Below are 115,343 nucleotides of genomic sequence, written 5' to 3' on the forward strand. Positions count from 1 at the left end.
GCTGGGGGAGTCGGGCTTCACGGCGACCGCCCTGTCCACGGGCTCGGCCCCGTCGCGGGCGAAGATCGACGAGGCGGTGGCGGCGGCCCGTGCCGGCGCGGACGCGGTCCTGGTCGCCACCCGGAACGTCTCGGCGACCAGCGCGCAGCGGACGCTGGTGGCGGAGCTGGCGGCGGTGGGCGTCCCTGTCATTACCCTCGCCCTGCAAAACCCGTACGACGTGGCCCAGTTGACCGGTCTCGGCGCGAGGGCCCACCTGGCGGCGTACTCCTGGACGGACGTCGAAATGGGGGCGGCGGTACGGGTGCTGACCGGCCGGATCCGCCCCTCCGGGCGTCTTCCCGTGCCGGTGCAGCGGGCGGACGATCCCGCGAAGGTCCTCTTCCCGGTGGGGCACGGGTTGCGCTTCTGAGGCGGGGCCCGGCTGCCCCTGGTGCCAGGGGCAGCCGGGCCGCGTGTCGTGAGAGGACATGCTCCTCGTTAGAGGACGTGCTCCGTGAAGCGGGCGGCGACCTCCGCGAGGAGTTCCGCGCCGGGGCGGGCCCACAGGTCCTCGTTGAAGATCTCGACCTCGATCGGGCCGGTGAAGCCCGTCGCGTCGACCTGTTCTCGGAAGGACCGCATGTCGATGCTTCCGTCGCCCAACTGGCCCCGGCCCAGCAGGACCCCTGCCGGGAGCGGGGTGATCCAGTCCGCCACCTGGAAGGAGTGGATGCGGCCCGACGCGCCCGCCCGGGCGATCTGCGCGGGGGCCTGGTCGTCCCACCAGATGTGGTACGTGTCCACGACCACCCCGACCTGGGAGGCGGGGAAGCGTTCCGCCAGGTCCAGGGCCTGGCCCAGGGTGGAGACCACGCAGCGGTCCGAGGCGAACATCGGGTGCAGGGGCTCGATGGCGAGCCGGACGCCCCGCTCGGCCGCGTACGGGGCCAGGACCGCGAGCGCGTCCGCGATGCGCTCGCGGGCGGCGGTCAAGTCCCGTTCGCCGGAGGGGAGCCCGCCGGAGACCAGGACGAGGGTGTCGGTGCCGAGCGTCGCCGCCTCGTCGATCGCCTTGCGGTTGTCATCGAGGGCCGCGGTGCGCAGTTTTGGGTCGGTGGCCGTCAGGAAGCCGCCCCGGCACAGGCTCGTGACGCTCAGGCCGGACTCGCGCATCAGCTTGGCGGCACGTTCGACCCCGTACTCCTGGACGGGGGCGCGCCACAGGCCGACGTGGGAGATGCCGGATGCGGTGCAGCCGGTCGCCAGCTCCTCCAACGACCACTGCTTGACGGTCTCCTGATTGATGCTCAGGCGGGCGAGGTCGGTGGTCACTGGGGTACTCCGTGGACGGTGAGGAGGGAGCGCATCCGCGAGGCCGCCAGCGCCGGGTCGGGGAACAGGCCGACGCCGTCGGCGAGTTGGTAGGCCCGGGCCAGGTGCGGCAGGGAGCGGGCCGACTGGAGCCCGCCCACCATCGTGAAGTGCGACTGGTGGCCCGCCAGCCAGGCGAGGAGGACCACGCCCGTCTTGTAGAAGCGGGTCGGGGTCTGGAAGAGGTGGCGGGACAGCTCGACCGTCGGGTCGAGGAGCTTGCGGAAGCCCTCGCGGTCACCCGTGTCGAGGACCCGTACTGCTTCCGCCGCCAGCGGGCCCAGCGGGTCGAAAATGCCCAACAGGGCGTGGGAGAAGCCGCGTTCGTCGCCCGCGATGAGCTCGGGGTAGTTGAAGTCGTCGCCGGTGTAGCAGCGCACGCCCTCCGGCAGACGGCGGCGCAGGTCGACCTCGCGCTGGGCGTCCAGGAGGGACACCTTGATGCCGTCGATCTTGTCGGGGTGGGCGGCGATGACCTCCAGGAAGGTCTCGGTCGCCGCGTCCAGGTCGGAGGAGCCCCAGTAGCCGTCCAGCGCCGGGTCGAACATCGGGCCCAGCCAGTGCAGGACGACGGGCTCGGAGGCCTGGCGCAGGAGATGCCCGTACGTCGCGAGGTAGTCCTCGGGGCCGTCGGCCGCCGCAGCCAGGGCGCGGGAGGCCATCAGGATGGCCTGGGCGCCGGTGGACTCGACGAGGGCGAGCTGCTCCTCGTACGCAGCCGTGACGGTTGCCACGTCGTGTGCACCCGGGCCGAGTTGGTCCGTCCCGACGCCGCAGGCGATCGCGCCGCCCACCGTCTTCGCCTCGGCGGCCGAGCGGCGGATCAGCTCCGCCGCGCCCGCCCAGTCCAGGCCCATGCCGCGCTGCGCCGTGTCCATCGCCTCGGCGACGCCCAGGCCGTGCGACCACAGATGGCGGCGGAAGGCGAGGGTGGAGTCCCAGTCGACGGCCGCCGGGGAGTCGGGGCTCGTGTCGGCGTACGGGTCCGCGACCACGTGGGCGGCGGAGAAGACCGTACGGGAGACCAGGGGGCTGCCCCCGGCGGCGTACGAGGAAGGCTCGGTGCGGGGTGTGTAGGTGTACGTTCGCCCGCCGGCGGCGGGGAGGATCAGCGTGCTCACGGGGTGGGCTCCGTAGCGTGGTCGGGGCGGCTGCCGGGGGAGAGGGGCCGGGGGCGGGGCGGCCGCCCGGCGCGGACTCGGGGATCTGCGCCGGGCCGGGTGCGGAGGAGGCGGGTGCCCGCCTTCGCCCGCACCCGCAGGGGCGGCCTGCTCACAGGGACAGCTCGGGGACGTCGTAACGGCGGCCCTCCGCCGAGGACTTGAGGCCCAGCTCGGCGAGCTGGACGCCGCGCGCGCCCGCCAGGAGGTCCCAGGTGTAGGGCTCGTCCAGGACGACGTGGCGCAGGAACAGCTCCCACTGGGCCTTGAAGCCGTTGTCGAAGACGGCGTTGTCCGGGACCTCCTGCCACTGGTCGCGGAAGGACTCGGTGACCGGGAGGTCGGGGTTCCAGACCGGCTTCGGGGTGGCCGAGCGGTGCTGGACGCGGCAGTTGCGCAGGCCCGCGACGGCGGAGCCGTGCGTGCCGTCGACCTGGAACTCGACCAGCTCGTCGCGGTTGACGCGCACCGACCAGGAGGAGTTGATCTGGGCGATCGCGCCGCCCTCCAGCTGGAAGATGCCGTACGCGGAGTCGTCGGCGGTGGCCGGGTAGGGCTTGCCCTGCTCGTCCCAGCGCTCCGGGATGTGCGTGGCGACCTGCGCGGTGACGGAGGTGACCCTGCCGAACAGCTCGTGCAGCACGTACTCCCAGTGCGGGAACATGTCCACGACGATGCCGCCGCCGTCCTGTGCCCGGTAGTTCCAGGACGGGCGCTGGGCCTCCTGCCAGTCGCCCTCGAAGACCCAGTAGCCGAACTCGCCGCGCACGGACAGGATCTCGCCGAAGAAGCCGCCGTCGATGAGGCGCTTCAGCTTCAGCAGGCCCGGCAGGAAGATCTTGTCCTGGACGACACCGTTCTTGATCCCGGCGGCGCGGGCGAGGCGGGCCAGCTCCAGGGCGCCGTCGACGCCGGTGGCGGTCGGCTTCTCGGTGTAGATGTGCTTTCCGGCGGCTATCGCCTGCTTCAGGGCGTCCTCGCGGGCCGAGGTGACCTGGGCGTCGAAGTAGATGTCGATCGACTCGTCGGCGAGGACGGCCTCCAGGTCCGTGGACCACTCCTCGATGCCGTGCTGCTCGGCCATGGCCTTCAGGGCGTGCTCGCGGCGGCCGACGAGGACGGGCTCCGGCCACAGGACGTCACCGTTGCCGAGGTCGAGGCCGCCCTGCTCGCGGATCGCGAGGATGGACCGTACGAGGTGCTGGCGGTAGCCCATTCGTCCGGTGACGCCGTTCATGGCGATCCGCACCGTCTTGCGTGTCACGTCAGTCCCCTTCGTACGGCCGAGTCCACCCGGCCACGTCCGCTTCCGCGTAGAAAGCGCTTTCTATACGCTGCGAGGCAAGAAGCTAACCTGTGCACGGCGGTGCGACAAGACCCGGAGGCCGGTCAACTGGATCCGGCGTCCCGATGGACGAGGTCAGACAGATGAGGGCTGCGCGATGACAGTGACCCTGGCGGACGTGGCGGCCCACGCCCGGGTGTCGCCCGCGACGGTGTCGCGGGTGCTGAACGGCAACTACCCGGTGGCGGCGGCCACCCGCGAACGCGTCCTGCGCGCGGTCTCGGAGCTGGACTACGTGGTGAACGGCCCGGCCAGCGCGCTCGCCGCCGCCACCTCCGACCTGGTCGGCATCCTGGTCAACGACATCGCCGATCCCTTCTTCGGGATCATGGCGGGCGCGGCACAGGCGCACCTGAACGCACCCGCGGACCCGTCCGCCCCGGTGCGCACGAACGGCGAACGCCTCGCCGTCGTCTGCAACACCGGCGGCTCGCCCGCCCGCGAACTGACCTACCTCACCCTCCTCCAGCGCCAGCGCGCGGCCGCCGTGATCCTCACCGGCGGCGCCATCGAGGACGACGAGCACTCGGCGGCGGTCGCGGCGAAGCTGGCCAGGCTGGCGGAGGCGGGCACGCGGATCGTGCTGTGCGGACGGCCCGCGCTGAGCGGGCCCGGGGCGGGACCCGTCCACGCCACGCTCTCCTTCGACAACCGCGCCGGGGCACGCCGGCTCACCGAGCACCTGCTCGGGCTCGGTCACACCCGGATCGGTTACGTCGCCGGACCTGCCGAACGGACCACGACCCGCCACCGCCTGGAGGGCCACCGGGACGCCCTCTCCGCGGCGGGCGTCGCCCACGACCCGGCGCTGGTCCTGCACGGGTCGTACGACCGGGCCAGCGGCCGGGCCGCTGCCGCCCAACTCCTCTCCGCCGCACCGGACTTGACCGCGATCGTCGCCGCGAACGACACCATCGCACTGGGTGTGTGCGCGGGGGCGCGGGAGCGGGGGCTGCGCATCCCCGAGGACCTGTCGGTGACCGGCTTCGACGACCTGCCGTCGGCGACGGACGCGGTCCCGGCCCTGACGACGGTACGGCTGCCGCTGTACGAGGCGGGCGCGAGGGCGGGCGCACTGGCGACGGGGGCGGGGGTACCCGGGGGCGTGGAGGTGGTCCCGGCGGAGCTGGTCGTTCGGGGGTCGACGAAGGCGCCCCTTTAGGGGCGCGGGGCTGTGTCGATTTGCGGCTCCGCCGCGCGGGCGCGAGCAACCACAACACACCCGCACGGAAACCCTCCAACTGCCCCCGCGGGTTTAGGTGAAGGGGCGGGGCTGGGGCCCCCTTGCCCAAGCGGGCAGAGCCGCACTCCCCGCCACGGGTCAGGCCGCTCAGGCTAAAGCACCGGCACCGCCCCCGGATCGTCCAGAACCGCCTCCCGCGCCAGCGCCGCCGCCCCCCGCAGCGTCGCCTCCTCCCCGAGCACACCCGGAGTGATCGGCGGCACGAGCGGCGGCGCCAGCGCCCGGCGGCCCGCGAGGCGGGCGTCGACGGCGGGGGCCAGCCAGCGGTACCAGTCGGCGAAGTAGCCGCCGAGGACGATCTCCTCCACGTCGAGCAGCACGATCATGCCGAGCACGGCCGCGCCGACCGCCTCGCCCGCCGCGCCGAGGGCCCTCACGGCGGCCGGGTCCCCGTCGTGCAGGGCGCGGTCGAGGGCGGCCAGTGCCGCGTCCTTCCCGTGCGTACGCAGGGCGTCGCCGAGGCCCGCCGCGTGAAGGAGCGGTTCGGGGCCCGCGTACACCGCCAGGCAGCCGCGCGCGCCGCAGGCACACGGCGGGCCGTCCAGGGCGAGCGGGACGTGGCCCGGCTCGATGGCGACGCCGTGGCTGCCGTCGTGGATGCGGCCGCCCACGACGAGGCCGCCGCCGACACCCGTGTCGGCCTTCAGGTAGGCGACGCCGTGGGGCGGCTGGGGGCGGCGGGCGGCGAGGGCCTGGTACTCGGCGAGAGCGGCGGCGTTGGCGTCGTTGACGACCTCCAACGGGCAGTCGAGGCCGGGGAGTTCGGCGGATATGAGGGCGCCCAGGTCGGCCGGGCCCGTCCAGCCGAAGTCCGTGGCGGCCATCACGGTGTGCGAACTGTCCGAGGTGACGGGGCCCACCATCGCGACGACGACCCGGGAGAGCAGCGCGCCGGGAACCGAGCGGGCGTCAGCTTCCGCTCCGCGTACGGCAGTTGCCACCGCACGGGCCAGGGCGCCCGGGTCGCCCTGGGGGACGCGGTGGGTGGTTTCGGCGCGCGTGACGACGGTGCCGGCGAGGTCGGTGAGGCGGACGCGGAGCCGTTCCAGGGTGATCTGGACGCTGATGGCCAGGACCCGTTCGGGGACGAGCAGGACGGGGCGGCTGGGCCGCCCCCGGCCCCGGGTTCCCGGGCCCGCGCCGCCGGTGCGCACCGCGTCCGACGCGGGTGCCGGGGGAGCCCCCGCCGCCCCGTCCTCCCGTACGAGCCCGCGTGCGGCGAGGTCGGCCACCAGCCCCGTGACGGATGCCGGGACCAGACCGGTGCCCTCGGCGATGCGGGTGCGCGGGCACGGGCCGTGGGCGGCGATGTGCCGCAGCACCAGGGCGAGGTTGTGACGGCGCACGGAGGCGGAGTCGGTGGGGCGGGCGCCGGGGGCCGGGGCGGATGGAGCGGGGGTGGGGGCGGTGTTCGACACACAGCGATTGTCCCCCGGGCGAGCGGGCGGGCGGAGCCGGGGCGCGTGGCCCGGGTCCGCCGCCCGACCCCGGTCAGGGGCCCGGTGTAACGTGCACCACCTTTTAATTCAACCCTTGACTTAAATAGCCGTCCGCCGGAATCTGCTGGTGAGCAAGGTGACGCGGCAGGCGTTCCCGCGCAGGCCGACAGCGACGCCGGCCGACCGGCCCGCGGCCGGTGCACGTTTTCAGAGAGGCATCACCACATGTCCGCCCAGACCTCTTCGACGGCTCCCGCCCCGGGCCGCCCGCCGGCCCCCGCATCCTCGGCCGGAGCCCTCTCCAAGGCACAGGGCACGACCCTGCTCTGGTCGATGTTCGCGGGGTTCACCACGCTCTACATCGCGTACTCGGGACTCCTGGGCGTCCTGCTCCCGATCCAGGTCGAGCAGATCGCCCCGGACTCCAAGGAGGCCAGCCTCGCGACGGTGACCATGGTGTCGTCGATCGTCACGCTGTTCATCCAGCCCGTCGTGGGCGCGATGAGCGACCGCACCCGGGGGCGCTTCGGCCGCCGTACGCCGTGGATGGCGCTCGGCGCGGTCGGCTCCGTGCTCGCGCTGGTCGCCCTCGGGCAGGCGGGCTCGCTGCTGTGGCTGACGCTGCTGTGGGTCGCCGCCCAGGTGCTGCTGAACGTGATCCAGGCCCCGCTGACGGCGATCATGGCGGACCGGGTCTCCCCCGAGCGCTTCGGCGTCTACTCCGCCGCCGTCGGCATCGGCAGCCAGGTCGGCGCCACCATCGGCGTGCTCGTCGCCACCAGCTTCGCCAGCCGCTTCAGCACCGGGTACGCCGTGTTCGCCGCCCTCGTGCTGGTCGTGACGCTCGCCTTCGTCCTCCTCAACAAGGACCGGCAGTCCACCGCCCCCGTCGAGCCCTTCTCGTGGGGCGCGTTCGTCAAGGGCTTCTGGATCTCGCCGCGCAAGCACCCCGACTTCGCCTGGGCGTTCCTGGCCCGTGTGGTCTTCATCCTCGGCTACTGGGGCATCTTCGCCTACCAGCGCTATGCCCTCACCGACTACGTCGGCCTCAAGGGCGACGACGTCAACCACGTCCAGACCGTGATGGCCCTGCTGACGATGGCCGGCACGCTCGTCGCGTCGATCCCGGCCGGCCGCATCTCCGACCGCACCGGCCGCCGCAAGATCTTCGTCATGGGTTCGTCGGTCGTACTGGCCGTCGCCTGCGCGGTGCCGCTGATCAGCCCCACCGCCACGGGCATGTACGTGTACGCGGTCCTCGCCGGTGTCGGCTTCGGCACGTACATGTCGCTCGACATGGCCCTCATGACGGAGGTGCTGCCCTCCGGCGGTGACGCGGGCAAGGACCTCGGCATCCTCAACATCGCCACCAACGTCCCGCAGGCGCTCGGCCCGATGGTCGGCGCGTGGATCATCGGAGCCTTCTCCGACGGCGCGGACAAGGTGCCCGGCTACCACGTCCTGTTCGGGTACGCGATCGTCGTGGTACTGCTGGGCGCGGTCGCCATCAAGCCGATCAAGAGCGTCAAGTAGCCCCGCACGACCGGCACTTCACCTCCCGCACCACCCTCTCTGGAGACGTACATGTCCGACCAGGCTCCCCTCGTGACCACCATCCTCGGTCCCGTCCGCGGCGAGCGCCTCACCACCGGCGACCGCTTCCTGAACATCCCGTACGCCCAGCCGCCGGTCGGCGACCTGCGCTTCGCCGCTCCCGTGCCGCCCGAGCCGTGGACGGAGCCGCTGGACGCCACCGCGTACGGGCCGACCGCCCAGCGGCGCCCCTTCGCCGACGTGACGACCATCCCGGAGCCGACCATTGAGGGCGAGGGCATCCTCAACCTCAACGTCTTCACCCCGCGCGCGGAATCCGTGAGCGACGGCGGACTCCCCGTCCTCGTGTGGATCCACGGCGGGGGTTACGTCGCCGGATCGGCCGCCAGTCCCTGGTACGACGGCACCACCTTCAACCGGGACGGCGTCCTGCTCGTCTCGCTCGGCTACCGGCTCGGCATCGAGGGCTTCCTCCACCTGGACGACGCCCCCGACAACCGGGGCGTACGCGACTGGATCGCCGCGCTGGAGTGGGTGCGCGACAACATCGCCGCGTTCGGCGGCGACCCGGCGAAGGTCACGATCGCCGGGCAGTCGGCGGGCGGCGGCGCTGTCCAGACGCTCCTCGCCACGCCCGCGGCGCAGCACCTGTTCCGGGCGGCGATATCGGTGTCGGGCGCGGTCATGGAACCCCAGGGGAAGACGGCCGGCCACGCCATAGCCGACCTCTTCACCGCGCGCACCGGCGTCCCGGCGACGGCCGCCGCACTGCGGGACGTGGCGCACGACCGGCTGTACGACTTCCAGGACGCGCTGAACGCACCGGGCGAGGACCGCGCGAGCCACCCGGACGTCCCCGAGGGGATGCTGCTGCTCGCCCCCTTCGCGGACGGCGAGCTGATCCCCCTCCCTGTGACCGGGGCGCTCACGGAAGGCTCGGCGGGCACGGACGGCAAGCCGCTGATGCTCGGCTTCACCCGCGACGAGTTCCACGCCATGGGCGAGATCGGCCCGATGCTCACCGACGTCATCTTCCGCAGGCCCAACCTGACCATCGCGGAGGGCCGGGCGGCACGTGAACTGCCCACCTGGTTCTACGAGTTCCGGTGGGAGTCGGCTGCCGAAGGACCGTTCGCCGGGCAGTCCTTCCACTGCCTCGACCTGCCCTTCTCCTTCGACATACTGGACGGGGAGAACGTCACCGACGTCGCGGGCCCGAACCCGCCTCAGCCCCTCGCCGACGCGATGCACGCCGCCTGGCTGGGCTTCGTACGCGACCTGGACCCGGGCGCCGACTGGCCGCGCTACACGCGTGAGCAGCGCGCGACCCGCGTGTGGGACACGGAGCCGACGACGGTCGACGACGCGCTGAAGACGGAGCGGGAGAGCTGGCTGGGCTGAGCAGCGACTGCGCGAGGGCGGGCCGGAGCTTCCGGCCCGCCCTCGTCGCGTAGATCCTTACCGCCCGCCCGCGATGCGCAGGACGGTTCCGGTCGTGTACGAGGCGTCCTTCGACAGCAGCCAGGCGATGCCCGCGGCGATCTCGGCGGCCTCGCCCGCCCGGCGCAGCGGGATCGCCGGGGCCATCCGGGCCGGGCGGTCCGGGTCGCCCATGGTGGCGTGCATGTCGGTGTCGACGAGGCCGGGGGCGATGCCGTTGACGCGGATGCCGTCGGGGCCGAGCTCCTTGGAGAGGCCGAGCGTGATGGTGTCGACGGCGGCCTTGGAGGCGGCGTAGTGGACGTACTCGCCGGGACTGCCGAGGGTGGCGGCCCCGGAGGAGACGTTCACGATCGCGCCCCGTGTGCCGTGGGACTTCATGTCGCGGATCGCGCGGCGGCAGCAGAGCAGGGTGCCGAGGACGTTGACGTCCAGGACGCTGCGGAGGTCGTCGGTGGAGGCGTCGGCCAGCGGGCTGAGCTTTCCGGTGACGCCGGCGTTGTTCACCAGGCCGGTGAGAGGGCCGAGTCCGTCGGCGACGGTGTCGAAGAGGCGGTCGACGTCGGCCTCCCGGGAGGTGTCGGCCTGGACGACGAGGGCGCGGGCCCCGGCGGCGCGGACCTTCTCGGCGGTCGCCTCGGCGGCGGACGCGTCCTTGACGTAGGTGAGGGCGAGGTCGTGTCCGTCGGCGGCGAGGCGGAGGCAAGTGGCGGCTCCGATGCCTCGGCTGCCACCGGTGACGAGGGTGATGGGACGGGACATGGGGGGCCTCCAGGGGTTGGTGCGTCGCGCCCCTGCATGATCCTTCAGACCGTGGCCGGAGCCGGGCGCGGGGTCGCCCCGTCGGCCGTCACCACCGGGAGGACCTTGGTCAGGAGCAGGTCCAGGAAGCGGTCCGGGTGGTGGAAGGAGGCGAAGTGGCTCGCCTGCCGGAGGTGCACGAACTCCTTGTGCGGGGCCTGGACCTCGTCGAAGTAGGCCTTGGCCGCCTCGGGCGGGGTGATGACGTCGCGGTCGCCCTGGAAGACGAAGAAGGGCAGCTCGAAGCGGGTGCCGTCGGCGCGGTCGTCGAAGTCGCCGGTGTCCTCGGTGATCCGCTCGGAGAGGGTCTGGCCCTTGAGGAAGCAGGACAGGTCGCGGAGGGTGTGCAGCGGGGAGAGCCAGAGCGACTTCAGTACGACCGACTTGAACACCCTGAGGGTGAACGGGTCGCTGCCCACGGTGAGTTTGGCGAAGTCGGCGCGCTGGCGGGCCGTCCAGTGCCGGGCGTCCGGCCCCATGGCCTCGACGGTGGCGAGTTGCTTGTGCTTGCCCGCGTCGCGCAGCCGGGTCAGGAGCGCCGCGTGGGCCGTGTTCTCGCCGTGGGCGGTGTGGATGTTCTGGTCGGTGCCGACGTACGCGGAGTAGAGGTGCGGGTGGCTGCGGGCGAGCCGGAGCCCGAAGGCGGTGCCGTAGGAGTTGGCGAGGAGGATCACCCGGTCGACGCCGAGGCGCTCGCGCACGTGGTGGGTCATCTCCAGTGCGTCCGCAAGAAGTTGAGGGAACGTCAGCTCGCCCTGTGCGTCGGCCCCTGAGTGCCCGAGGGTGCGGCCGGTGCCGCGCATGTCCCACCGGACGACGGTGAAGTGCCGCTCCCAGGAGCGGGTGCGGTTCGCGTAAGGGGAGTTGGAGGCGCCGGGGCCGCCGTGCAGTTCGAGGACGACGGGGTTGGCGCCCACGTTCTCGCCGCGTACGGAGACCCAGTGGTCCAGGCCGTTGATCCGGACGTACCCCTGCTCGTCGATGCCGCCCGGGGTGGTGATCCGGAGCCGGCGTGCGGCGCGGACCCGGTGGACGGCCCGGTGGGCGAGGAGGGCGGCGACCCCGGCGGGCGGGGCGGCGAGGAGTGCGGTGGCGGCGGTGGCGAGGACGTTCACGACGGCTCCCTAGAACTGCTTAGGTCTTAAACGGTTTCGATGCGTTTAAGGTATACACAGTTCTGGGGGCGGTCAATGCCCCCTGCGCACGAAGACGAGGGAGCGGACGGCATGGCGACGGCGAAGAAGCGCGACCCCGAGGCCGCCCTGGCGCTCCTGTGGGGCGAGCAGGGGCAGCCCACCCGGGGCCCGAAGCCCTCCCTGAGCGCGGCGGGAATCGCCGCCCGCGCGGTGGAGATCGCCGACGCGGAGGGCCTGGAGGCTGCCTCGATGCAGCGGATGGGCAAGGAGTTCGGCGTCACGACGATGGCGCTGTACCGGTACGTGCCGGGGCGCGCGGAGCTGGTCGAGCTGATGGTGGACACGGCGATGGGCACTCCGCAGCCGGTGGCCGGCATCGCGGGCGGCTGGCGTCCGCAGCTCGCGCACTGGGCGCGGCAGTGCTGGGACATGTACCGCCGCCACCCGTGGATCCTGACCGCGACCGCGATGCGCCGCCAGCTGATGGGACCCAACCAACTCGCCTGGTTGGACGCCGCGTTGGGGGCGCTGGCGGGCACGGGGTTGCGCCCGGCCGAGCAGCACGACGCGTTCCTGCTGGTCGTCGGGCACGTACGGAACCTGACCCAGCAGCTCACCGAGGAGGACGCGGAGGCGGGCGCGGAGTGGGCGCGGCTGACCGGGGCCGTGCTGGAGCGGCACGGCGACCGCTATCCGTCGCTGACGGCCGCGGTCGCCGCGGGGGCCTTCGCGCCGGGCGGGGGTGATCCGCTGGACTTCGGCCTGGAGCGGATCCTGGACGGCGTGCAGGCGCTGGTGGAGGAACGGCGGTAGCGGCTCTCGGTCCGCAGCAGAGGTTCGTGGTCCGCGCGAGAGGGGGGGCTCAGTCCGCGCGGAGGGGGGCTCAGTCCGCGCGGAGGGGGGCTCAGTCCGTGCGAAGGACCTCCGCGATGCCGTCGAAGAAGGCGGTGTGGGCGGTGGCGCTCGCCGGGAGCTCCGGATTCCAGGGCAGGACCTGGATGTCCGTGCCCAGGCGCGCCGGGTCGAGGGGCGCGGCGTTCGCCCGTACGTCGGCGAGCACCAGCTGGGGGGCGAGGGCGGCGGCCCGCTCCCAGCCCACGGTCGCCCAGTTCGCGCCGCCCTCCGGGGGCGGGTCCAGGAGGGGGACGCCCAGGGCGGTGAGGGCGCGCAGGTCGGGCCAGGCGTGCGGGCGGGCCAGGTGGACCTCGGTGTCGTCGGCCGGGGAGAGCGCGAGCAGGGCCGGGGTGGTGGGGCTGATCAGGGACTTCAGCTTGGCCTGGGCGTCGGCCAGGGCGTGCGCGGCCTCCGGGGGTTCCGTGCTGCCGAGGGAGGCGGCGAGGGCGTGGAAGCAGTCGCGCACCTCGGAGAGGGAGCGGCCCTGGCCGATGTCCAGCACGACGGTGGGGATGTGCTGTTCGAGGTGCTTGGCGGTGTCCGGCTCCATGCCGTAGACGGCGCTGCCGCCGTAGCTGACGGCGACCAGCAGGTCGGTCCCGGCGGCCAGCACCGCATCCGGGTCCAGGGCCTGCCCCGCCCCGAAGTAGGCGACCTCGTCCAGCGGTAGGCGGCCCGACTTGGCCGGGTCGGGGTCGGGGCCGTCGTGGTAGGAGCCGAAGATTCCGATGGGACGCAGACCGTGGTCTTCCAGCGTGGCGCCCGCCTGGATGTAGGCGGCGATCCGGGTGGGCCGGTTTGGCGCGGTCGCCAACTGCCCGCGGGAGTCGGTGAATTGCCAGGGCGTGGGTGCGGTAGGGGTCATGGCCGTTCCCTGCCCCGTACGGGGCGGGCCTACGCGGCGGCCGGGCGGGGCGGGTGATTCCGGTCTGCGGACAGGGGTACCCGCCGGGGAGGTCGCGGCCGATGATGTGCAGGTCGTGGCCCACGCACACGTAACGAAGGAGTTGTCGCACGGTGAAGCTCGCCTTTTCCACGCTCGGGGTGCCCGGAATGCCCATGTCGGAGGTCGTCGCGCTGGCGCAGTCGTGCGGGTTCCAGGGGGTGGAGCTGCGCGCGCACCCGGAGGAGCCGGTGCACCCGGGGATCGGGGCGAAGGAGCGGGCCGAGGTCGTGGAGACCTTCGCCGCCGGAGGGATCGAGATACTGACGGTCGCCGGGTACGCGAAGGTCGCGGCGGCCGGCGAGGACGGGCCCGTGCTGGAGGAGATCCGCACGCTGCTGGAGCTGGCACGGGACCTGGGGGCTTCGTACGTACGGGTCTTCCCCGGGGCGGGCGAGGACGCCGAGGGCGGCGACGAGCGGGCGGCGCGGCGGCTCGGGGCGGCGGCCGAGACGGCGGACGAGTACGGCGTACGCATCCTGCTGGAGACGCACGACTCGCACCGCAGGGGCGTGGACGCGGCCCGGGTGGTGGCGGCCGTCGGCCACAAGAACGTGGGCGTGCTGTGGGACGTCATGCACACCTGGCTGGGCGGCGAGGAACCCGTCACCTCGCACGGCGTGCTCGCCCCGCACCTCGGCTACGTACAGGTGAAGGACATCGCCTCCGCCGACGACACCACCCCGCTCGCGCTGGGGAGCGGGGTGCTGCCGCTGACGGAGTGCCTGGCGCAGGTCAGCGGGGCGGGTGATGTGTGGGTGTGCTGGGAGTACGAGAAGCGGTGGTACCCGCAGGCTGCGGAGCTGCCGGGGCTGCTGGTGGCGGGACGGGAGTTCCTGGCGCTGCGGGCATCGGCCGCGTAGCCGCTGAGGGCGTCGGCGGCTCAGGCACAGTCGGTACGGTCTTCCGGCGCGTCGTACGGAACTGGGCGAGCGCCACCCCGCCGACCAGGAGCGCCCCGGCCACCCACCGCAGCACGCTGACCTGTTCGTCGAGCAGAAGGGCCGCCGACGTCATCCCGAAGACGGGGACGAGCAGGGTGAAGGGGGCCACCGAGGAGGCGGGGTGGCGGGCCAGCAGGAAGCCCCAGGCGCCGAAGCCGAAGACGGTCACGATCCAGGCGACGTACAGGATGATGCCGACGCCCGCCCAGTCCAGCGCGGCGAGCGCCGCCGCGTCGCGGTCCCAGCCCTCGAAGAGCAGGGAGAGGGCGAGCAGCGGCAGGACGGGCACGGCGGAGACCCAGACCATGAAGTTGAGGGGGTCGGGGGCGGCGGCCCGGCGGGTGAGGACGTTGGAGATGCCCCAGCAGACGGCCGCCGCGACGACGAGGGCGAAGGCGAGGACGGGGCCGCCGGCCCCTTCGTCGTAGGCGGCGACGCCGATTCCGGCGAGGGAGACGCCCATGCCGAGGATCTTCGTACGGGTGAGGCCCTCGCCGAGCGCGGCCAGCGCGATCAGAGCCGTGAAGACGGCCTGCACCTGGAGGACCAGCGAGGACAGCCCGGCGGGCATCCCCTGGTCCATCCCGACGAACAGCAGCCCGAACTTGCCGACCCCCAGGGCCAGTCCGACCCCGATGATCCACTTCCACGCCACCTTCGGGCGTCCGACGAAGAAGACGGCGGGCAGGGCGGCGGCCAGGAAGCGGAGGGCGGAGAAGAGGAGCGGCGGGAAGTGCGAGAGGCCGACCTCGATGACGACGAAGTTGACCCCCCAGACGGCGGCGACGACGACGGCGAGGGCGATGTGGGCGGGGCGCAGGGAGGGCATCGGGGTGTGCGGGGGCATGACACAGAGCGTCGCCCGGTGGGACCCTTAAGCACCAGCGCGGATTTCTTCATGGTGGGATGAAGCAACGCTGTCGAATGGGGGTGGCCCGGTGCTCGACCTGTCCAGGCTGCGTGCGCTGCACGCGGTGTCGGTGTACGGCTCGGTGGCGGGCGCGGCGACCGCTCTCGGCTACACGCCCTCCGCCGTCTCCCAGCAGATCGCCAAGCTGGAACGGGAGACGCGTACGAAGCTGGTGGAGCGGCGTGGCCGGGGCATCGCCCTGACCGGCGAAGCCCTCCAACTGGCCGCCACCGCACAGGAGTTGCTGGCCATCGTCGAACGCGCCGAGACCGCCCTCGAAGAACGCCGCGGCCTGCCGACCGGACGGCTGACGGTGGGGGCGTTCGCCTCGGCGGCCCGGGGCCTGCTGCCGGGCGTCCTCGCGGAACTCGCCGCCCTCCACCCGACCCTGGACGTCCGCCTCACCGAAGTCGACCCGCACCTGTCGGTCGACCTGGTCGCCAAGGGCGTACTGGACCTGGCGGTCGCCCACGACTGGGACATCGCCCCGCTGCCCGCACCCGAGAACGTCGAACAACTGCTCATCGGCGAGGACCTCTGCGACCTGCTGGTGCCGTCGTCCCACCCGCTCGCGGGCCGTACGGACGTACGCCCCCAGGAACTGGCGGCGGAACGCTGGATCTGCCAGCCGCCGGGAACCGTCTGCCACGACTGGCTGATGCGGATGCTGCGCGCCGCGGGCTGCGAGCCGGACGTGGCCCACCGGGCGGAGGAACACCAGACGCAGGTGGCGCTGGTGGGCGCGGGCCTGGGCGTCGCCGTCATCCCCCGCCTGGGCCGGGGCGGACTCCCGTCGGGCGTGACGGCGGTGGGCCTGTCACCGGTGCCGGTGCGCCGGATCTACGCCGTGTGGAGGGCGGGCGCAGGGGGTCGGCCGGGGGTGCGGGCGGCGGTGGGGGTGCTGCGGGGACGCTGCGAGGGGGCGTAGGGGCCCTTCTCCGCGGGCGCGGCGACAGTGGCTCGCAAAAGTGGGACACAAACCACCGGAAGTGTCCCACTTTTCACGCACCACCACCGTGCCGCGCCGGGTGCTACTTCTTGCCGCCCCCCAGCACCTGCCCCAGCAGATCCCCGAGCCCGCCGCCACCCGCACCGGGCGCAGCCCCGGCCGCCCCCGGATTCCGCTTCTCCGTGGCCCGCTTCGTCACCACCGCCAGCACCACCGGCAGCGCGATCTCGATCGCCCGCGTCACCGACGCCTCCGGCAGCCCGGTCTTCTTGGCGACCGCACTGGCCACCGGTTTGGCCATCTTGCCGAGCATCCCGGCCATCATCCCGCCGCCGAGCAGCCCGCCCAGCCCGCCACCGAGCGCGGCGACGCCCTGGAGAGGCGGATCGGCAGCCTCCGTGAGGGCCGCCCGCACCTCCTCGGCCTCCTCCGGAGTGGCGTTCTCGGCCTTCTCCGCGAGCCCGCCCGCGAAGGCGTCCGCGGTGGACGCGACGACGCTCTGGGCGCCCGCCGCGTCCGTACCGAGCAGTCCGGCGATCTCGGCGAGCCTGTCGTCGCCCAGCTCGTTGAGCACGTCCTTCTGAAACGAGTCGTCGTTCATACCGGAAACGCTACGTCTGCACCCAAATGTCGGCACCTTCTGACCGCCCGAAGAAAATCTTTCCGCGCGGTACAACCCTCCGCCCCCCTCGCCGGTCATACGTGGCATCAGGGCTTCCGGGGGGAATCTGGGGGGATTCGGGGGAGGCCTGACACGGAGGGGGACACCGAGGGGCCCGGTCGACGGACCGGGCCCCTCGACTCGTACCGGGGCGACCGACGACCGCCGCCACCACTGAACCGCACGGTTGTCCACAGCCCCGCCCCCGCTGTCCGACCCCGGCGGTAGCGTCGTCCCATGTCCAGCACAGTCAGCGGCGCGGCAGGCGCACAGGGTGGTCCGGTCAACAAGGCTGTCGTCGAAGGCGTCCTGGAGCGGATCACGTACGCCAATGAGGAGACCGGGTACACGGTCGGCCGGGTGGACACCGGGCGCGGGTCCGGCATGGGCGACCTGCTGACCGTCGTCGGGGCGCTGCTCGGCGCGCAGCCGGGGGAGTCCCTGCGGATGGAGGGGCGTTGGGGGTCCCATCCGCAGTACGGCAAGCAGTTCACGGTGGACAACTACACGACTGTGCTGCCCGCCACCATCCAGGGCATCCGGCGCTACCTCGGGTCCGGGCTCATCAAGGGCATCGGCCCGGTCATGGCCGACCGCATCACCACCCACTTCGGCGTCGACACCCTCGACATCATCGAGCAGCAGCCCAAGAGGCTGGTCGAGGTCCCCGGGCTCGGGCCCAAGCGGACGAAGATGATCGCCGTCGCCTGGGAGGAGCAGAAGGCCATCAAGGAGGTCATGGTCTTCCTCCAGAGCGTCGGCGTCTCCACGTCCGTCGCCGTCCGCATCTACAAGAAGTACGGGGACGCCTCGATCTCCGTCGTGAAGAACCAGCCCTACCGGCTCGCCGCCGACGTCTGGGGCATCGGCTTCCTCACCGCCGACCGCATCGCCCAGGCCGTCGGCATCCCGCACGACAGCCCCGACCGGGTGAAGGCGGGATTGCAGTACGCCCTGTCGCAGTCCACCGACCAGGGGCACTGCTTCCTGCCCGAGGAGCAGCTGATCAGCGCCTCGGTGAAGCTGCTCCAGGTCGACACCGGGCTGGTCATCGACTGCCTGGGGGAGCTGGCGGAGGACCCGGAGGGTGTCGTACGGGAGAAGGTTCCGGGGCCGGAGGGGCCGGGCGGGGAGCCGGTCACCGCCGTCTACCTGGTGCCCTTCCACCGGGCCGAACTCTCCCTCGCCGGGCAGGTGATGCGCCTGCTGCGCACGGACGAGGACCGGATGCCCGGGTTCCGGGATGTGGACTGGGGGAAGGCGCTCGGGTGGCTCGCGCAACGGACCAAGGCTTCCCTCGCCCCCGAGCAGGAGGCCGCCGTCAAGCTCGCGTTGACGCAGAAGGTCGCCGTGCTGACGGGCGGCCCCGGCTGCGGCAAGTCGTTCACCGTACGGTCCGTCGTGGAGCTCGCGCGGGCGAAGAAGGCGAAGGTGGTGCTGGCCGCCCCCACCGGCCGGGCGGCCAAGCGGCTGTCGGAGCTGACGGGGGCCGAGGCGTCGACCGTGCACCGGCTGCTGGAGCTCAAGCCCGGCGGGGACGCGGCGTACGACCGCGAACGGCCCCTGGACGCCGACCTGGTGGTCGTCGACGAGGCGTCCATGCTCGATCTGCTGCTCGCCAACAAGCTCGTCAAGGCGGTGGCACCCGGTGCCCACCTGCTCCTGGTGGGGGACGTCGACCAGCTGCCGTCCGTCGGGGCGGGGGAAGTGCTGCGGGACCTGCTCGCCAAGGACGGGCCCGTACCGCACGTGCGGCTCACCCAGATCTTCCGGCAGGCCCAGCAGTCCGGCGTCGTCACCAACGCCCACCGGATCAACTCCGGCGAGCACCCCCTCACCCAGGGACTCAAGGACTTCTTCCTCTTCGTCGAGGACGACACCGAGGAGGCGGCCCGGCTCACGGTCGACGTCGCCGCGCACCGCATCCCCCGCAAGTTCGGGCTCGACCCGCGCACGGACGTGCAGGTCCTCACCCCCATGCACCGCAGCGCGGCCGGCGCAGGCAACCTCAACGGCCTGCTCCAGCAGGCCATCACCCCCGCCCGCCCCAACCTCCCCGAGAAGCGGTTCGGCGGGCGGACCTTCCGCGTCGGTGACAAAGTAACCCAGATCAGGAACAACTACGACAAGGGGGAGAACGGCGTCTTCAACGGGACCGTCGGCGTCGTCACCGCGCTGGACCCGGTCGAGCAGACGCTGACCGTCCGTACGGACGAGGACGAGGAGGTCCCGTACGACTTCGACGAACTGGACGAATTGGCACACGCGTACGCGGTCACCATCCACCGCTCCCAGGGGAGTGAATATCCGGCCGTGGTGATTCCGGTCACCTCCGGGGCCTGGATGATGCTCCAGCGGAATCTGCTCTACACCGCCGTGACCCGGGCCAAGAAGCTGGTCGTGCTGGTGGGCTCGCGCAAGGCCATCGGGCAGGCCGTGCGCACGGTTTCGGCCGGTCGCAGGTGCACCGCACTCGCCCATCGGCTCGCGGGCGGAACGTACGTACCGACTCCCCGGCAACCCCCCGAGGGCCATCGGTGGGAAACATCACCCGGGGGTTCCGGAACCGGGGCGAAGGGGGCAGTATGAGCAGGTTGGCGGCACTCAGTGCCGCGAACTGGCCTGTTGGCCGACCCCGAGTGCACTCTGCTGAGCCAAGTGGGGGATGGTAGAGACAGTCAGGGCACCTCGAAGAAGAGGCACTACGTCGGTGAGGGATGACGTGAGCGAGAGCGACAACTCTGTAGTACTGCGGTACGGCGATGGCGAGTACACCTACCCGGTGATCGACAGCACCGTCGGCGACAAGGGCTTCGACATCGGGAAGCTCCGGGCCCAGACCGGTCTGGTCACCCTGGACAGCGGATACGGCAACACTGCCGCCTACAAATCCGCGATCACCTACCTCGACGGTGAGCAGGGCATCCTGCGCTACCGCGGGTACCCGATCGAGCAGCTGGCGGAGCAGAGCAGCTTCCTGGAGACCGCCTACCTGCTGATCAACGGCGAACTTCCGAAGGACGACGAGCTGTCGACCTTCAAGAACGAGATCACCCAGCACACGCTGCTGCACGAAGACGTCAAGCGGTTCTTCGACGGCTTCCCGCGCGACGCGCACCCGATGGCCATGCTGTCCTCGGTCGTCTCGGCGCTGTCCACGTTCTACCAGGACAGCCACAACCCGTTCGACGAGCAGCAGCGCCACCTCTCGACGATCCGTCTGCTGGCCAAGCTGCCGACGATCGCCGCGTACGCGTACAAGAAGTCGATCGGCCACCCGTTCGTCTACCCGCGCAACGACCTCGGCTACGTCGAGAACTTCCTGCGGATGACCTTCTCGGTCCCCGCCCAGGAGTACGACCTGGACCCGGTCGTCGTCTCCGCGCTGGAGAAGCTGCTCATCCTGCACGCGGACCACGAGCAGAACTGCTCGACCTCCACCGTGCGCCTGGTCGGCTCCTCGCAGGCGAACATGTTCGCCTCGATCTCCGCCGGCATCTCCGCCCTCTGGGGCCCCCTGCACGGCGGCGCCAACGCGTCCGTGCTGGAGATGCTGGAGGCCATCCAGGCCGACGGCGGCGACGTCGACGCCTTCATCCGCAAGGTGAAGAACAAGGAGGACGGCGTCCGCCTGATGGGCTTCGGCCACCGGGTGTACAAGTCCTTCGACCCGCGCGCCAAGATCATCAAGGCGGCGGCGCACGACGTCCTCTCGGCCCTCGGCAAGTCCGACGAGCTGCTGGACATCGCGCTGAAGCTGGAGGAGCACGCGCTCTCCGACGAGTACTTCGTCTCGCGCAACCTCTACCCGAACGTCGACTTCTACACGGGTCTGATCTACCGGGCGATGGGCTTCCCCACCGACATGTTCACCGTGCTCTTCGCGATCGGCCGCCTTCCGGGCTGGATCGCGCAGTGGCACGAGATGATCAAGGAGCCGGGTTCCCGTATCGGCCGCCCGCGCCAGATCTACACCGGCGAGGTCCTGCGCGACTTCGTCCCGGTCGAGGGCCGCTGACCCTCCGCCCCATTGGGCCGGAACAGCGAAAAGCGCCCCGCCGCCGATCCCCCCACGGGTCGACGATGCGGGGCGCTTTCCTGTTTCCCGGATCGGATTCCCCCCACGGGATCCCCACCGGGCGTCTGACGGCTTGCGCCGCCAGAAGTCTCAGGGTCGTGCGTCCTGCTCGGTCCTGCGTCCTGCTTCGTACGGTCCTGCCTCGTACGGTCCTGTTCCGTACGTCCTGCCGCTGCGGTCCGCCAGGACACGTAGCGAACGGGAGGGCCGCTCAAAGCTCCCCGGTGTACGTGTCCCGGCCAACGCTTGCCGGGGACGTCCCCCAAGACATCCCGCGTCGAACGTCCCCCAAGACGTTCTTGGCATCGCTTCTTAGACTCGCGACCCCGGCCAATGGTTACCCCCCCAACACAGTGATCTACGTCACTCCACAGTGCACTCTCGTTGCGACGCGTTCGTGTGTGTTGGTGTACGTCATGTGAAGGTACGTAGCCGAAGGCTGTTTGTCACTACAAAGACGGAAGAGAATGCCATCGCAAATCCGGCGATCATCGGGTTGAGCAGCCCCGCAGCCGCCAACGGGAGCGCCGCGACGTTGTAGCCGAAGGCCCAGAACAGGTTCCCCTTGATGGTCGCCAGGGTCTTCCGGGACAGCCGGATCGCGTCCGCCGCGACCCGCAGATCTCCTCGTACGAGCGTCAGGTCGCCGGCCTCGATCGCCGCGTCCGTGCCGGTGCCCATGGCCAGGCCCAGATCGGCGGTGGCGAGCGCCGCCGCGTCGTTCACGCCGTCGCCCACCATCGCGACCGTGCGGCCCTCGCCCTGGAGGCGGGCGACCACGGCGGCCTTCTCCTCGGGCAGGACCTCCGCGTACACCTGTGCCGCGTCGATGCCCACCTCGGCGGCGACCGCGTCGGCCACCCGCCGGTTGTCCCCGGTCAGCAGCACCGGCACGAGGCCGAGCGCGCGCAGGTCCCGTACCGCCTCGGCGCTGCTCGCCTTCACGGTGTCCGCGACGGTGAGCACCCCGCGCGCCTCTCCGTCCCAGGCGACCGCGACGGCGGTACGTCCCCGGGCCTCGGCGGCGGCCTTCGCGTCGGCCAGCTCCGGCGGCAGCTCGATCGCGGCGTCGGAGAGCAGCTTTTCCCGGCCCACGAGGACGGCGTGCCCCTCGACCTCGCCCCGCACGCCCAGCCCGGGGACGTTCACGAAGCCGGTGACGGCCGGGAGGCCGGGGTCAGCAGGGAGTCCGGGGCCCGCGGGAAGGTCCGCTCGCGCGCCCTCGGCCACCGCCCGCGCGATCGGGTGCTCGGAGGCGTGCTCCAGCGCCCCCGCGAGCCGCAGCAGCTCCCTGCGGTCCACACCGGCGGCCGGGAGCACGTCCGTCAGCTCCATCCGCCCGGTCGTCACCGTGCCGGTCTTGTCCAGCACGACGGTGTCCACCCGGCGGGTCGACTCCAGCACCTCGGGCCCCTTGATCAGGATGCCGAGCTGCGCGCCCCGCCCCGTGCCCACCATCAGCGCGGTCGGCGTCGCCAGCCCCAGCGCGCACGGGCACGCGATGATCAGCACCGCGACGGCGGCGGTGAACGCGGCCGTCACGTCGTCCGTCGCCAGCAGCCACCCCACCAGCGTCCCCAGCGCGATCAGCAGCACGACCGGCACGAAGACCGCCGAGATGCGGTCCGCGAGCCGCTGCACCTGCGCCTTGCCGTTCTGCGCGTCCTCCACGGCCTTCGCCATCCGGGCGAGCTGTGTGTCCGCGCCGACGGAGGCCGCCTCGACGACGATCCGCCCGCCCGCGTTCACGGTGGCCCCGGTGACCCTGTCGCCCGGTCCCACGTCCACCGGCACCGACTCGCCGGTCAGCATCGAGGCGTCCACCGCCGAGTCGCCCTCGACCACGGTGCCGTCGGTGGCGACCTTCTCCCCGGGACGTACGACGAACCGGTCGCGGACGGACAGCAGCCGGACCGGAATCCGTACCTCCTGATTGCCCCGCAGTACGGCCACGTCCGTGGCCCCCAGCTCCATCAGCGCCCGCAGCGCCGCCCCCGCCTTCCGCTTGGAGCGGGCCTCCAGCCAGCGGCCGAGCAGGATGAACACGGTGACCCCGGCGGCCACTTCCAGGTAGATCGTCGACGCCCCGTCAAAGCGGCCCACCGTCAGGTCGAAGCCGTGCCGCATCCCCGGCATCCCCGCGTCCCCGAAGAACAGTGCCCACAGCGACCAGGCGAAGGCCGCCAGGGTGCCGGTCGAGACGAGGGTGTCCATGGTGGCCGCGCCGTGCCGCAGGTTCGTCCAGGCGGCCCGGTGGAAGGGCAGCGCACCCCAGACCACGACGGGCGCGGCCAGCGTCAGGGACAGCCACTGCCAGTTGTCGAACTGGAGGGCCGGGACCATCGACAGCAGCACGACGGGGGCCGCCAGCAGCGCACAGACGATCAGGCGCTGCCGCAGGGCGGAGAGTTCACGGTCCGGTTCCTCCGCCGGGGCGTCCTCGGGTTCGCGTGCGGCGGGCTCCTCGGCCGTGTAGCCCGTCTTCACGACCGTGGCGATGAGGTCGGGAACGGCGACCGAGGATCCGTCGTACGCGATCCGCGCTTTCTCCGTCGCGTAGTTGACGGTGGCGGCCACCCCCTCCATCCGGTTGAGCTTCTTCTCGATGCGGGCCGCGCAGGAGGCGCAGGTCATGCCGCCGATGGCCAGCTCGACATGGGTGTCCAGGGGGACGGGCGGGGTGGCGCTGTTCATCGGGGCTCCAGACGACGGACGGGGCCGTACCCGTCCAGTATGGGCAACTGGCGGGTACGGCCCCGAAGCGTGCGGGGGAGCGGGTCAGAGGGTGCCGACCAGCTCGTACCCGGCCTCGTCGACGGCGGCGCGGACGGCCTCCTCGTCCAGCGGGGCGGCCGAGACGACGGTGACCTGACCGGTCGAGGCGACGGCCTTGACCGAGCTGACGCCGTCGATCTCGGAGATCTCGCCGGAGACCGCGCCCTCGCAGTGGCCGCAGGTCATGCCCTTGACCTCGTACACCGTGGTCACGGAGCCGACGGCCACGTCCGCCGCGCCGGTGGAACCGCAGGAACCGGACGGCGAGCAGCAGGAGCCGGAGGCCGGGGCGGTCTCGGCGGGGGCGGGGGTCTGGGTCTCAGCGGTCATGTCGGGGCTCCTCATCGAAGGACTGCGGTGCTGGTACGCAGGGAGGCCGCGGGGCTGCCGTGACTCCCTGACACTGCACACACTATACCCCTAGGGGGTATCAAATCCAGCGTCACCCGACCCGCCGGGGCCGTGCTCGTGTCGCGACGGGGATGCATGTGGGGTAAATGACCCTTATGTCAGCTTCGGGGACGCTCATTCTCATCATGGCCATCGCGGTGCTCGCACCCGTGCTGGCGTACGGAATCGGACGGTGGCTGCCCGTTCCGCTCGTCATTTTCGAGATTCTGCTCGGCATCCTGATCGGACCCGACGTCCTCGGCTGGGCGCAGCGCGACCCGGTGATCGACACCCTGTCGCAGCTCGGCCTCGCGATGCTGATCTTCCTCGCGGGGTACGAGATCCAGTTCGGCCAGGTGCCCCGCGACACCCTGAAGCGCTCGGCGGCCGCCTGGCTGATCGCGCTGGCCCTGGGCCTCGGGCTCGGCACCCTGATCGCCCAGCTCGGCGACTCCGGCGGCTTCTCCAAGGGCCTGTTCATCGGCACCGCCCTGACCAGCACCGCGCTCGGCACCGTGCTGCCCGTGCTGCGGGACTCGGGCGACCTCGGCGGGCGGTTCGGCACGGTGATGATGGCGTTCGGGTCGGTCGGCGAGTTCGGGCCGATCATCGCGATGGCGCTGCTGCTCAGCGGGCGCAGCGCCTGGCAGTCCACGGCCCTGCTCGCCGCTTTCGCCGTGCTTACCGCGGCGGCGGTCTACTGGGCGATGCGGCCCAAGCCGCCGTGGTTCTCCTCGCTCATCGCCAAGACCCTGCACAGCAGCGGCCAGTTCGCGGTGCGCTTCGTGGTGCTGGTGCTCGCGGTGATGCTGGGACTGTCGCAGGTGCTGGGGCTGGATGTGCTGCTGGGGGCGTTCGCGGCGGGTCTGGTCACCCGGCTGGTGCTCAACGGGGCCGCGCCCGGCGAGAGCGAGGAGATCCTCGCCAAGGTGGAGGCGATGGGGTTCGGCTTCCTGGTGCCGGTGTTCTTCGTCGTCACCGGCGTCGAGTTCGACCTGCGCTCGCTGCTGGACGGCGGCCGGGCGCTGCTCCTGCTGCCGGTCTTCCTCGCCCTGTTCGTCGTCGTACGGGGCCTGCCGGCCCGCTTCCTCGCCCCGCCCGACCTCGGGGGCCGGGACCGCACCGCGCTGATGCTGTTCAGCTCGACCGCGCTGCCGCTGATCGTGGCGATCACCGCGATCGGGGTCGACGACAAGGTGCTGGCCGAGAGCGAGGCGGCGGCGCTGGTCGGGGCGGGGATGGTGTCCGTACTTGCCTTCCCGCTGCTGGCGCTGAAGGTGCGGGTGGGGGCGGGGGAGACGCCGAAGCTGGGGCGGGTGGAGTCGGAGTCGTGGTGAGGCCTCAGGGGGTTGTCTCAGAGGGTTGTCTCAGACGGCCGGGTGGCCCCGGTGGACGGCCCACTCCCGGGCCAGGACCGACATGTACGTCGAGTCCACCCAGCCGTCCTCCTCGGTCCACAGCGCCTCGCGCTCGGTGCCCTCGGCGACGAAGCCGACCTTCTCGTACGCCCGGCGGGCGCGCGGGTTGAAGGCGTAGACGCCCAGCGAGACGCGGTTCAGGCCCAGCGTCTCGAAGGCGTGCGTCACGATCAGACGGCAGGCCTCGGTGCCCAGGCCCCGGCCCCGGCCCTCGGGCCCGAAGAGGGTGCGGAAGTTGCAACTCCGGTTGTCCGGGTCCCACTCGTTGAGGACCACCTCGCCCACGCACCTCCCGGTCGCCCGGTCGACGACGGCCAGGTCGAGCCGGTCGGTCTGCTCGGCGCGGGTCAGGTACCAGGTGCGGGTGGCGCCGTCCTCGTCCGGCTCGTAGCGCGGGGAGCCCGTCAGCCGGAGCACCTCCGGGTCCCGGAGCGCCGCCAGCATCGCCGGGAGGTCCTCCTCGGCGAAGGGCCGCAGCAGGACGCGCTCGCCCGTCAGGGTGGGCTTGACGGAGAAGTCGGCGGTCGTCGTCATGCGGTGATCCTCCGTGTCGTACGGATGCGGCTGCAAGCCGATTACGGGTACGGCGCGGGCCCCGCACCGGTGGCCGGGTGCGGCCGGATGCGGGGCCCTGCGGGAGGAGGAACGATCAGTCCCGGCGTCCTCTGTTGCCGGGGCGGCGGGCCACCCAGCTGCGGATCGTGTCCGCGTACCAGTACGGCTTCCCGCCCTCGACGTGGTCGGGCGGCGGCAGCAGACCGTGCTTGCGGTACGAGCGCACGGTGTCCGTCTGGACCTGGATGTGCGCGGCGATCTCCTTGTACGACCAGAGCTTGTGGTCCGTCATCATCGGTGCACCTCCCTGCGACGTCCGCAGCCACGGCCGGGGGGCCGTCGGGGGAGCTGCGGCTGTCGCTGGCGATCACTCAGCCTCTGCCCCGTGAACGACACTGCGTGACGAAGAGGGAGGGGCTGTGGTGCGCCTGTGACGGAAGGCCCGCGTAATGGCGACAAGCGTGACGTGCGGGACATCTCTGTGACGCAAGTGGTGCGGGGTCCGGGCGGGACACACCGGGCGGGCCGGACCGATGTGCTCGGTCCGGCCCGCCGGGGGGTGTAGTGGGGCCCTGCTGGTGGGTGGTCCTCGCGGATCAGCAGTCGGGGACGCCCGCGATCTTCTGGTTGCCGCCGCGCAGGTAGACGTTGCTGACCCACGCGAAGTCGCTGCCGCTGGGCAGGGTGACCTTGCTCCACCAGCGGTTCACGGACCCGTCGGCGGCCTTGACCGGGGTTGTGTTCCGGTTGGTCTGGCAGTAGGCGAGGAGCCAGATGCGGGACTTGGTGGCGAGGGGGTACGCGCTGGTGCGCGGGGCGGACCGGAGGTTGACGTTGCTGGCGTACAGGTAGACCCGCTTGGCGTTCGCGGCCTGGGCCTCCGCCCGGGCCTGGTCGGTGTCCTCCTGCGCGGCGGCCGCCGGGCGGGGCGGCTCGTCGGCCTGGACTGCGGGAGCGGTCAGCAGGGCGGCGGCGCAGAGGGCGGCTGCGACTGCGGTGGCGGGGCGCGTGGGCGTCATGGCGAGGGTTCCCCCTGGTGGGACCGGGTGCGGTGGGCGTGCCCGAACGGGCCGTCGACCTTCGGACCCGGGCACGGGGAGCCTGCCCGGGTCCCGTACCGCCGCTCCGGCACACCCGTCTTCTTCACCCGTACGGCCCCGCTCCTACGCCCCGCACCCCCGCAGGAAGGCCCGCGTCCGCCGGGCGATCGGCAGCGGGGTGTCCGGGGCGCACGGATACATGTCCTGCTCGACGATCGCGAACAGGTCACTGTCGCGCGCGTCCGCGAGACGCTGTGCTGCCACCAGCACCGGTGCGAGTTCGGGCACCCCGTGCGGCGGTTCGCACATCACACCGAGCCCGACGGCAGGCCCGAACGGCAGCTGCTCCTCGCGCACCCGTGCCAGCACCGCCGGGTCCACCTGCTTCAGGTGCAGATAGCCGATCCGCTCCCCGTACGTCTCGATCAGCTTCACGCTGTCGCCGCCGCAGTAGGCGTAGTGCCCGGTGTCCAGGCACAGCGACACCAGGCCGGCGTCGGTGCCGTCCAGGAGGTGTACGACGGCCTCCTCGTCGTCGACATGGGTGTCCGCGTGCGGATGCACCACCACCTGCAGCCCGAACTCCTCACGCACCTGCCGCGACAGCCGCTCCGTCTGCGCGGTGAGCGTGCGCCACTGCGCGGGGGTCAGGACCCGGTCCTCCAGCACCTCGCCGGTCTTGTCGTCCCGCCAGAACGCCGGAATCATCACCAGGTGGTCCGCGCCCACGCCCTGTGCCAGGCGGGCCACCGTCGACACGTGCGACCAGGTCGACTCCCAGTGCTGTGCGCCGTCGTGGTGCAGTGCGGTGAACACCGTCCCGGCGGAGGCCCTCAGCCCGCGCGACTCCAACTCCGGGAGCAGGGTTTCGGGTTCCGGCGGGAGATAGCCGTACGGGCCCAGCTCGATCCACTCGTAGCCCGCGCCGGACACCTCGTCGAGGAAGCGCCGCCAGGGCACCTGCCGGTCGTCGGAGGGGAACCAGACGCCCCAGGAGTCCGGGGCGGAACCGATCCGCAGGCGCGTGTGACGTGCGTCGGGAGCCTTGTCGGGAGCCATGGGGGAAGGGTCCGGGCAGGTCGCGAGGGGTGTCAAGGGGGCGTCGGGGGAGGGGGATTGGGGGTGGCAGGGCGGCTGGAGGTTCGTATGTCCTGACAAAGCATTGACAGTGTTCCGAGGCCGCGGATAGACCTGAAAGCGCTGCCGTCCGCCGCTGTCATCGCTTCCACTGCCGTCGCTTTTGCCGCCGTCGCTTTCGCTGCCGTCGTTACGGAGGAGGGGCCCGCTCGTGTACGACCTGATCGTGATGGGCCGCCTCGGGGTGGACCTGTATCCGCTGAGCGCGGGCGTTCCGCTGGACCGGGTCGAGACCTTCGGCCGGTTCCTCGGCGGCTCCGCGGCGAACGTGGCGGTCGCGGCGGCCCGGCTCGGGCGGCGGCCGGCGCTCGTGTCCCGGACGGGAGCGGACCCCTTCGGGGCTTATCTGCGGCGGGAGTTGGAGGTTTTCGGGGTCGACGCCCGCTGGGTGACGGAAGTGGCCGCGTACCCGACGCCCGTCACCTTCTGCGAGGTCTTCCCGCCGGACGACTTCCCGCTGTACTTCTACCGGCAGCCCAGCGCCCCCGACCTGGAGATCCGCCCCGGCGAGAGCGACCTCGACGCCGTGCGGGCGGCACGCCTGTTCTGGGCCACCGGCACCGGGCTCAGCGCACAGCCCAGCAGGGACGCCACCCTGGAGGCCCTCGCCGCCCGCTCCCGCGCCCCGCACACGGTGCTCGACCTCGACTGGCGGCCGATGTTCTGGACGGGCCAGGACCCGCGCCCGCACTACCGCCGGGCCCTGCGGCACGCGACGGTCGCCGTCGGCAACCTGGAGGAGTGCGAGATCGCCACCGGAAAACGAGCACCTCTTGAGGCGGCAGGGGAACTCCTGGACGCAGGTGTGGAGTTGGCAGTGGTGAAACAGGGTCCCGAAGGGGTGCTCGCCGTGCACCGGGACGGGACACAGGTGCGCGTGCCGCCGCTGGAGGTGAAAGTGCTCAACGGTCTCGGTGCCGGGGACGCCTTCGGCGGCGCACTGTGCGAGGGGCTCCTCGCCGGACGCCCCCTTCAGGAGACGGTGCGCCGGGCGAACGCGGCGGGGGCGCTGGTGGCCACCCGGCTGGAGTGCTCCTCCGCGATGCCGTACGCGCACGAAATCGACGCACTGCTGGCGACAGGAGGCACCGGGCGTGGCTGAGCACCTTCACGTGGTCGCGGGGAGCGAGGCCCGCGGGCCGTACGCGCTCGACGTCGGCCCCGAGCGGGCGGGCTGGGAGTACGCGTCGCTGCGCGTGCTGGAACTGCGGCCGGGCGGCTCCCACCACCTCGCCACCGGCGACACCGAGTGGATCCTGCTGCCGCTGGCCGGGGCGTGCAGCGTCCTGGTCGACGGGCAGGTCATCGAACTGCGGGGCAGGAGCGGGGTGTTCGCGTCGGTCACCGACTTCGCGTACCTCCCCCGGGACGCCCACGCCCAGATCGCCTCCGGCGCGGGGGGCCGCTTCGCCCTGGCAGGAGCGAAGTGCGAGCGACGACTCCCCGCCCGCCACGGTCCCGCGCCGGAGGTGCCCGTCGAGGAGCGGGGGAGCGGGCGCACCGCACGCACGGTGCGCAACTTCGCCTCCGCCGAGGCCTTCGACTGCGACCGCCTGATCGCCGTCGAGGTGATCACCCCGCCGGGGAACTGGTCCTCCTACCCGCCGCACAAGCACGACGAGGCGGTTGCGGGCCGGGAATCGGTGCTGGAGGAGATCTACCACTTCGAGCTCACCGGCACCGGTCCCGGCTACCAGCGCGTCTCCCCGTCCCGCCCCGGCGGCGCGGACCTCCTCGCCGAGATCCGCTCCGGCGACACGGTCCTCGTCCCCGACGGCTGGCACGGCCCGTCCATCGCTCCGCCGGACACCCCCCTCTACTACCTGAACGTCATGGCGGGCCCCGCCCGCTCCTGGCAGATCACCTTCCAGGAGGGCCACGGAGAGACCTACCGGTGACCTCCCTTCACGGGTAGCCCCCTTGTGCGGCGCTCCCTTTCCCCAGCCCCCTTGGGCGGCGGGGCCGCCCCCCGGGGGCGGGACGGGCGGGCAAGGGGGCGGCCCACCCGATACCGGGCCACCCCGGTTCCGCCCCCTGCCCGCACTCCCGGCACCGGCCAAGCCCCGGCCGAGCCCCCCCCCGCAGGGGGCCCGCCCACCCCCGTACCCCCCTCCGGAGGAGGAGACCCCGATGCCCCCCGCCCCGCGGACGCGCCGCCTCACCACCGCCCAAGCCCTCCTCACCTTCCTCACCCACCAGTTCACCCCCACCCGCACCCGCCTCATCTCCGCCACCTGGGGCATCTTCGGCCACGGCAACGTCGCCGGCATCGGCCAGGCCCTCACCGAGCTCGGCCCCGACCGCATGCCCTTCCTCCAGGGCCGCAACGAGCAGGCCATGGTGCACGCCGCCACCGCCTACGCCCGCCAGAGTCACCGCCTCTCCGCCCACGCCGTCACCACCTCCATCGGCCCCGGCGCCACCAACCTCGTCACCGGCGCGGCGCTCGCCACCGTCAACCGGCTCCCCGTCCTCCTCCTCCCGGGCGACACCTTCGCCGCCCGCCCCGCCGACCCCGTCCTCCAGCAGCTCGAAGTCCCGTACGCCGGTGACGTATCCGTCAACGACTGCCTGCGGCCGGTGTCGAGGTACTTCGACCGCATCACCCGCGCCGAGGCCCTGATCCCCGCCGCCCTCGCCGCGATGCGCGTCCTCACCGACCCCGCCGAGACCGGCGCCGTCACGCTCTGCCTGCCGCAGGACGTCCAGGCGGAGGCGTACGACTGGCCGGAGGACTTCTTCCGCGACCGGGTGTGGCAGATCCGGGCCCAGGAGCCCGACGCCGAGGCCCTGGACGAGGCCGTGCGGTGGCTGCGAGCCGCCCGCCGCCCCCTGATCGTCGCCGGTGGCGGCGTCCGTCACGGGCGCGCCCAGGACGCCCTCGGGCGCTTCGCCCGGCGCACCGGCATCCCCGTCGCCTCCACCCAGGCGGGCAAGGGCTCCCTCCCGTACGACCACCCCTGCGACGTCGGCGGCATCGGCCACACCGGCACCGCCACCGCCAACCGCCTCGCCCGCACCGCCGACCTGGTGCTCGGCGTCGGCACCCGCTGGACCGACTTCACCACCGCCTCCCGCACCCTCTTCGCCCACCCCGGCGTCCGCTTCGTCAACCTCAACGTCACCGACGCCGACGCCCACAAACTGGGCGCCCTCGCGGTGGTCGGCGACGCCCGAAAAGGGCTTCAGGCACTGGCGGACGAATTCAACGGCCGTACGGACGAGACGTACCGGACGGAGTACCGGGCGGCGAAGGCCGAGTGGGAGGAGCACGTGAGCGCCGTGTACGCCGCCCGCGACGACAAGGCCGCACCCACCCAGGCCCAAGTCCTCGGCGTACTCGACACTTTGGTCAGTGACCAGGACATCCTGATCAACGCGGCGGGCTCGCTCCCCGGCGACCTCCACAAGCTGTGGCGGACCCGCTCACGCGACCAGTACCACGTCGAATACGGCTACTCCTGCATGGGCTACGAGATCCCCGCCGCCCTCGGCGTCCTGCTCGCCGCACCCGGGCGGCCCGTCTGGGCGCTGGTCGGCGACGGAACGTACCTCATGAATCCGACGGAAATCGTCACCGCCGTACAGGAACGGCTCCCCCTGAAGGTGGTGATTCTCGACAATCACGGGTACGCCTCCATCGGCGGCCTCTCGACGAGCGTCGGCGCCGAGCGCTTCGGCACCGACTACCGCTTCCGGGCCGCCGACGGAACGTACACGGGAGAGCCCCTGCCACTGGACCTCGCCGCCAACGCGGCCTCGCTCGGAATGCACACCCTGCGTGCACACACCATCGCTGACCTGCGAGAAGCCCTCAAAGAGGCGCGGGCGAGCACCGTTCCCACATGTGTCTACGTGACGACCGAAACGGGCGACACAGTGTCGGGCCCCTCCGACGGCGACGCGTGGTGGGATGTTCCCGTGGCCGAGACCGCGACCCGCCCGTCGGCGACCTCGGCCCGCGCACAGTACGACCGGCACGTCGCAGCCCGACGCCACCACCTCTGAAGGAGTGCAGTTCATGAAGACCGTCAACCACTGGATCGGTGGCAAGACCGTCGAGGGTGCGTCGGGCAACTGGGGCCCCGTCACCGACCCGGCCACCGGCGCCCCCGACACCCGGGTGGCCCTGGCCTCCGTCGAGGAGGTGGACGCCGCCGTCGCGTCCGCCAAGGCCGCGTACGCGACGTGGGGCACCTCGTCCCTGTCGACCCGTACCGCGATCCTCTTCCGCTACCGCGCCCTCCTGGACGCGCACCGCGACGAGATCGCCGCCCTGATCACCGCCGAGCACGGCAAGGTGCACTCGGACGCGCTCGGCGAGGTCGCCCGCGGTCTGGAGATCGTCGAGCTGGCGTGCGGGATCACCACGCAGCTCAAGGGCGAGCTCTCCACGCAGGTCTCCAACCGCGTGGACGTCTCCTCCATCCGCCAGTCGATCGGTGTCGTCGCGGGCATCACGCCGTTCAACTTCCCGGCGATGGTGCCGATGTGGATGTTCCCGATCGCCATCGCGTGCGGCAACACCTTCGTGCTGAAGCCCTCCGAGAAGGACCCCTCGGCCTCCCTGCGCCTCGCGGAGCTGGCCACCGAGGCCGGTCTGCCGGACGGCGTCCTGAACGTCCTGCACGGTGACAAGGTCGCCGTGGACCGCCTCCTGGAGCACCCGGACGTCGCCGCGATCTCCTTCGTCGGCTCGACCCCGATCGCCCGCCACATCCACCAGGTGGCCTCCGCCAACGGCAAGCGCGTACAGGCCCTCGGCGGCGCCAAGAACCACATGCTGGTCCTCCCGGACGCCGACCTGGACGCCGCCGCCGACGCGGCCGTCTCCGCCGCGTACGGCTCGGCCGGCGAGCGCTGCATGGCCATCTCCGCCGTCGTCGCCGTCGGCTCCATCGGTGACGAGCTCGTCGCGAAGATCGTCGAGCGCGCCGAGAAGATCAAGATCGGTCCGGGCAACGACCCGACCTCCGAGATGGGCCCGCTGATCACCGCCGCGCACCGCGACAAGGTCGCGTCGTACGTGACGGGCGCCGCGGCCCAGGGCTCGACCGTCGTCCTGGACGGCACCGGCTACACGGTCGAGGGCTTCGAGAACGGCCACTGGATCGGCCTCTCGCTCCTGGACCACGTTCCGACCGACTCCGACGCCTACCGCGACGAGATCTTCGGCCCGGTGCTGTGCGTGCTGCGCGTCGACACCTACGAAGAGGGCGTCGCCCTCATGAACGCCTCTCCCTTCGGCAACGGCACCGCGATCTTCACCCGTGACGGTGGCGCGGCGCGCCGCTTCCAGCTGGAGATCGAGGCCGGCATGGTCGGCGTCAACGTGCCGATCCCGGTGCCGGTCGGCTACCACTCCTTCGGTGGCTGGAAGGACTCGCTCTTCGGCGACCACCACATCTACGGCAACGACGGCATCCACTTCTACACGCGGGGCAAGGTCACCACGACCCGCTGGCCGGACCCGGCGGACGCGCCCTCGGGCGTCGACCTGGGCTTCCCCCGCAACAACTAGGCGTTACGGGTCGCCCCCTGACCCCACGCCACTCCTCGACGGCCCCTCCGGACCTCACCCCGGCGGGGCCGTCGGCCTTTTCCGCGGGGGCGTTCGTGGTCTCTGCCCTGTGCGGGTGCGCCGTGCCTGGTCGCGCAGTTCCCCGCGCCCCTGATGGCATGCCCTCCGGGCAGCCGTCCCCACCCGCCCCCGGCTACGGATACATCCGCCCCGCCCCCACCCCCCTCGCCGCCAGCACCCTCTCCACCGGCACCACCACGAACCCCCGCTCCCGGAAGCCCTCCACCACCCCCGCCACATCCGCATCCTCCCGGACCCGCACAATCCCACCCGCCCCCCACCCCACCTGCACCAGCCCCAACTCCCGGCACAGCACCCCCACCTGACGGTTCGTCTGACCCTGCGGCGGCCGCATCAGATGCGCCCGACGCCCCGTCACCTGCTCGATCACCCGCTGCGTCTGCACCAGCTGCCGCCGCGCCTCCGCCACCGGCACCTCCGTCAGCCGCGGCTGCGTCCAGGTGTGGTTGCCCACCTCGTGGCCCTCGTCGGCGATCCGGCGCAGCACCTCCCAGTACCGGAAGGCCGGGCCCTTCCCGGCGACGAAGAAGGCCGCCGGGGCCTTCGCCTCCGCCAGTGCGTCGAGCACCGCCCCCGTACGCGGCCCCGGCCCCCCGTCGAACGTCAGCGCCACGCACCGCACGACCCGGCAGTCCACCGGCTCCGCCGTCGTACCCCCCGCGAAACCGGTCAGCACAGTGGCGCCCACCAGCGCGGCGGCGGCGATCAGGGAACGGCGCAGTTTCGTCACCGCACACCGGTACCAGCGGCGGGCCCCCGCACAAACGCCCCGCCCGCCGCAGATCACCCGGTCAGCGCGGCAGTCGAGGCAATCGCGGCAGTCGCGGCAATGTCCCCACCGCGACCGTCGCGCCCGTCTCCTCGTCCTCCTCCACCCGGGCCACCAGCCCGCCCCGCACCATCGCCGCCACCGTGCGCTCCGCCTGCCGCTCGCTCGTCTCGATCAGCAGGCTCCCGCCCGGCGCCAGCCACCGCGCCGCCTGCGCCGTCACCCTGCGCTGCACGTCCAGGCCGTCCGCGCCGCCGTCGAGCGCGACGCGGGGCTCGTGGTCACGGGCCTCGGAGGGGAGGAGCGGGATGTCGTCGGTGGGGACGTACGGGGCGTTGGCGATGAGGACGTCCACCCGGCCCCGTATCGCCGTCGGCAGCGGCGCGTACAGGTCGCCCTCGTAGACCCGGCCGCCCACCGGCTCCACATTGCGCCGCGCGCACCGTACGGCCGCGCCCTCCACGTCCGCCGCGTACAGCTCGATGCCCGGCAGCCGCGCCCCCAGCACCGTCGCGGCGGCCCCCGACCCGCAGCACAGGTCCAGGACGACGGCCCCCGGCTGCCGGGCGGCGGCCAGCGCCAGGGCGTGGGTGACCAGGAACTCCGTACGCGGGCGGGGGACGAAGACCCCCGGGTCGACGACGATGCGGTGACCGCAGAACTCGGCCCAGCCCAGGACGTGTTCCAGCGGGAGACCGTTCACCCTCCGGGAGACCAGCGCGGCGAGCTCCTCGCCGGTGGCCCCCGTGGACAGCAGCAATCGCGCCTCGTCCTCGGCGAACACGCAGCCCGCAGTGCGCAGTCGGGCGACGACAGCGGTGAAGACGGCGGGGGAGGGAGCGGTGGAGAGAGTGGTGGAGAGAGTGGTGAGCGACATGGGAGAGCCTTTCGGAATGCTTACCGAGGGCGCTCTGTGGTCGATTCCGTTACGACGATGCCGGTGACGGCGGCGTACGGCGACCGCGAGGCGAGAGCACCCAACCTGCGACAGCGGTAATGGGTCTCACCTCCTACGGTCCGGGCCCGCGCGACAGTGGCGGGCAACGCGGTCCGACCGTACCCGAGCAGGTCAGCCGCTGTACAGGCCTGTGGAAAACGGGAAGCGGGCGCCCTCGTCGGGCGACCGCTTCCCGTGGTCCGTGACTGTCCGCGTCAGACGCGCTCGGCCTCCTCGCCGACCATGTACTGCATCGGGACCACCGCCAGGCCGCCCGACAGCATGATCGCGAGGACGATCGTGGCGATCATGATGCCGCCGCCGAGCGCGACCATCGTGTCCACCGGCACCGTGTACGCGCCCACGATCCGCACCGCGCACTCCGCGACCAGCGCCGTGCCCCACACCAGCGAGAAGTTCCGCTCGAAGCGACGGAAGCGCGCCGAGGTCTCCAGCAGCCGGTCCCACGCGGCGGCACGGGCGGCGGACGCCTTCACCACGGCCGGCTTGAGCGCGGTACGCATCACCGGGCGGCCCGCGAAGGCCGAGAAGAGGATGCCGAAGCCGACGACACTGCTGACCGCACTGTCCTTGGCGAGCATCAGACGCGGGTCGCCGGTGACGGTGGAGAGAGCGATGCTCACGACGTTCACGCACAGGATGAGGGCCGCGAAGCCGTTCAGACGACGGTTCTTGACGATGCCCCAGACGACGCGCACGGCCGGAATCGCGCTGCTGATCGCCAGCGCGGCGACCGTGCCCGTGCCCGCCGCCTTCAGCGCGTAGTACGCGGCCATCGGGACGCCCGCGTCGAGGAGCAGCGGGGCCAGGCTCTGGAGCATCGGGTGCGGTGCACGGGTGGGCCGGGCCTCGGGAGCGACGGCGGGCCGGACCTCGGGAGCAACAGTGGTGCTGGTCTCGGTGATCGTGGCGACGCTCATGTCCGGGCTCCTCCGCTGTGGTCGGGGGCCTCGGCGGCGCCCCTTGCGATGACCAAAGCTTCGCCCGGGCGGCCCCTCGCCCCGTAGAGCCTGCTGTCCTGTCCTCGCCGTGACATTTGTCAGTGGTACGAGGGGGACGTGCGACGGCACGGGGACAAGGGGCCCGGTACGGCGTCCTGTTGACTGCCCGTCGGCTACTTGTTGACGGCGAAACGCATCAGGGCCTGCTCGTCGCCCTGCTTGATCTTGCCGGTCTGGTTGATGACCTCGAGCTGCCAGTTCGCCCCGCTGCGCACGGCCTTGGCGACCGCGCAGCCGTTGTCGCTGGTCAGCAGCGACGGCCAGATGTCGGCGACCTGCTGGGTGCTGCCGCCCGACGCGTCGTACACCTTGAAGCTGATGTTGCGCGCCTTGGAGAACGCGCTGCCCTTCTTGTAAGCGGCGGCGACGAACACGATCGACGTGACGTTCGGCGGGACCTTGGAGAACTCCACGGTCACCGTCTCGTCGTCGCCCGCGCCCTTGCCGGTCTGGTTGTCACCGCTGTGCACCAGACCGCCGTTGCCGAGCGGGTCGAGCGAGTCCAGGCCCGCCAGGCGCACCGGGTCGTTGCCGGACATGGCGATGGCTATCAGGTCGAGGTCCGTGCCGACGGTGCGCATGAGCTTGCCGATGAGGCCGCCGCTGCTGCCGGAGGTGGGGTCCCAGGACACCCCGATGGACATGTGGGTCACACCGGCCAGGTCCGCCGGTCCGTCTTCCTTGCTGAGCGTGATCATGTGCGATCCCTTTGCTGGTGGACAAGTGAGTACAAAGTCTGCATCGCTCGTTCGAACGATCTCGGGGCGGGGTTGGTTCCAGCCGTCGACAGGCACGTCCTTCCCGGCTCCTTCCGGCCCGGAACCCGCTCAGGCATCGAAGTCCCAGGTGAGCATCGCGAACACCCCGTCGTCCCGGGCGCCGGACGCCTTGTACGTCGCCAGGGCCGCCGCGTTGTCCGTGTCGACGCCGACCCACATGTCGTAACAACCGCGCTCCCGCGCCTCCCGCGCCAGCGCCTCGGTGAGCGCACGCCCGATGCCGCGCCTGCGGTGGGCCTCGTCGACGGACAGCTCGTACAGACACATCTCGGTGCCCTTGTCGGGGTGCATCATCTCGATGCCGGAGACCATTCCGGCGGGGAAGCCGTCGACGTACGCGATCAGCATCAGATGACCGGGGGCGGCGAGGAAGCGGTGCGCCCACTCCTCGCGCGGGGGGCCGTCGTACAGGTGCCGGGCGGCCATGAGGTCACCGGTGCTGGTGGCGCGGCGGATCTCCATAGGGCGGGTCCCTCCGGGTACGGGCGTGCGTGCGTCCGGTGCTGGTGCTCGGTTCTGCGTCCGGTGCCGGTGGTGCGTCGTGGTGCCTGCGTCCGGTGCCGGTGCTCGTATCTGTGTCCGGTGCGCCGGACGTACCACGGCTGCGGTAGTGCAGTCGGGCGGACTACTCCCCCGGGAGGGGCGCGAGTTCCGCCTGGCGGCAGCCTAAAGGCACAGGGGCGGACCGTAGGGTCGAGAGCATGGAGAATCCCCTTCGCCGTCTTTTGCGCGGGCGCCTGCGCGGACGTCGGCTCGCCGCCGTGGTCGCGGTGCTCGCCGTGCTGCTGGGCGGAGGTGTCTGGGCGTCCGTCGCCGCCGCGGACGACCCCGTCGTGGTGCACAGGTCCGACCGCATGATGGAGATGCCGGGCGCCCGCATCGACACCTCGTACTTCGTGGGCGACGGCGCCGGCCGCCGCCCCGCGGTCCTCATCGGGCACGGCTTCGGCGGGTCCAAGGACGACGTCCGCGCCCAGGCCGAGGAACTCGCCCGCAACGGGTACGCCGTCCTGACCTGGTCCGCCCGCGGCTTCGGCAAGTCCGGCGGGAAGATCGGCCTCAACGCCCCCGACGCCGAGGTCAAGGACGTCTCCCGGCTCGTCGACTGGCTGGCCCGCCAGAAGGACGTCCTGCTCGACCAGGACGGCGACCCCCGCGTCGGCGTCACCGGCGGCTCCTACGGCGGCGCGATCTCCCTGCTGGCCGCAGGACACGACCCGCGCGTGGACGCCATCGCACCCCAGATCACGTACTGGAACCTCGCCGAATCCCTCTTCCCCGACGGGGTGTTCAAGAAGCTCTGGGCCGGCATCTTCGTCACCACCGGCGGCGGCTGCCAGCGCTTCGAGCCGAAGCTGTGCGAGCTGTACCAGAGGGTCGCCGTCGCCGGAAAGCCCGACGACGCCGCCCGCACCACCCTTCAGGCGCTCAGCCCCTCCTCCGTCGCCGGCCGCATCAAGGTGCCCACCCTGATCCTCCAGGGACAGAGCGACTCCCTCTTCCCCCTGGGACAGGCCGACCAGATGGCCCGCGCGATCACCGGCAACGGTGCTCCCGTCGCCGTCGACTGGCTCTCCGGCGGACACGACGGCGGCGACATGGAGGCCGACCGCGCCCAGCAGCGCGTCACCTCCTGGTTCGACCGCTACCTGAAGAAGGACGCCTCCGCCGACACCGGCCCCGCCTTCCGCGTCAGCCGCACCGGCGGCGTCGACTCCACCAACGGCTCCGCCCGCCTGCGCGGCGCCTCCGCCGACCGCTACCCGGGCCTGCGCGGCGACGTACGCAGCATCCCCCTCACCGGCCGCACCCCCGAGCAGACCTTCGGCAACCCGGCGGGCGCCAACCCGCCCGCCATCTCCTCCGTGCCCGGCGTCGGCGCCCTCTCCCAGTTCTCCGGGCTCGGCGTGGGCCTCTCCCTGGACTTCCCCGGCCAGTACGCCCGCTACGACTCCGCACCCCTCGACGAGGGCGTCCAGGTCACCGGCACACCCACCGTCACGGTGCGCGTGAAGTCCACCAGCGACGACATGGTGCTCTTCGCGAAGGTCTACGACGCGAGCGCGAACGGCCAGCAGGTCCTGCCGCACCAGCTCGTCACCCCGGTCCGCATCACCGGTGCCAAGGCCGGGAAGACCGTCGAGCTGACCCTCCCCGCCATCGACCACAAGTTCCAGGCGGGACACCGGATGCGGCTCCTGCTCACCGCGACCGACCTCGGCTACGCCTCCCCGGCCGAGCCCGCCGCGTACACCGTCTCCCTGGACGGCGGCCTGAGCGTCCCCACCGACGCCAAGCTCGCCACCGCGTCCGCCGGGCTCGCCTGGTGGGTGTGGGGTCTGCCGCTGGCGAGCGCCCTGGTGGCGGGAGGGCTGCTGCTCAGCGCCCGGCGCCGGACGTCCGCCCCCACGCCGGACCCGGCGCTCGCGGAAGTCCCCCTCCAGATCACCTCGTTGAGCAAGCGGTACGGCAAGTCCGGCGACCGGTACGCCGTCCGCGACCTCTCCTTCCGCGTCGAGAAGGGCCAGGTCCTCGGACTGCTGGGCCCCAACGGTGCGGGCAAGACGACCACTCTGCGCATGCTGATGGGCCTCATCACCCCCGACGGCGGCGAGATCCGCGTCTTCGGGCACGCCATCCGGCCCGGCGCCCCTGTGCTCTCCCGGGTGGGTGCTTTCGTGGAGGGCGCGGGCTTCCTGCCGCACCTCTCCGGCCGCGCCAACCTCGACCTGTACTGGCAGGCCACAGGGCGCCCCGCAGAGGACGCGCACATCGAGGAGGCCCTGGAGATCGCCGGGCTCGGCGACGCGCTCCAGCGCGCCGTACGGACGTACTCCCAGGGCATGCGCCAGCGCCTGGCCATCGCCCAGGCCATGCTCGGCATGCCGGACCTGCTCATCCTCGACGAGCCGACCAACGGCCTGGACCCGCCGCAGATCCGCGAGATGCGCGACGTGATGATCCGGTACGCGGCAGCAGGCCGCACCGTCATCGTCTCCAGCCACCTCCTGTCCGAGGTCGAGCAGTCCTGCACCGACCTGGTCGTCATGGACCGCGGCAAGCTCGTCCAGGCCGGTCCCGTCGCCGAGATCATCGGCTCCGGCGACACCCTCCTGGTCACCGTCGACGGCGAAGTCACCGAAGCGGTGGTCGAGAAGGTCGCCGCACTGCCGGGCGTGGAGACGGCGGTACGGGCCGAGGGCGGTCTCCTGGTCCGCCTCGACGGCGCGAGCCCGCAGCAGCTCATCGCGGAACTGGTGCGCATGGACGTGCCGTTGACGGGCGTCGGCCCGCACCGCCGCCTGGAGGACGCGTTCCTCACTCTGATCGGAGGCTCGGCATGAGCACTGTGGTGACAGACACCGCCCCGGGCTACCGCCCCGGACGCACCCTTCCCCTGCGGGTGGAGGCCAGGCGCCAGTGGCGGCGACGGCGCACGATGGTCATGGCGATCATCCTGGGCGCCCTGCCGTTCGTCCTGATCGCCGCCTTCGCCATCGGCGGCACCCCCTCCGAGCGCGGCAGCGGCGGCAACAACCGCATCAACCTGATGGACACGGCCACCGCGTCCGGTGCGAACTTCGCCGCCACCTGCCTCTTCGTCTCCGCGGGCTTCCTGCTGATCATCCCGGTCGCCCTCTTCTGCGGCGACACCGTCGCCTCGGAGGCCAACTGGTCGTCCCTGCGCTACCTGCTCGCCGCACCGGTGCCCCGGGTGCGGCTGCTGTGGAGCAAGCTCGCCGTCGCCCTCGCCTTCAGCCTGGCGGCGATGATCCTGCTGCCCCTGGTCGCCCTGATCGCGGGAACGGCCGCCTACGGCTGGGGCACCCTGGAACTCCCCACCGGAGGCGCCCTCGCGGCGGGCACCGCCCTGCCGCGCATAGGGATCATCGTCGGCTACCTCTTCGTCTCCCAACTGGTCACCGCGGCCCTCGCCTTCTGGCTCTCCACGAAGACGGACGCACCCCTGGGCGCGGTCGGCGGCGCGGTCGGCCTGACCATCGTCGGCAACGTCCTGGACGCGGTCACCGCACTCGGCGACTGGCGCGACTTCCTGCCGGCGCACTGGCAGTTCTCCTGGGTGGACGCCCTGCAGCCCCAGCTCGAATGGGGCGGCATGCTCAAGGGCGCGTCGATCTCGGTGACGTACGCCCTGATCCTCTTCGCCCTGGCCTTCCGCGGCTTCTCCCGGAAGGACATCGTCTCGTGACGTAATTCGGGCTGCGGCGGGCCGGGGGATCCGTACATCATGTGCGGCATGTCAACTCTTCTGCTCGCACTGGCAGTTGTCTCGGTCGGCCTCTACGCGGGCATGATGCTCATCTTCCGGACGGGCATCATGCCCGCACTCGCGCGCGTGTCGGACGAGCAGTTCGCGGCGACGATGCGGCGCATCAACGAGGACGTGCCGCGCGGCATCTTCGTGACGACGATGTTCGCCTCGGTGCTGTTCCCGGCCGCGGCCCTGTTCGTCGCCCCCGAGGGCGGGCGCACCTCGCTCCAGCTCTGGCTGCTGATCGGCGGCCTCGCCCTCACCGTCCTCAACCACGCCGTCACGGCGGGCGGCAACATCCCCCTGAACAACGCCCTCGCGTCCTCCGAGAACACCCCCACGACAGACACCGAGGCCCGCACCGCCTTCGAGTCCCGCTGGAACCGGCTGCACGCGCTGCGCACCCTGTGCGTGGTGGCGGGCTTCGCCCTGCTGGTGGCGAGCGCGGTGGTGGACCGCTGAGTGGTGGTGGACCGTCGAGCGGTGGTGGACCGCTGACCGGTGCACCGCTGACCGAGAACGAGCACCGGGAGCGGTGCTCGCGGACTATCGCCGCAACAGTGCGAACAGCTCCTCCCACCGCTCCCCGACCACCTCCGGCGCATACCGTCGTACGACTCCCCGCGCCGCTTCCCCGAGCCGCTCCCGCAGTTCCTCGTCCACCATCAACCGCTCCATCTGCCGCACCAGTTCATCCAGGTTCCCCGCCCGCGCCAGCAGCCCGTTCTCCCCGTCGGTGACGATCTCCCGCACCCCCGGCGACACGTCGAACGCGACACAGGGCAACCCGGCCCCCATCGCCTCCAGAGGCGCCAGCGGAAACCCCTCCTGCCGCGACGGCAGCACGAAGAAGGCACCCTCGCGCCACGCCTCCGCAGCCCCCTCGACGTACCCCGCCCACTCGACCGAAGCGGCGATCCCCGACTCCGCGCACTGTTTCTGCAGGGCGTCCTCGCGCTCCCGCCCCACCGCACCGCCACCGGCCGCCTCCCCGTACACCCGCAGCCGCCACTCGGGATGGCGCGGCGCGAGCAGCGCCCAGGCGTCCAGCAGGATGTCGATCCCCTTGTCGTGGTCGAGCCTGCCGAGACTCACCACACACTTCTCCCGCGGCCGGAAGCCGGCATCCGCAACCCCCACCACGGCCGGCGGCATGACCCCCACATTGTTCAGCCAGTTGAGCACCCACCAGTCGGCGTCCTGCCGCGTCGGCGCGAGCACCCGGTCCACGGTCGTCCGGCACAGCCACCGCAGCCGCTTGAACCGTGCCGCGCTCTTGGTGGCGGCGAACGCCTCCTGACTGACCAGCACCACCGGCATCCCCGAGGTGTCCGCGAGCGCCACCCACTCCAGCGCCCACCCCTCCAGCACCACGACCACCCCGTCGCCGCCGCTGCCCGCGAAGAGCGCCGACAACTCCCCGGCCCTCTCCCGCATCCCCCGCTCGTGCGCCCTGCGCCGCCCCCGCGCGAGCAGGTGGAACGCACTCCTGGGCGCCGGTGGCGCGACGGGCGGCAGCCCGCCGTACAGGACCGTGCTCTCGTACGGCCCCTCCTCCACCCGCCGCCGCCCCCCGGCCGCGGGCGCGATCCCCACGAGCCGCACCCGGTGCCCCCGCCCGGAGAGCACCCCCGCCAGCTCCCTGGCCCGCCGGGCGTTGCCCCAGGGGGCGTCGACACTTCCGGAGACGAGAAAGATGTCCAAGAGCGGTCCCGAGCTGGAGAGCGGCTGGTGCATTTCGGGCGAATGTACACAAGGGGTCGCTCGGAATCGGGGAGGCCGGGAGCCGCCGCCCCTCAGCCGCAGAAGCGCAAGGTGTCCAGGCGGCCGGACACGGCCTCGGCGACGGCACCGGTGATCGTCTTGATCGAGGCGAGCTCCGCCGCGCCGTGCACCTCGGCGAGGGGGCCGTCCAGGGCCGTCCAGTCCGCCAGCCGGCGCCGGGGAATCCCCGGGAACGCCACGTGGTGCAGCCCGGTGGCCCGCAACAGGGCCGCGACCTGCGTGACAGTCCGGCTGACCGGTGCGTACCCGAAGAACGCCAGCCGTACGTCGGCGAGCAGGCGCTCGTACTGCGCGGGCCGCTTCGGCGCGTACGCCTCCAGCCGGATGCCGAAACTCCGGCGCACCGTGCGGTCGACCGTGCCCGAGCGCACCAGGTGGCCGAGCGTGTCGCCATAGGCGTGGAACGCCAGGTTCTCCACCCAGCGGCCCACGCCCGCCACCCGCGCCGACGAGCCCACGCGGTCCAGGACCCGGTCCACGTGGGCGAGCCCGGTCGGGCAGGTGTCCACCGCGGCGATGCCGCCGTGGTGGACCCGCAGCCGTCCCTGGACACACAGGGACGTCAGCAGGGCGCCCGCCACCCCGATGTCCAGCTCGATCCTGCGCGACCCCGGATTCCCGTCGAGGATTCCGGTGCACAGCAGCAGATAGAGACCGGGCAGGGCGAAGGGGTCACGGGGCGGGGTCGGCATGGCGCTGGGTCACTTTCCGCCGACGGCCGTGTTCTTGCTGTAGAGCGTGCCGTCGGCCCACACGTGGTCCGTGCCGCCCCAGCGCATCGCCGACGCGGCGTCCGGGAAGAAGCCGTGGCCGTTCAGATTGGCGCTGGTGTTGCACAGCACGGGTATGCCGCTGAGCGCGTGGTAGGCGCGCAGCAGGGTGGTGAGGACCGGGTCCTCTTCCGAGCTGACGGTCTGCAGACGGGCCGTGCCGTCGAGGTGGATGACGGCCGGTACCTTGTCCAGCCACGCGGGGCGCACATCGTGGTCGAAGAGCATGTACGGGTCCGGGGTGCCCGGATCGAAGATCTCCTCGGCGTGCTCGACCAGGCAGATGGGGGCCACCGGGCGGTAGTGCTCGCGCTTCTTGACGTCGTTCAGGACGTCCTTCATCGCGGGGTCGTTGGCCGGGGCGATGATGCTGCGTGCGCCCAGGGCGCGCGGGCCGAGCTCCGCGTTGCCCTGCAGGAACACCAGCGGCTTGTTCTCCTCGTGCAGCAGCCGCGCGACCTCCTCGACGGAGCAGCCGCGCGCCGACCAGCCTTCCGGTACCTCGGACGTGGTGACGAGCGACGGGCCGGTGCGGGCGTGCCACTGGACCGCGGAGACCCCGCCCTTGTCGTGCGCGACGGCGACGGCGCCGGTGCCGATGGCCGAGCCGGAGTCGTCCGGGAACGGCGGCACCCAGACGTCGTTGAAGATCGGGTGGGCGCGCAGGGCGCTGTTCCACTTGATGTTCAGGGCGCAGCCGCCGGCGAAGGACAGGTTCCAGGGGCCGTCGCCCTTCCAGCGGCGGATCTTGTCGGCGATGCGCTCGACGAGGAGGTCCTCCATGAACTGGTGCATGCTGGCCAGCACGTCCTCGTCGCTGACGCCCAGTGCGCCGATCCGCTCGGCGGCGTCGCTCAGATACCGGTGGGCGTAGCGGTGCGACGGCTCGCCGTTGCTGCCGCAGCCGGTCACGGCCCGCCGGTACTCGGCGACGGCCTCGGTGGGCGCTTCGAAGTTGTGGTGGTAGGCGTCGCGCAGGGCCTCCTGGATGGCGTCCTTGGGCTGCCCCAGGGCGATGTACGCCATCAGCTTGCCGGCCACCGACAGGTCGTCGACCACCTGGGAGCGGTCGTCGGCCTTGCGGGCCCACGGCCCGTAGTACTGGGCGGCCATCGCGTACGAGTGCCCGATCAGCGGGAAGACCTCGCCGCCGTTCTCGACGGTGCCCTTGGCGGCGTCGACGAAGTAGAGGCGCGGGAAGGTGCCGCCGTCCCAGACGAGCACGAACGAGTCCTCGCCGCGGGCGGCGAAGGGGCTGGAACAGTAGGCGGCCCCGAAGTGACTCGACACATGGACGTAGCTGTCGTACGTCACCGTCTTCCCGCCGATGGGAATCTCGCCGGAGAAGGCGGGGCGGATCAGGCTCGGCACCTCCTCCGTCTCGCGATAGGGCGCCACTGCCAGCTCCAGTGGCGTGCCGTGGTCCAGGACGGAGATCCGGCCGGAGGTGCGTCCGTCCCAGCCGTCGAGGGCCCAGCGATCGACGTCCGAGACGCGGAAGCCGTACGCGTCGAGGAGTTCGGGGATCAGGGAAAGGTCGGAGACCGGGCTGTAGCGCGGGTTGTTGGCGAGCTTCTGCACCTCGACGTGGAACAACAGCTTGTCGTCGTCGAACAGAGCGAGTCCGCCGCTGTGCGTCAACTTGAGGCCTGCGGTGAGCATCTTGGTGCTTCCTAACGTCTCGAAGGGCAGGGGAAGTGAAGCCGGGGCAACGGCGGGGGGCGACGCCTGGGGAAGGGGCGGGGCGAAGGGGGTGCCGTGGCCGGGGCCGGGCCCGCGGGACGCCGCGGCGGGGAGCCCGGCCCGGTGGAGAGCGGGGCGGTGCCGACGTGTGCTTCTCGCGTGTCCGCACCGGCGGACCGGAAAGCCGGCCGTACGCACCAGGAGCCGTCGCTGCTGGGATACGGCTGCAGCTTGCCACAGCATTCGGCCGGCGCGGAAGCCGTAACGGCCGGTCCGGGAAATTCCTTTCTGGCAGGGCGTTGACGTGGCAGCACCCTGCCAGCTTCGGCCGCTGACACGGGACAACGTCATGCTCAATCCTTTTGTCGTGTACAACAGTTCGCCCATTACCGGCAGATGTGTGGGCGGCTGGTCGAAAGGGATGGTGGCATGTCGGAAACCCGGCAGAAGGACTTGCCCTTGCTGAGTGGCTTCGTGGAGGCGCTGAATTTCCCGGTGCCTGAGATCTGGAGGGAGTTGACCGAGAACTTCGACGAACGGGCCGCCCTGGTCCGGGAATGCCGTGAACTCGCGGCCCTGGCCTTCGAGGAGAAGGACGCGGAGGCACACGCACGTCTGCACGACGTGCTCACGGACGTGTACGCCTACGAGTTCAGCCAGGCGGCTGCGGGCAGTCCGGACCTGGACACCCAGCCGGTGCTCAAGGACGTCGTCGGCGTCCTGGAGAACGCCGTGCTGGAGGACGAGTTCCGCCAGGTTCCCGAGGAATGGCTCAAGGACTACCCGACCGACGGCAAGGGATACGTCCGCTGGCTCAAGGCCCACATTCAGAATCACCCGGCGGCTTCACACCCGATGTACTCGACCCGGCTGGCCGAGGCCCCGGTCGACGACATTCGTTTTCTGCTCGCCCAGGAAACCTCGCTCGACCCGCGTTTCGACGACATTCTCGCGGTGATGCAACTCGGTGCAAGGGGTGCCGAGAAGATGGAGATCGCGAACAACTACTGGGACGAGATGGGCAATGGGAATTTCAGCGAGGTGCACACCACGCTGTTCTCGCAGTGCCTTGATTCCATCGATGTCGACGCGACGTACATCGAGGAGAATCTGCTGCTCGAGGCGAAGGAATGCGGCAACATATCCGCCGCCATAGCCCTCACCCGGCGCCATTACCTGCGTGCCATCGGGTACTTCGGCGTGACCGAGTTCCTGGCGCCGCGCCGCTTCCGCGAGCTGGTCACCGCCTGGGACCGCCTCGAGCTGCCCGCCGTGGGCAAGACGTACCACGACATCCACATCGGCGTCGACGCCAAGCACGCGGCCGGCTGGTACAAGAACGTCATCGGCCCCGTCATCGAGCGCGACCCGGATGCGGGCCGGGAGATCGCGCTCGGCACGTTCGTGCGCCTCAACACGTCGCAGCGCTATCTCGACCGGGTGCTCGCCCACTGCGAGAACCGGGCCGCCTGAGCCCGCGCCCGCACCCTTCCCACCCTTCCCCGCGCTCCGACAGAAAGGCACTCCACATGGCTCTCAACGAGCAGGGCTTCTCCGTATTCGATCTTCCCGCGACGGGAAGCGACATCCTGGAGAGCTTCGGCGATCTGGCCTTTGACGAGTACATCGGCAACGGCAATCGCTGGCGCCGATTCTCCCAGTACAAGCTCGTGCACAAGGACGGCGCATGGGACTTCGAGCGCCTGCCGCACCGCCCCTACGTCACCTACTCCAAGTTCAACCCGATCGCGGGCGGCATCCGGCGCCACTACCAACCGATCGAGGTCGACTTCACCGAGCACATCCAGGCGGCCTGCTCGCAGATCCCGCTCCCCGAGGACGACGTCTGGCAGATCAACGTCCACCAGTACCGCGTCGTCGCCACCAAGGACCTGCAGGGCGTCGTCGTGCCCGAGGGCGTGCACCAGGACGGCCACGAGTTCGTGGTGATCTCCGTGTACCGGCGGGCCGGCATCACCGGTGCCGAGCTGACGCTGCGTACCGGGGACGACAAGGACACGCCGATCCACACCACCACGATCCAGGAGGGCGAGGCCGTCGCCTTCGACGACCGTGCTCTGTGGCACTACGTGACCGACATCGTGCCCGTCGAGGACGAGGGTTACCGCGACATCACCGTCGTCTCCTTCTCCCGCTGGCACGAGCGCTGGTACGGCGAGGACTTCGAGGACGAGGCCGTCGGCCAGGGATGAGAGCCGCGATGAACGGCGTCGTCAAGTACCACGCCATGGGCAATGACTATCTGGTCGCGGACCCGGAGCGGGCGGGGTTCGGTGTCGATTCGGCCGTTGCGCGGATCCTGTGCGACCGGAACGCCGGACTCGGTGCCGACGGGGTGCTCTACGGTCCGCTGGCGGACCCCGGCACCCCCGGGACGTACCACCTGCGGATCTTCAACGCCGACGGCACCGAGTGCGCACGCAGCGGCAACGGGCTTCGCCTCTTCGCCCGTTATCTGCGCGAGCACGGGTACACCGACCGCGACGAGGTCGTTCTGCACACCCTCGGCGGTGCCGTACGGGTCCGCCACAGCGGCGGCCCGGACGGCACCGGCACCGTCGACCTGGGCGGCTGGAGCCACCACGACCCCCAGCGCCCCGCCGACGCCGCACTGATCGACGAACCCATCGAGGTCGCGGGCGTCCGGCTGAGGGTCACCACGGTGCACAACGGGGTGCCGCACGCCGTTCTCCCGGTGGCCGACGCGAGCGCCGAACTCGCCCGCGAACTGGGTCCGTTGCTCGTCGAGCACCCCGCCTTCAGCGACCGGATGAACATCGAGTTCCTGACCGTCGAGGAGCGGAACACGGTCCGCGTCGAGGTGTGGGAGCGCGGCGCCGGCCACACCCGGGCCTCGGGCAGCGGTGCGTGCGCCGCCGTGTGCGCCGCGTACCGCCTGGGGCTCGTGGACGCCGGTGTGACGGTGCGCATGCCCGGCGGGTCCGTGGGCGTCGACATCGTCGACGGCGAGCGCGTCCTGCTCACCGGGCCGAGCCGTGAGGTCGGCACCACGATCCTCGCCGACGAATTCCGCGCTCTGCTCCAGGTGGAGCCGGCACGGTGAACCCAAGGAGGACGGCACCCGTGGCCAGCACATCCCGCACGCCGGGCCCGGCGTTGAAACTCCTGCCCGGAGCCTGCCCGTTGGACTGTCCCGACGGGTGCTCCTGGCAGGTGGAGGTCGACGAAGAGGGCACCGCCGTCGCCCTGCGCGGCACCCCCGACCACCCCTACACGCGCGGCACCCTGTGCGTGAAGGTCAACCAGTACCTGGAGCACACCCGAGCGCCCGACCGCCTCCTGCACCCGATGCGCCGCGTCGGCCGCAAGGGCGAGGGCCGCTTCGAGCGGATCGGCTGGGACGAGGCCCTGGACGAGATCGCGGGCCGGCTCGCAGGCGTCGTCGAGCAGTACGGCGGCGAGGCCGTCTGGCCCTACCAGGGCACCGGAAACCTCGGCTACATCCAGGGACTTCAAGGGCGCGCCGGCAGCCGGCTGTGGAACAGCATCGGGGCATCGCGCCACGACATGACGATCTGCTCCGTGGCCGGGCTCGTGGGCACCGCATACGCGCTGGGCACCAGCCGCGGCATGGACCCCGAGGACCTGCGCCACTCCAAACTGATCCTGCTGTGGGGCGGCAACACCCTCACCACCAGCCACCACCTGTGGAAGGTGGTCGGCGAGGCACAGCGGGCCGGCGCACACGTGGTGGTCATCGACCCCGTGCGCACCCGCACCGCGCGACTGGCCGACGAGCACCTGCCGCTGCGCCCCGGCACGGACGCGGCGCTCGTGCTCGGACTGCTGCACGTGGTCGTCGCGATGGGCGCCGAGGACCGTGCCTATCTGGAGCAGCACACCCGGGGATGGCCGGAGTTCAAGGAGAGGATCGCGACCTTCACCCCCGAGCGCACGGCGGAGATCACCGGTCTTCCCGTGGCGGACATCGTGCGCCTCGGCGAGCGCCTCGCCACCACCCGGCCCACCGGCATGAAGGCCGCACAGGGCATCCAGCGGCACGCGGGCGGCGGCATGGCGCTGCGCACCCTTGCCTGTCTGCCCGGTGTCACCGGCGACTGGAAACTGCCCGGAGGCGGACTCGCGTACTCGACGGACGGCTACTTCGGCGGTGACCGAGAGGCCCTGTACCGGGACGACCTGCTGACGCGCCCGGTGCGTGCCCTGTCGATGACCCGGCTGGGCGAGGCCCTGACCACGGTCAAGGACCCGCCGGTCAAGGCGCTGATCGTCTACGGGGCGAACCCGGCCGCCGCCGTCGGCGGGCAGGAGACCATACGCAGCGGCCTTGCGCGCGAGGACCTGTTCACCGTGGTGATGGAGCACTTCCACACCGACACGGTGGACTACGCCGACATCGTGCTGCCGGCCACGATGCAGACCGAACACGCCGATCTGCACGACGGCTACGGGCACATGTACATCTCCTGGAACGAACCGGCGGTCCGGCCGCCGGGCGAGTGCCTGTCGACGACGGAGACCTTCCGGCGTCTTGCCGCCAGGCTCGGTCTGGAAGAGCCGAGCCTGTACGCGTCCGACGACGAGCTGGCCCGTGACCTGCTGTCCGGAGGCCATCCGTCACTCGACGGCATCGACCTGGAACGGCTGCGCCGCGACGGCTGGGCACGGCTCAACTACCCGAGCCCCTTCGTGCCGTTCTCGGACGGCTTCCCCACCGCGTCGGGGAAGCTGGAGTTCGTCTCCGATGCCGCCGAGGCGGACGGGCACGACCGGCTCGCGGGCTACACACCCGCGCAAGAGGTGACGGACCCCGAGCTGGCGCGCCGCTTCCCGCTGGTGCTCATCTCGTCCGCGTCCCACTTCTTCCTCAACACCACCTTCGGCAACAAGGAATCCTTGATGCGCAGAGCCGGCGGGCCCACCGTCGAACTGCATGCCGACGACGCGGCGGCCCGGGGGCTGACCGAGGGCCAACAGGTACGGATCTTCAACGACCGCGGAGCCTTCGAAGCGAAGCTGAGCGTGACGGACTCCGTGCGCCCCGGGATCGCCCGCACCACCAAGGGGCACTGGTCGAGGCTCACCGGCGGAGCGCCCGGGGTCAACGCCACGGTGGCCGAGCGGGACGCGGACATGGGAGGCGGCGCCGTCTACCAGGACAACCGGGTGGAGGTCAGCGGCCTGAGATGAATGACAAGGCCGAGCCCCACCGCAACGCACAGCCCCACCGCAACGCACAGCCCCACCGCTCCTGGGAAACGGAACATTATGCGTATCGCCGTGGCGTACTTCTTGTCGCCGCCCGGTGAATCCGTCGACATCGACGATTTCTTCCGGTCCGGAGCGATGCCGAAAGACGGACTCCAGCATGTCCACGTTCACGAATCGTGCGGGCTCGTTCTGGTGACCATGTTTCTGACCGGCCCCGATCGAAGCTCGGCAATCGAGGCCGCCGACGGCATCTGTTCCCGCGTCACCGCACAATTCCTCTCCCCGTCCTGGGTGCTGCTCGAAGTGGCGGTATCAGGAGCGTGAGGACCGTGTGCCCCGGGCGTGGAGCCCCGGACGAGGCCGGTGCGCCGGGCCGGGCACCCCCGACCACGGCAACCAGTTGCCGTGGCAGGACTCTGCAGCGTCGGGACATCCCGCACGGCGGACATCGGCGAAAGAATTCAACCGCTAGGACAGACAGGCAGGGGAGCAGCATTCATGTCGGAAATGCAGCCCGTTCGGTACGCCGTCGTACTGAACCACGAAGAGCAGTATTCGATTTGGCCGGCCACGCGTGACGTTCCGGCGGGATGGCACGCGGAGGGGACAGAAGGGTCGAAAGAAGAATGCCTTGAACACATCGACCGCGTGTGGACGGACATGCGCCCGCTGAGCGTGAGGACGGTCGGGGCGTGAGTGACACGTCGGCATTCCCCGAGGCGGACACCACCGCCGACGCCCTCGCAGCCGTCGTGGGTGCCTGGTACCGGCGCACCCTGCAGGAGCGTGTGATCGTCGGCTGCCGCGTGGCGGACGAGGGCAGGACGCTCGCGGGACAGGCCGTTTTCGACCTGGACGCCGAGCACACCCACCAGGAACTGCTCGGCCAGGCCACGAAGGCCCTGGGCGACCTCGCCGACGCGGGCGTCGGCTCCTGCGGAGGCGAGAGCGGCGACATCGGCGAGAGCGTGGTCCGGTTCTCCGCAGGGGCCGGGCGGGACGTCACCGGTGCCCACACCGTGCCGCTGGTCGAGCTGGGCGCGGACACCTCGATCGTCGTCACCGCCCCCGACGACCCGGCGTGGGACGAACGGGAGGCAGCGGCGTACGCCGCCCTGGTGCGGAGCGTGCGTACGGCGGGCCGCGCCGCCCCGGACGCCCCGATCGCCCGCCTCGTCCTGCCGGCCGACGAAGGCCCGGCCTTCTGGGGAACACCGCAGGCACCGATCGAGGCGGCCCGCATCGACGACCTCATCGCGGGGCACGCCGCGAGCGACCCCGAAGCCGTGGCCGTCTCCTGCGCCGGACAGAGCCTGACACGCGCTGAACTGGACGCGTGTGCAACGGCGTTGGCGGCACGGCTTCAGTTCCACGGGGTCGGCCCGGACAGCGTCGTCGCCGTCCTGATGCACCGCTCCGTCGACCTGATCGTCGCCCTGGTCGCGGTCCTCAAGGCCGGTGGCGCCTATCTGGCGCTCAACCCGGACGACCCCGCCGCCCGCCTCGCGGACCTGACCCGTGACGCCGGTGTCGAGGTGGCGCTCGCCCAAGGGGACCTGGCCGGCCTGGTGCCCGCCGGAATCACCGTCGTCGGCCCCGCGGAACCCCTGGACCAGGCTCCCGCGTGGACACCCCCCACCGGCCTGACCCCGGATCACCTCGCCTACGTCTGCTACACCTCGGGCTCCACGGGCGAACCCAAGGGCGTGGGCGTGCCGCACCGGGCCGTCGCCCGTCTGGTGCGCGGCACGGACTGGGTGGACATCCGGCCCGACGACGTCTTCCTGCACCTGTCCCCGGTGTCCTTCGACGCCGCCACGTTCGAGATCTTCGGCGCTCTCGTCAACGGCTGCCGACTCGCGGTGCTGCCCGGCGGACGCATGGAGATGGACCGGCTCGCGGCGACCGTGCAGGACGAGCGCGTCAGCGTGCTGCTGCTGCCCACGGGCCTGCTGCACGCCACGGTCTCGTCCACGATCGACGCCTTCACCGGCGTACGCCATGTCCTCACCGGTGGCGACGTGGCCTCCGCCGAGCACGTGCGGCGGCTCTTCGAGGCCCACCCGGACGTGCGGTTCACCAACGGCTACGGGCCCACGGAGAACACCACGTACACCACCTGCTGGACCACGGACACCCCGCCCGCCTCGGCCTCCGTGTCCATCGGCGGACCGATCAGCGGCACCTCCGTGGCGATCTTGGACGAGGACCTGAACCCGGTGCCGACGGGTGTCGCGGGCGAGCTCTACGCCGCCGGAGAGGGGCTTGCCGTCGGGTATCTCGGCAAGCCCGGCGCCACCGCGGCGCGCTTCGTGCCGCACCCCTTCCCGAGCCGTCCCGGTGAGCGCACGTACCGTACCGGAGACCTGGCCAGGCGTCGGGCCGACGGCGGAGTGGAGTTCATCGGCCGCGCCGACCAGCAGGTCAAGGTCCAGGGCTACCGCGTCGAACTCGGCGCCGTGGAGGACGCGCTGACCCGCAGCCCGGACGTGGCGGTCGCCGCGGTCGCGGCCCAGCGCGAGCCTCAGGGCGGCAAGCGTCTGATCGCCTATGTCGTACCGGCCGACCCGCAGGCCGACACCGCCGAACTCGTCGCCGGACTGCGCAAGCGGCTCGGCGCCGAACTGCCCGCGTACATGGTGCCGTGGGCCGTCCTGGTCCTCCCCGGGCTCGCCCTGAACCGCAACGGCAAGGTCGACCGACGTGCCCTGCCGGCCGTCACCCGACAACCCCGCGACATGTGGAACGAGTACGTGGCTCCCACCACCGATCTGGAGCGTCGCCTCACCGACCTGTGGGGGCAACTGCTCGGCATCGAGCCGATCGGCGTCGAGGACGACTTCTTCGACCTCGGCGGGCACTCCCTGATGGCCGCGGAACTCCTCGCCGTTCTGCAGAGCGACCTGGGGCTCGACGTCTCGGCGCGCACCCTCTACCTGCAGCCGACGATCGCGGAACTCTGCGCCGACATCGAGCAGTCCGCCGGCCCCTCCGACTAAGCCGCCTTCTCGTCGACATCGACGGCTCCGCCATCCCTCCACCAGACAGGACACTCCGTGCTGGACGCATCCCCAGCGGCTTCGCGCTGCCCGTTCACGGGTGACACCGCCGCCGCCGACCTGACGGACCCCGGTCTCTACAGCGCGGACGACCCGCACCCGGTCTGGCGCGACCTGCGCGCGCACGACCCGGTCAGCCGCCGTACCGCGGCCGGCGGAGGCACGTACTGGTCGATCACCAAGTACGCCGACGCCGACCTGGTCCTGCGGGACCACGAGACCTTCACCTCCGAACGCGGCACCCTGCTCCTGCTGCTCGGCCGCGACGACCCTGCAGGTGGCCGCCAGATGGCGGCCACCGACCCGCCCCGCCACGGTGATCTGCGGGAACCGCTGCAACGTGCCCTTGCCATCAAGCAGGTCGAGGCGCGTCGCGAGCAGATCCGCGAAGCGGTGCTCGGCCTGATCACCCCGCTCGGCGACGGCGGCCCGTACGACCTGGCCGAAGAGATGACCAAGATGCCCATGGCGGTCATCGGCACCCTGATGAACCTGCCGCACGCCGACCGCCCCCGCCTGATCGAGCTCACCACGGCCGCCATAGCCCCCGACGCCCCCCGGTTCGCCCGCCCCGGCGGCACCCAGGCCGTCCTCAAAGCGGCCCACCGCGAGCTGTTCGCCTACTTCCAGGACCTCGTCACCGAACGCCGGCAGACACCCGGCGACGATCTCATCAGCCTGCTCCTGCGCATGGACCTCGACGGCCGGCTGCTCACCCCCGGCGAGATCGTCTCCAACTGCTACAGCCTGCTCCTGGGCGCCAGCGTCACCATGGCGCAGGTCCCGGTGAGCGCCCTGCACGAGCTGATGGGCACCCCCGTGCTCGACGACTGGGCGAGCGACCCCAAGGCGCTCGCCTCCGGAGTCGAGGAGGCCCTGCGCTGGTCGTCGCCCACCAACCACTTCATGCGCTACGCCACCCGTGACGTGGAGATGCGCGGCCGGCAGATCAAGGCGGGCGACGCGGTGGTCGTGTGGCTCGGATCGGCCAACCGGGACGAGGAGGTCTTCGCCGACCCCTTCGTCTTCGACATCCGCCGCCGCCCCAACAAGCACATCGCGTTCGGCATCGGTCCGCACTACTGCGTCGGCCACACCGTGGCCCGGGTCGCCCTGAAGATCGTCATGGCCGAGCTCTTCAGCCGGTTCACGGACTTCCGTCCCGCGGGGCCCGGCAGACGGCTGCACTCCAACATCATCGCCGGCTGGGAGTCCCTGCCGATCACCGCCAAGGTCAAGCCGGTGCGTACGCCCGTCGCGTACTGAACCGGACCTTCGCGGCACCCCCATCGCCACCGGACCCTTCGCGGCACCCCATCGCCACGGACCCTTCGCGACAGACCTCGAGGACCCCTCCATGACAACACCGACCGGGCGGCGCAGCCGGCTCTTCCTGCGCGCGCCGCTGCCCGAGGCCCGTGCCCGGGTCTTCCTGCTGCCGTACTCGGGATGCGGTGCCAGCATGTACCGGCAGTGGCCCGCGCTCCACGAAGGCGTCAACTTCTGCCCCGTACAGCTGCCGGGCCGCGAGAACCGCATGCGCGAAGCCCCCTTCGACAGCTACGAGGAGCTCGCCGACTCCCTGGCCGAGGAGCTGCTGCCGCATCTCGACCGGCCCTACGCCCTGTTCGGGCACTGCAGTTCCGCGCTCGCCGCGTACGAGACCGCGCTGCGCCTCGTCGAGCGCGGCTGCCCGCCCCCCGCGCGGCTCGTCGTCTCCTCCGAGGTGGCCCCGCAGGACGGTCCCTACGGGCGCTTTCTGCAGATGACGGACGAGGAACTCGCGGCAGAGCTGCGCGCGTTGATGATCGGCCTCGGCGGTGAGCCGCATCCGGACCTCATCGATCTGACCCTGCGGGTGCTGCGTCACGACGTCGAGGTCAACAAGCGCTACCACGTGGCCGAGCCGACCCGGCTGCCCTGCCCGGTCACCTCGCTCGGCTGGAGCCGGGACACCGGCATCGAACCGCGGCTGATGTCCGGCTGGTCCGCCTGCGGCGACGTGGACGACGTGGTGCTCGACGGCGACCACTACGCGTTCGTCGACGCGCCCGCCGATCTGGTGCGGCTGTTCACCGACACCTTCACGACGGCTTAGGACGGATCTGGGATGGAATCCACCGACCGGCGGCAGCCGGCACTGTCGCCGACCAAGCGCGCCCTCCTGGCCAGGCTGCGCGAAGGCACGGACCCGGGCGGGCGGTCGACCGGCGCGGCGATACCCCGCCGCCCCGATCCGGGCACGGCACCCGCCACGCGGGCCCAGGAGTCCCTGTGGTTCCTCGACCAGTACCTCGGCTCCGGCACCAACTCCACCTACAACCTGTGGTCGGCACTCCGACTGCGCAAAGCCCTGGACGTGGACCGGCTCGCCGAGTGCCTGCGCCGCGCCGTGGCCCGGCACGAGGCGCTGCGCACCACCCTGGTCGCCGGTGAGGGCGGGGTGCGGCAAAGGATCGCCCGAGCCGCCGAAGTGAAGCTGCCGGTGCGCGAGACCGAACCGGAGCGGGCGCGGCAGGTCGTGTCGGCCGTGGCCCGTGAACCCTTCGACCTGGCGGCCGGGCCCCTGTTCAGGCCGACCCTGTTCCGGCTCGGCCCCGACGACCACGTCCTGCTGATCACCGCCCACCACGCCGTCTTCGACGGGGTCTCGGCCGGAGTGCTGCTGCGGGAGATCGCCGCCGACTACTCCGCACCCGCCGGTGACGGTGGCGGGGCTCACGGCGACGCCGGGAGCCCCGTGGACGAGCCCGCCACGCGGTACGGCGACTGGGCCGCCTGGACGCGGCAGCCCGAGCGCGAGGCCGATCTCGAGCGGCAACTCGCCTACTGGAGCCGTCGTCTGGCCGGAGCTCCGCCGCTCCTCGAACTGCCCACCGACCACCAGCGGCCCACCGTGCGGTCCTTCGCCGGCGCCGAGGTCACCACCCGCCTCGACGGGCCCGGGGTCGCCGCGCTCCGCGAACTGTGCCGGCAGGAAGGCGTCACCCTGTTCACCGCCGTGCTCGCCGCCTACCAGGTGGCGCTCGCGCGGCACTCGGGGCAGCGGGACATCTGCGTGGGCATGCCGACGGCCGGCCGTACCCGCCCCGAGACCCAGGACGTCGTCGGGTATCTCGTCAACACCGTGGTCGTACGCGGCCGGGTGGACGGCACCGACACCTTCCGCGGGCTGCTGCGCGCCACCCGCGCGTCCACCGTGGAAGCCCTGGAGCACCAGGAAGTGCCCTTCGACCAGGTGGTCGCGGAGCTGAGCCCCGACCGGAGCGACGCGCACAATCCGCTCTTCCAGGCGTACCTGGACGTCACCCGGGCCACCGACACCGCACCGCCGGAGTTCACCGGACTCGACTGCTCCTGGTACGAACTGCCCGGCGCCGACGCCAAGTTCGACCTCAGCCTCGGAGTCACCGAACACGAGGACCGTCTGGAGCTCGACCTCGACTACCGCGCCGACCTCTTCGAGGCCGCCACGATGAGCCGGTTCGCCGGGCGCCTGGTGGAGCTGTTGAACGACGTGGCGAGCCTGCCCGACCGTCCGCTGGCCGACCTTCCGCCGCTGCCGGCCCACGAGCTGCGCGCGGAACTCGGGTCCGGGCAGGGAGAGACGGTCCCGGTCGACGACGGCTCCCTGGCCGAGGGGCTGGCCGCCCAGGCCGCCCGTACCCCCGACGCCGTCGCCGTGCGCCACGAAGGCCAGGAGCTGACGTACCGGCAACTCGACTCCCGGGCCAACAGGCTGGCGCGCCGGCTGCTGGACCTCGGCGCCGGACCGGGTCGTGTCGTCGCGGTGGCCGTGCCCCGGTCCCTCGACCTGATCGTCGCCCTCGGCGCCGTCGCCCGAGCGGGCGCCGCCTATCTGCCCCTGGACGCCGACCTCCCGGTGGACCGGCTGCGCTTCATGCTGGACGAGGCCCGGCCCGTGTGCCTGCTCACGGTGGCCGCTCACGGGGACGACCTGTCCGACACCCTGCCGCGCATCACCCTGGACCAGGCCGACGCGGAGCTCTCCGCACATGCGGACACCCCCGTGCGCGACGAGGAACTGCCCACCCCCCGGCACCCGTCGGACCCGGCCTACGCGCTGTTCACCTCCGGCTCCACCGGCCGCCCCAAGGGGGTGCTCGTACCGCAGCAGGGCATCCTCAACCGGCTGCGCTGGATGCAGGCCGCCTACCGCCTCACCCCCGACGACCGGGTTCTGCACAAGACACCCACGACGTTCGACGTGTCGGTGTGGGAACTGTTCTGGCCGCTGCTGGAAGGCGCGACACTCGTCGTGGCCAGGCCCGACGGGCACCGCGACCCCTACTACCTGGCCGACCTGATGCGGCGCGAGGCCGTCACCACCGCGCACTTCGTGCCCGCCATGCTGGAGGTGTTCCTCCAGGAGCCGCAGGCCGGCGCCTGCACCGCCCTGCGCCGGATCGTGTGCAGTGGCGAGGCCCTGCCCCGGCCGCTGGCCGACCGGTTCCACGAGGTCCTCGCGGGCGTGGAACTGCACAATCTGTACGGTCCGACCGAGGCGTCCGTCGACGTCACGCACTGGCCCTGCCCACCGGGCGAGGACGGCGACGTGCCCATCGGAACCCCCGTGTGGAACACGGCCGTCCACGTCCTGGACGACGACCTCAACCCGGTGCCGTCCGGCACCCCCGGCGAGCTGTACCTCGCCGGGGTCCAGCTCGCCCTCGGCTACCTGCGCAGGCCCGGCCTCACCGCCGAGCGCTTCGTGCCCGACCCGTGGGGCGCGCCGGGCACCCGTATGTACCGCACCGGCGATCTCGTACGCCGCCGCTCCGACTCCGCGCTGATGTACCTGGGCCGCACCGACCACCAGGTGAAGATACGGGGCCTGCGCGTCGAACTCGGCGAGATCGAAGCCGTGCTGGCCGCCCACCCGAGCGTGGCACGCGCCCTGGTCACCGTCCGCGCCGACCGGCCCCAGGAGCAGCGCCTCACCGGCTACGTCATCGCGGCCGAGGGACACACACCCGACCCCGAGGTCCTGCGCGCCGAAGCCGCGGCCACCCTGCCCGGCTACATGGTGCCCGCCGACATCCTGCTGCTGGAGCAGCTCCCCACCACGATCAACGGGAAGACCGACAGGGCCGCGCTGCCCGCCCCCACCACGACCGAGAGGCAGCGCTTCGACGCGGTGCCCGTGACCGAGCAGGAGGCGCTCCTGTGCTCGATCTTCACGGAGCTGCTCGCCCTCGACGACGCCGGTCCCCTCGACGATTTCTTCGCCCTGGGCGGCGACAGCATCGGCTCCATCCACCTGGTCGGCCGGGCCCGCCGGGCCGGGCTGCTGCTCACCGCACGGCAGATCTTCCAGCACCGTACGCCGCGCGCCCTCGCGGCTGTCGCGGCTCCCGTCGACGGCGGTGCGACCGAAGCCGACGACGGCACCGGAGTTGTGCCGACCACCCCGATCATGCGGTGGTGGCGTGCGGCGGGCGGGCCGACCGGGGGCTACCACCAGTCGATGCTCGTGAGCACACCGCCCGGCATGAGCGGGCCGCAACTGGCCGCCGTGCTCCAGGCCGTCGTCGACCGGCACGACATGCTGCGCGCCCGCCTGGTCGCCGTCGACGGCGAGGAGGTCCTCGAGGTGCCGGCCGCCGGCACGTTCGACGCGAACTCCGTCGTGGAGCGGACCGACATCACCAAGGCCGGTGGCCTCCCGGCGGGCGCGCGGGAGGCGCACGAGGCACGCGTGGCACCTCTGTTGGTGCCCGAGGACGGCCGGATGGTCCGCGCCGTGTGGTTCGACGCGGGCCCCCAGGCACCGGGACGCCTGCTCCTGGTCGTCCACCACCTGGTCGTCGACGGGGTGTCCTGGCGCATCCTCCAGGACGACCTGGCCCACGCCTGGTCGGACGTCGCCGCCGCACGCCGGCCCGAACTCGACCCGGTGCCGGTGTCCTTCCGCCGTTACGCCCGGCTCCTGCACGACCAGGCACGCAGCGAGCGGCGCACCGTCGAACTCGGCCACTGGACCGGGTCCGTCGCATCGGAAGGCACCCTCGCCGGGTGGGCGATCGACCCGGAGCAGGACACCGTGCAGCGGGCCGCCGCACTGGAGCGGACCCTGCCCGGCGAGCTGACGGCCCGGCTCGTCGGCCCCGTGGCCAGAACGTTCCGCACGGGCGTCGAGCAGGTGCTGCTCACGGGGCTCGCACTGGCCGTGCACGCCCGGCAGAACCGGCGCGGTGCGCAGAGCGGCGCGGTCTCCGTCAACCTGGAGGGCCACGGCCGCGAGGGGTCCCTGGGCGAACTCGACCTGTCCCGCACCGTCGGCTGGTTCACCAGCCTGTATCCGGTACGGCTCGACGTGAGCGGCATCGACACCGACGACGCCCTCGCGGGCGGCCCGGCCGCCGGCACGGCACTCAAGCGGGTCAAGGAGCAGCTGGCGGCCGTACCGGACCACGGGGTGGGACACGGCCTGCTGCGCTGGCTCAACCCCGTCGCGAAGAAGGCGCTCGCGGCGCTGCCCGCGCCGCCGATCGGCTTCAACTACCTGGGCCGGTTCGCGGCTTCGGCGGCGACGGAGACCGTCCGCGACTGGGCTGCCGTGCCGGGCGAGCCGCTGCTGAGCGGCGGCATACCCGACGGGACGCCGCTGGCCCATCCGCTGGACATCGTGGCCCTGACCGAGGACCACGCCGACGGGCCCCGGCTGACCCTGAGCCTCACCCGTTCGACGCGGCTGCTGTCCGAGGCGGATCTGGAGGAGTTCGCCGAACTCTGGACCGAGGCCCTGGAGGGCCTCGCACGGCATGCGGACGACCCCTCGGCGGGCGGGGTGACGCCCTCGGACCTCACCCTCGGCGGCCTCGCCCAGGACGAGATCGACGCACTGCAGGCGGAATTCGCGAACGACATGGACGTCGACTTCGGCACCGATGCCGCCATCGACATGGATTTCGACAGGGATTTCGACATGGATGGGGAGGGAGACCTGTGAACAGCGCCACCCGACAAGAGGTCCTGAGCGGAGCGGCATCGGTCGCCCAGCGCAGCCTGTGGTTCCTCGACCGGATGGCGCAAGGCCGTCCGCTCAACGCTCTGGCCTGGCGGATCGAGTTGGCGGGTGACCTCGACGTCGACGCCCTGCGCGCCGCGTTCGAGTCCGTCGTACGCCGCCACGACAGTCTGCGTACCCGCTTCGAGGAGCGCGGCCATCTGCCCGTGCGGAGCGTCGAGGACGAGGTCGAGCTCCCCTTCGCGTTCGAGGACCTGCGGGCGACACCCGTCGCCGAGCGAACACGGACCCTGGAGCGGCGCTGTGCCGAGGACGTCGAGGCCGGATTCGATCTCGCCGTCGCCCCGCTGCTGCGCGTACGACTGCTGCGCACCGGCGAGACGAGCCACCACCTGCTGATCGTCGTCCACCACATCGTCTTCGACGCGGTCTCCCTCGATCTCCTCCTCGGCGAACTCGACGACCACTACGGCCGGTCGTTGCGCGGCGAGACCCCGAGCGGCGCACCGCTGCCGACGACCTACGCACGCTACTGCGAGGAGCAGCACGAACTGCTCGTCGGGCCGCGGCGCGAGAAGCTGGCCGCCTACTGGCGCGAGCGACTCGACGACGTACCCAGGCTCCTGGAACTCCCCACCGACCGTCCGCGCGGTCCGGTGCAGCTCTACGACAACGGGGAGCACACCCTGCGCCTCGACGCGGGCCTGTCCGAGAAGCTGCGGGCCTTCGCACGGGCCGAGCGCACCACCGCGTTCAGCGTGCTCCTCGCCGGTTTCCAGCTGCTGCTGGCCCGCCTTTCCGGGCAGCGTGACGTCGTCGTCGGCACCCCGGCCTCCGGCCGCACCCGCAGTGAACTGGAGCCGCTCATCGGCTTCCTGGTGAACATGGTGGTGCTGCGCGGCCGGGTCGGGGAGTCCGACACCTTCCGCACCCTCGTCAAGAACGCCCGGCGCACGGTGTTCTCGGCCCTGGACCACCAGCAGTTGCCGTTCGACACCGTGGTCGACGAGCTGAAGCCGGACCGCGCCCTGAGCCACAACCCGCTCTTCCAGGTGCAGTTCGGGATGCGCACCCAGGGCGAGGGCACGTTCGACGCGCTGCCCGTGCGCAAGGTGACGCCCGTCGACAACGGCCACTCGCAGTACGAGCTGACCGTGGCGGTCGTCGACGGAAACGACTGCATCGACGTCGTCATCGAGTACGCCCCCTCGCTGTACGACACCGCCTCCGCCATCGCCCTCGGCGAGCAGTACCGCAGGCTGCTGGCCTCGGCAGTCGCCGAACCCGACGGTCTAGCCGACGCCCTCGACCTGCTCGGACCGGTGGCACGGCACCAGGTCCTGCACGGCTGGAACGACACCGGGCGCATGGTGGAGCAGCGCACCATGCCGCAGCTCTTCGAGGCCGCCGCCGCGCGATTTCCCGACACCCCGGCCGTCGTGGCCGGTGAGGAGCAGCTGGATTACCGGGAGTTGAACGCCCGCGCCAACCGGCTCGCCCGGCTGCTCATCGCCCGCGGGGTCGGTCCCGAGGACATCGTGGCGGGCGCGCTGCCCCGGTCCGTCGACTACGCCGTGGCGTTCATGGGCGCGACCAAGGCTGGCGCCGCCTATCAGCCGCTCGACCTCAAGCATCCGCAGGAACGCCTGCGCACGGTGCTCGCCGACACCCGGCCGGCCGTCGTCCTGTCCCTGGGGGCGGCGCACCCGGCAACCCCCGGCACGTCGCTGTCCGTGGTGCTCGACTCGCCCGACGTCCAGGACGAGCTGGCGCAGGCCGCACCCCACGACGTCACGGACGCCGAACGCCGCGTGCCGCTGCGTCTCGCGCACCCGGCGTACGTCATCCACACCTCGGGCTCCACGGGCCGCCCCAAGGGCGTGATCGTCCAGCACCAGGGGCTCGCCACCCTCACCTGGAACCAGGTCGAGGTCCTCGGCGTGGTGCCGGGGGAGAGCAGGGTCCTGCAGTTCGCGTCACCGGCGTTCGACGGATCGATGGCGGACCTGACCAAGAGCCTGCTGTCCGGGGCCACCCTCGTACTGCCGCTCGACGAGGAGCGCACCCCCGGTCCTCCGCTGCAGGAGCTGATGCACAAGCGCCGCATCACCCACACCATCCTTCCGCCCGCGGTGCTGTCGGTCATGGACCCGGAGCACGCGCTGCCCGCCGGCACGGTGCTGTGCGTCGCGGGCGAGGCGTGCCCCGGTGACGTGGTGGGCCGCTGGTCGGCCGGGCGGAAGATGTTCAACGAGTACGGGCCCACCGAGACCACCGTCGTCAGCACCATGAGCGGCCGGCTGTCCGGCAACGGAGCACCCCCGCTGGGCCGGCCGCTGTGGAACACCCAGGTGTACGTCCTGGACCACCTCGGCAACCCCGTACCACCGGAGGTCGCCGGCGAGCTGTACGTCGGCGGCACCCAACTGGCGCGCGGCTATCTGAACCGTCCGGCCCTCACGGCCGCCGCGTTCGTGCCCGACCCGTACGGCTCGGTGCCCGGCGGCAGGCTCTACCGCACCGGCGACCGGGTCAGGCGTCGCAGGGACGGCTCTCTGGAATACCTCGGCAGGGTCGACGACCAGGTCAAGATCCGCGGCTACCGGATCGAGCCGGGCGAAGTGACCGGCGTACTCCTCGAACACCCGGAGGTGACCTCGGCCACGGTCACGGTGCGCGAGGACACTCCCGGCGAGCGCCGCCTGGTCGGCTATGCCGTGCCGGCGGCCGGCAGCTCGCTGCAGACCGCCGAACTGCGCGCGTACCTGGCGGCACGGCTGCCCGACTATCTCGTGCCGTCGGCCTTCGTCCTGCTCGATGCGATTCCCGTCACCCACAGCGGCAAGGTCGACCGCAAGAGCCTGCCGGAGCCACCCGCCGTGCCCTGCTCCGACGGGGTCAGGCCGGCGCGCACCGCCGTGGAGCGACTCGTGGTCGCCGTGTGGGGCGACATCCTCGGCATCGACACGGCCGCCCTCTCCTGCGACGACGACTTCTTCGCCGTCGGCGGCCATTCCCTGTCCGCGGTCGCGGTGGCCGCGACGCTGCAGGAACTGCTCGACCTTCCGCTGACCGCGGCCGCCGTGTTCCACGCACCCACACCCGAGCGACTGGCCGAGCGGCTCGCCTCGGACCTCGGCGGCGCCGAACGCGCCGAGGCGGTCGCCGGACCTCTCGTCCAGGTCCTGGAGATGACCGACGAGGACGCCCTGGCCCGTCTGGCACAAGGAGCCGACCGCATATGACCGACCAGAACGGTGCCTGGTTTCCGGGCCGCAGCCGCGTTGCGGACCCACGCCTGCGCCTCTTCTGCCTGCCGCACGCGGGCGCCGGCGCCTCCGCCTACCGTCAGTGGCAGCGCTCGCTCGACCCGGACGTGGAGGTGGTGCCCGTCCAACTTCCCGGCAGGGAGAGCCGGTTGGGCGAACCGCCGGTCCCGAGCATCCGCTCCCTCGCCGAAGGGCTCGCCCCGCTGCTGGTCGAGCGGGCCGCCGGTGTTCCGTTCGCCGTCTTCGGGCACAGCATGGGCGCGCTGCTCGGCTATGAACTCTGCCACCTGCTGGAGGCGTCGGGGCACCCGCCCGAGCTGCTGATCGTCTCCGGCGCCGCCGGGCCGAGGCTGCCGCTCGTCGCGGACCGCCCCGTCCACCAGATGGCCGACGAGGAACTCGTCTGCCACCTGGGGGAGTTGTCGGGCACCCCGCAGGCCGTCCTGTCGCACCGCGACCTCCTGGACATGGTCGTGCCCGCCATGCGGGCCGACTTCCAGGCCTGCGAGACGTACGTGCACGAGGAACGGCGGCCGCTCGCCGTGCCCCTGCTCGTCCTGGGCGGCGACGCGGATCCGACCGTCCCCGTCGCCTCCCTCGAACCGTGGCGCGACCACACCACGGCTCCCAGCACGGTCCGGGTGTACCCGGGCGGTCACTTCTTCCACCACGAGAACAAGGAGGACGTCATGGAACTCATCGCAACCCGTCTGCGGCAGGCGCACACTCCGCCCCCACCCACCCCCGAGGAGACGGTGCGCACCTACTACACCCTCGTCGACGGGCGGGAGTTCGGTGACATGCTGGAACTCTTCGCACCCGCCGCCGTCTACCGCAGGCCCGGCTACGAGCCGCTGGTGGGCCGTGCGGCCCTGGCCGACTTCTACGGCGGGGAACGCGTCATCGAAGAGGGCAGGCACGCCATCACGGAACTGGTGGCGAGCGGCGAGAAGGTCGCGGTCAACGGCCGGTTCAGCGGCCGGATCAAGGGCGGCCAGGAGGTCGACCTGCGCTTCGCGGACTTCTTCACCCTCGATGCCGAGGGACGCTTCACCGCCCGTGACACCTTCTTCTTCGCCCCGATGGTGTGAGGCCCGTGCTGATCGAGGACACCCCCCGCGACATCACGTCGATCCCCTTCGCCCACCACGGCACCCCAGCGCTCCTCACCCCGGCAGAACGGGGCGCGAGGACCGCCGAGGCCCCCTTCGGCTCCGTCTTCACCGAGCACATGGTGAGCCTGAAGTGGACCGGGACGGACGGCTGGCACGACGGCGAAGTGGGGCCCTACGCACCGCTCGTCCTGGACCCGGCCGCTGTCGGACTGCACTACGGACAGTCGGTCTTCGAGGGCCTCAAGGCCTACCGCACTGCCGACGGCAGGACGGCCGTGTTCCGGCCGCACGCGCACGGCGACCGCTTCCGCCGCTCCGCGGCCAGACTGCTCATGCCGGAGCTGCCCACGCAGACGTTCGTGCACGCCGTGGAGGAACTGGTGCGGGCCGACGCCGCATGGGTCCCGGCCGAGGAACACCGCAGCCTGTACCTGCGTCCCCTGCTCTTCGCCTCCGAGGCGCATCTCGCGCTGAGGCCCGCCCGCGAGTTCCGCTTCCTGCTGATCGCGTTCGTCACCGAGCGGTTCTTCGGCGCCCCCCGGCCGATCACCGTGTGGATCAGCGAGGACTACGCCCGGGCCACACCGGGAGGCACCGGTGCCGCCAAGTTCGGCGGCAACTACGCCGCTTCGTACGCCGCCCAGGCGCGCGCCACGGCCGAAGGCTGCGACCAGGTGGTGTGGCTCGACGCACAAGAGCGCCGCTGGGTCGAGGAGCTGGGCGGGATGAACATCTTCTTCGTCGAGGGCACCGGTGCACAGCGGCGCCTCGTCACCCCGCCGCTGTCCGGGACCATCCTGCCCGGCGTCACCCGCGACACGATCCTGAGCGCCGCCCCGGAGCTCGGCCTCCCCGTCGAAGAGCGTCCCGTCAGCGTCGAGCAGTGGCGCGAGGGCTGCCGGCAGGGGCGGATCACCGAGGTGTTCGCCTGCGGCACCGCCGCCCAGGTCAGTTCCGTCGGTACGGTCCGCACCGCCGACGGCGACTTCACCGTCGGCGACGGCAGCCCCGGGCCCGTCGCCGGAATGATCTCCGACCTCCTCGCCGGGATCGAGCGCGGCCTCGCCCCGGACCCGGCCGGCTGGATGCACTACGTATGACCCACACCGAAGGAACCCACACCATGCAGGAATCCGAAGTCCTCGAGACCGTCACCGGGATCTGGAAGGAGGTGCTGCTCGTCGACGTCGACGCCGCGTCGGACTTCTTCGAGGAGGGGGGCCACAGCCTCGCCGTGATGCAACTGGTCAACCGGCTCCAGGAGAACTACGGGGTCGAGATGTCGATCGGCGACATCTTCGAGTACCCCACACTGGGTGAGTTCTCCGCCGCCGTGCACGGCCGGGTGACCGCATGAGCGGCACACGGCAGGACCGCGGCACGGCGGGCGCACGGCCCGATCGGCCCACCACGGACCCGCGCAAGCGCCTCATGGTGCTCTACGCCCCCGGTGCCCTGGGGCCACTGGAACTCGTCCGTACCCTCAGGCCGGTCGCGGACCTGGTGATCGCCGTCCCGGAGCACCTGCGCGACGACCCCGGCATCGGCATGCTGTCGCACATGTTCGACCCGGTCTTCTTCGACCCCGAAGGCCCGGGCCCCGACATGACCGGCATCGACGGCGTGGTGACCTACTCGGACACCTTGGTGCGCACCGCCGCCGCCCTCGCCGACAAACACGGCCTGCCGGGCCAGCCGCCCGCGGCCGCCGTCGCCCTGACCGACAAGTTCGCCCAGCGCACGGCCCTCGCCGCGCACGGCGTCGACACGATCCGCTGCGCCGTGATGCGGGAGCCCGCCGACTGGCGGGCCGCGCTCGCCGAGGTCGGCCTGCCCGCCGTGATCAAACCCACCGCCGGCGCCGGCAGCCGCAACACCTTCCCGGTGTTCGACGCCGCGACCGGCGAGGCACTGGTGCGCGAGCTGCTCACGCCGGGCGCGGACGGCCCGGCGGAGCGTGAACTCGTCCTGGAGGAACTCCTCGTCGGGGTCGACCAGGGCGACCACGGCGACTACTGCTCCGTGGAGAGCGTGGTGGCCGACGGACAGGCCGTGCATCTGCCCGTCGTCTCCAAGTTCCGCCTGGTGCCGCCGTTCCGGGAGACCGGCCAGTTCTGGCCGACCCACCTGCCGGCGCGGGTGCGTGAGCAGGCCACGGACATCACCGAGCGTGCTCTGAAGGCGCTCGACTTCCGCTGGGGCGTCACCAGCACCGAGATCAAGCTCACCGCGCGAGGCCCGCGCATCATCGAGGTCAACGGCCGCATGGGCGGCTTCGTCAACGAGATGGTCGCCTACGCCGGTGGGCCCGATCTCGTCGAACAGGCCGCGCGCACGGCACTGGGCGAAGCCCCCGACTGCCCGGCGCCCGACGAGAGCCGGCTCGTCTTCCAGTTCAACCACATCGCCCCGCCCAACGCCGTCGGCCTGGTGCGCGTCGACGGTGTCAACGAGGTCAAGAAGCTGCCGGGCGTCCTCGCCTACCGCCAGCTGATCGCGCCGGGGCAGCGCATGCAGCCGGGCGTACGCACCCAGGAACTCGACATGCTCAACGCCGCGGCCGCCGACCACGACGAGATGTACGGCTTCCTGGAGCGGATGCACGACCTGCTGTCGTTCACCCTGCGGGTACGCGACGACGACGGCGAACGCGAAGTCACCCTGTCCGCCTGGGAGCTGCCCAGCGCACAGGCCCTGAGGGGTGTGCGCGGGTGACCACGGACTCCGCCTCCGACACGGAGACGCGACGGCAGGCGGCCGAAGCGGAGGAGAGCGATCCGAGGCTACGGACGGCCAAGCGCCTGCTCGTCGCCCTGTTCGGCCTCGGCTCCTTCGGGGCGGGGGCGTTCACCTCGGCCCAGGTGCTGTTCTTCACCCAGTCGCTGCATCGCACACCCGGCCAGATCAGCGTCGCCCTGAGCACGGCCGGGGCCGTGGCCATGGTGTTCATCCTGCCGTTCGGCAAGCTCGCCGACCGGCTCGACCGGCGCCGCCTGGTCGCTCTGCTCAACCTCGCGGCGGGCATCGCCTTCCTCGGCTATCTGCTGCCGTCCTCGCTCGTCGGGTTCGTCGTCGTCACCGGGGCCGTCGTCATCCTGCAGCGCATGGTGGCGCCGGTGCGCTCGGCGCTGATCGCGCAGCTCTTCCCGGTGACCCGGGTGAAGGTGCGGGCCGCCACGTACGTGGCCTACAACGCGGGGTTCTCGCTCGGCAGTCTGGGCGCGGCCTGGGCCGTGAGCGTCGGCACCGAGGGGGCCTATCGGGTGCTGCTGTTCGTGGACGTGGCCGGGTTCCTGGCGTGCGCGGCCATCACCCTGCTGCTGCCCGTGGTGCGGGCCGGGCACGACAGGACCGTGAAGCGTGGCTACGCGGCCCTGCGCGACCGCCCGTTCCTCGTCGCCACCGCCACCAACCTGTTCGGCTCACTGCACGACTCGGCCCTGTTCATCGGCGTACCCCTGTGGCTGCTGCAGGCCACCGACGCCCCCCACTGGACGATCCCGACCGTGACAGTCGTCAACTGTCTCCTCGTGGTGGCGTTGCAGACCCGGCTCACCCGCGGCACGGACACCCGTCGCGGTGCCGCCCTGGCCCAGTGGCGGGGAACGCTCGCCCTGGGCACCGGGTGCGTGCTGCTCGTGTTCACCGCGGGCGAGCTGGGCGTCCTCGGGTACGCGCTGCTGGCGTGCGCGGTCGTGCTGTTCACCGTGAGTGAGATGGTCCAGTCGGCAGGAGCCTGGGGGCTTTCGTTCAGCCTCGCCGACGAATCCCGTGTCACCGAGTACCAGGCGGTGTTCGGGCTGAGTCTGGACGCCCAGGAAATCGTGGGGCCGCTGCTGGTCACCGGGCTCGTGCTCGGTGTGCCGCACGGCTGGGGATGGGCCCTGCTCGGCCTCTTCGTGGTGGTGCCCTCGTTCGTCGGGACCCGGCTGACCCTGGGCACCCCAGTGCCGTGGCGGCGCGCCCCGGCACCCCGTACGGCGAGGAGCGGAACCTGACATCAGGTTGCCGGGGCACCTCCCTGCCAGCCGAATTCCCTGGTCCTTGGGCCCGCGCCGTTGCAGGCTTCCTTCATCGAACCGACCGTCGCCACCGACCCCCGCGAACGCAGTGCGGTGGCGGCGGTCCGTCGACAAGGTTCCCCAGTGGCGGAAATGCCTTCCGCCGAGAAGAAGGAAGTGCTCATGACGGTCAGGAAGCCCTCTCGACGTATCGCCGCGGCCCTGCTGATCGCTGCGGGCGTGGCGGCATTCCCCACGGTCCAGAACGACGTCGGGTGGCAGTCGGGCGGTTCGGGTCGCGCCGCAGTGGCGGGCGACGTCGGGTGGCAGACGGGCGGTTCGGGTCGCGTGGCCGCGCTGGACGACGTCGGCTGGCAGTCGGGCGGTTCGGGTCGCGCCGAAGCGCTGGACGACGTCGGCTGGCAGTGAGCGCACGCCGTCCGTCCTTCACGAGCTTGAGAGGTCTCCCGATGGCTTCGCGCTTTCTCCTGTGCAGCCCCGACCACTTCGACGCCCCCCTCGAAGACGGTCCGCAGTCGCCCCGCGGCCGCACACCCGACTTGGAGGCCAGCTGGAACACCTGGTGGCAGCTGGTTGCCGACCTCAGGGAACTGGGCGCGGAGGTCCACCACTTCCCGTCCCGGCGCGGGCGCCCCGACATGGTGTTCCCGGGGGACCACGCCCTCGTCGACGGCGATCGCTTTCTGCGCGCCGAGCCCCGTGACCCGGCACGTCGTGACAGCGCGACGGACGGCGTGGACTGGCTGCTGCGCCGCGGCTTCACGGAACTGCCCTGGCCGGCGGACGAGCCGGAGGCCTTCCACAGCGGCGACGCCGTGGGATTCGCCGGCGTCCTGGTCTGCGGCACCGGAGCCCGTACGTCGTCCCGCGCAGCCCGCCGTGCCGGGCGCACCCTCGACGTCGAGACCGTCACCGTGCCCCTCGCCGACCCTCGACTGCCCGGTCTCGACCTGTGTTTCCTGCCCCTGGACGACCGGCGCGCACTGTATGCACCCGACGCCCTGTCCGCCGAAGGACGGCGCAGGATCGAACGGCTGGTACCCGAACCCATCATGATCACCCTCGACGAAGCGCTCCGCTTCTGCGCCAACTCCGTCGTGGTCGGCGACACCGTGGTGATGCCTGTCTGCCCGCCACGCGTCGAGCAGGTGCTGCGTGAGCAGGGCTTCGCGGTACGGGTGTCCCCGGTGGACGAATTCCTCGGCGCGGGCGGCGGCGTCCGCTCGATGGCCCTGAACCTCGACGTGCTGGAGCGACGCGTGCCGGCAGTGGCCCGATGACGTACACCATGGCCGAACTCAAGGTCTTCGAGAGCTGGTACGAGAAGGCGGGCGTGCGGTCCACGCCCCGCCGCCTCACCCCCCAGGACCAGGACATCCTCAAGAGCTTCTTCCCCAAGCACATCGTCCCGCACCTCAACCACCCCCTCCTGGAAGCCCAGGAAGCGCCCCTGAAGCGCTACGTCGAGGCCCAGCACCTCTACCAGTGGCTGAACTTCACCGCCGAGTTCGAGGTGTCGGTGGTACTGCGCGCCACCCAGAAGATCGCCGACAACAAGAGCGGACTCGAACTTTCCCGCCGCATCCGGATGGACGCCTTCAAGATCTGCGTGGACGAGAACTACCACGCGCTGTACAGCATGGACGCCGTGGACCAGGTGGAGCAGCGGTCCGGAATCAAGTCGCTCGACTACGAGTTCGCGCCGTTCCTGGCACGCCTCGACGGCGTGGCCGACGGCCACCCGCAGCACCGGGAGCTCGTCCAGCTCCTTCAGGTCGTCGTGTTCGAGACGCTGATCACGGCCTTGCTGAACGACGTGCCCAAGGACAAGGGGGTCATCACCCTGGTCCGGGACATCGTCCGGGACCACGCCATCGACGAGGGACGTCACCACGCCTACTTCGCCGCGTTCTTCAAGCACCTGTGGGGGCAGCTCTCGTCGAGCGAACGCGTTCTCGTGGCCCGGCTGCTGCCGGACATCATCGTGCAGTCCCTGCAACCGGCCACCCGCGCCGCCCGCACGGCCCTGTCCCAGGCAGGGCTCAGCGACCAGGCCGTGAACACGATCATCGAGGACTCGTACCACCGCGACGCGGTCATGGCCGGCATCGTCTACGCCTCCGAACGCACCGTGGCGCTGTTCCAGGAGTGCGGAGTGCTGGACGTCCCCGGGGCCCGCGAGGCCTTCGCGAAGGCCGGCTTCCCCCAGGCCCTGGACGCGTGAGCGGGCGCGGCCGGGAACGCCCTGCCGCGCGGAGCCGGGAATGCCCCGCCGCGCGGATCCGGGAATGCCCCGCCCCCCTTGCGACCGACCGAGCGCCCGAACCCCGGGCAAGGCAACAGACCACCCACCACACAGGGATGTGCACGTGAACACCGACCGGTTCTCGCCCCGTAAGCCGCTGCTGAGCCTGTCCGACCTCGCACCCGCAGAGGTCGCCCGCCTCGGACACACCGCCTTCGCCTACGGCGCCTCGCGGGCGCCCTTCGCGGGGCTGCTCGAAGGTGCCCGCGTCGGGCTCCTCTTCACCGCCCCCTCGACCCGCACCAGGACCTCGTACTGGAGCGCGGCCACCACCCTGGGCTGCCACACCCTGCACTTCGGCGCCGCCGACCTCCAGGTGGGCACCGGCGAGAGCTGGGGCGACACCGGTCTCGTCCTCGACAACTACCTGGACGCCGCCGTCGTACGCACCAACGGCCCGCAGCTCGACATGGCGGAGCTGGCCCGCGCGCTGCCGGCCACGATCAACGCGCTCAGCTACGAGGAGCACCCCACCCAGGCCATCGCGGACCTCAGTGCCCTGCGCGGCCACTTCGGGCCGCTCGGCGACGGCGGCCGCCCCCTGCGCCTCGCCTACCTCGGCCTCGTCAACAACACGGCCCGCGCCCTCGCGCTGCTCGCCGTCAAGACACCCGGGATGACCCTGGACGTCTACAGCCCGCAGGGCCGGGGCTTCACCGACGAAGAGCTCAAGGACCTGAATGCCCGGACCGACCGGGACGTGGTGCGCCAGTTCGACCGGGTGCCGAGCACACCGGACGCGGTCGACGCCGTGTACACCACCCGCTGGCAGTCCATGGGAGTGCCGTACGAGGACGAGAACTGGGCCGACGCCTTCCGCCCGTTCGCCGTCACCACGCAGACCATGAGCCGCTTCAGCAAGGACACCGAGGCGGTCTTCCTGCACGACCTGCCGGCCATGCGCGAGATGGAGGCCTCCAGCGAAGTCATCGACGGAAAGCTGTCGTTGGTGCGCAGCCAGGCGTACCACAAGGAGTCCGCGGCGGCGGCCGCCCTGCTGTGGGCTCTCGGCGACCGCCAGGTGTCCGCCTGACGCGGGAGCCCGCCTGACCCACGGGCAGCTCGCACCACCACGCCATCGAGGGGAAGGTCTCCGGTGTACCTCGTCGAACGGGACGATCACATCCTGTGCCTGGGACGGCTGTTCCGGCAGGCCGCCGAGGGCACGGGCGCTGCCGTGCTGATCGAAGGGGCGCCGGCCGACGGCAAGACGGAGCTGCTGCGCCGGGCAGTGGACGAGGCGGAGCGCGCCGGAGCGCTCGTGCTGCACGCGTCCTGTGCGCGGGCCGAACGCACTCTCGCCTTCGGGGTGCTGGACCAACTGCTGCACAGCGTTCGGCCGCCCGCCCCGATCGCGGACCGGCTCGCACGCGCCCTGGAGCGGGCCGTCGCGGCGACCGCGACCGACGGGTCCGGGCCGACGGGTCCGGACTGGTCGGTCGGCCCCGACATGGCCCACGCCCTGCGCGACCTGACCCAGCCCCTCCTCGAACTGGCCCAAAGCGCACCGGTGGTGGTCGCCGTCGACGACGTCCACTGGGGGGACATTCCCTCCCTGCACTATCTGCTCTATCTCATACGCCGGCTGCGCTCGGCCCGCATCGTGGTCGTCCTGACCTCCGGGACCGAGCCGCAGGCCGATCCCGAAACGGCGTTCGTCCGCTCCGCCTTCTTCGCCGAACTGTCGGGCCGACCGCACTGCGAGACGCTGCGGGTGCTGCCGCTGTCCGACTCCGGAGCGCTGCGCATGGCCCGGGCCGCGCTCGGCGCGGCGGGTGCGGCCCGGCTCGCCGAGCGACTGCCGCAGGCGGCGGGCAACCCGCTGCTCACCCGTGCCCTGATCGAGGACGCACGGTCGGCCCCCGGTCACGAAGGCCGCAGCGACGACGCCTATGTGCGTGCCGTGCTGGGCCTGATCCACCGCGGCTCGCCGCACGGCCTCGCACGCACCGCGCATGCCCTCGCCGTGCTGGGCGACGGGGCGGACCCCACCGTGCTCGGCCGGGTCGCCGGGCTCGACAGCGGCGCCGTCGAACAGTGCCTGCGGTTTCTCACCGATGCCGGGGTGGTGCACCGGGGGACCTACCGGCGCGGTGCCGCCCGACAGGGCGTGCTGCACACCATGCCCGCGGAAGAGCGTGCCGAACTGAGGCAGCGCGCAGCACGGCTGCTCCACGACGGCGGAGCCCCGGCGGAGCGCGTCACCGACCTGCTGCTGGCCTGCGGGCCGCGCCCGCAGCCCTGGGCGGTGCCCGTACTCGTGGAGTCCGCGCACCGGGAGCGGCGCGCGGGCTCCCCCGACCGGGCCGCCGCGGCACTCGAACTCGCCCTCGCCGGCACCACCGACGACCGCGAGCGCGCCGTGACATCGACGGCCCTGGCCGCCGTGCTGTGGCAGACCGCACCCGTCGGCGTGCACCCCCACCTCGATCCGCTGGTGCGCGCCGCCGACGCAGGCCTCCTCGGCACGGCCGAGATCCGCGAACTGCTGCACCAGTTGCTCTGGCACGGCCGGCACGAGGCGGCCCGCCGGGTGCTCGCCGGGCTGCCCACGGACGGCGGTGGACGTGCCGTCGACGCCGACCTGCTCGACACACTGCGGTGGATCGCCTGGGCCCACCCGACGGTCATGGCAGGCACGGGTGAGGCGGCGGCGTGGGACGCGTCGTCCCACGCCGCGGCGCGTTTTCGGCCCGCGTTCGTTCTCGCCGACGCACTGGTACGGGGCCGGGCCGACGGTGCCGTCGGCCAAGCCGAGCACATCCTCGACGAACACACCCGGCTGCACGACGACGTGGGGGCCTGCGCGACGATCCAGACGGCGCTGACCGTCCTCTCCACGGCGGGGCGGACCTTCGCTGCCGCGCGCTGGTGCGACCACCACCTGGCCGACGGCCACATCCTCGCGCCGACCCGCGGCGCCCTCCTGCATGCCGTACGCGCCGAACTGGCCCTGCACAGCGGCGATGTGCCCACCGCGTACGACCATGCGCAGACCGCCCTCGACCGGCTCCCCCCGTCGTCCTGGGGCGTGGTGGTGGGTCTGCCGCTGAGCGTCGCCGTCCTGTCCGCCGTCCGCACGGGACGGACCGAGGACTCCGCCGCGCTGCTGGCGAAGCCCGTACCGCAGGCGATGTTCGACACCCGCTACGGTCTGCTCTATCTGCATGCCCGCGGCCATCACCAGCTGGCGACGGGCCGCCCCTACGCGGCACTGGAGGACTTCCTGCGCTGCGGCGAACTCATGCGCGCCTGGGGGATCGACGTACCGGGCACCGTGCCGTGGCGCACCGCCGCGGGCGAGGCCTGGCTCGCTCTCGGCAACGTCGAGGAGGCCGCACGGCTGGCCGGCGCGCAGCTCGCCCTCTCGGACAGGGCCCCGGCCGAGCGCGGCCGTGCCCTGAGGCTGCTCGCGGTCTCGGCCCCCTGGGACCGGCGCCCCGCCCTGCTCACCGAGGCCCTGGAGCTCTTGGACGGCTGCGGTGACCAGTACGAGTCGATCCGGGTGCTCAGGGACCTGGGCGAGGTGTTCCGCAGGCTCGGCGACAGTACCCGTGCGCGCGCCTGTACCCGCCGCGCCCGTCGCATGTCCGGTGCGCACGGTGCGGCGCTCCCCGGCGACGCCCTGCCCCAACTGCCGCCGGAAACCGCACCCGTGGCGTCCCGCGAGGCTGCGGACCGGGTCTTCCTCACGGACTCCGAGACCCGTGTCGCGGAGCTCGCCGTGCGCGGACACACCAACCGGGAGATCGCGACCAAGCTCTTCGTGTCCGCCAGCACGGTCGAGCAGCACCTCACCCGCGTCTACAAGAAGCTCGGTGTCCGCAGCCGCAAACAACTGCCGGCCGGTCTGCAGGGAGTGCCGGGCCGCGCGCCGGAGGCCGGACCCGCCCTGGCCTCCTGACCCGCGCACCCGGCGCCGCCCCGCGTGCTCACGCGGTGTCGGTGACCGCGCGGGTAATCAGGTCGAGGCCCCAGTCCAGTTCGTCGGCGGTGCAGGTCAGCGGCGGCAGGAGCTTCACCACCTCGTCGCGCGGCCCCGCCGTCTCGATCACCAGGCCCCGCTCGAAGCAACGGGTGCGCACGGCGTCGGCCCGCTCGGGGGAGTCGAACGCGAGGCCCCACACCAGGCCACGCCCGCGCATCGACGTCCCCTCGCCCTTGGTGCTCCGGCAGATGCGGCGCAGCGCCTCCTCGGTCTGCTCGCCGCGCGCGAAGATCTGCTTCTCCAGCTGTGCGTCCGCCCAGTACGCGTGCAGCGCGGCCGTGGCGGTCACGAAGGCCGGATTGGGCCCGCGGAAGGTGCCGTTGTGCTCACCGGGCTCCCACACGTCGAGCTCCGGGCGCAGCAAGGTGACAGCCAGCGGAAGTCCGTAGCCGCTCAGGGACTTCGACAAGGTGACGATGTCCGGCACGATCCCGGCCTCCTCGAACGAGAAGAACGTGCCGGTACGGCCACAGCCCATCTGGATGTCGTCGACGATCAGCAGCATGTCATGACGCTTGCAGATACGGTCCAGCGCACGCAGCCACTCGGGCCGCGCCACATTGATGCCGCCCTCGCCCTGCACGGTCTCGACGATCACGGCTGCCGGGTGCGGGAACCCGGACCCCTTGTCCTCCAACAGCCGGGTGAACCAGCGGAAGTCCGGCTCCTCGTCGGTTCCCTGGGTGTCGAACGGCATGTGGTAGGAGGGCAGCCGGGGTATGCCCGGGTTCTTGCGCCGAGCGCCGCTGCCGCTGACGGACATCGCCCCGAGCGACATTCCGTGGAAGGCGTTGGTGAACGACACGACGGCCTCGCGTCCGGTCACCTTGCGGGCCAGCTTCAGGGCCGCCTCGACCGCGTTGGTGCCCGAGGGGCCGGGGAACATCACCTTGTGGTCGAGCCCGCGGGGCCGCAGCACGAATTCCTCGAAGGCCTGCAGGAAGGAACGCTTGGCGCCGGTGAACATGTCCAGACTGTGAGTGATTCCGTCCCCGGTCAGATACTCGATCAACGCACGCTTCAGTACCGGGTTGTTGTGCCCGTAGTTGAGTGTGCCGGCGCCGACGAAGAAGTCCAGAAAGGCCCGGCCGCCCTCGTCGTACATATGGCTGCCCTGGGCTCGGGTGAAGACAGTCGGCCAGGCGCGGCAGTAGCTGCGCACCTCGGATTCGAGCGAGGTGAAAACGGCCGTGTCGGCCTTCAAGTCGACCATGCGGACTCCTGTGACGGGTGTGGGGTGGCAAGAGGGGGCGTCCTGCTCCGAACGCGGACGCGGACCCGGACAGGGACTCGTGGGTCCCCGTTCGGGAGCGGGCCACGGTCAGCCGGTGGTGACCAGCTCCGCGTAGCAGGCGATGTCGGTGGCCTCCGTGGGGCCGTACACGTTCAGGATCCGGGCGTTGAAGTGGTCCGAATCGATCCACGGGCGCAGTGCCGACAGGTCCGGGGGCTCCGCGCCGAGCGCCAGACAGCGCAGGGCGGAAAGCTGCCTGAAGCCTTCGGCTGCCGCCAGGTCCACCACCGGATGGAACTGGCTGGGGACGGCGGGGTTGAACACGGAGATGCGCTCCCGGCCGAGCCAGTCGAGCAGCGCGGCCGGATCGAAGGGGCCCTCGGGGAAGAGGACGACGGTCGCACCGGTCAGCAGCGGTGTGAGATAGCTGCGGATGGACGCGTCGAAGCTGGACGCGATGATGTGGAGCACCCGGCCGCCCTCGTGGATGCCGCAGGCGTCCCGGCACCAGGTCAGCGTGTTGACCAGGGAATCCATGCCGACCTGCACGCTCTTGGGCCGCCCGGTCGAACCGGAGGTCTGGATGACGTACGCGGCGGCCTCGGGCGCATGCCGGTCGGGCAGTGCGGAGAGCTCGCCCGCCCGGTGCGCCGCCGACAGCGCCGCGACGTCGACGCGGGTCACACCGTGCGCCGGGTTCAGTTCGGGCAGCCGGTCGTCCAGGTCCCGCCGGCTCAGCACCACGGGCGGGCAGGTGTCCTCGGTCAGGGCACTCAGGCGCGAATCGGGCAGCGCGGGGTTCAGCGGGGTGTACACGCCACCGGCCCGCAGCACCGCGAGCATCGACACGACCAGTTCGTACGAGCGCGGCAGCAGGACGCCCACCGACACCTCGCGGCCGACGCCCAGGCTCACCAGGCGGTGCGCCAACACCTCCACGTCACGGGCGAGTTCCTCGTACGAATGGCGGTTGTCGCCGTCGACGACGGCTTCCGCACCGGGATGGCGTGCGGCCTGTTCCACGAAGAGCGCGCCGACGGTGCGCCCTTCCCACGACGTATTCACATGACCTCACAGGGGATGCGGAAGGGGCGGACAGAAGGGCAGGCCAAGGAAAAGCCGGTGAGGGAACGCGGTGCAACGCCCTGCCGCGGGCTCTGTGGTCTTTCCGTTCCCACCGTGTGGAAGTGCGGGTGCGAGGCAAGGGGGGTTTAGGGGGTTGTGGCCCTGCGCCGGCGGATGCGGGAATGGCCGGGAATCCATCCGTGCCGCATCGACGTCCGGGAGCCCGAAGACCGTGCCATCCTCCGTATCCATCGGCAGGCGCCACAACGGTCCCCCCGACAGCGCCAACGGGGGCTACGCCTGCGGTCTGTTCGCGGCCGCCGCGCGACCCGCGTTGCCTCCCTCCGGCGCCGGACCCCTCGACGTCGCGGTGCAACTCCTCGCTCCGCCGCCGCTCGACACCGCGTTGCGGTCGGTCGTCACCGGCCGACGCGTGACGTTCTGGCACGACGACACCCTCGTCGCGTCGGCCGCGGCGGGCCGTGTGCCCGACGCACCGATCGCGTCCGTGGACCTGGCGGCGGCCCGCACGGCGGAACAGGGGTACGCGGGGCGCGAAAGCCACCCGTACGGCACCTGCTACGTGTGCGGACCCGACCACCGGGACCGAGGGCTGGCGCTGGCTCCGGGCCCCGTGTCCGGCCGGCCGGACACGGCGGCGTGCACCTGGACCCCCACCGCCGAGCACGCGGATGAACACGGCTTCGTGAAGCCGGAGTTGATCTGGGCGGTTCTGGACTGCCCCGGCGGCTGGACCCTCGACCCGGTGTCGTCACCGCTGGTCCTCGGCCGGATGACCGCGCGGGTGCACGCACGGCCCAGGGTCGGCGAGACCACGGTCATCGTCGCCCGAGGCACCCCGGGCAGGGGCAGGACCGCCCCCTGCGAGACGGCAATCTTCCGCCCCGACGGCACGGAACTCGCCCGGAGTTCTGCCGTGTGGGTGCGACGAGACGAGAAGGCTCTGTCATGACGATCCCCAGTGCGCCGCACCAGGCCACCGCCCCACCCACGGGCACCGCGCCGGCGGGAACCCGGCCGGCCGCCGCACCACGGCGCGCCCCCCGGATCGAGGACATCCTCGATCTGACCCCCCTGCAGCAAGGACTGCTGTTCCACGCCGAGTTCGACGACACCGAAGAGGGCCTCTACTCCATTCAGCTGGGGCTGCGCCTCGAAGGCGGGCTCGACACGGCCGCGCTGTGGCGCGCGGTGGACGCGCTGTTCGCCCGGCACGCCAATCTGCGTGCCGCGTTCAGGCACCGCAGAACGGGCGAGCCGGTGCAGATCATTCCCGACCGGGTCCGTGTGCCGTGCGTCGAGCACGACCTGTCGGGTCTCGACCCGGCGCGCGCGCAGAGCGAGCTGGAGCGCCTGGCCGAGCGGCAGCGCACCACGCGCTTCGACCTGGGCAGGCCCCCCGCCCTGCGGTTCGCGCTCGTCCGGCTCGCAGAGACGCGGCACCACCTCATCCTGACGTGCCATCACATTCTGCTCGACGGATGGTCGCTGCCGCTGCTGGTGGACGAGTTGGGCACTCTCTACCGCACCGCTGCCGCGGGCGGACGCGTGCCCGACGACGCGGGCCTGCCCGACGTGGCGCCCTACCGCGACCATCTGACGTGGCTGGCAGGCAGGGACACCGAGTCCGCGAAGCAGGAGTGGCGCCGCGCGCTCGAGGGGGTCGACGGGCCGACGTACCTCGTGCCCGGAGGCCGTGCCACCGGCGTACCGGTCAAGCGTCAGCTCACCCTGTCCGCCGCGGTCTCCGGCAGGCTGACCGATCTCGCGCGAGGCCGCGGCCTCACCCTCAACACCGTCGTCCAAGGTGCCTGGGGGATACTGCTCGGCCGCCTCACCCGGCGTGACGATGTCATCTTCGGCGCCGTGGTGTCCGGCAGACCGCCGGAGCTCCCCGGCGCGGAGCGGATGATCGGCCTGTTCATCAACACGATCCCGCTGCGGGTACGCACCCGCCAGGACGAGCCCGTCGCCGAACTGCTGTCACGCCTGCAGGACGAGCAGTCCCGCCTGTTCGAGCATCAGCACGTGGGCCTCGCCGAGACCCAGCGCCTCGCATCCGCCGGCGATCTCTTCGACACGCTGCTGCTGTTCCAGAACTACCCGTCGAGTCCCGACGAGGACGTCGAAAGCGGGGGCCTGCGCATCGTCGCCACGGACTCCAACGACGCCACCCACTATCCCGTCAGCCTCATGGCCGTACCCGGCGACGAGATGCTGCTGGACCTGACGTACCGCGCCGACGCGGCCGTGCCGGGTGGGGCCGAGCGGCTCCTCGGCCGGCTCGCCGCAGTCCTGGAACAGATCGCCCGCAGTCCCGACATCGCGGTGGGCGACCTCGACGTCGTCTCGGCCGACGAGCGGGCGCTACTGCTGGACGAGTGGAACCACACTCCGGGCGAGCGCGCGCCGGTGCCGCCCGGAGTCGCGGCCCCGATCGGCAGGCCCATTCCCCGAGACCGCGCCTACGTCCTGGGTCCCGGCGGTGAACTGCTGCCCCCCGAGGTCATGGGCGAGCTGCATCTGGCGGGCGCGGGTCTGGCACGCGGCTACATCAACCGCCCCGCCCTGACGGCGGCCGCCTTCGTGCCGGATCCCTTCGGCCCGCCCGGCACCCGCATGTACCGCACCGGCGACCTGGCCCGCTGGCGCGCGGACGGGCAGATCGAGTACCTGGGCCGGGCCGACCACCAGGTGAAGATCCGCGGCTACCGCGTCGAACTCGCCGAGATCGAGGCGGTGCTGGCCGGCCACCCGGCGCTGACCGGTGCTGCCGTACTCGCCCGCGAGGACACGCCGGGGCACAAGCGGCTCGTCGGCTATGCCGTGGCCCGTCCCGGCGACCGGCCCGGTGACGACGAACTGCGCCGGCACATCGGAGCACGGTTGCCCGACTACATGGTCCCCTCGGTGTTCGTGTGGCTCGATTCCCTCCCCGTCACCACCCACGGCAAGGTCGACCGCAAGGCCCTTCCCGCGCCCGGTTCCAGCGGCACGGGCACAGGCCCCAAGCCGCGCACCGCGAAGGAGAAGGCCCTGTGCGCGGCCATCGGCGAGGTGCTCGACGTACCGGACGTCACCCTCGACGACAACCTCTTCGACCTGGGCTGCGACTCGTTGACCGCGGCCCTCCTGATCGGCCGCGTGAATGCCGCCCTGGGGCTGCGGCTGAACATCCGTTCGCTGTACGAGTCTCCCACCGCGGCCGGAATCCTGGCCGAAGCCGGGGCGGACAAGGAGGGAGCGTCGGCGGCAGGTCTCGACACGCTGCTGCCCATCCGCGCCGACGGCGGCCGGGCGCCCCTGTTCTGCTTCCACCCGGGAAGCGGCCTCAGCTGGTGCTACACCGGGTTCGCCCGGCATCTCGGTCCCGACCAGCCGATCCTCGGGCTGCAGGCCGCGATCCTCGTCGACCCGGACGCGGCACCGGACACCGTGGAGCACATGGCCGAGCGCTGCCTGGAACTGATGCGCCGGGTGCAGCCGAGCGGGCCGTACCGACTGCTCGGCTGGTCGTTCGGCGGAGTCGTGGCGCACGCGGTCGCCTGTCTGCTCCAACAGCGGGGTGAGCGGGTCGAGTTCGTGGCACTCCTCGACTCCTTCCCGCTGGCCTCTCCCGACGGCCCGGACGGTGGACACACGCCGGCCGATGAGCGCAGGCTCTTCGCCGAGGGCCTCGGACTCGATCCCGCCCCCCTCGCCGAGGGCGAGATCACCCCGCGCCGCGTCCTCGACGCGGCCTCCGCCGAGGGCAACGCACTCTCCGAGCTCGACGAGCAGGCCGTCACCGCGCTGATGAAGGCCGCAGCCCACCACATCGGGCTGATGAGCCGGCACACCCCCGGCGTGTTCCACGGGGACGTGCTGTCCTTCGACGCCGGGAGCGGACGTCCCGTACCCGAGTCGTCGGCCGAGCTGTGGCGGCCCTTCGTCACCGGCGCGATCGAGAACCACGTGGTCGCGGGACCGCACATGGCGATGACTAGCCCTCGGGCACTCGACCACATCGGACCGATCGTGTCGCGCCGACTGAGCGGGACGGACGACTGAGCGGGACGGGCGACTGAGCGGGACGAACGACTGAGCGGGACGGGCGGCGCCCGGGGAGCGGCACGCGGAGGGCACCGGGAAGGTGCCTCGGACTGCCCCGGACGCCCGCTCTCGACCGGATCGGGAAGCGGAAAACGCCTACGGCGTGGCGATCCAGCCCCGCTGGGCCGCCTGGACGGCCAGTTCGAACCTGCTGCGGGAACCCGTGCGACTCATCAGGTCCGCGGTGATCCGGCGGGTCGTCCGCACGGACACGCCCAGCCGGCGGGCCACGGTCTCGTCCGTGTGTCCGTCGGCCAGCAGGCCGAGGATGGCGAGCTCCTTGTCGCTGGCCGAGTCGTCGGGTGACTGCGTCGGCTCGTTCGGCACGAGAGGAAGTGACTCACGCCACAGCATGTCGAAGAGCGAGCACATGGCGACGACGAAGGCGGACCCCTTCACCACGAGGGCTCCGCTGCCCGAGGCGTCCGTGTTGACCGGAGCGATGGCGATCTCCCGGTCGAAGATCAGCATGCGCGAGGGCACGGTGGCGAGGGTACGTATCTGAGCCCCGGAATCCATCAGCCAGTGGGCGTACTTGAGCGATTCCCGGTCGTTGCGGATGCTTTCGAGATAGATCGTGCGCAGGTTCACGCCCCGGTCGAGCAGCATCTGGTTCAGCGGCCGCCCCGCGTCGCGATTGGCATGTGTCTGCGCGCCGTCCGGCGCGACCGACATGACCTCGCTGCGACTCTCGTACGAGAACTGTTCGATACGGGCGCGAATCGAGTCGATGCCGATCAGCCGCTCGACCTCGCTGGTGTCATGGGCGCGTACGGACCGCAGGAAGTCGTCTTCCAGCTGCGCGGCCAGCACCTTGCACTGGGCGAGGTCCTGCTGGGAGCGCGTCAGTGCGACCTCCCGACGGGCGATCAGAGCCATCAGCCCGATCTGCGGGCTCACCGGCTGGAGGTTTCCGGAGGCCTCCCACGAGGGGCGAACCAGCTGCTGTTCGGCCAGCTCGTCCAGTGCCCGGTGAATTCTGTCGGGCGGCCAACCCAGTTCCTCGGACAGATCCTCCACACCGATACCGGGCTTGTGCAGCATCTCTTGGTAGACCTTGAGCGCACGTTCACCCAGCCCCAGAAACTCCACAGCTCCCCCAAAGTTGCCTCAAAGTCGCCATCCCGGCCGAGGAAGTCAACCGTCGATCAAGGCCCGGCTCACGTCATCAAACACGCCTGCCCCGGGTAGATCAAGTGTCCATTGAGTCAAGGCTCCGCAGACCTGACCATGGCCGTGACATGCAGGTCTGCCGAGCCCACAGTCCGGCATCCTGCGCATGACGACCCGGGTCCGGCAGCGGAGACGGCGTGCTGGACGGAGCCCGGACAGGCTGTCCCACCTCCCGGTATTCGCAGTGCAGGGCGGCCAATTCTGCCGGTCGGGGAGGGGGCGGGTGGGCCGGCGGGTGAGGTGCCGGACGGCGGGCGCCTCAGGGATGCCGCGCAACGGACCCGCTCGCGCGGAGCGGCCACTTCCGCCGAGCCCGGACTGCTGAAGTGGTCCGGGCGCCACGGGGACGAGTGCGTTCCACACTTCCCCTGTGCTGTGCGCCCCCGGCAGGACTCGAACCTGCGGCCAAGCGCTTAGAAGGCGCCTGCTCTATCCACTGAGCTACGGGGGCCGGGTGGTGGGCCTGGGGCCCGGGTCGGCCGGTGGGGCCGGTTGTGGCCGTTGCCGGGGACAAGGATAGGGCTCCGATCGCCTTGGCCCGGTTGCTTCACCTGCGTGGCACGATGTGGAGGTTCGGTGAAGCGACCCCGATAATCGCAGGCAGGTGCGAATCTCGCACCGCTTTTGGCGTCCCGCGCCCCGGGTGTTGTGCACTCGTTATGCCTGTGCCCCACTCGCCCCAAGTGTCCCAGGGTGCGCATTGTCCCCGATTGGGGGGATATCGGCGCGCAGAGACGGTCTATACGCTTCAAAAAGCGGTCATAATTGGGCATTCTTCGTATGTGGTGACCTTGGACGTACGGCCTCAGCTGCTCGACGCACTTTCCGCCCTGCGCGACCGTGTCGCCGCCGTGCGCCTCCCCTTTCCGCTGCCGGGAGTGCCCAGGGCCCGGCAGACACGGGTGGAGCTCCTCGCACAGCTCGACGACTATCTCGTGCCCCGGCTGCGCGACCCCGAAGCACCGCTGCTCGCCGTCATCGGCGGCTCCACCGGCGCCGGCAAGTCGACGCTCGTCAACTCCCTCGTGGGCAGACGCGTCACCGAGGCCGGTGTGCTGCGCCCGACGACGCGCACACCGGTACTGGTGTGCCACCCCGACGACCACCACTGGTTCGCGGGACAACGCGTACTGCCGCAGTTGACGCGCGTCTGGCACCCGGAACGGTGCGAGGAGGAGCAGGAGGGTGCTGCGGAAGCGGAGAGCGGGGTGCTGCGGGTGGAGACCTCCGAGTCGCTGCCGACAGGGCTCGCCCTCCTGGACGCCCCCGACATCGACTCCCTGGTGGCCGCCAATCGGGTGCTGGCGGCCGAACTCATCTGTGCCGCCGACGTCTGGGTGATGGTGACGACGGCTTCGCGCTACGCCGACGCGGTGCCGTGGCATCTGCTGCGTACCGCCAAGGAGTACGACGCCATGCTGGTGACCGTCCTGGACCGGGTGCCCCACCAGGTGGTCGGCGAGGTGTCACGGCAGTACGCGGCGCTGCTCACCCGTGCGGGCCTCGGCGAGGTGCCCCGCTTCACCATCCCCGAGCTTCCGGAGTCGGCGGGAGGGGGCAGCGGGCTGCTGCCGTCCACGGCCGTCGCACCGCTGCTGGAGTGGCTCACCCACCGGGTGCGCGACCCCGCCGCCCGCCAGCAGGCCGTCGCGCGCACCGCGCGCGGCGTCATGGATTCGCTCAACTCCCGGATGCCGGAGCTGGCGGGAGCGGTCTCCGCCCAGTACGCCGCCGCCGTACGGCTCACTTCGGCGGTGGAGGACGCGTACGAGAAGGAGGCGGAGCGCGTACGCAGAAGGCTGGAGCGCGGTGCGGTGCTCTCCGGCGACGCGCTCACCCGCTGGCGCGCGTACCCGGCGGACGCCACCGACAGGGAGCTCCTGGACTCCCTGGTGGACAGTCTCACCGCCCTGCTCCAGTGCGCCGTCGCCGCCGCAGACGAGCAGGTGCGCATCGCCTGGGGTGCCGAACCCGCCGCGGACGCGGTGGTTCCGGCCGGTCCCGACCCGGAGTCGGGCGAGCGCATCGGGCTGGCCGCACGCCGCTGGCGGCGGGTCCTGGAGGAACTGGCCGAGGAAGAGGTACGGGAGCTGGAGCGGCCCGCCGCGCCCGACGCCGAGACCGTCGCCGCCCTCCTCGCGGCGGCGCTGCTGGGCGGCAGGCGCGCCCGTTCGGCGGGGGAGCGGCTGGCCGAACGCATCGGGGCACAGGGCGCGCTCCGACTGCGCGATCGGGGCGGCGACCTGGTGACGACGTACATCGAAAGGGTGCTGCACGCCGAACGCGACCGGCGGCTGGCCCCCCTGGACGCGCTGGACGTGACGCCCGAGCCGCAGGCCGAGCTGATCGCCGCGCTGTCCGTGACGAAGAAGGAGAGGTGACGGCGGTGGGTGATGCGACGGCAGTGGAGACGGACGGTGCCGGGCGGCCGGGCGGCTGGGACGACGGGCTGATCGCCCGGCGGGCGGCGGACCGGCAGCAGGACGCGCACGCGCCCGCAGGGGGTGAGGGGCCGGAGGACTTCTTCGCGGAGGAGTTCGGCGACCTGCCGCCCGGCGGCGGCGAGTACGGGGCGGATCTGTCCGTACGCCTGGACGCGCTGCGGGAGTTGGTGGGCCTCTCGCGCGCCCGGCTCGCGGGCGACACCCTGCACGAGGCCGGGCGGGTGCTCGACGAGGCGGTGGCGCGGCGGCGGCTCTCCGCCCAGCACACCGTCGTCGCCGTCGCGGGCGCGACCGGAAGCGGCAAGTCCACGCTCTTCAACTCCCTCGCGGGGGTGAGGATTTCCGAGACCGGCCTCAAACGGCCCACCACCTCCGCGCCGATCGCGTGCAGCTGGACTGACGGCGCGGCCGGGCTCCTGGACCGCCTCGGCATCCCCGGACGGCTGCGCAGACGACCCTTCCAGGCCGGTACGGGCGCGGGCACCAGCGGCGACGAGGGCCTGCGCGGCCTGGTCCTGGTGGACCTCCCCGACCACGACTCGGCCGTCACCGCGCACCGCGAACAGGTCGACCGGGTGCTGGCCCTGGTGGACGCGGTGATCTGGGTCGTCGACCCGGAGAAGTACGCCGACGCCGCCCTTCACGAGCGCTATCTGCGCCCCCTCGCCGGGCACGCCGAGGTCACCTTCGTCGTCCTCAACCAGACCGACCGGCTGCCCGGCGAGTCCGCCGACCTCGTCCTGGACGACCTGCGCCGTCTCCTCGACGAGGACGGCATGGCGCTCGGCGAACACGGCGAACCCGGTGCCACCGTCCTCGCGCTGTCCGCCCTGACGGGTGACGGCGTGGAGGAACTCCGCGAGCTGCTGCGGGCGTTCGTGCAGGAAAGGGGCGCGGCGGGGCGGCGGCTCGCGGCGGACGTGGACGCGACGGCGGCCAGGCTGCGCCCGGTGTACGTGGCGGAGGGCAGGGCGGGACTGGGGGAGGGGGCGAGGGAGGAGTTCGCGGACCGGCTGGCGGCGGCGGTCGGCGCGGCCGCGGCCGGGGAGGCGGCCGAGCGGGAGTGGCGGCGCAACGCGGGCAAGGCGTGCGGGTCGCCGTGGCTGAGGCTGTGGCGCTGGTACGACGCGCGGCGCGTCCCCGGCGGCGGTGCGGCCCTGCCGGGGCGGGCGTTCGCACAGCCCAGGGACGTGGAGGTGACCGCCCGCCAGCGGGTCGAGCAGGCGGTACGGACCGTCGCCGACGCCGCGACCGACGGCCTGCCCGCACCCTGGGCGCAGGCCGTGCGGGAGTCGGCGGTGCGCGGGGCCGACGGGCTGCCCGAGGAGCTGGACGCGCTCGCGGCCGAGGCGGCGGTGCCGCGCGGCAACCCGCCCAGGCCCGCCTGGTGGCCGGCCGCCGTCCTCGCCCAGGCGGCCATGACGCTGCTTCAGATCTACGGCGGGCTGTGGCTGCTGGGCCAGGTCCTCGGGGTGCTGGAACCGAACCTGTTCCCGCCGTTCCTGCTGATGCTGGCCGGGGTGGTCGGCGGGCCGGTCGTGGAGTGGGGCTGCTGGGCGGCGGCCAGGGGCCCGGCGCGACGGTACGGGCAGGACGCCGAGCGGCGGCTGCGGGAGGCGGCGGCGGGCTGCGGCCGGGCGAAGGTCCTGGACCCGGTCTCGGCGGAGCTGCTGCGCTACCGGGAGGTGCGGGAGCGGTATGCGGCGGTGACGAGGGCGGGGCTCGGGTAGCGCGCGGCAGCCCCGGGCCCCCGGCCCCGTCGTGAAGGCCCCGTCACCCCTTCGGGTGGCGGGGTTTTCCCCATTCCGGCCGCTGTCCACAGGCCCCGGCGGGGACGGCGGAATCCGGTCAGCATGGACGGACCGATCGGCAGGACGGCCGGTTCGGACGATGCGAAGAGATGTGACGGGGGAGAGCAATGAACGACACGATGGTGACCCTGGTCGGCAACGCCGCCACCGCGCCCGTCTTCATGGAATCGGCGCTGGGCACGGGATCGGTGCGGCTGCGGCTCGCGGTGACCGCCCGGCGCTACGACCGTGAGCAGGACGTCTGGGTGGACGGCCCCACCAGCTTCTACACGGTGTGGGCCAGGCGCTCGCTCGCCGGGAACGTGGCCGGATCGGTGGACATCGGGGACCCCCTGGTCGTCTACGGCCGACTGCGCGTCAAGGACGGGGACAAGGACGACCGGCGCTGGCTCTCGGCGGACGTCGACGCCGTGGCGGTGGGCCACGACCTGACCCGGGGCACCTCCGCCTTCCGCCGGGTCGCCAAGGCGGACCCCCGCCTGGTGGAGCCCGCGGCCGTGCGGGAGGCCGCCGCCGCGGCCGAAGGCGGCGGGCCGCCCCGGGCGGGTTCGCCCGCGACCGTCGGATGGGGCGGCGAGATCCCGGTGAACTGGGCGGCACGCGGCGCCCCGAGCCGGAAGACCCCCGACCCGGACCCGCCGACGGCGGTTTCGGGCAAACCAGGGGAACCAGGAAAGCCAGGGAAGCCAGGGAAATCAGAGAAGCCAGGGAAACCGGAGAGGAAGTCCGACCAGCCGGTGGGCGCCCCCTTCTGACCGGACGTCACCACGCAAAGTGGCCAAGCACAAGGGGACGGTTACCGACGATAACGATTCCGATTCGGAATCGGACGTCTGGTCGCATGACGGGGAGCTGTCCGGCGTAGCGTCCTTAGGATTCCCGGATACCCATGGGGCTCTTGAGGTTGCAGGCGAGGCACTCCCCACACACGCACCATGCGAAAGAACCTCGCCCGGAGGGGACTTGCATGTTTGACGAAGCGTCGGCTTCGGAACGAAGGCACCGCACCGCCCGCGCGACCGGAGCCACCCGCACCACCCGTACCACCCGCGCGCTCCGCGGCGTCCGCCGTCTGGCCGCCCTCGCGCTGGTCCCCGGTCTGCTCCTGGCGGGCACCGTGGCCGGCACCGGCACCGCGACGGCCGAGGAGCAGCCGCGGACCCCGGGCGGCGTCGCCGCCACCCTCAGCAGGCTCACCGTCCACGGCACGGTCACCATCCGTGACGCCGGCGAGGAGTGGAAGACCGAGGCCGGCCTCTACGAGATGACCGTCACCGGCGGCGGCACGCTCCAGAGCTACGGCGTCGACCTGCGCACCGCCGCCCGCACCGGGACCACGTACAAGGAAGTCGGCTGGGACGAGTCCTCCCTGCACCAGAACAAGAACGCCGGGAAGATCCGCTGGATCCTGGAGCACTCCTACCCCCAGGTCAACGACCTCTCCGAGCTCGCCGAGCGGGCCGACGTGAAGTCCCTGGACGTCGAGGCCGCCGCGGCCGGCACCCAGGCCGCGATCTGGCGCTTCTCCGACGACGTCGAGGCCGTCCCCGCAGACCGGAGTGCCCGCAAGCTCGCCGCCTATCTGGAGCGGGCCGCCGAGCGGGCCCCGGAGCCCCAGGCCTCGCTCGTCCTGGACCCGCCGGCGCTGGCGGGCCGGGCCGGGGACCGGGTGGGCCCCGTCACCGTCCGCACCAGGGCGGACCGGGTCACCGTCGCCCCCTCGGCGGACGCCCCGCACGGGATGCGCATCGTCGACGCGGAGGACCGGGTGGTGCTCGACGTCGGCCGGGGCGCGCGGCTGTACTTCCACCTCCCCGAGGACGTCCCGTCCGGCACCGGCGCACTGACCGTGCAGGCCGACGCCCGGGTGTCCCTGGGCCGGGCCCTGGTCAGCGACACGCACAGCCAGACCCAGATCGTCGCCGGTTCCAGCGCCTCCACGGTCACCGCCGAGGCCAGCGTCATCTGGGCCGACAAGAAGGCCACCGGGGCGGTCCCGGCGCTCTCCGCGAAGAAGGACTGCGCCAAGGGCGCCGTCGCCCTCACCGGCACCAACGCGGGCGACGCCCCCTTCGCCTTCGAGCTCCTCGGCGCCCGGCACACCATCCCGGCGCACGGCACACGCAGGGTGACCATCCCGCTCCAGGAGGACCAGGCGTACGACCTCACGGTCTCCGGCCCCGACGGCCTGCGGAAGAACTTCAAGGGCGTCCTGGACTGCGAGACCGCGGGCGCCGTCGCCATCGGCACCGCCGACGCCCCCGCCAACCGCCCCACCCCCGCCACCGGCGGAAACCCCACCCCGCTGTCGGCCGCCCCGGGCGAGAACCTCGCCGAGACGGGCGCCTCGGGCGCCACCACCCCGATCCTCTACATCGCCCTCGGCCTGCTGGTCCTGGGCACCGGGGCCGTCGTCCTGCTCCGCAAGAAGAAGCCCGCCCCCACCCCCGAGGACCACTGACCACCGCCAGGACAGGGCCCACGGGCCCCCGCCCCCGGCCTCCCGGCGGACATCCGGTTTCCGCCGGGGGAGTGACGTCAGGCAAGATGGGGTGTATCTGCCCACCCCACGATCTGCCGGACGGTTTCTCTTGGCTGAGTTCATCTACACCATGCGCAAGGCGCGTAAAGCGCACGGCGACAAGGTGATTCTCGACGACGTCTTCCTGAACTTCCTGCCCGGCGCGAAGATCGGTGTGGTGGGCCCCAACGGTGCCGGTAAGTCCACCGTTCTCAAGATCATGGCCGGTCTGGAGCAGCCGTCCAACGGTGACGCGTTCCTGTCGCCCGGCTACAGCGTCGGCATCCTCATGCAGGAGCCGAAGCTCGACGAGTCGAAGACCGTCCTGGAGAACGTCCAGGACGGCGCCGCCGAGCAAATGGGCAAGCTCAAGCGCTTCAACGAGGTCGCCGAGCTCATGGCGACCGACTACAGCGACGAGCTCATGGAGGAGATGGGCAAGCTCCAGGAAGACCTGGACCACTCCAACGCCTGGGACCTCGACGCCCAGCTGGAGCAGGCCATGGACGCCCTGGGCTGCCCGCCCGGCGACTGGCCCGTCACCAACCTCTCCGGTGGCGAGAAGCGCCGTGTGGCGCTCTGCAAGCTGCTCATCGAGGCCCCGGACCTGCTCCTCCTCGACGAGCCCACCAACCACCTCGACGCCGAGTCGGTGAACTGGCTGGAGCAGCACCTCGCGAAGTACCCGGGTGCCGTCGTCGCCGTCACCCACGACCGTTACTTCCTGAACAACGTCGCCGAGTGGATCCTCGAGCTCGACCGCGGCCGCGCGATCCCCTACGAGGGCAACTACTCCACGTACCTCGACAAGAAGGCCACCCGCCTCAAGGTCGAGGGCAAGAAGGACGAGAAGCGCGCCAAGCGCCTCAAGGAAGAGCTGGAGTGGGTGCGGTCCAACGCCAAGGGGCGTCAGACCAAGTCCAAGGCCCGTCTCGCCCGGTACGAGGAGATGGCGGCCGAGGCCGACAAGATGCGGAAGCTGGACTTCGAGGAGATCCAGATCCCGCCGGGCCCGCGTCTGGGCTCGATCGTCGTCGAGGTCAACAACCTCTCGAAGGCCTTCGGCGACAAGGTCCTCATCGACGACCTCAGCTTCACGCTGCCGCGCAACGGCATCGTGGGTGTCATCGGCCCGAACGGTGCCGGCAAGACCACGCTGTTCAAGATGATCCAGGGCCTGGAGACGCCCGACAGCGGCTCCATCAAGGTCGGCGACACGGTCAAGATCAGCTACGTCGACCAGTCCCGCGCCAACATCGACCCCAAGAAGACGCTGTGGGCCGTCGTCTCCGACGAGCTGGACTACATCAACGTCGGCCAGGTCGAGATGCCGTCGCGCGCGTACGTCAGCGCCTTCGGCTTCAAGGGCCCGGACCAGCAGAAGCCGGCCGGGGTCCTCTCCGGTGGTGAGCGCAACCGCCTCAACCTGGCGCTGACCCTCAAGGAGGGCGGCAACCTGCTCCTCCTCGACGAGCCCACCAACGACCTCGACGTCGAGACCCTGTCGTCGCTGGAGAACGCACTCCTGGAGTTCCCGGGTGCGGCCGTCGTGATCTCCCACGACCGCTGGTTCCTGGACCGGGTGGCGACGCACATCCTCGCCTACGAGGGCGAGTCCAAGTGGTACTGGTTCGAGGGCAACTTCGAGTCGTACGAGAAGAACAAGATCGAGCGTCTGGGCGCCGATGCGGCCCGTCCGCACCGGGCCACCTACAAGAAGCTCACGCGAGGCTGATAGCTGGTGTCCCGGCACATCTACTCCTGCCCCCTGCGCTGGTCGGACATGGACGCCTTCGGGCACGTCAACAACGTCGTCTTCCTGCGGTACCTGGAAGAGGCGCGGATCGACTTCATGTTCCGGCTCGCGCCGGGGGAGGGCAGCACGTCCTTCACGGGCGGGTCCGTCGTGGCCCGTCACGAGATCGACTACGTGCGGCCCCTCGTCCACCGGCACGAGCCGGTGCGCATCGAGTCCTGGGTCACGAAGATAGGCGCGGCGTCGCTGACGATCGCGTACGAGATCAAGGACCCCGAGCAGGTGTACGTACGGGCGTCCACGGTCGTGGTCCCGTTCAACCTGGCGGAGGGGCGGCCCCGGCGGATCTCCGCCGAGGAGAAGTCCTTCCTGCTGGAGTACCTGGACGACGACGCGAAGCCCGCGGACGTCACGGCCGTCGCCAAGGCCGTGGCGGCATGAGCGTGCGGGCGGGCCTGCGGTCGCTGGAGCTCGACGGTTCCGGGGAGGCGGCGGACCTCGCCGCCTTCCTGGGCCGTCTGCTGCGCTACGACCGGGCCGCCGCCGTCCGCCTCCAGGCGCACGGCGGCGCGCTCGCGGTCTTCGGCCGCCCGCCGTCCTTCGACGTCCTCGCGGTCCGCACCGCCCGCCTCACGGGTACGGCGGACCTGGACGTGACCGTGTCCGCCGGTGAACTCCTCGACGGGATCGAGGAGTCCACGGGTGCGCTGCGGATTCCGCAGGCCGTCACCGGGCCGCCGTGGGCCGGGCTGCTGCCGCCGCGCGGCGGCTGGCACCAGGTCGAGGGCGTACCCGACGCCGAGGCCATGCGGGGCGTGGTGGCGGCGGCCGTCGCCGAATTCCGCGCCCGCGACGAGCAGTTGGGCGAGGCGGGGCGCACCCGAGAGGCCCGGGACCGGATCGGCGGCGACATCTGGTCGCGCACGCTGGCCGGCACCGAACTGCCGCTGCGCGCCGTGCACGCCGCCCAGTCGCTGGGCTTCCTGCGCCCCGGAGTGCCGGTGGCGCTCCTCACGGCGGGCACCTGGCTGCGGCTGCGCACACCGTACGGGTCGGTGACCCTGCGCCGGGCCACCACGGGCGGGCTGGGCGCGCTCCGGGTCGGCCCGGCCTGAACCGCGGGGCCCCTGAGGGCCCCGCGCGTTGTGGACCGTACCCCTTACTTCTGGTCGTCCGGCCACACCCCGATGTGGTCCGCCTCCAGCTCCAGCATCACCCGGTGCCGCATGTCCAGCGACTCCGTGTATTCGGCGGGGAGTTGCAGGCGGCCCGCCCGGTCGAGCATCGCGTACTCGCGGGCGACCACCGACTCCTGGCCGGTCGCCTCGTCCACCTCGGTGCGGCGCAGCACCTCCGTCGAGGTGCGGCCGTCGCGGATGGCGACGGTGCGGCGGACCTCGGTGGCGACCGTCTGGTCGTGGGTGACGATGACGATCGTGGTGCCCAGTTCCTCGTTGGCCCGCCGGAACGCGGCGAAGATGGATTCGGCGGTCACCGAGTCCAGTTCACCGGTCGGTTCGTCCGCGAGCAGTACGGACGGCTCGTTGGCGAGCGCCACCGCGATGGCCACCCGCTGCTGCTGGCCGCCCGACATCTGCGAGGGACGCCGGTCGCGGAGCTCGGAGACCTCCATCATCTTCAGCAGGCTCTCCACCCGGGCGGTCCGCTCGGCGTTCTTGCCGCGCCCCTTCAACTGCATGGGCAGGGCCACGTTCTGAGCGGCCGTCAGATACGGCAGGAGGTTGCGGGCGGTCTGCTGCCAGATGAAGCCGACGACATTGCGCCGGTAGTGCAGCCGCTCCTTGGCGCCCATGGTGAGCAGGTCGCAGCCCGCCACCTTCGCCGCGCCCGCCGTCGGCTCGTCCAGCCCGGCCAGGATGTTCATCAGCGTCGACTTGCCGCTGCCGGAAGCGCCGACCAGGGCCATCAAGTCGCCCTTCTGGACGAGGAGATCGAGCCCCTGGAGGGCCTGCACCTCCACCCCGTCCGTGGTGAACACCCGCACCAGCCGGTCACAGGTGATCAGCGCGTCGTGGCCGAACGCGGGCTTCTCGCGCCGCGAGGTGGCCGCACGCTCCAGATCCGCGAGGGTCGTAGTCGTATCGGTCATCGAGCGTCTCCTGCCCTGAGTTCTGTCGTGGTGGTGCGCCGCGTGGTCCACCACGCCTGGAGTGCCGCCACACCGATCGCGATGCACACCACCGCGACGGCCGGTACCAGCAGCGAGACGCCGTCCGTGCGCAACGGGGCCGAGGCGGTGCCCACCCAGTGGGTGTGCGTCGCCAGCGCCAGCGCGGCCAGGTCGATGTTCGGGGCCAGCAGCTCGATCGCCGCCCAGCCCACCAGCGCCCCGCCGCAGGCCGCGAGCAACGCCTGCGGCAGCGATTCGAAGACCAGCAGCTTCCTGCTCTGCCCCCGGGTCAGGCCCATCGTGCGCAGCCTGGCCAGCAGCGCGGCGCGCTCCGGCGAGCTCTGCAGCAGCGACAGCAGTACGGCCAGGACCGCGAAGCCCGCACCGGCCGCGATGGCCGCCGCGTACACCTGCTCGGCGCCCTTCTGGAGCGGCGGGTCGCTGAGCGCGGCCCGTTCCTCGGTGCGCAGCTTGACCTCCGTGCCCCGGCCCGCCGCCGCTTGGAGCGCCTTCCGGTCCAGGTCGCTGCCCGTGATCATCAGGGTGGTCGGCCTGAAATCGGCGAGCGCCGCCTTGTCGATGACCAGGAACTCCCGCTCGTCCATGACGGGCGTCGCCGTCAGGGTGCCGCCCAGGCGCGCCGTGAAGTAGCCGAAGTGGACGCTGCGCAGCTCCCGGTCCTTGCCCGCCAGACGCTTGGCCGTCTTCGGCGAGGCGAGCACGGGGAACACCTTGCCCTGCGGGGCCAGCGCCTTCGGGTCGAAGACGCCGATGCCGGTGCGGCGGGACAGCTTCGCGTACGACGCGGAGTCGACGGCGACCAGGGTGACCTCGGGCTTGAAGTCCTGCAGGGACAGGCGGTAGTCGATGCCGACCGGGCTGATCTCCCGCACGCCCGTCGCCTTCTGCACCGCGGCGACGGTCTTCGCGTCGAGGGAACTCCCGGCACGCCGCACCAGGGCGTCCCCGCCGACCGTCACCGTGGCGGCACGGTCCCGCGAGTCGGAGACACCGGCCAGCACGGAACCGCCGAACGCGGCCGTCGACAGGGCGATCAGCAGGGCCAGCAGCGGCAGCGTCGCCGTGGCCGGCGCCCGCCCCGACCGGGCCGCCGCCAGGAAGCCGACCACGCCCCGGCGCAGCGCCAGCGGGCGCGCCACCAGTCGCAGGGGCAGCGGGTACAGCCGTACGAGAACGAAGGAGGCGATCACCGCGACGAGCACCGGCGCCGCGCTGACCAGCCCGTCGACCCCGCTTCCCGTGCCGCGCCGGTTCAGCGCGGCGACCGCGCCCGCCGTCAGGACGACGAAGGTCAGCTCGACGACCGTGCGCCTGCGGGACGGCTTCGCCCGGACCAGGTCGGCCCGGTCCCCGTGCGCCTTGGGCCGCAGATGGGCCAGGGCGGCCCGTACCGGCAGCCCGGCCACGGCGAGGGCCGCGACGGCTGCCGCGGCGAGCACCGACGCAGTGGTGCGCGCCCCCGGCAGCAGCAGGAAGGCGGCCAGCCAGCCCACGGCCGCGGCGGGCACCGCCATCACGGCCAGCTCCGCACTCAGCCGCCCGGCCATGCCCCGCACCGAGCCGCCGCGGGCCCGCAGCAGGGCCAGTTCGCTGTGCCGGCGGGCGGCGGCGAGCGCGCCCGCCATGAGCAGGACGACCGCCGCGACCGTACCCACGCCGAATCCGGCGACGGCGACGACCGGGTCGATCACCGAACGGCTCTTGAGGTGGCCCGTGACCAGGGCCTCCAGGTCGGTGGTGACGCTGACCGTCGGGTTGGTCCGCTCGCGCAGCACGCTCTGCGCGGGGCCGCTCTCCAGGGACGCGACCACGCTGGTCAGCGGGCCGGCGTCGGACGAGATCAGGTCGTCCGTACGGGGCGCGAAGTCCCAGTAGGTGATCGGAAGGGCCCCCAGCCGCGCCAGGACGGGCCCGGCCTCCAGCGGCAGCAGCACCTCGGCCGACCAGAAGTCGGTGTCGCCCGTCAGGTCGGCGGCCTTGACCACCGGGGTGTGCATTTCGGGGCGGACGTCCCAGTACAGGGAGTCGGTGCGCAGCGGCTGGACGATGCCGGTGACCTTCACGGCGACGGTGCCGCTGCCGGTCTTCTCCTGCAGGTGCAGCACCGCACCGACCTTGATGCGCAGGTCGCGGGCGGTCGCGGTGGTGACCACGCCCTCCAGCTGCGCCTCTGCGGAGGTGTCCTCGCCGGGCGGCGGCGGCCGGTAGGCGGCCGCCCGCCCCTGGACCAGCTGGGAGTGCTTGGCCAAATCCGAGCGGGTGGACAGGGCCAGCTCAGCGGGCTCCAGGCTCAGCCGGGGCAGCCACTTGTCCTGGCCCACCAGCGGCTTGGGGGAGCGGACTCCGTAAGCGGAGTCGGCGAGGTCCACCGCCAGCGGGGAGGAGAGCGTCTTGAGGATGTTCTGCCGGCCGCTGAGCAGTTGCTCGGGGGTCAGGATCCGGTCGCTGTCCGGGAGGAACTGGGTGTCGGAGGCGACCTGCACGATCCGCTGGTCGGCCGGCGCCGTGCGCAGCGCGTGCCGCAGACCGGCGTCCTCGTACCGGTCCACCGCCCGGGGATAGGAGGCGGCGAGGAACGCCGTGATCAGGACCAGGACGCCCAGGGCGACGGCGGCGCCGGGCGCGGAGCGCAGTCGGGTGCGCACCCAGGGGGCGACAGCGCGGTGGCTCATCAGTTGCCGCCTCCTTGGAAGCGCAGAGTGGTGGCAGGGTCGCCGCGGCGCAGCGCGAGCAGCAGGACGACCAGCAGGGGTACGGCGACGACGCCGGCCAGCAGTACGGCGACCTGCCCGGCGGGCAGTTGCACCAGGACGTGGGGCAGCGGCTGGGTGGCCTGCCCGGTGAGCACGATCAGCGGGACCACCGCCCGGGTCAGTACGGCACCCAGCGCCACGCCCACGACCAGCGCGATGCCGATCAGGAGGGACTGCTCGGCGGCGATCAGCCGGGCCAGTTGCCTGGGCGGCGCCCCGAGCGCCCGGAGCACGGCGAACTCCGCGGTGCGTTCCCGCAGCGAGCCCATCGCGCCGACGGCGAAGCCGACCGCGGCCAGCAGCGCCGCCACCACGGCCACCGCGAGAAGGGCCGCCTGGGGGCCGGCCCCCAGGGGGTCGTCCCGCAACTCCCGCAGCATCTCGTCCCGTACGACCACCTGGGAGGGGTCGAGGTCGGAGCGCTTGCGCAGCTCGGCGGCCGTCTGCGCGGTCTCGCCCGCCTTGGTGGCCAGCCACCATTCGTCCGGTGCCAGTGCCATCGCCTGGCGCCGGTTCAGTTCCCGGTTGAGGGCGCGCAGGTCCAGCAGCAGACCGCCGCCGTCCCGCTTGGCGTCGGCGGCGTTGCCGGTGGGGGTGAGGGTGGCGGGGCCGGTGGTGGGCAGTTGCCGCACGGTGTCGGTGATATGGACGGTCAGGGTGGTGCCGGCCACCTCGATGTCGATGTCGGAACCGACCTTCGCGCCGGCCGACGCCAGGAAGTCGTCGGTGACGACGGCGTTCAGCGGGCCCGGCCGGGGGTCGGACGCGGTGAGCCGTACGGAGGTCTCGGGGAAGTACTGGGCGTAGATGTCGAACGGGATGTCGTTCGAACCGGTGTCGAAGGTGACCCGCAGCAGCTTGGCGCCGTCCGCCTTGCCGACGGCAAGGACCTTCTCGGCATCGGGTTTGCTGTCCCGTTCCAGCAGTACGTCGACCGCCTTGCCGGTCCAGTCCAGCTCCGCGGGCTTCGCCGCGGCGGCGCCGTCCGCGCCCCGGACCGCGTCCACGGTCAGCTGCAGGGCCTCCCCGATCTTGGGGGGCATCGCGACCGTCGCCTCCAGGCCCGTGATGAGCAGGGGCCGGGCCGGGTTGCCCGCCGCGGCGAGGTCCACGGTCAGTTGCTGGGTGCCCGCGCCGACGTTCAGCTTTCCGGCGGGCAGCCGGTGGGCCGTGCCGTACCGGTCCTCGACGACGACGAGCACCTCCGCCGTCCTCACCTTCGACGCGGTGCCGTCCGGGCGGCCGAGCGTCAGGTCCAGGCCGATCCGGTCGCCCTCGGGCACCGGGATGCCGTCGCGCTTGCGGTCGGTGCCGCGCAGTGCGGCGGTCCGCTTGCCGACGGCGGGCGAGCCGCCCTCGACGAGGTCCCCGCGCAGGCGCATGCCTTCGGAGGCGTGCGCGGTGTCCAGCGCCAGCAGCGTCCCCGCCCGGTCGCCGGACAGCGGAACGGTGCGGCGTGCGGCGGGCGCCACGGAGAGCACCCCGGGGGTCTTGCGGTACTGCTCCCCGGCGTCCGCACCGGCTGCCGCGCTGTCGGTGATCCGGATGGAGGCCCCGCTGCGGAAGTCCGCCTGGTCCTCCTGGGAGCGGTTCCAGGACGCGCCCTGCCCGATGGCGAGCATGCCCATCGCGACGGCCAGCACCAGCAGCAGCACCGGTCCGGTGCCGCGCAGCGGCCGCCGGCTGAGCTGCCAGCCGGCCAGCGCCACGGGCAGTGCCCGCCCGCTCGCCGCCCGCTTCTCCGCGAGGCGCGCCAGCGGGGGCAGCAGCCGCAGAGTCAGGACGGTTCCGGCCAGCAGCGCCAGCGCGGGCGCTGCGACCAGCAGCGGGTCCACGCCCAGTTCGCCGCTGCGGTCGCCGGTCAGCGGCCCGCTGCCCGAGGTCTGCCGGTCCAGCTGCCAGTACGCGACGGCCGCGATCACCAGCAGCGCGATGTCCGCGCCCGCCTTCATCGGCGCGGGCACCGAACGGCCCTTCTTCTCGCGTCCCGCGGCCAGCGCCGGGGTCACCACCGCCAGCGCGCACCCGGCGCCCACCGCGACGCCGACCAGCCAGATCCCCGGCGTCGGGCCCGTGGACTCCAGGGTGAGCCCGATCCGCCCGAGCGCGCCCTGCCCCGACAGCAGCCGGGCCAGCGGGCCCGCCAGCAGCGGTGCGAGCACGGCGGCGGGCAGCGCGAGCAGGGCCGCCTCGATCGCGGACAGGCTCACGATGCGCTGCCGGGAGCCGCCGCGCGCCACCAGCAGCGAGGTCTCGCCCGCCCGTTCGGCGCTCAGCAGCCGGGCCACGAGCAGCAGTGCGTATCCGGCCAGCAGGACCAGCTGCAAGGACACGATCAGCAGCGTCGAACGCGACACCAGCAGCGCCCGCTGCGCCTGGTCCATCACCTGGGGCAGCCCGTTGGTGACGGCCACCGCCGGATAGAACGGCCGGGTGGCGTTGACGTACGCGGTGCCCTTCACGGCCGCCTCGCGCAGCGCGGCGATCCGCCCGGTGTCCACGGCGGTGAAGTCCGCGGTGACCGTCCAGGCGACGGAGCCGAAGGACACGGCGGAGGTACGCAGCAGGGCCGGGTCGGCGAGCAGCGGCCCGTAGGAGGTGAAGGTGGCGGCGCGGATGCCGCGGCCGTTCAGCTCCTCCATCTTCCAGTACGGGTCGGCGGGCTTCTTCGCCTCGTACAGGCCCGTGACACGGACCTTCCGGGGCGGGCCCGAGAGGCGGTCGGTGAGCGTGAGGACGTTCGGTCCCGGGGTGAGCTTCAGCTCCTTGGCAGCGTTGTCAGGGAGCGCCACCTCGATGACTGCGTTCTTGTCACCGGCCTTGGGGGCGGGCCCCGGCCAGGCTCCGGCCGTCAGCCGCACCCGGTCGCGGTCGATGCCGGCGAACCGGGTCAGACCGGGTTCGCCGCTCTTGCCGGTCGGCGGGCGCAGGGTGCGCGGCAGCGCGTAACTGCCGGACTGGTTCAGGACGGTGGTGCGGGTCGGCAGCCCGTCGAAGGTGCGCCGCGCCGCTTCCCGTACGACCTTGTCGGCCTCGGCCCGCTGCTCCTCGCGGACGCTGCTGCTCGTGATGGTCAGCGCGGCCGCCGCGGCGTCGCGCGAACCCAGCGAGCGGCGCAGCCCCGCGTCCCCGATGGAACCGGAGAAGGCGGTCAGCGCCGCCAGTACGGAGGTGGTCAGCAGGACCGCGAGCAGGGCCGCCGCAAGCAGCAGCCGGTGCGCGCGCACCCGCAGAAAGACAAAACCCGTCACCCGTCCCCCTGAACACCCTGCGTGGAAAGAGCTATGTAAGCCCTTTCGGGATGCTGTCAGAGGAACAGAGTGACGGAAACCGCTTGCCGTTCCGACTTGATCTGATCGTGATCGAATTTCGGCGGTTAATAACCGAATTTCGGTCAACAGTGGGCTACTTTGCCCAACTTCACATCGCTATCGGGTAGTTCAGCCCTCGGTGTTGACCATGGAGGCGGCGGCGTACGTCATGTAGTTCCACAACTGCCGCTCGTGCTCGGCATCCAGCCCCAGCTCGTCGATCGCGTCCCGCATGTGGGTGAGCCACGCGTCGTGCGCCGCCCGGTCGACCTTGAACGGCGCGTGCCGCATCCGCAGCCGCGGATGGCCGCGCTCGTCGCTGTAGGTGCGCGGGCCGCCCCAGTACTGCATGAGGAACAGCCGGAAGCGCTCCTCGGCCGGACCGAGATCCTCCTCCGGGTACATCGGCCGCAGCAGCGGGTCCTCGGCGACCCCCTGGTAGAAGCGGTGCACCAGGCGACGGAAGGTCTCCTCCCCGCCGACCTGCTCGTAGAAGGTCTGCTCCTGAAGCGTTCCCCGCGGAATCTCGTTCACCGCTCCATCGTCTCAGACGCCCCGGCCGAGGACTCGGGTCCTAGGGCTTCTCCGGGCCCTGTCCGGGGGGCCCTCTCGCCAAGGGGACGGCGTACGCGCCACAGTGGGCGTATGGGCGCAGCAGCGGAGTCCGGGGACAGTTACGCGTACGCCGAGGAGCGGGCCGCTCTCGTCACGGAGATCGCCGCGGCCGGAGCACTGAAGGACCCCGCCTGGCGGGCGGCCTTCACCCAGGTGCCCCGGCACCTGTTCGTGCCGTACTGGTTCCGCCCGGGACCCGGCGGCTACGAACGCCTCTGGGCCGAGGACCCCGACCCCCGCCGCCGGGCCCGCTGGCTGCACGGCGCCTACGCCGACACGGCGCTGGCCACCCGGGTACGGGACGGCGTGCTGCTCTCCTCCAGCAGCCAGCCCTCGCTGATGGCCCGGATGCTGGACGAACTGGAGGTACGGGACGGCCAGGGCGTCCTGGAGATCGGCGCGGGCACCGGCTACAACGCGGCGCTGCTCTCGCACCGCCTCGGCGAGGAGCACGTCACCACCCTCGACCTCGACCCCGAGATCGCCGAGTCGGCACGCGCACACCTGCGCCGGGCCGGCTACGCACCGACGGTGGAGACGGGCGACGGGGCCAGGGGCTGCCCGGCGCGCGCCCCCTTCGACCGGATCATGGCCACCTGCACGGTGCCCTCGGTGCCCCGCGCATGGCTGCGGCAGTGCGTGCCGGGTGCACGGATCCTGGCCCCCCTCTCGACGGGCCTGATCGCGCTGCGGGTACGGGACGCGGGCTACGCCGAGGGCCGCTTCCTGCCCACCCCCGCCTACTTCGTACCGTTGCGCGGGGGCCTGGGCGTGCCGACCCCGCGCTACACGGGCGGACTGCCGCGCACCGCGCTGGAGAACGACCTGTTCCGCTTCCTGCTCTCACTGAGCACGAGCAGCCTCGACCCGCACGAGGCACTGGCCCTGTGGCACCTGGAGGGCCGTCCCCGCCGCGAACGCTTCGGCGTCACGGTGACGTCAACGGGCCAGTGGGCCTGGCTGGACGACCCGGACGGCCCGTACGCGTGGCCCCTCTAGGGGCGCGGGGAACTGCGCGAGCAACCCACCACAAAGCCGCGCGGCGAGCGCTTTAGGTGAAGGGGCGGGACAGGGGCACAAACCGGGGGTCCGGGGGCAGAGCCCCCGGCCGTGACCTCAGCCCCGGTGAATCCGGATCGTCGTCCACGCCCCCACGTGCACCCGGTCCCCGTCCTGCAGCCCCACCGGCACGTACGGCTGGATCGGCTCCTCGCCCCCGTTGATCGTCGTACCGTTCGTCGAGTTCTGGTCGACGACCGCCCACGACCCGTCCGGCTGCTCCACCAGCACCGCGTGCTGGTGCGAGACACCCGGGTCCTCCGGCGGCACCGCGAGATCCACGTCCGGGGACTCCCCGGTGGAGTGCCGGCGCCGCCCGATGGTGATCTGGTTGCGCCCACTGAGCTGGATCTGCTGCTCGGGGGAGTACGCGGGAAGGTTCAGCCCGCCCGCCTCCGGCCCGCTGCGCTGCATCATCGCCATGAAGTAGTCGCGGTCCGGCCCGACGGTGGCGGTCCACTGCCCGCCGCCCGGCCGGCCCTGCTGCGGATACCCGTACCCGCCCTGCTGCTGCTGTTGCTGCTGCGACGGCGGCGGCAGCATCCAGTCGTCGTCACCGCCGCCGGTGTGCTGCTGCTGGCCGTGGCCGCCCTGCTGCGGGTAGCCGCCCTGGTCGGGGTAGCCCCCCTGCTGCGGGTACGGCTCGGCCGGCCGGTTCATCTGCGAGGGCCGCGAACCCTGGTACTCGTACGGGTCGCGTCCCTGCTGCTGTCCGTACCCCTGCTGCTGCATGTGCTGCTGCGGCGGCTGGGCGTACGTCGCCTGCTGGGTGAGGAAGTTCCAGCGGCATTCCTCGCAGTACGGAGCCATCGGCTCACGCGGCGTGCGGCACTGCGGGCACAGTTCGGCCTGGGCGGTGGCGTCGGGGCCGTACCCGCCCTGGCCCTGCTGCGGATATCCGTAACCGGGCTGCGGGGGCGGCGGCACGGCGCCGGCCATGCGATGGCCGCAGACCTCGCACCAGTCGTCGGAACCCGACTGGTGTCCGTTCGGGCAGGTCGGCATGTCGGCGCTTCCCCCTCTCCTCGTCCGGCCCGCAGGCCGTACACAAGCTCTTCGGCGTCTCCCGGTCTGGAGACAATCCGTGATCGAAAACGGTTGTACTGGATTTACTTCTTTACTCGGACGGTCTTCGTGGACCGGGTTTCGAGAGTCATCTCGTCCGCCTCCGCGACCTTCGCCTTCAGCCGCACAGTACCCGTCGCCTCGTCGACGACGTCCACCACCTTCGCAAGCAGTTTCGCAGTATCCGCGTTCCCGGAGGCGGCCGCGAGCTGTACCGCCCGTCCCAGTTTGGCCGTCGCGCCGTCGAAATCGCCCGACTTCCGTGCATCCAGGCCCTGTTGGATTGCTTGTGCAAGTTCCGCCTGGCCCGTGTAGTGGGCGACCTGCGGATTGATGGAGGTGGAGGCCGCCATGTCGTCCGTCCACACCGCGCGCACCAGCCCCTGCGACAGCGTCTGCGGGGTGCCGCCCGCCGGGTCCGGGAGGATCAGAGAGACCCGTGCGGCCAGCATTTCCTGGCCCACACCGGCCTCGGGGACCTGCACACACACGTGGTAGTCGCGGGACTCGTCGCCCCAGGAACCCGTCGGGTAGTCGCCCGCGCGGGGGCCCGCCTCGGTCCTGCGGCCGGTCAGCTCCTCGACCGTCGGAGCGACCTGCTTGACGAATTTGATCTCCACGCCGACCGGGGTCCACAGCCGCAGATTCACATCCGCGACCTCCTTGCCCATCGCGTTCTCCATCATCTGCGTGAAGTCCGCGGCGAGCCCCGAGGGGTCCGCGACGATGTCGGCCGTGCCGAGGAGCGCGGAGGCGATCCCTGTGACCTCCTTCACCTCCCAGTCCGTCCCCACCCCGCGCGCGTCACAGGTGAAGCGGCCCGCGACGGCCTCCAGGGTGGCGGCCAGGTCCTTGGGCGACTCGTGCTCGTTGCGGCCGTCGGTCAGCAGGATGCCGTGCCGGATCGGGGCCTCGGAGGTGGCCAGGAGCCGGTCGGCCAGCCGCAGCCAGGTGCCGATCGCGGTGCCGCCGCCCGCGGTGAGCGAACGCAGCGCCTCCTTGGCCTGGCCCCGGGTGGACGCGTCGGCGACCGCCAGCCTGCCCTGGCCCGGGTAGACCTCCTTGGCCAGGTGGGTGCCGCCGACCACCGCGAAGGCGGTCCCGTCGCGCAGCGCGTCGATCGCCGCGGCCGTCGCGTCCCGGGCGCCGCGCATCTTCGTCGGCGGGTAGTCCATCGAACCGGAACAGTCCACCATGATCACCACGGCCGCCGTGGGGGCGGCTCCGGGTATCTGCGAGGGCGCGGCGGAGACGCCCGTCAGGGGCGCGCCGCCGCTGGTGCCGCCGCCGGTCGACGTCACGGTGACGATCGCGTTGACCTCGCGGCCGCCCTCCGGCAGGAACTCGTTCTGGTACACGTCGACGGAGAACTGGGGCGCGTGGGACTTGGAGAAATTGGCCATCGAATCGGCTCCTGGTGAGTCCTGCGGAGAGTGCGAACCTGCGGAATCCTGTGGGGCTGCGGGGGCGTCCGCGAAGGCACGCCCCCGTGCACGTAGCTCCTACGCGTAGGCGGAGCCTGCCCCTTGCGGCGGCATCGGGAACGGCACGACCGCCACTGTTACGTTGTCGTGGCCCCCGCCGTCGAGCGCGTGCCCGACCAAAACCTGCGCGCTGTGCAGCGGCCGGGTGCCCGCGTCGAGGGGCACCGCCTGCGCCATCTCGTGCGCGGACTCCGCGTAGTTCCACAGCCCGTCCGTGCAGACGACGACCACTCCCGGCCGGTCCGGCTTGAACGACGCCGTGTGCGGATCGATCTCGTACGCGTCCGCGCCCAGCCAGCCCGTGATCGCGTGCGCCCGGTCGTCGGCGTACGCCTCGGCCTCGCCCATCAGGCCCGCCGCCACCATCTGCGCGGCCCACGAGTCGTCCTCGGTGAGCCGGGACGGCGGCGTGCTGCGGTCCTCGGGCACCCAGTACACCCGGCTGTCGCCGATCCAGCCCACCACCAGCAGACCGCCGGCGACGATCGCCGAGACCAGGGTGCAGGCGGGCGCGTTCTGGTGGCGGTGCGGGTCGTGCTCCATGGGCTGCGCCTGCTGTGCGGCGAGCGTGTTGACCGCCTCGGCGGCCGCCAGGATCGCCTCGTGCAGCGCCTGCTGGGGGTGCGTGCCGCGCGGCAGCGCCTCCTGGAGGCTGGCGTTGGCGGCGGACGCGGCGGCGGCGGACGCCTCGTCGGGGCGGGTCGCCGAGGACACCCCGTCGCAGACCACGGCGATCGTCGCCGTCGAACCGTCCGCGAGGGCCGCCTCCGAGATCGCGAACGCGTCCTCGTTGCGGTGGTGGCGCAGCCCCCGGTCGCTGACCGCCGCGACCGTACCCAGCTCGAACTCCTGGTGGTCGCGCTCGCGGGGCTGGGCGTGGCCGCAGTTCTCGCAGTAGCCGTCGGTGTCGATGCGCCCGGCCCGGCAGGCCACGCACACCTTCTGCGCGGCGGCCTGCTGCGGTGCCGGCAGCGGATAGTCGTCCGCGGTCGGCAGCTGGACGACAGGCATGTCGGCCGTGTCCTCGCCGCCGTCGTCGGCACCACCGGCGTATCCCGGGTGCCCGGCGCCGAAGTCGGGTGCGGAGACGTCCCGGGTCGGCGGGTGCGCGGGCTGCTCGGCACCGTTCAGGGGGGCGCCCGGGGCCGGTGCGCCCGGTCCGTGCGTCCCGATGGCCACCGTCGGACGGTCGGCCGGGGGCTCCGGCACCGCCGTCAGGTCGTACCCGCACACCTCACAGAACGAGTCGCCCGCTTCCAGCGGCTCCTCGCAGCCGGGGCAGGCCGACAGCTGGTGCGTCTGCGACATCATCACACCCAAGTCCGGGGGCGGAGGCGGTTGGCCCGCTCCACCAGGTCGATCCTCTCGTCGCCGCGCTGCGCGAGCCGTGCGAGCACCCGGTACGAGCGTTCCAGCCCGAAGCGCAGGCCCCGCTCGTCCAGCGGGCTGCCGAGCAGCGCGGTCTGCACGGGGCGGGCCCCGTGCCCACCGGAGAGTACCCAGTCAAGTGCCGTACCCAGCACTTCGGTGGCCAACTGCTCGCGGCGCACCGCGTCCAGGCCGAAGCCCTGGAGGGCCTCCACCTGGGCGGCGGACGCCAGTAGATCGTCGATCAACGGCTCGTGCGCGGCGCGCCGCCGCAGCCTCGCCCGTACGGCCGCCACGCGTGCCGCCGTGTAGTGGATCGACGCCTCGGGCACCGACTCCAGCGTCCGTACGGAGCCGGGCCGGTCGCCCGCGGCGAGCTGCACCCGGGCCAGGCCGAACGCGGCGCTCACATAACTGGGGTCGGTGGTCCATACCAGGCGGTAGTACTCGGCGGCGTTGTCGAGCTGGCCCAGCACCTCCGCGCACACCGCGAGCGCCAGCTTCGGCGCGGCCTCGCCGGGGAACGCGTCGTAGATCGCGTCGAAGGACAGGGCCGCCGTCTCGTTGTCACCGGCCGTCAGGGCCGCGACGCCCCGGTACCAGACCACCCGCCAGTCGTCCGGGTACGCGGCCTCCAGATCGGCCAGGGTCTGTGAGGCGGTGGGCAGTTCACCCATCTCCAGGCGGGCCCGCAGCTCGCGCAGCCGCCGCTCCACCGAGTCGCCCGGCGCCTGCTGGAGCGCCGAGATCAGCTCGGCCGGGGCGGAGGCCATCAGGCCCGCCAGGAACCCGGCGTTCGGGTCGTTCGGGTCCACCCGGGGCACCGGCAGCGCCAGCGCGGTGGTGGCGGCGTGCAGGGGCTGGAGGTAGGTGGCGGCGCTCTCCGGCGCCACGGAGGCGGCCGCTCCGGGCGGGGCCGGAGGTGCGCCGGGCGGGGCCTGAGGTGCGGGTGGGGCGCCGGGGACACCGGGGGCACCGGGGGCTTGATGCGGCACCTGGAGTGCGCCCTGGGTGGGGGCGTGGGCGACGGCCTGGGCGGACTGCTGCGCCGGGATCAGCGCCGGGGCGCTCGGCTGCGCCGGAAGCTTCCCGCCCCGCCTGGCCCTGCGCGGCGCAGGCAGGGAACGTACGCCCAACTGCGAAACGGAACCCGTCAGTTCGGCGAACAGCCCCGTGTCCGTGACCCGCAGCTCCGGGCCGAACAGCGTGGACAGCGACGGCCGGGGCCGGCCCGTCTGGAGCGCCACGACCTCCCGCAGCACGCCCGTCAGCTGATCCGCCATCTCCGATGCGGAGGCGAACCGGCGGGCCGGGTCCGGGTCGGTGGCCCGGACCAGAAGGCGGTAGAAGGACTCGTACTGATGGAAGACCGGAATGTTGTCCGGGTCCGGGAGGGAGTCCACGAAGACGTTCGTGTAGCCCTGGAAGTCGAAGGTCAGGACGGCCAGCGTGCGCGCCACCGTGTACAGGTCGGAGGCGACCGAGGGGCCGAGCTCGGCGACCTCGGGGGCCTGGTAGCCGACCGTGCCGTAGATCGCGGACTCGTCGTCGTCCATGCGGCGCACCGCGCCCATGTCGATCAGCTTGAGCTGGTCCTGCTGCTGGATCGCGTTGTCGACCTTGAAGTCGCAGTACAGGAGATTGCGGCTGTGCAGGTGGCCGAGGGCCTCGAGTGCCTCGATGCCGTACGCACAGGCCTGCTCGACCGGCAGCGGGTCGCGCTTGCCGCCGGTGTCCCGGCGCTCGTTGGCGATCTCCTTGAGGGACTTGCCGCCCACGTACTCCATGACGATGTAGCCGTCGAGGGAGCCCGTGCGGGTGTCCAGGTGCTCCACGAAGTTGTAGATGCGCACGATGTTGGAGTGCTCGATCTCCGCGAGGAAGCGGCGCTCGGAGATCGCGGCGGCCATCGCGTCCTGGTCGCCCGTGTCCAGGAGGCCCTTGAGGACCACCCAGCGGTCGGACACCGCCTTGTCGACGGCGAGGTAGACCCAGCCGAGACCGCCGTGCGCCAGACAGCCCACGACCTCGTACTGGCCGTGCACCACGTCGCCCGTGCTCAGCTTCGGGACGAAGGAGTACGGGTTGCCGCACTTGGTGCAGAAACCTTCCGTTCGCCCGGTCTTGGTGCCGCGGGAACGGCCCACCGGGGCACCGCACTCGGAGCGCGAGCAGAACCGCTTGCGCTCGGGCACCTCCGGGTTCTCCATGATCGCCGTACGGGGGTCGGGGCGCGGCACCTCCGGCACGGTGACCAGGCCCGCCCCGAGGCGGTTGCGCCCCGAGGCGGCGGTCGACTTGCCCGAGGAGCGCACGGAGACCGAACGGGACGTCGTCGCACCGGACAGCGCCCGCGAGAGCCTGCCGGAGACGGAGCGGCGGGAGGTCGCCGAGCGGGAGGAACGCGACGCCTGGGAGGACGCCCGTGAACTGCTCTGCACGGAGCTGCTGCCCGAGCCCCGGGAGGAGGCCTTGCCGCCGCCCGTGATGCCCGTGGCGGTCGCCGCGATCATGCCGTTCGGCGACACCACGGGGGCGAGCCCGCAGGTGTCGCAGTACAGCTCGCCGCCGCCCATGTCCTCGTAGTTGCCCCCGCAACCGGGGCGCTGGCAGGTCGTACTCATCAATTACCCCCGTTGGTGCGGTCGTTGGGCCCGGTGACGGAGCTGTTGGGGCCGGTGGTGGGCCGTGGCGCGAGGACGTCCCGCGCCGTCTCCTGGTAGCGCAGCACCGCCTGCTCGGCGACCCGCAGGTCGCACGGGGCGCTCCACAGCATGCGGCGGGCCGCGTCGTAGCGCTCGATGAGCTGCGGGTCCTCGGCCATGCCGTGCCGGGCCACCTTCGCCCGGTACGCGTCCAGCCTGCCGCGCAGCTCGGCGCGCACCGCCAGCGGCGCGGTGACCGCCGTCAACGACTCGCGGGCGCGCAGCAGTTCGCTCTCCGCGTCGCGCTCCAGGGAGTCGAGCAGCGGCGACAGCCGGTGCCACTGGGCGCGCCTGCGGTACTCGGCGGCCGTGGCGAGCAGCTCCTGGAGGGCGGTCGGCGGGCCGCTCACCGCGGGCACCTCGGAGGCGGCGATCTTCGCGAGGACCTCGCCGCGCGCCGATCTCGCCTCGGTGAGGGTGCGGTCCGCGCGCGAGAGCACGTCCCGCAGCTGCACGAGGCGCTGCTCGGCGTCCTGCCGTACGGTCAGCACCGCGTCGACCTCCCGGCGCACCTCCTCCAGGGCGCGCGCCGCACGGTCGTAGCGGTCGGTGTCGGGGCGGCCGCCGCCGGGGGCCGAACTCCCGGGCGCCGGACGCCAGAAGGCCAGCGGGTCGGAGACCACCTGGGAGCGCAGCAGCGTCAGCTCCTGGGTGATCGACTCCAGGTCGTCGCCCGCCGGGTGCTCGCCGGGGCGCACCCCCACCGAGTGCGCCAGCGAACGCGTGCGGTGCAGCTCCGCCGCCAGGAGGTCTATCCGGGCGGGCAGCGCCGACCACACGGCGTCGGCCGCCACCACCATGTCGAGGGAGGAGGCGTACAGGTCGTTCATCCGGCCCACCAGGTCGGCGAGCGAGAACTGCTCCGACAGCTTCGCCGGGCCCGTGATCGACGCCGGGTGGCCGTGCGCGTGCGCCCCGCCGGAGACGGTGACGCCCTCGCCGGTGAGGACGTCGGTCAGCTCCACCAGGTCCTCGCGGCTGGGCCAGCGCCGCCTGGCCCGCACCTCACGGGCGCCCTCCAGCGCCGCCGTGTACGCGTCGAAGTACGTCCACAGCAGCGTGATCGACTGCTCGGCGGACGCCCACCGGTCCTTGGTGACCCCGGTCAGCTCCGCCCCCTCCAGCAGGCGGCGGCCCGCATGGTCCTGGAGGGCGAGCAACGACGTCTCGATCGCCTCGTGCTCGGCGCCGAGCCGCGCCAGCGCGCGGTCGGCCTGGTCCCGGTCGAGCACCGGGCCCCGGGCGCTGCCCGCCGAGCCGGGGGACGATCCAGCGACGCCCATCGATCACCTCTCCTGCCGTTCGTGCTTTTCGTTGCGGATCTCGCTGTGCGCGGTCCGTCGGTCCAGGAACTGGTCCGTCAGTCCAGGAACTTCGGGGCCGGCGGGCCGGTGAGCCCCTTCAGGTCCTTCGACAGCCACTGGCCGTACGACTCCTGCCACGGCCCCTTGCCGTACGCCGCCAGCACCTTGTTGATCCGGCGCACCAGGTCGGTGGACTCCTTGTTCGTCGCGACGGCGTAGAACTCGGTGGTGAACGGCTCGGTGCCCTTCAGCTCGATCGCCGGGTCCTGCGCGGCCTGGCTGGCGGCCAGCGCGTTGTCCGTGACGATCGCGTCGACCTGGCCGAGCTGGAGGCGCACCAGGCAGTCCAGCTGGTTGGGGACCAGCAGCTCCGGAGTGTCGAACAGCGCGCCGTGGGACTCGGTCTTCATGGCGTCCAGGGCCGTGGAGCCCTTGGCCATGCAGACCTTCTTGCCCTTCAGGGAGTCGTCGTACCCGGTGATCTTGGACTCCTTGGGGGCCAGCACCTGCTGTCCCGCCTGGAAGTAGGCGTTGGAGAACGCCACCTTCTCAATCCGGTCGCAGTTGACCGTCATCGTGCGGACCACGATGTCGATCTTCCTGTCCTGGAGCAGCTTGATGCGCTGACTGGTGGGTATCGCCCGGTAGATGACGGCGTCCTCGCTGCCCAGCACCTCCTTCGCGATGGCCTTCACGATGTCGATGTCGAAGCCCTCCAGCTTGCCGGAGGCCGGATTGCGGTAGCCCCAGCGGTAGCTGTTCTGGTCGACGCCGGCGATCAGCTTGCCGCGTGCCTTGATCTTCGCGATCGTGTCGCCGTCCGCCGGGGACGGGCGCAGGCTCCGCTCGGGCTCCTGGCACGCCGGGGCCTTCGCGGCGGCCTGGGCGGCCGTACCGCTGCCCGAGCTCACCCTGTCCGCGGCGTGCTCGGCGGGCAGCGGCAGCACCGCGACACCCGCCGTCAGCGCCACCGCGGCACCCAGGGCGACCAGGCCGAGACGCCAACCGCCGCGCAGTGTCCGTGACGTCGCGCGCGCGGGGTTGTCCCCGTGCGTCCCGGCGCCGTCGGCACCGGGCCGTGCTCCGCTCGTGCTCATCGCGCTCCCCTCGGCCACCGTGTTCTCGTGCGCACCGTGCGCGTCGCGTCCCCTCATCCGCCGCATCACCTGAACTCCGAAAGCCTGCGCCCGATGCCCAGCAGCGCCGCGGCGGCCGCCAGTACGGCCAGCACGGCCGCCCCGATCGCGAGTCCGGAGAGGGCGCCCCTGCCGTCCTCGGCCGCCTCGGTGAACTCCCGCTGCTCCCAGGCCAGCGCCGTCGCCAGCGCCTGGTCGACCTTGGCGAAGGACTGGCCGGTCGAGCCGGAGGCGCCGATGACCTTCTCCAGCGCCGCGTCGTAGTCGCCCTGGTTGTCGGTGGCGCGGGCGTCCTTGTGCTGGGTCTTCCAGGCCTTCACGCTGTCCGCGGCCTTCTGTACCGGGCCCTTGCCGCCGTCGTCGTCGGCGAGCTCCCCGGCCTTCGCCAGCTGCTTCTCCAGGTCGGCCATGCCGCTGGTGTAGTCGGCCTCGTACTTGTCGTCGCCGCTCGTGGTGGTGACCGCGCCGCGCGAGACCAGGGTGAGGTTCTCGTTCGCCCGCGCCTGGAGGGAACTGATCCGGGCGTCGCTGAGCACCTTCAGCGATTCCTGTCCGTACGTCTTGGAGTCGTTCAGCCCGGAGGACGCCAGGGTGTGCCCGACCACCAGCCACAGCAGCACGGCCAGCGAGGCGGCGGACGCCCCCAGCAGACCGTGGTTGAACACCCGGTTGGTGCGGCGGTAGTTGCGCAGCTGGGCCCAGCCGAGGCCGCCCAGCGCCAGCACCCCGAGCCCGAGCGCCACGTACGGCCAGGCCGTCGCGTCGTCGTAGTCGCGGTAGAGGCGGTCGGTCTCCTCGTCGTACAGCTTCTTCGCGGCGGGCAGCAGCTGGGTGGTCATCCGCTCGTTCGCATACCGCAGGTAGGCGCCGCCGAGCGGCAGGCCCTGGCGGTTGTTGGCGCGGGCCCGCTCGATGAGGCCCGTGTACGCGGGGAGCTGCTGGTTCAGCCGGGCGATCTGCTGGCCCGACGTGCTCGTGCTGGAGGTGTTCGCCGCGGCCTTGACCAGCAGGCGGGAGGCCTCGGCGATGTCGTCGTTGTACTGCTTGATCACCAACGGCGGTTCCTGCGCGCCCGCGAGGAAACCGCTGGCGGCGGCCGTGTCGGCGTCGGCGAGGGAGCGGTAGATGCTCGCGGCGTCCGCCGACAGCGGCTGACTGCGCGTCACCACGTCGTCGGCGGCGGACTTCCGGTCGGCGACCTGCCAGGCCGTCACCGCCCCGAACGCGATCACCAGCGCGGCCAGCACGGCCCCGATGACCCGCAGCCGGCCCGGCTCGGTCGTCGCGGCGGCACGCAGCCGGTCCATGCCCTCGGACCAGGCGCTGCCGCGGGCGGGCGGCGGTTGGTGCGGTGCAAGCGGCCCGGGCGCACCGGACGTGCCGGGTGCGCCGGACGCGGGCGCTCCGGACGCGGACGCGCCGGACGCGGTGGGCGTCGGTACCACGGCGGTCCCCCCTGGGCCGCCCATCGGCGGGTGTGCCACGAGACCTCCCCCTCGGTCGTGGACGGCTGGCCCGCCCTCCGGCGGGCTCCCTCGACATGAATACGTCTCAGAGATCCGTTTGGTTCCCGTTCGGAACCCGGGAGGGGGTCCGGTCGTTGCCCAATTCGCGCCAGGGACATGCCACTTAGCGGCTGATCCTATGCGCCGATCCGCCCCCGGACCATGGCCCCCAAACCCCGGCCCGTCTCGTCCCCATATGAGCCGGGCCCTGCCATGGCCCCCCTTGGGCAGCGCCCCCCTTCCGCCGCCGTCCCCTTGGGCGGCGGGGCCGCCTATTCCGCCCAGCCCCCTTGGGCGGCGGGGCCGCCCCCCGGGGGCGGGACGGGCGGGCAAGGGGGCGGCCCGCCCGATCCGGGCCCACCCCGACACCGCCCCCTGCCCGCACCCACCGGCACCGGCCAAGCCCCGACACCCCCCGGCCCACCCCCGCACCGGCCGCGACCGCGCGAGGGGCCGAGCCCCACCCCGTACCCCCTACACGTAGTGCTCGCGCAACACCCGCCGCACAGCGGACGCCGCCCCCACCACATCCAGCCCCAACAGCGCAGCCCCCAGCACCGGCGCCGCCGTCACCACCCGCACCTCCGCCTTCGGCGCCCGCTCCGCCAGCAGCGAGGCGATCCGTGTGTCCAGCTCCGGATGCCGTGCCGCCAGCACACTCCCGCCCAGCAGTACGGGCGCCTCCTCCTCCAGGAGGCCGAGCCGCCCGAGCGCCACGGACGCCATCGCGACGACCTCGTCCGCCAGCCGGTGCACCAGGGAGCGCGCGACCGCGTCCCCCGCCGCACTCACCGCGAACACCAGCGGTGCCGCCTCGTGCAGCCGCACCGCGGGGATGCGCCCCAGGTGCAGCGCCTCCACGAGGGCGTACATGGACTCCACCCCGTAGTGCGCGGGCAGCACCGAGGAGAGGGCCGTCGGCCCGCCCCGCCCGTCCTCCGCCCGCGAGGCGAACCACATTGCCTCGTCGGCGAGGCCGCCGCCCCCGCCCCAGTCCCCGGAGATCTTCCCGATCGCCGGGAAGCGGGCGGTGCGCCCGTCGGGCAGCATGCCGACGCAGTTGATGCCCGCCCCGCACACCACCGCGACACCGCGCGGCTCGTCCACACCCGCGCGCAGGATCGCGAAGGTGTCGTTGTAGACCTCGGTCGTACGCCCCCAGCCGCGCGCCTGCACGGCAGCCGCCAACTCCGCCTCCTCGACCGGGAGATCGGCGTTGGCCAGGCAGGCCGACACATGGTCGACGCCCTCGACACCGGCTGCCGACAGTGCCGCCCCGACCGCCGCCGCGAGCGCGTCGACCGCCACCTGCAGCCCCACCAGGGGCGGCTGGAAACCGCCGCCCCTGCCGGTGCCCAGGACCCGGCCGTCCGCGCCGATCACGGCGACGTCCGTCTTGCTGTTGCCCGCGTCGATCGCCAGGACGCTGCCGTCCTCGAACCGGTGTGGGGGAGTGCTCACGCCCACGCCAGGTGCTCCCTGTTGTGCGCGATCAGCTTGTCCGTGAGCGCTTCCGCGTACTCGAACTGGCCCACCAGCGGATGTGCGAGGAGCGCCTTGAAGACACGCTCCCGGCCACCGTGCAGGGCCGCCTCCAGTGCGAGGTTCTCGTACGCCGTGACGTTCGAGACGAGCCCCGCGTACAGAGGGTTCAGCGGTGCCGCCTCAAGAGGCGTCGCCCCGCTCGCGTCGATGCGCGCCTGCGTCTCGATCACCGCGTCGTCGGGGAGGAACGGCAGGGTGCCGTTGTTGTACGTGTTGACCACCTGCACCGGTGATCCGCCGCCGCCCAGCAGCCCGGACGCGAGGTCCACGGCCGCCTCCGAGTAGAAGGCGCCGCCGCGCTTGGCGAGCAGTTCCGGCTTCTCATCGAGGGTGGGGTCGCCGTACAGCGCCAGCAGCTCCTTCTCCATGGCGGCCACTTCGGCAGCCCGGGAGGGCTTGGTGCCCAGCTCCCGCACGACCTCGTCGTGCTGGTAGAAGTACCGCAGGTAGTACGAGGGGACCACGCCCAGGCGGTCCACGATCGCGCGCGGCATGCGCAGGTCGGCGGCGATGGCGTCGCCGTGCTCGGCGATCAGCTTCGGCAGGAGGTTCTCGCCGGTCGGGCCGCCGAGGCGCACCCCGAGCTCCCACGTGAGGTGGTTGAGGCCGACGTGGTCGAGGTGCACCTCGGCGGGCGTGACGTCGAGCAGCGCGGCGAACTTCCGCTGGAAGCCGATCGCCACGTTGCACAGGCCCACCGCCTTGTGCCCGGCCTGGAGCAGCGCCCGGGTGACGATGCCGACGGGGTTGGTGAAGTCGATGATCCACGCGTCGGGGTTCGTACGGCGCACCCGCTCGGCGATGTCGAGGACGACCGGGACCGTGCGCAGCGCCTTGGCGAGGCCGCCCGCGCCCGTCGTCTCCTGGCCGACGCAGCCGCACTCCAGCGGCCACGTCTCGTCCTGGTTGCGGGCCGCCTGGCCGCCCACCCGGAGCTGGAGCAGCACCGCGTCGGCGCCGGCGACGCCCGCGTCCAGGTCGGAGGTGGTGGTGATGGTGCCCGGGTGGCCCTGCTTGGCGAAGATCCGGCGGGCGAGACCGCCGACCAGGTCCAGGCGGTCGGCCGCCGGGTCGATGAGGACCAGCTCGGTGATCGGGAGCGTGTCCCGCAGCCGGGCGAAGCCGTCGATCAACTCGGGGGTGTAGGTGGAACCTCCACCGACTACTGCGAGCTTCATGAGTTGTTGACCTAGCCCTTCACTCCGGTCAGCGTGACACCCTCGACGAACGCCTTCTGGGCGAAGAAGAACACGAGGATCACAGGGGCCATGACCAGTACGGTCGCGGCCATGGTCAGATTCCAGTTGGTCTGGTGCGCGCCCTTGAAGGACTCCAGGCCGTAACTCAGGGTCCACGCGGCCGGGTTGTCCGACGCGTAGATCTGCGGGCCGAAGTAGTCGTTCCACAGGGCGAAGAACTGGAACAGGGCGATCGCCGCGATGCCGGGCTTGGCCATCGGCAGCACGATGCGGATCA

The 115,343-nt window shown here is 72.0% G+C and carries 87 protein-coding genes, 1 tRNA gene and 1 pseudogene (2 of these 89 only partly in view); 48 read left to right on the forward strand and 41 right to left on the reverse strand.

All coding sequences use genetic code 11. The annotated features are described in order from the left end of the window. A protein-coding gene (locus tag IE269_RS18530; protein ID WP_189824110.1) for a glycoside hydrolase family 3 protein crosses the window boundary here: on the forward strand, positions 1-412 show its 3' end. The gene continues 1,433 nt to the left of window position 1, outside the view; the window shows 412 of its 1,845 coding nt (coding positions 1,434-1,845); its start codon lies beyond the left edge, outside the window; the stop codon is at positions 410-412. Between the two features lie 68 nt (positions 413-480). On the opposite strand, the gene IE269_RS18535 is transcribed toward IE269_RS18530, so the two are convergent. The 3 genes from IE269_RS18535 to IE269_RS18545 all read right to left on the reverse strand — a co-directional run bounded on the left by IE269_RS18535 (position 481) and on the right by IE269_RS18545 (position 3,777). After that, positions 481-1,314 carry a sugar phosphate isomerase/epimerase family protein gene (locus IE269_RS18535; protein ID WP_189824111.1) on the reverse strand — a complete coding sequence of 278 codons (834 nt, stop codon included), beginning with the start codon at positions 1,312-1,314 and terminating at the stop codon, positions 481-483. Then, complete coding sequence (locus IE269_RS18540) at positions 1,311-2,474, reverse strand: dihydrodipicolinate synthase family protein (RefSeq protein WP_189824112.1); 1,164 nt, start codon at positions 2,472-2,474, stop codon at positions 1,311-1,313. Before IE269_RS18540 ends, IE269_RS18535 begins: the two co-directional genes overlap by 4 nt. A 151-nt stretch (positions 2,475-2,625) precedes the next feature. Beyond that, positions 2,626-3,777 carry a Gfo/Idh/MocA family protein gene (locus IE269_RS18545; RefSeq protein WP_189824113.1) on the reverse strand — a complete coding sequence of 384 codons (1,152 nt, stop codon included), beginning with the start codon at positions 3,775-3,777 and terminating at the stop codon, positions 2,626-2,628. Between the two features lie 178 nt (positions 3,778-3,955). On the opposite strand from IE269_RS18545, the gene IE269_RS18550 reads away from it, so the two are divergent. Then, on the forward strand, positions 3,956-5,020 hold the full coding sequence (locus IE269_RS18550) for a LacI family DNA-binding transcriptional regulator (RefSeq protein ID WP_189824114.1): 1,065 nt from the start codon (positions 3,956-3,958) through the stop codon (positions 5,018-5,020). 173 nt (positions 5,021-5,193) lie between these two features. Here IE269_RS18550 and IE269_RS18555 read toward each other — a convergent pair whose 3' ends face one another. Continuing rightward, positions 5,194-6,519 carry an ROK family transcriptional regulator gene (locus IE269_RS18555; RefSeq protein ID WP_189824115.1) on the reverse strand — a complete coding sequence of 442 codons (1,326 nt, stop codon included), beginning with the start codon at positions 6,517-6,519 and terminating at the stop codon, positions 5,194-5,196. Between the two features lie 246 nt (positions 6,520-6,765). On the opposite strand from IE269_RS18555, the gene IE269_RS18560 reads away from it, so the two are divergent. Continuing rightward, on the forward strand, positions 6,766-8,073 hold the full coding sequence (locus IE269_RS18560) for an MFS transporter (protein WP_189824116.1): 1,308 nt from the start codon (positions 6,766-6,768) through the stop codon (positions 8,071-8,073). 72 nt (positions 8,074-8,145) lie between these two features. Then, entirely contained in the window at positions 8,146-9,495 is a 1,350-nt protein-coding gene (locus IE269_RS18565; protein ID WP_318299656.1) for a carboxylesterase family protein, read from the forward strand. A 57-nt stretch (positions 9,496-9,552) separates the two neighbouring features. On the opposite strand, the gene IE269_RS18570 is transcribed toward IE269_RS18565, so the two are convergent. After that, positions 9,553-10,296, reverse strand: coding sequence for an SDR family oxidoreductase (locus tag IE269_RS18570; RefSeq protein WP_189824118.1), 744 nt, complete (start codon positions 10,294-10,296; stop codon positions 9,553-9,555). A gap of 44 nt (positions 10,297-10,340) precedes the next feature. Next, positions 10,341-11,450 carry an alpha/beta fold hydrolase gene (locus IE269_RS18575; RefSeq protein ID WP_189824119.1) on the reverse strand — a complete coding sequence of 370 codons (1,110 nt, stop codon included), beginning with the start codon at positions 11,448-11,450 and terminating at the stop codon, positions 10,341-10,343. Positions 11,451-11,561: 111 nt separating this feature from the next. Here IE269_RS18575 and IE269_RS18580 point away from each other — a divergent pair, with 111 nt between their 5' ends. Continuing rightward, on the forward strand, positions 11,562-12,284 hold the full coding sequence (locus IE269_RS18580; RefSeq protein WP_189824120.1) for a TetR/AcrR family transcriptional regulator: 723 nt from the start codon (positions 11,562-11,564) through the stop codon (positions 12,282-12,284). Positions 12,285-12,375: 91 nt separating this feature from the next. Here IE269_RS18580 and IE269_RS18585 read toward each other — a convergent pair whose 3' ends face one another. Then, positions 12,376-13,230, reverse strand: coding sequence for a substrate-binding domain-containing protein (locus tag IE269_RS18585; RefSeq protein ID WP_189824121.1), 855 nt, complete (start codon positions 13,228-13,230; stop codon positions 12,376-12,378). Between the two features lie 152 nt (positions 13,231-13,382). Between IE269_RS18585 and IE269_RS18590 the strand changes: the two are divergent. Further along, positions 13,383-14,147: pseudogene (locus IE269_RS18590) on the forward strand (sugar phosphate isomerase/epimerase family protein); the annotation flags it as partial. Here the strand turns inward: IE269_RS18590 and IE269_RS18595 are convergent. Further along, positions 14,044-15,072, reverse strand: coding sequence for an EamA family transporter (locus tag IE269_RS18595; RefSeq protein ID WP_438817586.1), 1,029 nt, complete (start codon positions 15,070-15,072; stop codon positions 14,044-14,046). The pseudogene IE269_RS18590 and the gene IE269_RS18595 sit on opposite strands and share 104 nt — an antisense overlap. Positions 15,073-15,190: 118 nt before the next feature. Here IE269_RS18595 and IE269_RS18600 point away from each other — a divergent pair, with 118 nt between their 5' ends. Continuing rightward, entirely contained in the window at positions 15,191-16,090 is a 900-nt protein-coding gene (locus IE269_RS18600) for a LysR family transcriptional regulator (RefSeq protein ID WP_189824123.1), read from the forward strand. 103 nt (positions 16,091-16,193) lie between these two features. Here the strand turns inward: IE269_RS18600 and IE269_RS18605 are convergent, their stop codons facing one another. After that, positions 16,194-16,712 carry a DUF937 domain-containing protein gene (locus IE269_RS18605; protein WP_189824124.1) on the reverse strand — a complete coding sequence of 173 codons (519 nt, stop codon included), beginning with the start codon at positions 16,710-16,712 and terminating at the stop codon, positions 16,194-16,196. 297 nt (positions 16,713-17,009) lie between these two features. Between IE269_RS18605 and recD2 the strand changes: the two genes are divergently transcribed. Then, the gene (gene recD2 / locus IE269_RS18610; RefSeq protein ID WP_229897907.1) at positions 17,010-19,361 is read left to right on the forward strand and encodes an SF1B family DNA helicase RecD2; all 2,352 of its coding nucleotides are present in this window, start codon (positions 17,010-17,012) and stop codon (positions 19,359-19,361) included. A 133-nt stretch (positions 19,362-19,494) separates the two neighbouring features. Further along, complete coding sequence (locus tag IE269_RS18615) at positions 19,495-20,790, forward strand: citrate synthase (RefSeq protein ID WP_189824125.1); 1,296 nt, start codon at positions 19,495-19,497, stop codon at positions 20,788-20,790. A gap of 474 nt (positions 20,791-21,264) precedes the next feature. Here IE269_RS18615 and IE269_RS18620 read toward each other — a convergent pair whose 3' ends face one another. Beyond that, complete coding sequence (locus tag IE269_RS18620) at positions 21,265-23,544, reverse strand: heavy metal translocating P-type ATPase (RefSeq protein WP_189824126.1); 2,280 nt, start codon at positions 23,542-23,544, stop codon at positions 21,265-21,267. Positions 23,545-23,628: 84 nt separating this feature from the next. Continuing rightward, positions 23,629-23,955, reverse strand: coding sequence for a heavy-metal-associated domain-containing protein (locus IE269_RS18625; protein ID WP_189824127.1), 327 nt, complete (start codon positions 23,953-23,955; stop codon positions 23,629-23,631). A 176-nt stretch (positions 23,956-24,131) separates the two neighbouring features. On the opposite strand from IE269_RS18625, the gene IE269_RS18630 reads away from it, so the two are divergent. Beyond that, positions 24,132-25,352, forward strand: a complete 1,221-nt coding sequence (locus IE269_RS18630; RefSeq protein WP_189824299.1) for a cation:proton antiporter — start codon at positions 24,132-24,134, stop codon at positions 25,350-25,352. 30 nt (positions 25,353-25,382) lie between these two features. On the opposite strand, the gene IE269_RS18635 is transcribed toward IE269_RS18630, so the two are convergent. The 4 genes from IE269_RS18635 to IE269_RS18650 all read right to left on the reverse strand — a co-directional run bounded on the left by IE269_RS18635 (position 25,383) and on the right by IE269_RS18650 (position 28,087). After that, positions 25,383-25,967 carry a GNAT family N-acetyltransferase gene (locus tag IE269_RS18635; RefSeq protein WP_189824128.1) on the reverse strand — a complete coding sequence of 195 codons (585 nt, stop codon included), beginning with the start codon at positions 25,965-25,967 and terminating at the stop codon, positions 25,383-25,385. Between the two features lie 115 nt (positions 25,968-26,082). Next, entirely contained in the window at positions 26,083-26,280 is a 198-nt protein-coding gene (locus IE269_RS18640; protein ID WP_189824300.1) for a helix-turn-helix transcriptional regulator, read from the reverse strand. Positions 26,281-26,584: 304 nt separating this feature from the next. Further along, positions 26,585-27,007: an SH3 domain-containing protein gene (locus IE269_RS18645; RefSeq protein ID WP_189824129.1), complete on the reverse strand. Its 423-nt coding sequence runs from the start codon at positions 27,005-27,007 to the stop codon at positions 26,585-26,587. Between the two features lie 144 nt (positions 27,008-27,151). After that, positions 27,152-28,087: a sugar phosphate isomerase/epimerase family protein gene (locus tag IE269_RS18650; protein WP_189824130.1), complete on the reverse strand. Its 936-nt coding sequence runs from the start codon at positions 28,085-28,087 to the stop codon at positions 27,152-27,154. A 247-nt stretch (positions 28,088-28,334) separates the two neighbouring features. Here IE269_RS18650 and iolC point away from each other — a divergent pair, with 247 nt between their 5' ends. The 4 genes from iolC to IE269_RS18670 all read left to right on the forward strand — a co-directional run bounded on the left by iolC (position 28,335) and on the right by IE269_RS18670 (position 33,686). Beyond that, positions 28,335-29,267 carry a 5-dehydro-2-deoxygluconokinase gene (gene iolC, locus IE269_RS18655; protein ID WP_189824301.1) on the forward strand — a complete coding sequence of 311 codons (933 nt, stop codon included), beginning with the start codon at positions 28,335-28,337 and terminating at the stop codon, positions 29,265-29,267. Continuing rightward, positions 29,260-30,063: a 5-deoxy-glucuronate isomerase gene (gene iolB / locus IE269_RS18660; protein ID WP_189824131.1), complete on the forward strand. Its 804-nt coding sequence runs from the start codon at positions 29,260-29,262 to the stop codon at positions 30,061-30,063. Before iolC ends, iolB begins: the two co-directional genes overlap by 8 nt. A 232-nt stretch (positions 30,064-30,295) precedes the next feature. Beyond that, positions 30,296-32,173, forward strand: coding sequence for a 3D-(3,5/4)-trihydroxycyclohexane-1,2-dione acylhydrolase (decyclizing) (gene iolD / locus IE269_RS18665; protein ID WP_189824132.1), 1,878 nt, complete (start codon positions 30,296-30,298; stop codon positions 32,171-32,173). Positions 32,174-32,186: 13 nt separating this feature from the next. Further along, a complete protein-coding gene (locus IE269_RS18670; protein WP_189824133.1) occupies positions 32,187-33,686 on the forward strand; it encodes a CoA-acylating methylmalonate-semialdehyde dehydrogenase in 1,500 nt (499 codons plus the stop codon). 193 nt (positions 33,687-33,879) lie between these two features. Here the strand turns inward: IE269_RS18670 and IE269_RS18675 are convergent, their stop codons facing one another. The 5 genes from IE269_RS18675 to IE269_RS18695 form a co-directional block, all read right to left on the reverse strand. After that, positions 33,880-34,497 (reverse strand): polysaccharide deacetylase family protein, encoded by a 618-nt coding sequence (locus tag IE269_RS18675; RefSeq protein WP_189824134.1) that lies wholly within the window; start codon positions 34,495-34,497, stop codon positions 33,880-33,882. Positions 34,498-34,558: 61 nt separating this feature from the next. Then, a complete protein-coding gene (locus IE269_RS18680; protein ID WP_189824135.1) occupies positions 34,559-35,413 on the reverse strand; it encodes a putative protein N(5)-glutamine methyltransferase in 855 nt (284 codons plus the stop codon). Between the two features lie 275 nt (positions 35,414-35,688). Then, complete coding sequence (locus tag IE269_RS18685; protein ID WP_189824136.1) at positions 35,689-36,414, reverse strand: VC0807 family protein; 726 nt, start codon at positions 36,412-36,414, stop codon at positions 35,689-35,691. Positions 36,415-36,608: 194 nt separating this feature from the next. Continuing rightward, positions 36,609-37,193: a TerD family protein gene (locus IE269_RS18690; protein ID WP_189824137.1), complete on the reverse strand. Its 585-nt coding sequence runs from the start codon at positions 37,191-37,193 to the stop codon at positions 36,609-36,611. 129 nt (positions 37,194-37,322) lie between these two features. Further along, positions 37,323-37,736 (reverse strand): GNAT family N-acetyltransferase, encoded by a 414-nt coding sequence (locus tag IE269_RS18695; protein WP_189824138.1) that lies wholly within the window; start codon positions 37,734-37,736, stop codon positions 37,323-37,325. A 239-nt stretch (positions 37,737-37,975) separates the two neighbouring features. Between IE269_RS18695 and IE269_RS18700 the strand changes: the two genes are divergently transcribed. The 3 genes from IE269_RS18700 to IE269_RS18710 are packed head-to-tail and all read left to right on the forward strand — an operon-like array spanning position 37,976 to position 42,009. Next, positions 37,976-40,618 carry an alpha/beta fold hydrolase gene (locus tag IE269_RS18700; protein WP_189824139.1) on the forward strand — a complete coding sequence of 881 codons (2,643 nt, stop codon included), beginning with the start codon at positions 37,976-37,978 and terminating at the stop codon, positions 40,616-40,618. After that, a complete protein-coding gene (locus tag IE269_RS18705; RefSeq protein WP_189824140.1) occupies positions 40,615-41,484 on the forward strand; it encodes an ABC transporter permease in 870 nt (289 codons plus the stop codon). The genes IE269_RS18700 and IE269_RS18705 overlap by 4 nt, the downstream gene beginning before the upstream one ends. Positions 41,485-41,532: 48 nt before the next feature. After that, positions 41,533-42,009, forward strand: a complete 477-nt coding sequence (locus IE269_RS18710) for an anthrone oxygenase family protein (protein WP_189824141.1) — start codon at positions 41,533-41,535, stop codon at positions 42,007-42,009. An 84-nt stretch (positions 42,010-42,093) separates the two neighbouring features. Here IE269_RS18710 and IE269_RS18715 read toward each other — a convergent pair whose 3' ends face one another. Genes IE269_RS18715 through IE269_RS18725 form a run of 3 tightly spaced genes read right to left on the reverse strand, consistent with a single transcriptional unit; the run spans position 42,094 to position 45,764 of the window. Then, positions 42,094-43,284: a glycosyltransferase gene (locus IE269_RS18715; protein WP_189824142.1), complete on the reverse strand. Its 1,191-nt coding sequence runs from the start codon at positions 43,282-43,284 to the stop codon at positions 42,094-42,096. Positions 43,285-43,343: 59 nt separating this feature from the next. Beyond that, entirely contained in the window at positions 43,344-44,024 is a 681-nt protein-coding gene (locus tag IE269_RS18720) for a GOLPH3/VPS74 family protein (RefSeq protein WP_189824143.1), read from the reverse strand. 9 nt (positions 44,025-44,033) lie between these two features. After that, positions 44,034-45,764: a carbamoyltransferase N-terminal domain-containing protein gene (locus IE269_RS18725; protein ID WP_189824144.1), complete on the reverse strand. Its 1,731-nt coding sequence runs from the start codon at positions 45,762-45,764 to the stop codon at positions 44,034-44,036. 450 nt (positions 45,765-46,214) lie between these two features. Here IE269_RS18725 and IE269_RS18730 point away from each other — a divergent pair, with 450 nt between their 5' ends. The 21 genes from IE269_RS18730 (at position 46,215) to IE269_RS18830 (ending at position 75,664) form a co-directional block, all read left to right on the forward strand. Continuing rightward, positions 46,215-47,258: an iron-containing redox enzyme family protein gene (locus tag IE269_RS18730; protein ID WP_189824145.1), complete on the forward strand. Its 1,044-nt coding sequence runs from the start codon at positions 46,215-46,217 to the stop codon at positions 47,256-47,258. A gap of 56 nt (positions 47,259-47,314) precedes the next feature. Further along, a complete protein-coding gene (locus IE269_RS18735; RefSeq protein ID WP_189824146.1) occupies positions 47,315-47,998 on the forward strand; it encodes a 2OG-Fe dioxygenase family protein in 684 nt (227 codons plus the stop codon). 8 nt (positions 47,999-48,006) lie between these two features. Beyond that, positions 48,007-48,870, forward strand: a complete 864-nt coding sequence (dapF, locus tag IE269_RS18740) for a diaminopimelate epimerase (protein ID WP_189824147.1) — start codon at positions 48,007-48,009, stop codon at positions 48,868-48,870. Between the two features lie 20 nt (positions 48,871-48,890). Then, positions 48,891-50,978 carry a molybdopterin-containing oxidoreductase family protein gene (locus IE269_RS18745; protein WP_229897905.1) on the forward strand — a complete coding sequence of 696 codons (2,088 nt, stop codon included), beginning with the start codon at positions 48,891-48,893 and terminating at the stop codon, positions 50,976-50,978. Between the two features lie 78 nt (positions 50,979-51,056). Then, positions 51,057-51,323: a hypothetical protein gene (locus IE269_RS18750; RefSeq protein ID WP_189824148.1), complete on the forward strand. Its 267-nt coding sequence runs from the start codon at positions 51,057-51,059 to the stop codon at positions 51,321-51,323. 174 nt (positions 51,324-51,497) lie between these two features. Beyond that, positions 51,498-51,695, forward strand: a complete 198-nt coding sequence (locus tag IE269_RS18755; protein ID WP_189824149.1) for an MbtH family protein — start codon at positions 51,498-51,500, stop codon at positions 51,693-51,695. Next, positions 51,692-53,998 (forward strand): non-ribosomal peptide synthetase, encoded by a 2,307-nt coding sequence (locus tag IE269_RS18760; RefSeq protein WP_229897904.1) that lies wholly within the window; start codon positions 51,692-51,694, stop codon positions 53,996-53,998. The genes IE269_RS18755 and IE269_RS18760 overlap by 4 nt, the downstream gene beginning before the upstream one ends. A 57-nt stretch (positions 53,999-54,055) precedes the next feature. Next, a complete protein-coding gene (locus IE269_RS18765) occupies positions 54,056-55,324 on the forward strand; it encodes a cytochrome P450 (RefSeq protein ID WP_229897902.1) in 1,269 nt (422 codons plus the stop codon). A gap of 91 nt (positions 55,325-55,415) precedes the next feature. Further along, positions 55,416-56,156, forward strand: coding sequence for a thioesterase II family protein (locus tag IE269_RS18770; RefSeq protein ID WP_189824150.1), 741 nt, complete (start codon positions 55,416-55,418; stop codon positions 56,154-56,156). A 12-nt stretch (positions 56,157-56,168) separates the two neighbouring features. Further along, the gene (locus IE269_RS18775; RefSeq protein ID WP_189824151.1) at positions 56,169-61,031 is read left to right on the forward strand and encodes a non-ribosomal peptide synthetase; all 4,863 of its coding nucleotides are present in this window, start codon (positions 56,169-56,171) and stop codon (positions 61,029-61,031) included. Then, positions 61,028-64,294: a non-ribosomal peptide synthetase gene (locus tag IE269_RS18780; protein ID WP_189824152.1), complete on the forward strand. Its 3,267-nt coding sequence runs from the start codon at positions 61,028-61,030 to the stop codon at positions 64,292-64,294. The genes IE269_RS18775 and IE269_RS18780 overlap by 4 nt, the downstream gene beginning before the upstream one ends. Then, positions 64,291-65,409 carry an alpha/beta fold hydrolase gene (locus tag IE269_RS18785; protein ID WP_189824153.1) on the forward strand — a complete coding sequence of 373 codons (1,119 nt, stop codon included), beginning with the start codon at positions 64,291-64,293 and terminating at the stop codon, positions 65,407-65,409. Before IE269_RS18780 ends, IE269_RS18785 begins: the two co-directional genes overlap by 4 nt. A gap of 41 nt (positions 65,410-65,450) precedes the next feature. Beyond that, entirely contained in the window at positions 65,451-66,533 is a 1,083-nt protein-coding gene (locus IE269_RS18790) for a branched-chain amino acid aminotransferase (RefSeq protein ID WP_189824305.1), read from the forward strand. A gap of 23 nt (positions 66,534-66,556) precedes the next feature. After that, positions 66,557-66,790, forward strand: coding sequence for an acyl carrier protein (locus IE269_RS18795; protein WP_189824154.1), 234 nt, complete (start codon positions 66,557-66,559; stop codon positions 66,788-66,790). Beyond that, positions 66,787-68,148, forward strand: a complete 1,362-nt coding sequence (locus IE269_RS18800; RefSeq protein ID WP_189824155.1) for an ATP-grasp domain-containing protein — start codon at positions 66,787-66,789, stop codon at positions 68,146-68,148. The genes IE269_RS18795 and IE269_RS18800 overlap by 4 nt, the downstream gene beginning before the upstream one ends. After that, positions 68,145-69,431, forward strand: a complete 1,287-nt coding sequence (locus tag IE269_RS18805; protein WP_189824156.1) for an MFS transporter — start codon at positions 68,145-68,147, stop codon at positions 69,429-69,431. The genes IE269_RS18800 and IE269_RS18805 overlap by 4 nt, the downstream gene beginning before the upstream one ends. A gap of 186 nt (positions 69,432-69,617) precedes the next feature. Next, on the forward strand, positions 69,618-69,863 hold the full coding sequence (locus IE269_RS18810; RefSeq protein WP_189824157.1) for a hypothetical protein: 246 nt from the start codon (positions 69,618-69,620) through the stop codon (positions 69,861-69,863). A 41-nt stretch (positions 69,864-69,904) separates the two neighbouring features. Continuing rightward, positions 69,905-70,735 (forward strand): dimethylarginine dimethylaminohydrolase family protein, encoded by an 831-nt coding sequence (locus IE269_RS18815; RefSeq protein WP_189824158.1) that lies wholly within the window; start codon positions 69,905-69,907, stop codon positions 70,733-70,735. Then, positions 70,732-71,679 carry a diiron oxygenase gene (locus IE269_RS18820; RefSeq protein ID WP_189824159.1) on the forward strand — a complete coding sequence of 316 codons (948 nt, stop codon included), beginning with the start codon at positions 70,732-70,734 and terminating at the stop codon, positions 71,677-71,679. Before IE269_RS18815 ends, IE269_RS18820 begins: the two co-directional genes overlap by 4 nt. 145 nt (positions 71,680-71,824) lie before the next feature. Beyond that, positions 71,825-72,793 (forward strand): ornithine carbamoyltransferase, encoded by a 969-nt coding sequence (locus IE269_RS18825; protein ID WP_189824160.1) that lies wholly within the window; start codon positions 71,825-71,827, stop codon positions 72,791-72,793. A 63-nt stretch (positions 72,794-72,856) separates the two neighbouring features. Beyond that, positions 72,857-75,664: a helix-turn-helix transcriptional regulator gene (locus IE269_RS18830; RefSeq protein WP_189824161.1), complete on the forward strand. Its 2,808-nt coding sequence runs from the start codon at positions 72,857-72,859 to the stop codon at positions 75,662-75,664. Positions 75,665-75,692: 28 nt separating this feature from the next. Here IE269_RS18830 and ectB read toward each other — a convergent pair whose 3' ends face one another. Both ectB and IE269_RS18840 read right to left on the reverse strand, forming a co-directional pair. Further along, a complete protein-coding gene (gene ectB / locus IE269_RS18835) occupies positions 75,693-76,961 on the reverse strand; it encodes a diaminobutyrate--2-oxoglutarate transaminase (protein WP_189824162.1) in 1,269 nt (422 codons plus the stop codon). Positions 76,962-77,069: 108 nt separating this feature from the next. After that, positions 77,070-78,047, reverse strand: a complete 978-nt coding sequence (locus IE269_RS18840) for an AMP-binding protein (protein WP_189824163.1) — start codon at positions 78,045-78,047, stop codon at positions 77,070-77,072. A gap of 232 nt (positions 78,048-78,279) precedes the next feature. Here IE269_RS18840 and IE269_RS18845 point away from each other — a divergent pair, with 232 nt between their 5' ends. Next, the gene (locus IE269_RS18845; RefSeq protein WP_229897899.1) at positions 78,280-79,020 is read left to right on the forward strand and encodes a hotdog family protein; all 741 of its coding nucleotides are present in this window, start codon (positions 78,280-78,282) and stop codon (positions 79,018-79,020) included. Continuing rightward, on the forward strand, positions 79,017-82,118 hold the full coding sequence (locus IE269_RS18850; RefSeq protein WP_189824164.1) for a condensation domain-containing protein: 3,102 nt from the start codon (positions 79,017-79,019) through the stop codon (positions 82,116-82,118). The genes IE269_RS18845 and IE269_RS18850 overlap by 4 nt, the downstream gene beginning before the upstream one ends. A gap of 138 nt (positions 82,119-82,256) precedes the next feature. Here IE269_RS18850 and IE269_RS18855 read toward each other — a convergent pair whose 3' ends face one another. After that, positions 82,257-83,252: a helix-turn-helix transcriptional regulator gene (locus tag IE269_RS18855; protein ID WP_189824165.1), complete on the reverse strand. Its 996-nt coding sequence runs from the start codon at positions 83,250-83,252 to the stop codon at positions 82,257-82,259. Positions 83,253-83,711: 459 nt separating this feature from the next. Continuing rightward, positions 83,712-83,784 (reverse strand) — tRNA-Arg (locus IE269_RS18860). Between the two features lie 340 nt (positions 83,785-84,124). On the opposite strand from IE269_RS18860, the gene IE269_RS18865 reads away from it, so the two are divergent. The 7 genes from IE269_RS18865 (at position 84,125) to IE269_RS18895 (ending at position 92,980) form a co-directional block, all read left to right on the forward strand. Then, a complete protein-coding gene (locus tag IE269_RS18865; RefSeq protein WP_189824307.1) occupies positions 84,125-85,714 on the forward strand; it encodes a dynamin family protein in 1,590 nt (529 codons plus the stop codon). Further along, positions 85,711-87,507, forward strand: coding sequence for a GTPase (locus IE269_RS18870; protein WP_189824166.1), 1,797 nt, complete (start codon positions 85,711-85,713; stop codon positions 87,505-87,507). Before IE269_RS18865 ends, IE269_RS18870 begins: the two co-directional genes overlap by 4 nt. Positions 87,508-87,695: 188 nt before the next feature. After that, the gene (locus IE269_RS18875; protein WP_189824167.1) at positions 87,696-88,343 is read left to right on the forward strand and encodes a single-stranded DNA-binding protein; all 648 of its coding nucleotides are present in this window, start codon (positions 87,696-87,698) and stop codon (positions 88,341-88,343) included. 212 nt (positions 88,344-88,555) lie between these two features. Continuing rightward, positions 88,556-90,049, forward strand: a complete 1,494-nt coding sequence (locus tag IE269_RS18880; RefSeq protein ID WP_189824168.1) for a Cys-Gln thioester bond-forming surface protein — start codon at positions 88,556-88,558, stop codon at positions 90,047-90,049. Positions 90,050-90,179: 130 nt separating this feature from the next. After that, complete coding sequence (ettA, locus tag IE269_RS18885; RefSeq protein WP_189824169.1) at positions 90,180-91,844, forward strand: energy-dependent translational throttle protein EttA; 1,665 nt, start codon at positions 90,180-90,182, stop codon at positions 91,842-91,844. Between the two features lie 6 nt (positions 91,845-91,850). Next, positions 91,851-92,306 (forward strand): acyl-CoA thioesterase, encoded by a 456-nt coding sequence (locus tag IE269_RS18890; protein WP_189824170.1) that lies wholly within the window; start codon positions 91,851-91,853, stop codon positions 92,304-92,306. Further along, on the forward strand, positions 92,303-92,980 hold the full coding sequence (locus tag IE269_RS18895) for a DUF8010 domain-containing protein (protein ID WP_189824171.1): 678 nt from the start codon (positions 92,303-92,305) through the stop codon (positions 92,978-92,980). The genes IE269_RS18890 and IE269_RS18895 overlap by 4 nt, the downstream gene beginning before the upstream one ends. Before the next feature lie 44 nt (positions 92,981-93,024). Here IE269_RS18895 and IE269_RS18900 read toward each other — a convergent pair whose 3' ends face one another. The 4 genes from IE269_RS18900 to IE269_RS18915 all read right to left on the reverse strand — a co-directional run bounded on the left by IE269_RS18900 (position 93,025) and on the right by IE269_RS18915 (position 100,615). Then, on the reverse strand, positions 93,025-93,975 hold the full coding sequence (locus IE269_RS18900; protein ID WP_189824172.1) for an ABC transporter ATP-binding protein: 951 nt from the start codon (positions 93,973-93,975) through the stop codon (positions 93,025-93,027). Next, positions 93,972-96,689, reverse strand: a complete 2,718-nt coding sequence (locus IE269_RS18905) for an FtsX-like permease family protein (RefSeq protein WP_189824173.1) — start codon at positions 96,687-96,689, stop codon at positions 93,972-93,974. The genes IE269_RS18900 and IE269_RS18905 overlap by 4 nt, the downstream gene beginning before the upstream one ends. Continuing rightward, positions 96,689-100,021 (reverse strand): ABC transporter permease, encoded by a 3,333-nt coding sequence (locus IE269_RS18910; RefSeq protein WP_189824174.1) that lies wholly within the window; start codon positions 100,019-100,021, stop codon positions 96,689-96,691. The genes IE269_RS18905 and IE269_RS18910 overlap by 1 nt, the downstream gene beginning before the upstream one ends. A 189-nt stretch (positions 100,022-100,210) precedes the next feature. Continuing rightward, complete coding sequence (locus IE269_RS18915) at positions 100,211-100,615, reverse strand: globin (RefSeq protein WP_189824175.1); 405 nt, start codon at positions 100,613-100,615, stop codon at positions 100,211-100,213. Between the two features lie 111 nt (positions 100,616-100,726). Here IE269_RS18915 and IE269_RS18920 point away from each other — a divergent pair, with 111 nt between their 5' ends. Continuing rightward, positions 100,727-101,695, forward strand: coding sequence for a methyltransferase domain-containing protein (locus IE269_RS18920; protein WP_189824176.1), 969 nt, complete (start codon positions 100,727-100,729; stop codon positions 101,693-101,695). A 117-nt stretch (positions 101,696-101,812) separates the two neighbouring features. Here IE269_RS18920 and IE269_RS18925 read toward each other — a convergent pair whose 3' ends face one another. The 10 genes from IE269_RS18925 to IE269_RS18970 form a co-directional block, all read right to left on the reverse strand. Next, positions 101,813-102,760: an FHA domain-containing protein gene (locus IE269_RS18925; protein ID WP_189824177.1), complete on the reverse strand. Its 948-nt coding sequence runs from the start codon at positions 102,758-102,760 to the stop codon at positions 101,813-101,815. Positions 102,761-102,864: 104 nt separating this feature from the next. Further along, a complete protein-coding gene (locus tag IE269_RS18930) occupies positions 102,865-104,223 on the reverse strand; it encodes a vWA domain-containing protein (protein ID WP_189824178.1) in 1,359 nt (452 codons plus the stop codon). 99 nt (positions 104,224-104,322) lie between these two features. Further along, positions 104,323-105,612, reverse strand: coding sequence for a PP2C family protein-serine/threonine phosphatase (locus IE269_RS18935; RefSeq protein ID WP_189824179.1), 1,290 nt, complete (start codon positions 105,610-105,612; stop codon positions 104,323-104,325). A gap of 2 nt (positions 105,613-105,614) precedes the next feature. Continuing rightward, entirely contained in the window at positions 105,615-108,296 is a 2,682-nt protein-coding gene (locus IE269_RS18940) for a serine/threonine-protein kinase (RefSeq protein ID WP_189824180.1), read from the reverse strand. Beyond that, positions 108,296-109,660 (reverse strand): hypothetical protein, encoded by a 1,365-nt coding sequence (locus IE269_RS18945; protein ID WP_189824181.1) that lies wholly within the window; start codon positions 109,658-109,660, stop codon positions 108,296-108,298. The genes IE269_RS18940 and IE269_RS18945 overlap by 1 nt, the downstream gene beginning before the upstream one ends. 77 nt (positions 109,661-109,737) lie before the next feature. Further along, entirely contained in the window at positions 109,738-110,778 is a 1,041-nt protein-coding gene (locus tag IE269_RS18950) for a glutamate ABC transporter substrate-binding protein (protein ID WP_189824308.1), read from the reverse strand. A 65-nt stretch (positions 110,779-110,843) separates the two neighbouring features. Further along, the gene (locus IE269_RS18955; RefSeq protein WP_438817585.1) at positions 110,844-112,286 is read right to left on the reverse strand and encodes a hypothetical protein; all 1,443 of its coding nucleotides are present in this window, start codon (positions 112,284-112,286) and stop codon (positions 110,844-110,846) included. A 510-nt stretch (positions 112,287-112,796) separates the two neighbouring features. Beyond that, positions 112,797-113,783 (reverse strand): N-acetylglucosamine kinase, encoded by a 987-nt coding sequence (locus IE269_RS18960; protein WP_189824182.1) that lies wholly within the window; start codon positions 113,781-113,783, stop codon positions 112,797-112,799. Continuing rightward, positions 113,780-115,045, reverse strand: coding sequence for a 6-phospho-beta-glucosidase (locus tag IE269_RS18965; RefSeq protein WP_189824183.1), 1,266 nt, complete (start codon positions 115,043-115,045; stop codon positions 113,780-113,782). Before IE269_RS18965 ends, IE269_RS18960 begins: the two co-directional genes overlap by 4 nt. An 11-nt stretch (positions 115,046-115,056) precedes the next feature. Continuing rightward, positions 115,057-115,343, reverse strand: partial view of a carbohydrate ABC transporter permease gene (locus IE269_RS18970; RefSeq protein WP_189824184.1) — the end only. The gene runs 607 nt beyond the window's last position; only the last 287 of its 894 coding nucleotides appear in the window; its start codon lies beyond the right edge, outside the window; the stop codon is at positions 115,057-115,059.

The sequence above is a fragment of the Streptomyces spiroverticillatus genome, from assembly GCA_014650415.1.
Taxonomy (GTDB): Bacteria; Actinomycetota; Actinomycetes; order Streptomycetales; family Streptomycetaceae; genus Streptomyces; species Streptomyces spiroverticillatus.

Bases quoted from the DNA above. Each gene is read 5' to 3' on its own strand.
- IE269_RS18550 (WP_189824114.1), top strand. From the start codon at position 3,956: ATGACAGTGACCCTGGCGGACGTGGCGGCCCACGCCCGGGTGTCGCCC.
- iolC (WP_189824301.1), top strand. From the start codon at position 28,335: ATGGGCCGCCTCGGGGTGGACCTGTATCCGCTGAGCGCGGGCGTTCCG.
- dapF (WP_189824147.1), top strand. From the start codon at position 48,007: ATGAACGGCGTCGTCAAGTACCACGCCATGGGCAATGACTATCTGGTC.
- IE269_RS18635 (WP_189824128.1), bottom strand. From the start codon at position 25,967: ATGACGACGACCGCCGACTTCTCCGTCAAGCCCACCCTGACGGGCGAG.
- IE269_RS18720 (WP_189824143.1), bottom strand. From the start codon at position 44,024: ATGCCGACCCCGCCCCGTGACCCCTTCGCCCTGCCCGGTCTCTATCTG.
- IE269_RS18935 (WP_189824179.1), bottom strand. From the start codon at position 105,612: ATGTCGCAGACGCACCAGCTGTCGGCCTGCCCCGGCTGCGAGGAGCCG.
- IE269_RS18820 (WP_189824159.1), top strand. From the start codon at position 70,732: ATGACGTACACCATGGCCGAACTCAAGGTCTTCGAGAGCTGGTACGAG.
- IE269_RS18945 (WP_189824181.1), bottom strand. From the start codon at position 109,660: ATGGGCGTCGCTGGATCGTCCCCCGGCTCGGCGGGCAGCGCCCGGGGC.
- IE269_RS18900 (WP_189824172.1), bottom strand. From the start codon at position 93,975: ATGACCGATACGACTACGACCCTCGCGGATCTGGAGCGTGCGGCCACC.
- IE269_RS18705 (WP_189824140.1), top strand. From the start codon at position 40,615: ATGAGCACTGTGGTGACAGACACCGCCCCGGGCTACCGCCCCGGACGC.
- IE269_RS18950 (WP_189824308.1), bottom strand. From the start codon at position 110,778: ATGAGCACGAGCGGAGCACGGCCCGGTGCCGACGGCGCCGGGACGCAC.
- IE269_RS18880 (WP_189824168.1), top strand. From the start codon at position 88,556: ATGTTTGACGAAGCGTCGGCTTCGGAACGAAGGCACCGCACCGCCCGC.
- IE269_RS18795 (WP_189824154.1), top strand. From the start codon at position 66,557: ATGCAGGAATCCGAAGTCCTCGAGACCGTCACCGGGATCTGGAAGGAG.
- IE269_RS18925 (WP_189824177.1), bottom strand. From the start codon at position 102,760: ATGCCGACCTGCCCGAACGGACACCAGTCGGGTTCCGACGACTGGTGC.
- IE269_RS18580 (WP_189824120.1), top strand. From the start codon at position 11,562: ATGGCGACGGCGAAGAAGCGCGACCCCGAGGCCGCCCTGGCGCTCCTG.
- IE269_RS18930 (WP_189824178.1), bottom strand. From the start codon at position 104,223: ATGGCCAATTTCTCCAAGTCCCACGCGCCCCAGTTCTCCGTCGACGTG.
- recD2 (WP_229897907.1), top strand. From the start codon at position 17,010: ATGTCCAGCACAGTCAGCGGCGCGGCAGGCGCACAGGGTGGTCCGGTC.
- IE269_RS18895 (WP_189824171.1), top strand. From the start codon at position 92,303: ATGAGCGTGCGGGCGGGCCTGCGGTCGCTGGAGCTCGACGGTTCCGGG.
- IE269_RS18730 (WP_189824145.1), top strand. From the start codon at position 46,215: ATGTCGGAAACCCGGCAGAAGGACTTGCCCTTGCTGAGTGGCTTCGTG.
- IE269_RS18785 (WP_189824153.1), top strand. From the start codon at position 64,291: ATGACCGACCAGAACGGTGCCTGGTTTCCGGGCCGCAGCCGCGTTGCG.
- IE269_RS18690 (WP_189824137.1), bottom strand. From the start codon at position 37,193: ATGATCACGCTCAGCAAGGAAGACGGACCGGCGGACCTGGCCGGTGTG.
- IE269_RS18875 (WP_189824167.1), top strand. From the start codon at position 87,696: ATGAACGACACGATGGTGACCCTGGTCGGCAACGCCGCCACCGCGCCC.
- IE269_RS18800 (WP_189824155.1), top strand. From the start codon at position 66,787: ATGAGCGGCACACGGCAGGACCGCGGCACGGCGGGCGCACGGCCCGAT.
- IE269_RS18965 (WP_189824183.1), bottom strand. From the start codon at position 115,045: ATGAAGCTCGCAGTAGTCGGTGGAGGTTCCACCTACACCCCCGAGTTG.
- IE269_RS18605 (WP_189824124.1), bottom strand. From the start codon at position 16,712: ATGAACGACGACTCGTTTCAGAAGGACGTGCTCAACGAGCTGGGCGAC.
- IE269_RS18755 (WP_189824149.1), top strand. From the start codon at position 51,498: ATGTCGGAAATGCAGCCCGTTCGGTACGCCGTCGTACTGAACCACGAA.
- IE269_RS18625 (WP_189824127.1), bottom strand. From the start codon at position 23,955: ATGACCGCTGAGACCCAGACCCCCGCCCCCGCCGAGACCGCCCCGGCC.
- IE269_RS18905 (WP_189824173.1), bottom strand. From the start codon at position 96,689: ATGAGCCACCGCGCTGTCGCCCCCTGGGTGCGCACCCGACTGCGCTCC.
- IE269_RS18695 (WP_189824138.1), bottom strand. From the start codon at position 37,736: ATGGAGATCCGCCGCGCCACCAGCACCGGTGACCTCATGGCCGCCCGG.
- IE269_RS18645 (WP_189824129.1), bottom strand. From the start codon at position 27,007: ATGACGCCCACGCGCCCCGCCACCGCAGTCGCAGCCGCCCTCTGCGCC.
- IE269_RS18810 (WP_189824157.1), top strand. From the start codon at position 69,618: ATGACGGTCAGGAAGCCCTCTCGACGTATCGCCGCGGCCCTGCTGATC.
- IE269_RS18715 (WP_189824142.1), bottom strand. From the start codon at position 43,284: ATGCACCAGCCGCTCTCCAGCTCGGGACCGCTCTTGGACATCTTTCTC.
- IE269_RS18920 (WP_189824176.1), top strand. From the start codon at position 100,727: ATGGGCGCAGCAGCGGAGTCCGGGGACAGTTACGCGTACGCCGAGGAG.
- ectB (WP_189824162.1), bottom strand. From the start codon at position 76,961: ATGGTCGACTTGAAGGCCGACACGGCCGTTTTCACCTCGCTCGAATCC.
- IE269_RS18560 (WP_189824116.1), top strand. From the start codon at position 6,766: ATGTCCGCCCAGACCTCTTCGACGGCTCCCGCCCCGGGCCGCCCGCCG.
- IE269_RS18735 (WP_189824146.1), top strand. From the start codon at position 47,315: ATGGCTCTCAACGAGCAGGGCTTCTCCGTATTCGATCTTCCCGCGACG.
- IE269_RS18640 (WP_189824300.1), bottom strand. From the start codon at position 26,280: ATGACGGACCACAAGCTCTGGTCGTACAAGGAGATCGCCGCGCACATC.
- IE269_RS18620 (WP_189824126.1), bottom strand. From the start codon at position 23,544: ATGAACAGCGCCACCCCGCCCGTCCCCCTGGACACCCATGTCGAGCTG.
- IE269_RS18685 (WP_189824136.1), bottom strand. From the start codon at position 36,414: ATGAGCGTCGCCACGATCACCGAGACCAGCACCACTGTTGCTCCCGAG.
- IE269_RS18680 (WP_189824135.1), bottom strand. From the start codon at position 35,413: ATGTCGCTCACCACTCTCTCCACCACTCTCTCCACCGCTCCCTCCCCC.
- IE269_RS18775 (WP_189824151.1), top strand. From the start codon at position 56,169: ATGGAATCCACCGACCGGCGGCAGCCGGCACTGTCGCCGACCAAGCGC.
- IE269_RS18710 (WP_189824141.1), top strand. From the start codon at position 41,533: ATGTCAACTCTTCTGCTCGCACTGGCAGTTGTCTCGGTCGGCCTCTAC.
- IE269_RS18700 (WP_189824139.1), top strand. From the start codon at position 37,976: ATGGAGAATCCCCTTCGCCGTCTTTTGCGCGGGCGCCTGCGCGGACGT.
- IE269_RS18750 (WP_189824148.1), top strand. From the start codon at position 51,057: ATGCGTATCGCCGTGGCGTACTTCTTGTCGCCGCCCGGTGAATCCGTC.
- IE269_RS18725 (WP_189824144.1), bottom strand. From the start codon at position 45,764: ATGCTCACCGCAGGCCTCAAGTTGACGCACAGCGGCGGACTCGCTCTG.
- IE269_RS18670 (WP_189824133.1), top strand. From the start codon at position 32,187: ATGAAGACCGTCAACCACTGGATCGGTGGCAAGACCGTCGAGGGTGCG.
- IE269_RS18850 (WP_189824164.1), top strand. From the start codon at position 79,017: ATGACGATCCCCAGTGCGCCGCACCAGGCCACCGCCCCACCCACGGGC.
- IE269_RS18815 (WP_189824158.1), top strand. From the start codon at position 69,905: ATGGCTTCGCGCTTTCTCCTGTGCAGCCCCGACCACTTCGACGCCCCC.
- IE269_RS18570 (WP_189824118.1), bottom strand. From the start codon at position 10,296: ATGTCCCGTCCCATCACCCTCGTCACCGGTGGCAGCCGAGGCATCGGA.
- IE269_RS18955 (WP_438817585.1), bottom strand. From the start codon at position 112,286: ATGGGCGGCCCAGGGGGGACCGCCGTGGTACCGACGCCCACCGCGTCC.
- IE269_RS18585 (WP_189824121.1), bottom strand. From the start codon at position 13,230: ATGACCCCTACCGCACCCACGCCCTGGCAATTCACCGACTCCCGCGGG.
- iolD (WP_189824132.1), top strand. From the start codon at position 30,296: ATGCCCCCCGCCCCGCGGACGCGCCGCCTCACCACCGCCCAAGCCCTC.
- IE269_RS18630 (WP_189824299.1), top strand. From the start codon at position 24,132: ATGTCAGCTTCGGGGACGCTCATTCTCATCATGGCCATCGCGGTGCTC.
- IE269_RS18650 (WP_189824130.1), bottom strand. From the start codon at position 28,087: ATGGCTCCCGACAAGGCTCCCGACGCACGTCACACGCGCCTGCGGATC.
- IE269_RS18770 (WP_189824150.1), top strand. From the start codon at position 55,416: ATGACAACACCGACCGGGCGGCGCAGCCGGCTCTTCCTGCGCGCGCCG.
- IE269_RS18940 (WP_189824180.1), bottom strand. From the start codon at position 108,296: ATGAGTACGACCTGCCAGCGCCCCGGTTGCGGGGGCAACTACGAGGAC.